The organism is Paenibacillus sp. XY044 (assembly GCF_002257645.1).
Classification (GTDB): domain Bacteria; phylum Bacillota; class Bacilli; order Paenibacillales; family Paenibacillaceae; genus Paenibacillus_AQ.
The window spans coordinates 115,344-230,686 of the sequence record NZ_NQMO01000006.1; the positions used below are offsets into that span (position 1 = coordinate 115,344).

The window sequence follows — 115,343 nt, forward strand, 5'->3', positions numbered from 1 at the left end:
TCGCACAGGCAAGAGAATGAAGGAAAAATCTACGCGGATCGTGATTGAATTTAAAGAGCCATTGAAGGGACAAAATACCACCATTGATCCGAACCTTCTCGTGATTGAAATCAATCCGAACGAAGGCATCTTCATGCAATTGAACAAAAAAAATCCGCTGAACGATTCCAAGCTGGAGCCGATGCGCATTCACTTTCATGAGAATGGAAAGGACGTGCCGGAAGCTTACGAAAACCTCATTTATGATGCGGTTCGCGGCGATTCTACGTTCTTTGCCCATTGGGATGAAGTCGAATTGTCCTGGCAGTACGTGCAGCCGGTTCTGGACGCATTCGAGCAAGACAGCGTACCGCTTCATTTGTACCCTGCAGGTTCGAACGGACCTGAGGCGTCTGACCGCCTGCTGGCGGAGGACGGCTTCAAATGGTGGCTGGATACGGAACCTGAAGCCGTGAAGGAAGAAGAAAAGGTGCTTGTGGTTCAATCCTGAGCCAGGTATTAAACCATACTGGTAAAGGTTTCAATATACAAAAAAGAGAAAAAAAGCATGGTGTGGAGGGAATTATAATGAAAGTCGGATTGATTGGATTAGGCAAAATGGGTTTGAACTTGGGACAAAATTTGATGGATCATAACCACAGCGTGGTTGCATTCGATTTGAACACAGCCGCTGTTGAAGACATGAAGGGCAAAGGTGCCGAGGGCGCTGCAAGCCTGACAGAGCTTGTATCCAAACTGGAATCGCCAAGAATTTTGTGGATCATGGTCCCTCACTCCGTCGTGGATTCGGTCCTTGACGAACTGAAACCTCTGTTGTCCAAAGGCGACATCGTCATCGAAGCCGGCAACTCGCACTACAAAGAGTCGATTCAAAGATACAACCAAATGAAGGAATTCGGCGTAAGCTACCTCGACGTAGGTACTTCCGGCGGTATGGAAGGCGCTCGTAACGGCGCTTGCTACATGGTCGGCGGGGATCAGGAAGCATGGAACATCGTTGAGCCGATCTTCAAGGATACCGCTGTGGAAAACGGCTATCTGTACGCAGGCAAATCCGGCAGCGGCCACTTCCTGAAAATGGTCCATAACGGCGTCGAATACGGCTTTATGGCTGCCATCGGCGAAGGCTTCGAAGTGCTGGAGAAGAGTGATTTCGATTTTGACTACGAGAAAGTAGCCCGCGTTTGGAACAACGGCTCGGTTATCCGTTCCTGGCTGATGGAATTGACGGAAAAAGCCTTTGCCAAAGACGCGAACTTGGACGAAATTAAAGGAATTATGCAATCTTCCGGCGAAGGTAAATGGACTGTGGAAACGGCTCTTGACCTGCAGACCGCTACTCCGGTCATCGCTCTGTCCCTGCTGATGCGTTACCGTTCCCTGGATAACGATACGTTCACAGGTAAAGTGGTTGCCGCGCTGCGCAACGAATTTGGCGGCCATGCTGTAGTTAAGAACTAATTCTAATCAAAGACAAAAATAAGTGGAGGTTGTGAAATCATGAAATTTTTCATCGACACTGCAAACCTGGACGACATTAGAAAAGCATATAAAGTAGGCGTTCTTTCCGGCGTAACGACGAACCCTTCCCTGGTTGCCAAAGAAGGCGTGAAGTTCGAGGATCGTATCGAAGAAATTTTGAAGGCTGTTCCTGAAGTGGAATCCGTATCGGCGGAAGTTACTCCGGATGCGGAAACTGCAGAAGATATGATCGCACAAGCCGATGAACTGATCAAAATCAACGGTGGAGACAAAAACATCACGATCAAGCTGCCAATGACACTGGCTGGTCTTGAAGCTTGCCGCTACCTGACGAAAAAAGGCGTAAAAACGAACGTTACCCTGATCTTCACCGTGAACCAGGCTTTGCTGGCTGCACGCGCAGGCGCAACGTACGTATCTCCGTTCCTGGGCCGCCTGGACGATATCTCGGAAGACGGCGTGCTGCTCGTGTCCAAAATTGCTGAGCTGTTCCGCATTCATAACCTGGACTCTCAAATCATCGCCGCATCGGTTCGCCATCCGGACCACGTAACCCGCGTAGCGATGGCCGGTGCACATATTGCTACCGTTCCATTCAGCGTCATCGCGCAGTTGGTGAAACATCCACTGACAGACCAAGGCATCGAGAAATTCGCTGCCGACTGGAAAAACGCAACGAAGTAATATTTCAGCAGAGCAGCTGAATAAGCTATATATTAGGATAAGAAGGCTTCCTTTCTGCCGGGCCGCGGCGGAGGGGGGCCTTTTTAGCTTACAGAAATGGATACGTTCGAGAGGCCCGCGCCAAAGGGTTAAATCAAGGCCGGTGCAAAATCCCCATTGGGCGGGGGACTTTGGAATTCGTGGAAACAGAAGGGGGAGGGGTTATCGACCAAAATCAGGTGTAAAATTTTTGTTATAAGTAAATTTTCCCTTTCTTGGGAGGGGTAAAGGGTGTATGATATTTCGTACCTAATAAGACCACTGAGAAGACACAAGAGAATTTGGAGGACTCATGGATACACTTCCAAAGGCAATCATGAACGCGCTGGAGCAGCACGGCGTTGCAAGCGAAAGCGTGCTCTGCTGGCTGCTGTGCGACCGGGCCCTGGAGAACGGGTTCAGGGATACGTATGTGCTGCTGACCCGTGAGGAGCTGTTGATCTTGTCCCATGATCAGGCGCCTGTGCGGGAGAAAACGTACAGCGGGTATGCGGCAAACGCCCCATTGAAAGGGCTTTCTTCAGAAAAAGAGGCCAAGTGGGAGCTCGAGGCGCTGAAGGTCCGGGACATCGAATCGCTGAGCATCGTCAATTTGGTAGCCTCCGGCATGGTCGTTATCAAGGCTCCGGAGGAGAGAGCCGTTGCCGCGTTCACGAACGGCGGCATGCGGGGCGCGGCCAGACTGGCCAAAATCTTCGAGAAGCTGAAGAAAAACGAAGAGCTCGGTCCGGAAGAGCTGCAGCATGACCATGGGCGGGCCGCATGCCCGAAATGCGGCATGATCTATCCCGAAGAGGGGCGTCAAGTTTGCCCCAAATGTATGAAGAAGCATGCCGTCTTCGGCAGGCTGCTGTCCTTTGCGGGCAAGTACAAAGTCTCGATGTTCTGGATCGTGCTGTTTATGCTGCTGAACTCGGCGGCAGGGCTGTTTATCCCTTACTTTCAGGGAACCTTGCTGTTCGACCAGGCACTGGGCGGCAAAGGCACGTTTGCAGGCCAAATCGGGCTGGTCATCGGTCTCATCATCGTATTTCGGACGCTGTCGCTGCTGTTCGGGGTCATTTTCGGCGTCATCAACGCCAAGATGGCTGCGAATATCGCCTTTGACCTGAAATCGAGCGTGTTTCACGCCATGCAGAGGCTCTCTCTAAGCTTCTTTGAGAAGAAGCAGACGGGGCAGCTGATGACCCGCATCAACAATGATGCGACCGAGCTGCAGTATTTTTTCGTCGACGGCATTTCGTATTTTGTGGTCAACGCCATGAACATCATCGGGATCGTTACCGTGCTGCTGATCATGGATTGGAAGCTGACCCTGCTGTGCCTGCTTCCTCTCCCCTTCGTATTCCTGCTCGTCCGCAAAGTGTTTCCCAAGCTGTGGCGGCTGTCCATCCGCCGGCATAAGCGGATCAGCGCGATGAATGCCATCATCAGCGACACGATCCGCGGCACGCGGGTGGTGAAGGCGTTCGGGAAGGAGCAGATGGAGAATGCCCGTTTCCAGCGGGCCAGCGGGGCTTTTTCCGATGCGGAGCAGTCTTTTAACAAAATGGGTGTGACCTTGTTTCCCGTATTGAACATTCTTACGCAGATTGGCGGCATTCTCATTTGGGCCTTCGGCGGCTGGAAAGTAATGCAGGGGGATTTTACGTTCGGCAAAGTGATGACCTTCATGAACTATATGCTCATGCTGTACGGCCCGATTCAGTTTATGAACAATATTATGAACTGGTGGTCTTACTGCATGTCCGCGGCGCAGCGGATTTTTGAGATCCATGACGCAGTCCCGGACGTGGTGGAGAAGCCGAATGCGATGCAGATTTCGGAAATGCGGGGTGAAATCCGCATATCGAACGTAACCTTCGGCTACGAGCCGAACAAGGCGATCCTGAAAGAGGTATCACTGCACGCCAAGCCTGGTCAAATGATCGGTGTTGTCGGGCACTCAGGAGCCGGAAAGTCGACGCTGGTCAACCTGATTCCGCGGCTGTACGACGTCAATGAAGGAGAGATCCGGGTCGACGGTCTCCCGATTAAAGATGTGTCCATGGCGTCCCTTCGGACGCATATCGGCATCGTATCCCAGGATGTCTATGTCATGTCCGGAAGCATCGCGGAAAATATCGCCTATGCCGATCCGGACTGCACCCTGGCGGATCTGATTCACGCCGCCAAAGTGGCCGGGGCGCACGACTTCATTGAGAAGCTGCCGGATGGCTACGACACCATTGTCGGTACCGGAGGGCATAACCTTTCCGGCGGCGAGAAGCAGAGGCTCAGCATTGCCCGGGCCATTCTGCACAATCCGAAAATATTGATTCTGGATGAGGCTACCGCCTCGCTTGATACGAAAACCGAGCTGCAAATTCAGGAGGCACTCGATACGCTCATTAAGGGAAGAACGACGATCGCGATTGCGCACCGCTTGTCCACGTTAAGAAACGCCGACTATCTGGTCGTGCTGGAGCATGGCCGAATCGTTGAGGAAGGAACGCATGGACAGCTGCTGGAGAAGGAAGGGGCTTATTACGACCTGGTCAAAAAGCATGACGAGGCGCTGAAGATGAATGAGGTGATTACGGCATGACACTTAAGGATGTAAGTGTTAGCGAGATTCTAAGGCCCGAGGACGGCGGGAGCAGCCCCGGTCTCGCGGAGGCGGCGCAAATCCGTTATTTGTCCCCGGACGATACGGTCTTTACCCTGACGGAAGGCCATATGCTGAACGTGAAGACGGGGGGCAAGGAGCACGCCGGTGTGTACGTGCACTGCTCTTTTCCGCATACGAACAAGCGAATCTATTTATCGATTCGGAACATTGAGAACGAGGAGATCGGGATGATCCGATCCCTAGACGAGTTCCCGGTGGAAACGCAGCGGATGCTGGAGGAGCAGGTGGAGCTGCGGTATTTTGCTCCGGAAATCATGAAGGTGCTCTCTGTCAAAGAGGAGTTCGGATATTCGTATTGGGATGCGGAAACGACTTCGGGACGGTGCCGGTTTACGGTCCGCGGAGGCGGCGGGAGCGTCAAGCTGATGACCGCAAGCCGGCTCCTGATCATGGATGTGGACGGCAACCGGTTTATCATCCCGCAACTGGACCAACTGAGCGACAAGGAATACAAAATGGTTGAATTATGCATGTAGGTTGAACTTCGACACCTGACGATACGAAGACGGAGGTATTCATGAACCTTAATTTTACACTGCCGGAGCGCGAGCAAGGGACCGCCGCGCAGGCTGTGGGGGAGCATATCCGCTATTGCGTGCCTGTCGATTTGACGCTGGGCGGGCAGCGGACGGAAGGCTATTTCGTGGTCGGCGAGCAGAAGTGGGCTCTGCTGCTGGAGGGCCGTGTGGTCGACAGCCGCCTGATTGCCGATGCAAAGGAATACAAGGTGGTGCCGCTGATCGGCAGTGCCGTGCTGGAAGGGGACGAGGCCGGCACCAAGTTTATTCTCACCAGGCTGTCCATGAGGCATGCGGCGCGATACGGTTATATCGCCCAGATTTTGAACGACCTGTCCAGGCAGCGGAGAATCCGTATTTACAATGATGAAGAGGAGCCGGTCTGCGCGAACTGCGGCGGACCGCTCATCCGCGGAACGCGGGTGTGCCGGAAATGCATGAACAAAGCCGCGGCCTTCAAGCGGCTGTTCTCGGTGGCGATGAATCATAAAAGAACTTTTGCGATCGGGCTTGCGGTAACGTTTGCGGCGTCCGCCATATCCATGGCGGGCCCGTACTTTCAAAAGCTGCTGGTCAATTCCTCGCTGCAGCCGCCTCCCGGCCAATCGCCGAGCGTCCCCGTGTTTATCTGGGCCATTCTCGGCCTGCTCTTCGTCCTCGTCGGCGGAGAGGGGCTAGGCATCATCAAAGGGCGGATCATGGCGGTGGTCAGCTCGCAAATCGCGGCCGACCTGCGCAAACTGGTCTATGAGCGGATCCAGAGCTTGTCCCTCGGGTTTCTGACCACGCAGCGGGCCGGGGACATCATGAACCGAGTCACCTCGGATACAGACCGGATCCGCAATCTGGTTCAGGAGCTGTTTACGACGGCCGTCTTTCAGCTCATTATTCTCGTGTCCGCGAGCGTGCTGCTCTTCTCAGCCGATTGGCGTCTGGCTTGCGTCGTGCTGCTGCCGGCGCCCCTCGTCGCCTACATCCAGCGGTATATATGGAAAGGCGTACTGTGGAAGCTGTTCCGCAAGCAGTGGAGGGTGTACGACAAGGCGAACTCCTTCCTGCATGACGTGCTGAGCGGGATCCGTGTCGTCAAGGCGTTCGGCAAGGAAGAGCGCGAGGTGAAGCGGTTCAAACAGTATAACGCCGAGTTTGCTGCGGCGACCATCCAGACCGAGAAAGTATTCAGCATCCTGTCACCGATCTCGAACTATCTGATCCAGACGGGGCAGTATCTCGTGCTCCTCATCGGATGCAATATGATTCTCGACAAGCAGATGTCCCTCGGGGAGCTGGTGCAGTTCAGCGGATACGCCGGCATGATTTACGGGCCGATCGCGTGGCTGATGTTTATGCCGAGATGGCTGTCCAATGCGATTATTTCGGTGGACCGCATCTTCTCGGTGATCGATGAGCAGCCGGAAGTGATGGATTCCGAGGCGTCCGTCAAACATTCGATTAAGGGAACGATTACGTTCCGGAATGTGATATTCGGCTACAAATCGTATGAGCCGGTGCTAAAGGAAATTAATGTGGAGATCAAGCCGGGGGAAATGATCGGCCTGGTCGGGCATTCCGGGTCAGGGAAGTCGACGCTGATCAACCTCGTTTCCCGGTTTTATGACGTGAATGAGGGCGAAATTCTCATCGACGGGGTGGACATCCGCCGGATCGAGCAGGAGCATCTGCGCTCGCAGATCGGCGTTGTGCTGCAGGAGACATTTCTGTTCAGCGGCACGATCCTGGACAATATCCGGTACTCGAAGCCGGAAGCGACGTATGAGGAAGTGCTTGAGGCGGCGAAGGTCGCCAATGCGCATGACTTTATCCTGCGCCTGCCGGACGGCTATGATACACGCCTCGAGGAGAACGGCGGCAACCTGTCCGGCGGGGAGCGGCAGCGGCTGGCGATTGCCAGGGCCGTGCTGAACGACCCGCGGATCCTGATCCTCGACGAGGCTACCGCCTCGCTCGATATCGATACGGAGAGCGCCATCCAGGAGGCGCTGCAGCGGGTCACCCGCAACCGGACGACGCTGGCGATTGCGCATCGCCTCTCGACGCTGCGGCATGCCGACCGGCTAATTGTCCTCGATAAGGGCGAGATCGCCGAAATCGGTACGCACGCCGAGCTCGTGGCCAAAAGAGGGATCTACTACAACCTCATCACCGCGCAGCGCAACATGTCCAAGAAGGCCGAGGCGGTGGGTTAGTCCGAGTCCGGCGGTATGGTTGCGCCGAGAGGCTTGGACAGGCGAAATGTAGAAGATATAGTTGTTACAAAACACCCCGACTCTATCGCGATAGAGCTGGGGTGTTTTTGTTTTTGGTTAAAAGCTGTCGTCGTAGTTACGTTTATTGTGAATGTGTTCGAATGAGGACGGAATAAGTGCCATAATGCATCTAATTTCGGGGGAAAGGAGCCCTTTTGAAGGAAATAAGTGCGAAAGTGCATCTGTGTGGGCCGAAATGGTTCCAAAAAGGCTGAAACGCTCAAGATAGATGCACATGTGCAACTATTTTTATCTAGCCTCACTTTTCCTTCATAAAAAGTCCAATCAGCAATAGAATCACACCCGTCAAAAAGAACAGCGGCATCAGGATCATCAGGAGGCCCAGGGCGGCAAACCCGTCATGAGCGACCCAGTCCCCGTATAACAACGCAACGAGCCACGAAAACACGAACGCGACCGGCAGCATCGTCGTGATTCCCCACACGATATATTTTCTTTTCGCCGACCGACCTTTGCTCAGCATAACGGCCAAGCTTAACGCAGCGATGACGATAATTGCTCCGATAACCAGTGCCACCCGGAATCCCTCCTTGGGGGTACTTGCTTGTTTTTTGTTTGAAACCATAGATGAAATATTGTATTTCGAAAAGGCTTGGGGACAACCCCCTCACAATAGCTCATTAATAAAACAATTTGAAAACGGCATAGTTGGTTTTTTAAAATCGGTTTTTCGCTGCCGCGCAAAGGTAAAATCATCCATTTGTTGAATAGTATTTCAGTAAGGGCCTTAGGCCAAGAAGCCTATTCTTGTGGGGGAGGAATGCACATGGCGCGCCGATGGGTGAATTCTTCGTACGCCTTTGCGTTGGGAATGTTCGCGATGATGGTTCCGAGTCAGGCATTCAGTTCGTTTTACAGCTATTTTTACGTGGAAAAGCTGGGGCTCGGCGTCGGGCTCGCCACCATCGCCAGAACCATTTTCCTGATCTGGGATGCGGTGAACAATCCGCTGTTCGGCTATTGGTCGGACCGGACCGATACGCGCTACGGCCGGCGCAGGCCGTGGGTGTTTGCCTCCATTCCGCTGTTTATGCTCACCTTCGTGCTGGTTTTCTCCCCGCCGGGCGGATTATCGCAAAACGGGCTGTTCACCTGGTTCCTGGTGACGCTTGTGCTGTATGAGGCGGTGGCGACCGTCCTGTGGGTCAACTATGGAGCGCTGTTTCCCGAGCTGTTCCGCGGCGACCGTATTCGCGCCAAAGCCTCCGCGATCCAGCAGGGCTATCAGGTGCTGGCTCTTCTTATCGCCACTGCGCTGACGCCTATTATTTACGCGGCGATCAACTTCTCCAATATGGCGATCGTGTACGCCTGCGTGTTCGGCATCTGCATGCTCATCTGCATGCTCAGCGTGCGGGAGCAGCGAGACCCCGGCAAGCCGGAGCCGATGAAACTGGCCGCTGCCTTTAAGGAAACGCTCAGCAACAAGAAATTTTGGGTCTTCAACATTTCCAACTCGTTCGCTCAGACGGTTAACGGGCTGGTCAGCTCGATGATCCCGTTCTACGCTAAATACGTGCTGCGGATTTCGGAGGGCCAGGTGTCGATTCTGCTGGCGGCCGTGTTTGTGTCCGTCATTCCGCTCGTAGGGGTATGGTACTGGATTGTCCGCCGGATGGACGGAGTGAAGGCTTGGCGGTTGTCGCTGATCCTGTACGGCTTGTCGGTTATTCCGCTCTGGTTCGGCTACAACCTGGTGAGCGGTGTGGCAGCCGGCATTGCGGTCGGCTTCGGCCTCGCCGGTTTTCTCGTCACGCCACCGATGGTCAGCGGGTGCATCATCGACGAGGACGCGGAGCGGACCGGGCGGCGGCGCGAGGGCATCTATACTGCGGTCAGCGGGTTCATTACCCGTTCAAGCGGGCTGATTTCGGCGCTGGCTTTTTACGTGGTCGGCCTGATCTTTGGTTATGAAAGCGGCGACAATCCGGGGTCGGATCCGGAAGCGACGTTTCGCTACTTGATTAGTGTCGTTCCGTTATGCTTATTGGTCATATCGGTTGTTATATCCTTTATGGCCCGTTTTGATTTTCATATGACGGGAAAAGGAGAGATGAACCATGGTCAAGAGGCTCATCATCAATTGTGACGATTTCGGGCAGAGCCCGGCGATGAACCGGGCCATCATGCATCTGCTTGAGGAGGGAAAGGTCTCCTCGGCGACAGTTATGGCGGTGGCGCCCGGATTTGAAGAGGCAGCCGCTTGGACCGCACGCCGCCGGCAGCCCAATGTGGGGCTGCACCTGACCCTGACCAGCGAGTTCGATGCTCTGCGCTGGAGCAGCCTGACCGGACACTCGTCGCTGCATGACGCCGAGGGCAAGCAGTACCGGACGGTCAGGGAGTTTGAGCTGGGCGCGGAGACCGGCGCCGTCGTGAAGGAGATCGACGCCCAGTACGAACGGGTGAAGCAGGCCGGCATCCGGATCAGCCACGTCGATAACCACATGGGCAGCCTGTACGGTATGGAGACGGGCCGCAGTCTGCTGCCCCAGACCTTTTGGAGAATTTCGCGCTGGGGTCTGCCGTCCCGCTTCTTCCGCTACATCCACCCCGATGACCCGCTCCTTCGTTCGCTGAGCGGCATTGAACGCCCGGTAGCCAAAGCAGCGGCACTGGCGGACACCTTCGGGGTGCCGATCCCTGACTACCTGCTGTCCCATCCCTTCGGGCTGGTGGAAGGGGAAACGTATGACAGCTTCAAACAGTCGATCATCGCCAAGCTGTACACCCTTCCGGACGGCGTCTGCGAAACCTATATTCATCCCGGCGCGGAAGATGCGTGGATGCTGGCCAACATTCCGCACTGGAAGAAGCGGGTGTGGGAGTTCCGTTTGCCCTTTGATGAAGACTTTGCATACGCTTTGAAGGACGCGGGCGTGGAGCTGACCCATTACGGCTATGTTCAAGAGCATCTGAAGCGGCCGCGTTTCAGGTCGGCTTTCCGGCTGATCCGGGAACTGACCCGGAAATAAGGTGGCGAATATACGTTGTGAGGCTCCGTGAAGCGGGGCCCTTTTGGCTTGGAATGATTTAACACCTTCCATAGGGGCTTGGTCTTTAGACACGGGAAACGCCTAAATGTTATAATATAGGTCAATTTTTTCGGGGGGTGTCTATTTGAGTATATGGACGTGGCTGCAGGATGTGATCGGCCGTGTCAGATGGATGGATGTGCTGGTTTCTGCCGGGATCATGGCACTTTTTGTGCTGTTGAACCGGTTCCTGGTCCGGTACGTGTTTTCGCTGGTGGGTAAGAAAAACCGGGAGAAGGAACGGACGCTGATGTGGAAAGAGGCGTTGGAGAAGCCGCTCCGGTTGTTTGTTGCCGCTCTCGGGGTGTATCTGGGATTGAAATATTTGCTATCCGTCCGTTGGGAGACCGCCAGCGCGTTGGACGGACTTTTCCGCAGCGTGGTGATTCTGCTGATCGGATGGAGCCTGCTCATTCTGTCCAACCGGTCTTCGTTTTTGCTGGAGCAGCTTAGCAAGAAGATCCGGCTGGATGATTCGAGTATGCTGATTCCTTTTATGTCCAAAGTGCTGCGGTTCGTGGTCATCGTCCTGACCATTACGCTGATCGGAACAGAGTGGGGGTTCAGTATCAACGGCCTGGTCGCTGGCATGGGGCTCGGCAGTCTGGCCATTGCCTTGGCTGCAAAAGATACGCTCGGCAATATTATCGGGGGCATCGTTATCATATTAGAGAAACCCTTTTCGAAGGGCGATTGGATCCTGACTCCCAGCGTGGAAGGGTTCGTCGAGGACATCACCTTCCGGAGCACGAAAATCCGCACATTTGCGGATGCCGTCGTGACGGTACCGAATGCTGCGCTGGCGGATCAACCGATCACGAATTGGAGCCGCATGGGCAAACGCCGGGTTACCTTTACGCTCGGCGTGGCGCTGGATTCGGACAGGGAGCGGCTGGCTGCCGCGGTCGAACGGATCGAGACGGGCCTAAGGGAGAATGAAAAAATCGACCCGAAAACGATCCTTGTTAAATTTACGGAGTTTCAGCAAAGCAGCCTGGGCATTTTCTTCTACTTTTTTTCGAAAACGACCGTATGGGCGGAACATCTGGCAGTGCGGCAGGAGGTGAATCTCACTGTGATGCAGGTACTGGAAGAAGAGGGAATACGCCTCGCGTATCCATCGCAGCGGGTATTCCTTGAAGAAGGAGCCGCGGAGGAAGAGGGGCTGCGCTCCGTTTCGAGCGCGGGATGATTCTTTCATAGGTATAAAAAAACATCCCTTCGCACACGGTTGCGAAGGGATGTTTTGGCTTATCCGGTTTATTTTCCGCTGTCCGCTCCGAACCAGCGGGGTTCTATAAACCGCTCAAGCCCTGTTAGATGTCCGACCAGTTCCGGTCGCCCGTCAGAAACTTCTCCGTCAGGATCGACAGAAGCTGAATGCCGACTTCGTTTTCCCCGCCTTCGGGAATGATGAGGTCGGCGTATTTTTTGGACGGCTCGATAAAGGCCTCGTGCATCGGCTTCACCGTCGCCAGGTACTGCTGGTGAATCGACTGGATGCTGCGTCCGCGTTCCTCAATGTCGCGCAGGACGCGGCGCAGGATACGGACGTCCGGGTCCGTGTCGACGAACACCTTGATGTCGAGCATCTCGCGCAGCTTCTCGTCCGACAGGACGTGAAGGCCTTCGATGATGACGATATTGTTCGGCGTCAGCTCCACTTTGTCGACCGAGGAGCGGGCGTGAACCGTAAAGTCGTACACCGGCGCGTAAGCGGTTTGGCCTTCTTTTAACTGACCCAGATGCTCGATGAGTAGTTCATTATCAAAGGCGAACGGATGATCATAGTTGATCAGTTCCCGTTCCGCCAGGCTAAGATGAGGGTTATCCTTGTAATAATTGTCCTGGGAAATGAAGGTGACCTTCCCCGAACCTAGACGATCGATGACCGAACGGGCCACCGTCGTTTTGCCGGAGCCAGTGCCGCCGGCGATACCAATAATAAGCATGACGAATCGTGTACCCCCTAAATGAAATGCCACCTGCAACTATAACCCAAGTATTGTAGCACAGCCGCCACTTTTTTTCATCTTATCGGGCTTATGAGAAAAATGGTAAGGTCATTCGTGAGCAAGGAGCATCATTAATTGGTCTCTAGACGTGGGAGTAAATGTTGTGATCCTATATGTAAACTTGGTTGCAGGCACGGGCAGGAAATAAAACGTTTACGAGCGAATGTAAGTAAGATTAAGGAATACAAACTGATATTGTAAACAAAGAAAGGTTGATGATTGTGCCACTCGTAGATATGCCGCTGTCCCAGTTGAAGCAGTATGAAGGAAGAAATCCGAAACCGGATGATTTTGATACCTATTGGGCGCGGGCACTGGAAGAAATGCGGGCCGTCGATCCGCAGGTGGAGCTCGTTCCGGCGGATTTCGAAGTGCCTTTTGCTGAATGCTTTTCGCTGTACTTCAACGGAGTGAACGGCGCCAGAATCCATGCCAAATACGCCAGACCGAAAGGGGCATCCCAGCCTCACCCGGCCGTACTGCAATTTCACGGTTATACGGGAGACAGCGGAGATTGGATGGATAAAATGGTCTACCCGGCGATGGGTTTCTCCATTGCGTCACTGGATGTCCGCGGTCAGGGCGGCCTGTCCGAGGATACGGGCGGCGTGGTCGGCAACACGCATCACGGCCATATCATCCGTGGCTTAAGCGATAAGGACCCGAATAAGCTGCTATTTCGCGACGTGTTCCTGGATACCGCGCAGCTGGCCGCGATCGTGATGGGCTTCCCGGAGGTCGACGCGGAGCGCGTAGGGGCGACGGGATGGTCGCAGGGCGGTGCGCTGACGATTGCGTGCGCGGCGCTGGAGCCGAGAATCAAGAAAGCTGCTCCGGTGTATCCGTTCTTGAGCGATTATAAGCGGGTATGGGAGATGGATCTCAGCGTTCATGCGTACGAGGAGCTCCGCACCTATTTCCGCAAGTTCGATCCGCAGCATCAGCGCGAGGACGAAATTTTCAACAAGCTCGGATATATAGACATTCAGCATCTGGCTTCGCGCATTGAGGCCGACGTCATGGTCGGCGTCGGCCTGATGGACACGGTCTGCCCGCCGTCGACCCAGTTTGCCGCCATTAATAAAATGAAGTCGTCAGTGAAGCTTGAAATCTATCCGGATTTCGGCCACGAAGGGCTCCCTGGCCTACCCGACAAGATCGTGCAGTTTATGAAGGGGCTGCAGCAGGAATAGCAGTAGATGAACTGAGATTAGACCTGCAAAGGGAGAAATGACATTTTTTTTCATACGTCGTCTTCGTACTTCAACAACCGGCAGCAGGCACGACGGATCACTCTTTTGCACTCGTTTTGTTTTTTAACCCTATATTATTCGTGAATAAAGGCATCCCTTTCGGCCAAGCGCCGGCCATGGGATGCCTTTTTGGCATGGGCCGACTTGGGAAACGGACCCGCGAAAGCCGAGTGTCCGGGATGAACTCGGGGTTGAAAAAAATATCGAATTTTGGCGGCCCAGTTAACTTTCGTTAATTGTCCGTGCCTGTTTGCCTTGCTACGATGGGGGTGCATTTTTGAAAACCGATTCAAAAGGCCTAGATGTAAAGACTCATTTCATCGCAGAGTCGGGACGATTTACATACCTAAAAAGCAAGGAGAGACACGAATGCACCGATTAAGAAAGCTAAGTCTGGGCGCTGTGCTCGCGCTCGGCCTGCAGCAGCTGTACCCGATGGCGGCTTATGCCGATATTGCGGTGGAACCGCAGCAGGATCCGTTTGTCTTTTACGTCAGCGATAGCGATTATGGGGATGGTTACAGGCTAAGAGTAAGCTCTTATGACGATCAAGGTGAGCTCCTGAACCAGGAGACAAGCGAAAATCCACCGGATGAGCCTTTTGTCATTTCCATTAACCCGTACGATAACCCATGGGTTCCGCACGTTGATTTGGATGACCCGCACCCGATCACATTCCGGGTCGAGACGATTAAAACTGGTGATAGCGGTCTGGTGGACGTACCGGGCGGTTCGGAAGGAGATGGAACGTCTGAGGAGGGCTCCGAGAGTAGCGGTGGAGCGAGCGGCTTGGATAGCGGCAGCAGCAGTGGTGACGGCGCGAATAGAGAAACCGGCGGCAGCGGCGGTGCCGGAAGCGGCGAGGAGAGCGGCACCGGAGCTGGTGGAGACGGTAGCGTAAGCGGTGGTGAAATCGGCGACGGGACGGCCGGGGGCACCACGGGCGGCAGTGAGAGCACCGCAGGCTCGGATCCCAGCGAAACCGGCGGCACTGACGGAAGTGGAATCAGTGATGGTGGTGGAACCGGAGATGCATGGCTCGGCGATCCGATCCCCGGGAGTTCCGGAGAGCCCGGAACCGAGCCTGGGATCGGCATCGAATCCGTGAGCACCGTTGTACAGCAAGGGGATCGCGCAGGTGTGACGGCGGTTCCCGGCAGTGAAAACGGCGAAGAGATTGTGGATAGCGCCGATTATACGTGGAGTCCCGTTGCGACCGTCGAAGGCAGCTTGTTGATTTCCCGGGAGCAGCTGGATGACCTGAATCTGAGGGTGACGGATGCAGAAGGCCATGAGGTCATGGTGCCTGAAAGCCAGCTGGCACTTTCGTACGATGATGCGTCCCATACGGTCCGGTATGAGGCGAACCTGCCGAAGGGCGGGCCATATAACGTCACAGCCGAAGTGAACGGTCAGCCTTATGGATCGGTTCAGGTGAATCCGATAACCATGGAGAACCGTTTCCCAAGTAAAACGCTGCTCGAGGGCAGCGAGATCCATACTTATTTTGAAGTCAAAGCTGAGCAGCTTGTACCGTACACAGTAGAAAAACTCGATGGGATGGATGCAATTCTGAATGCAGCCGATGGGCAACTTGTCGATTTTGGCGAACTTACAGACGATGCATCCAAAGAAGTGGATCTTCCGTTTGAATTCCCTTTTTATGGGGATACATACAGCCAAATGTGGATCGACATCAACGGCGGCCTCTATTTTGGCGATTATAATGCCATTGGGTCCGATGTCTATCCCGATAAGTATGCACCGCCTGCACTGCAGGCCTATGTATCAGATTTAAGACTCAACCCGGATGATCCCGACTCTAAAATTCTGACGGAAACGATCGGGGAGGAAGGGAACCGGAAGTTTATTGTACAGTGGAATCATGTGTACTTTTATGATGGAGATGTCCCGATTACGTTCCAGGCGATTTTGTCCGAAAACGGCGATGTCCAGTACCAGTACCCTGGCATCACGACCGAGAACGCCGACTACGATAACGGGGCGTCTTCAACGATCGGCATCCAAGCAGGGCAGGGCTTGTCTCAAAATTACCTCCTCTACTCGCATCGAGAGTCCATGATCGATAGTGGGGAGGCGATCCGCTTCAGTCCGGTAACGGTCTCGGACGAAAATCCTTCCGATGGCGATCATGGTTCCGGCGGCGACGGCGGATCAGGCGGCGGAGGGGATAACGGCTCCGGCGATAATGGCGGCTCCGACAATAGCGGCGATAACGGCTCCGGTGGTAACGGGGGATCGAACAACGGTGGCGGTAACACGGGCGGCAGCGGTGGATCGAACAACGGCGGCAGCACTGGTGGCTCAACATCAACCACACCAACTTCCCCGGGAAATTCGACCGCCGGCGTTCCCGCACCGGTCGTGGTGAATGGAAAGTCATACGATGGAGTGCTCCAAACAACGACAGCCACCAATAACGGGCAGACGTCGGTGACGGCCGTTCTTGATGCGTCGAAGCTGCAGGCCATGCTGAGTCAGGCTGGGCCAGGACAATCCGTCACGCTTCCGGTCATGCAGGCGGCGAACACAACGACTGTGGGGCTGACGGCACAATCGCTGAGAGCACTGGAAACGGGCGCAAGCCAGCTGGTGATCCAGACTGCAAACGGAAACTATAATCTTCCGATATCGGAGATCAGCATGTCCAGACTCGCCCGGCTCTTCCAAGCCTCAGGCGATGTTACGGGGATGAACGTCCAGATCATCGTCGCCAGGTCTGAAGCGGCAAGGGCAGCACAGCTGGAGGCAGCCGCCAAAAAGATGGAGCTGCAGTTTGTGGCCGGACCGGTAGATTTCCGGATTGTAGCTTCATTCCAGGGTCAAACCCTGAGCGTTAGCCCGTACAGCACTTATGTGCAGCATGTCCTGCAGATTCCGGCAGCAGGCGCAGGCGTGGTGTCTACAGGAGTAATGCTCGACGAGAACGGAACGGTGCACCCTGTGCCTACCCGGTTGACCGGAGAGAACGGCAGCCGCAGTGCAATCATGAGCAGCCTAGGCGGCGGTACATTCGCCCTGGTCAGTTACAGCACAAGCTTCAGCGATGTGAGCGGGCATACGCAGGAGGTCGTGCAGGACCTCGCCTCCCGCCTGATTCTGCAAGGAACAGGGGAGGATCGGTTCGCCCCTGACCATACGGTGAGCTGCGCGGAATTTGCCGCCATTCTGGTCCGCGCGTTAGGACTTGCCGGCGGCGGCCAATCAAGCAGCTATGCCGATGTGAAGCCGGGCGACTGGTACACGGAAGCCGTAACTCTCGCCCAGCAATACGGCATCGTGAACGGCTACAGCGACGGGACCTTCCGTCCCGGCCATACGATTACCCGCGAGGAGGCGCTGGTCATGTTCGGCCGTGCCGGCAAGCTGGCTCGTCTGGGATCCGGCGCTGATCAGGTAGAGCTGAGCCAAGCATTGTCCGTATTTACAGACAGCCAGGTGGTGTCGGGCTGGGCGGCTATGGCCGTGGCCGAAGCGGTTCATAACCAGCTGCTGGACGGTCTTGGCAGTCAGCTGCAACCGAAGAAAGAGATCACCAGAGCGGAAACGGCCGAGATCCTTCAGCGTTTGCTGAAGAAGTCAGACCTCATCTGACGGTTTACCGCTATGAAATAGGCATGAGGCAGCTGCCGGGAATATTCCCGGCAGCTTTTTCTATTCCGCCGGATCGGCCTCGCGGGAGGCGAGAACTGAAGAAGAAAGATCAGTCCATGCTTATAAGCTCTTCAAGCTGATTTCTGATGCGGCCACGGACGAGCCCGCCGTGGTAACAAATGACGCTCTCGATCCCGTAGTTTAGAAACCTTTGCAGCGAGCGTACCGCCCCAGCCATATCCGGCGTGGAAGGGCGGTGGGGTCCCATAAGCTTGCCGTTTATGCTAAACATTGAATCCCCGGCAATCAGCGTCTTACTCCGGTGCAGATACAAACTGAGGTGTCCCGGTGTATGTCCGGGTGTATAAATCACCTCGATTCCTCCGCAATAGGGTAGCACCTGCCCGTCTGCCAGCGTGCGATCGACCCTGCCTTTAGGCAGGTTGGCAATCAGGGAGGAGACAATCCGCCTGCGCTCCTCTTCCGGCAAGCCTTCCAGCTGCCAGGCCATATGCTCCATCGTGGCCTTCATCAGCGGGAGTTCCCCTTCGATATAGGGCTTCTCCAATGGATGGGCGTATACGTGAATGCCTGCGCCGGTTTCTTGCAGAATCTCCGGGAGGCTGCCGATATGATCAATATCCTGATGGGTCAGCACGATCGCCCGCAGCCGTCCTACCGGAACGCCGAGCCGCACCATTTCGGTCCGGATTTGCCCCCATTGGCCGGGCGTCCCGGTATCCATCAGCACCGCGTCTTGTCCATCCCAAACGAGCGTCGGGTGTAACGTTTGGGGACTGCCAAATCCATCAATCTGTAGTTCCAGCATGCTTGCAACATGTTCAATGATCAAGGGAAAACCTCCTTATGATGGGTTATGAAGATGGGCCACGAGCGCCTCTATCAGGTAAACGATGCAAGCAGGCATAAGGATATGGGATGAGCAAGCCGACCGAGAAAATGTTTCGAACGAAGTCCCGTGAAATCCCCTGGAATGCAAACGGCGGCAGGCCCGTGGGCCTCCCGCCATACTCGCATAAATATTAGGATTTCTTCTTTTCGGGGCCTCCAAAGTTCAGACCGAGTTCGCCGTCATGGCTGCCGACATTGCCGCCGACTTTAAAGCTGACGCCTTTGCCGCCGCCAACCTGCGCACCGGCATGCGCCCCGAGACCGTGACCGCCGCCCACTTGGGCACCTGCGCTGAGGCCGGCTCCCTGCCCGCCGCCAACCTGGCTGTTTACAAAGGCGCCGACGCCGTGGTCTCCGCCAAGCTGGGCTTCCGTATTCATGCCGATCCCCTGCTTGATGCCGACATGTCCGTCGGCATGAACGCCCAGGCCGTACTTGCCGCCCAATTGGGCGCCGGTATCGAAGCTGAAGCCGTGGCTGCCGCTTACTCCGGCTTCACCTTGCACACCAAGTCCGTAGGTTTCGCCGCCGACATGCGTGCCTGCCTGGGTGCTGACGCCTTTGCCGTCCATCTGGCCGCTGGCGTTAAGACCGACGCCGTGCTTTCCGCCGATCTCCATGGAGGTGTTCATCTGAACCCCTTTCGTAGATTCTGCCTTTTGCTCACCCTTTACGGCTTCGCTCTTCACGGCTTTTTCTTTCGCGGCCTTTTCCTTGACGGGTTCACTTTTTGTTGCTTCACTCTTCACGGGGGCTTCCTTTACGGCCTCAGGCTTAACTGCTGCATTCTCCGGATTTTCCGGCTCTGTTTTCTCAGTCAAAGGATTAATCTTGAATTTATAGCCTTTAGGCGTAGGCTCAACCCGGTTCCAGTCATAGGAAAACGGCTGCGGGGTGATAGGGGCAAACGGATAAGGATAGGAATTGAGTTGCCCGTTCGTGTCGTATGCGTAGTACGTGCGGTAGGGAACCGGATAAACGTACTGGGGCCACGTATAGGGAAGGGCGTATGGATAAGAGGATCGCTGGCTGTAAGCATAAGCATACGGGTCCACGCATGGCTGCCAGCACGGCCCGTACGGATGTCCATTCGTAATCATGGGGAACCTCCATATTTGAATTTAATACTATAACCTATTCACATGGAGCCCGAGGTGACACCCGCCTATGGTTTGTTTCTTCGCATGAGAAGATGTATTTTTTCGGGGCTTCGCTAAAGAGCCTAGTGGCACGTCTCTCACGCCCCCTCATATATGACGTTTGTCATACTCCCTACCTGATGTTCATGACTACTCGGTTACGATCTGGTTTCCTATACTTAGGCTAGAAGACGTCCTCGGATGCCCCGAGTATGACTGCATGCTTCATTCAGGGAGGAAGACAGATGAAAACACAAACCATGGTCACCAATCTAAAAAAAGAAATGGCCCCCTATGAAAAAAGCAATACGAAATCGAGCATCATGCAGGTTGTGACAACCCTAGGACCTCTGTTACTGCTCTGGTACGCCGCATATTTAAGCTTATCCGTATCGTATTGGATAACCCTTCCTATAGCCATTATTGCTTCCGGATTCGCCATTCGGACATTTATTATTTTTCATGACTGCTGTCACTATTCTTTCTTTCATAATCGGCGGGCGAACGAAATCATCGGTATGATTACGGGGATTCTGACGCTTGTACCGTACCAGCAGTGGAAGAACGAGCACTCCATTCATCATGCCACGAGCAGCAACCTGGATAAACGGGGGGTCGGCGACATGTGGGTGATGACCGTGGATGAATATGCTGCGGCTTCATGGACGAGGCGGCTCGCTTACCGTTTCTATCGCCATCCGGTTGTCATGCTCGGACTTGGGCCGATCTTCGTGTTTGTTATATCATACCGTTTCAACCGTAAAGGGGCGAAGCGGAAAGAACGCATCAACACCCATGTGACGAATGCAGCGATTGTCGGCTTGTATGCGGCGATGTGCTGGGCGGTAGGCTGGGAGGCGTTTCTAATGGTACAGCTTCCGATTTTATTCGTATCCGGGATGCTGGGCATTTGGTTGTTTTACGTGCAGCATCAGTTTGAAGATTCCTACTTTGAAAATGAAGACGAGTGGAGTTACGTAAAAGCTGCGGTGGAAGGAAGCTCGTATTACAAGCTGCCCAAGGTGCTGCAGTGGATCACAGGCAATATCGGCTTCCATCATGTCCATCATTTGAGCCCGAAGGTGCCCAATTACAATTTGGAGAAGGCGCATAATTCGACGCCTCCGCTTCAGAAGGCTACGACGATTACGCTCGCTACGAGCTTGGCCTCTCTTAAGTTCCGGCTGTGGGACGAGAAGAATAAAACATTTGTCAGCTTTAAGCAGATCAAACTTGGACGGCAGCAAACCAAACGCGGGGCTAAACCGATGAAAAGCAGCAGGGCGGGCATACAAGGGGAATAGCGCCGTCATCCGGCGTTTATGATAAACTACAAGGAATATATCGTTCGCACGTCGGGGAGGAACTGCCTTGCAGAAATGGTATCAAATTTTCCACAGGAGCACAGGACTTAGTCCCTATGTGTGGGTCATCTTTTATATTGTCCCTTTTTACTTCATATTTCGTTCTTCGTCCACAGTTCATGTAGTGTTTGGCACCTTGATGATTCTGGCGTTCTTCGGCTGCTATGTGTTGTCGTTTGTTTCCAAAGGCTGGTCATTATATTTCTGGACGTCCATTCAGATCCTGATTTCTCTAGCAATGACCCTTATCTTCGGTTATGTCTATTTTGCACTGTTCGTTGCGTTCTTTATCGGAAATATTCATCACCGGGTTGGATTCGTAACGCTGTATACGATTCACCTCGTTACGACGATGGTCACAGTAAATTATGAATATGCGACACAGAATCCCGTCATGATTACACAGATTCCATTCGTCCTGATCAGTCTGATTGCGGTGATTCTGCTGCCTGTCACCACATACTATCGGAACAAGCGAGGGAAACTTGAGATACAGCTGGAGGATGCGAATAAGCGGATTTCCGAATTGGTGAAGCTGGAAGAACGCCAGAGGATTGCCCGCGATCTCCATGATACGCTGGGTCAGAAGCTGTCCTTGATCGGGCTGAAGAGTGATTTAGCCGGCAGATTAATCAGCACAAACCCGGCTCAAGCGCGGTCCGAGATCAATGATGTGCGTCAAACGGCAAGAAATGCTTTGAAAGAAGTGCGGGACATGGTCACGCAGATGCGCGGCACGCGCCTCGAAGATGAGATGTTCCGCATCAAACAGATCCTTAAGGCGGCTGAGATTGAATTTGTAATGGCAGGAGACCCGATTCTTGGCAATACATCGCTTTTGGTTGAAAATGTACTGAGCATGTGTCTGAAAGAAGCGGTGACGAATGTAGTCAAACACAGCGGTGCCACCGTCTGTTCGATCGTCATCGAATCGTCTGCAACCGAGTTGACGATGAAAGTCATCGACAACGGGATTGGAATCCACACGGACCCGGTCTTAGTCAGAGGAAGCGGTCTGCGCGGAATGAAAGAACGGCTGGAGTTCGTGAACGGCAGTATGGAAATCGCCGCGGGCATCGATCCGGGCACGAAGGTGATCATTAAAGTGCCGAATGCCGTTAAACACCCGGATAAGGAGGTGGTCATATGATCCGAATCGTTATTGCCGAGGATCAGCGGATGGTGCGGGGTGCGCTTGCATCGCTGATTAATTTGGAACAGGATATGCAGGTTGTAGGCCAAGCGAGCAACGGCGAGGATGCCGTCAAGCTGGTTCAACAGCTGAAGCCGGATATATGTATCATGGATATTGAAATGCCGGGGAAGAGCGGATTGGAAGCGGCCGAAGAACTCAAAGGAAGCGGCTGCAAAGTGATGATTTTGACGACCTTTGCACGGTTTGGTTATTTCGAGCGGGCGATTAAGGCCGGGGCATATGGATACTTGTTAAAGGACAGCCCCAGTGAAGAATTAGCAAGTTCCATCCGGAGTGTCATGGCGGGCAGACGGATTTATGCGACAGAGCTCGTGGACGATGCTTCCGGACAGGAGAATCCGCTTACTCCTAGGGAAAAGGACGTACTCGGACTGATCGCGGATGGGAAAAACACGAGGGAAATTTCCAATCAATTGGATATCACGCAAGGAACGGTCCGGAACTACATTTCCGTCATTCTTGATAAGCTTCAAGTCACGAATCGGGTGGAAGCCATTACGCGGTTCAAAGAGAAGGGCTGGTTCAAATAATACGATCCTGACAGCCCCTTAGAATGGACTTGGGATGAACCTTATGGTTTACCGGGTCCGATTCCGGGGGCTTTTTGTATTGGAAGCTGTGTCCATTTGGAGCACCCGGGATCGCTTTTTTTTACAAGTTAATTTGCACTTCTGACGATATTTTGAAAATGGCAGCTCAGCCCCATCCCGATGGGACTAGGTTTTACCCTACCTGCCCGCAGCGGCCGGGAAGCTCAGCGAGATGACGGCTCCGCCTTCCTGCCGGTTGCCTGCGGCAATGGACCCGCCGCACCGCTCCACGATCGCCCGGGAGATCGCCAGCCCCAAGCCGGATTCTCCGTCCTTGCCCTTCACGAACCGGTGGAAGAGGAAGGGGAGGAGCTCATCCGGTATGCCAGGCCCGTCGTCGCTGACGGTCATTTCGATCTGACCCTCCACGAACCTGGCGTGTACATCTATTTGCTCAACGGCATAGCGGGCTGCGTTGGACATGACGTTAAGCAGCGCCTGAAGCAGCTTGTCCCGGTCGGCAACGACTCCAAACGGTCCGGACGGCGGATCGTAATCGATCCGCAGCCGGATCCCCTTCTTGACCAGCAGGGGATTCATTCGTTCCGAAGCCTCGGTGATCAGCTCCCGCAGAGACAAGGCGTTCTTACGGAATACGTCTTCCTCGCTGTCCAGCTTTGCGAGCAGGGTCATCTCCGTCACCAGCTTCTTGAGCCTGCCGCTTTCGCTGATAATGATTTCGAGGCCTTTTTGGATACGTTCGCCCTCAAATACCCCGTCACGAATACCTTCCGCATAACCCGCGATGGACATCAGCGGGGTTTTCAGCTCATGCGACGCGTTTTGGAAAAACTGCTTCTGTACATGGTTAAACCGGTCCAACTCCCCGGCCATGTCATACACGGACTCCGCTACGGAGCCGATCTCTCCGCCGGCTCGGATATAGCGGACCTCGGAGAACCGGCGCTCCTTGACCTTAACCAGCTCTTCCTGCAGGCTCATGAGCGGCCGGATCAGCTTTTTCGTGATAAACAGGCTGAATGCGACCATGAACGCGCCCCCGACGCCGAAAATGATCAGCAGCCGTTTCAGCAGCGCCTGTTCAATCGTTTTGACCCGGCTTACCGGCGTAAGCAGGGTGAGCGTCCCTTGGGGCATGATGCTAACGGACGTGATAAACCTTTTGTCCGTCCCGTCTATGATGCCCTTAAAGACCTGCTCGCCGGGCACGCCCTTCACGGCTTCGGCGATCTTCGTGGCGGGGTTTGGAGCGGTCACGGGTACGCTTTTCCCCTGGATATCCGTAAAAATGGCCGTAACTCCGCTGGTGTCCGCCATTTTAACCGGCAAGGCAGGCACCGTTGTGGACGACCAATCCGTGGCAACGGTTTGAATCGTGTCGACCCGCAGTTTGGCTGACATGACGGCTCCCATGGCCTTCAGGTCTTCCTTCTGGGAGCCGATCAGATGGTCCAGCAGGACAAAATGGATCACCACCGCCGTAACGGACAGGACCAGCATGAGAGCAATCCCGAAGGCTAAATTAATCTGATGCACGAGCTTCATCGTGAACGTCGCCTCCTTCATTTCTTAGCCGGTAGCCATGTCCCCAAATGGCTTCGATCGGTACATGCTCCAGCTTTTTTCGCATCCGTTTGATCAAATGATCGACCGCCCGGTCGCTGCCGAAATAGTCGTCGCCCCAGACCCGGGTCAGCAGCTCGTCCCGCGTGAAGGCGCGGTTCGGATGTTCGGCAAACACCTGAAGCATCGCAAACTCCTTGCTGGTCAGGTCGACTTCCTCCCCCTGCCAGAATACGCGTCGTTCGTCCGGGATCAGCTGCAGGTCTCCCATTTCGATCCGGGCCGGATGGGACGGGCCTGCTGCGGCATCGCCGGTTCCGCTCAGTTTATACCAGCGCTGAAGCTGCCGCTTGATGCGGGCGACGAGCTCGCGGGGGCTGAACGGCTTGACGAGGTAATCGTCACTACCCAGCTCCAAACCCAGAATTTTATCGACCTCATTGTCCTTGGCCGAAATCATAATGATCGGTACTTCCGCCTCCTGCCGGATTCGCCGGCAAAATTCGTAACCGTCCATGCCCGGAAGCATAATATCCAGGACCCACATGTCCGGTGGTGCCGTCCGCCACAGATTCCAGGCTTCCTCCGCGCTGCCGAGCCCGACCGTGCGGTAGTTTTCCTTTTGTAAATAAGCCTCGACGAGATCCCTTATATGTTCATCATCATCGACCACGGCGATGACATAACTGTTGTTCATCCCATGTACCTCCCGGATTGGAAATTCATCTCCAGTATATCAAGCGGGTGCCTGCCTATGGAATTCTGCCATTGTTTTTCCATAATTTCACCGGCGGGTTGCCACAATCGTTCCGTAGACTGGGACATGTAACACCATATCCAATATAAAAGGAGTGCTGAATCAATGATTCGAACCGCATGGTTTAAAAAGACGGTCGCCTCTGCGCTGCTCATGTCAGCAGTTGCGGCCCCGGCCGTAACGAATGCAGACGCGAGTGAACAGCCCCAAGTTCCTTCCGACGTTCCAACCAAGGTGGCTGCGATGCCGGCAATCAAGGCAGCGGTCGTTACATCGGCCATGGCAGATCCGCTCGAGCTGGCCCAAAAATATGCACCGGACACCGTTGAGGACTGGAAGCAGACATTGGAGCAATTCAAAAAGGTTGCGGGAGAGGGTCCGCGTTTCTTCAGCGTGATCAAGACGGTCCCGGCGGATGCCGCCACGAAAGTAAATACGGGTGAGTTTTCTTCTGTTTCTGAGACGATTCAGCCGGTAGCGGGGATTTCGGGGGAGAACGTCCGGATCGAAATCCTGGACAAGTTGAAGGACAAGGCGGCCGAGGTGCTGGGTCAGGCCAAGGATCTGGAGAAAGCCGCGGTGCTGGGCCAGATCAAAGAACTGGACAAAGCTGAGGTATTGGGCCAGATCAAGGAGCTGGTAAAATCCGAAGCGACGGACCAAGCCAAACCTGTGGATGAGGCCAAGGCGCTCGGACCTGCCAAGATCATCATCTCCAAGCTGGAGGATTTGAAGAATGAAGTTGGCAAGACGGATTCTGCATCGGCAGCCGATCCGGAGCATCCAAAGGCATTGAGCATCGCGATCAGTAAGGAAGCAAGCGAGTCCGCTATTGCCTTTATGAAGGCCCACATCGCTTTGCATGAAGCAGTGGAATCCAAGGACGAAGCAGCCATCAAGGACGCACTCGCCAAGCTGCTCGTTCAATACAAGGCACAGATCAAGGAGCTTGAAGAGGCGGCTAAATCTTAATCGTGCCATTGACCGGTCGGTCCATATAGACACATACAGGAGATATGAAGGCAGTCCCTGATTCAGCCTCGGCTGGACAGGGGCTGTTTGCTTGCGCAAAAAATTTTGCATCTCCCTTTCAAGATTTAGTATGCTAAAGACAGCAAACAACGATCGTCGTTGAACATGTCACGGAAACGGCCGGGCTTAAGCAATGGTCCGGTTGCAGTGCGATAGTTGGAAAGGAGTCGGTCCGGACGAATGAAAACGGGTAAAACATTGGCGGAAGCAGTCAAGCAGGCGGAATATGCGCTGGGGGGGCACGGCCCCCGAAATATAGAGGTGCTGAAGGAGGCCTTCCGGGAGGTGGACGGGTCCCTCGGTGCCGATGCCTACGGCAGAGGTAAGGTCATAGAGGACTTTCAGAACAAGATGGCGGCGTATTTGGGCAAGGAATCGGCCGTCTTTTTCCCGAGCGGGACGATGGCGCAGCAGATTGCGCTGCGGATATGGTGCGATGAGAAGCAGGTGAAGAAGGTGGCGTACCATCCGCTGTGCCATCTGGAAATCCACGAGGAAGACGGTTTGAAGGAGCTGCATCATATTGAACCGGTGCTGCTGGCGGACAAGGACCGCCTGATCCGGCTGGAGGATGTCCAGCGGATGCAGGAAGACGTCGCCTGTCTGCTGTTGGAGCTGCCCCAGCGCGAAATTGGCGGCCAGCTGCCGGATTACGGCGAGCTCGAAGCGATTTCCGCCTACTGCCGGGAGCGGGGCATCCGCCTTCACCTTGATGGAGCGAGACTGTTCGAAGTTACGCCTTACTACGGAAAAACCGAAGCGGAAATTTGCTCGCTTTTCGATAGCGTCTACGTTTCTTTCTATAAAGGCATCGGTGGCATTTCCGGCGCGATTCTTGCAGGAAATCCGGATTTTACGGAGAAATCGAAAGTATGGAAAAGACGGCACGGTGGAGATCTGTACAGCCTGTATCCGTATGTGGTCAGCGCCGATTACTATTTTGACCGGCGCGTGGGTCGGATGAAGCAGTACTATGAGGAAGCCAAAGAGCTTGCCGCGCTGTATAACGAATGCCATGCCGTTGCCACAAGGCCGGCGATCCCCGTATCTAATATGTTTCACGTCCATGTCCAGCTTGGCAAAGAGCGGCTTGAGGCGCTGCTGGCGGATATCATCAGCGAAACAGGCATTGGACTGACGCATTATGTAAAAGATAACGGGGAGTTGGAGTCCTCTTATGAAGTTAGCATTGGGGACTTGTATGCTAAGGTGCCCAAAGAACGGGTCCGGGACGCGTTCCGTCTCTTTGACGGGAAGCTGAAGGAAGAGCTGGGGAACGGACAGGTCTAACAGGAGGAAGACGGGGATTCTGAATAAACTGGAAGACGGCATAAGTTAAAAGGCAGGCCTGTCTGGCATAGTGCCTAAGAGGGCCTCAAGATTGACGATTTGCTGGGTATGGGAGGAACCGTAAGAGTATGGATACGCTGATGGGACTCATTGAGCAGGTGGGTTATTTTGCGTTCTTTTTCGTATTATGCTTAGGCATCATCGGCCTCCCGCTTCCGAACGAGGTGGTGGTCATGATCGGCGGGGTGCTTGTCGGTACGGGACATTTAGCACCGGTCTCTTCGTTTATCACGATTTACCTGGGGATTTGTTCGGGCCTGACCGTCGGATTTGTCGTCAGCCGTCTGGCAGCCAGCCGCTTGCTTGACCGGTTGACTAGGTCCAAGCGAATGGCCAGGTATATCGATAAAGCGGAGTTACTGAACCGGAAATACGGCAATATGGCCATGTGCATCAGCGTGTTCCTGCCTGTTCTGCGGAACGTGACGCCGTATGCCGTCGGCATGAAGGGAATGGCCTACCGCCGCTTTGCGCTCGTTTCGTACACGACGGCATTCGTATGGACGCTTCTGTATTTTCTGATCGGCAGCACGCTTGGCCTCCAGGTCGACGATATCAGTACGATGTTCGCGTAAATGTTGAAGGGGGTGAAACCAATGAGCGTACAGGAATCCGGGTCCACCCATTCTCAGGAGCCAGGGGATGTGCCGGAGATAGTAACGCTGGGCATGGGCTGTTTCTGGAGTCCGGAGGCCTTGTTCGGCCATATGCCGGGCGTGATCCGGACGCGGGTCGGCTACGGGGGCGGAAGGACTGCAGACCCGACGTACCGGGACATGGGCGACCATACGGAGACAGTCGAGGTCGTGTATGACCCTGGCGTCATTTCTTTGACTGACGTTCTGAACGTGTTCTGGGATCATCACAATCCTTCCAACATTAACGATTACAAAGGCAGGCAGTATTTGTCGCTGCTGCTCTACCGCGATCACGGGCAGCTGGAGACGATTCATCAGGTTTTGGACCGGCGCGAGGAGCAGGGCGAAGGGAAGCCGGATACGGAAATCGCTCCCTTGACGACCTGGTACCCGGCGGAAGACCGCCACCAGAAATACTACTTGAAAAGGCATCCGGATGCGATGGAGCAGTTGAGCCGGCTCTATCCTGCGCATGAGGAGCTGGCGAATTCCACGCTGGCCGCCAGGCTGAACGGACTGGCCAAAGGTTACACCAGCCTGGAGCGGATCCGGAATGAGATCCAAATATGGCCCCTTGCGGAGGAAGAGCGAAGCCGGCTGCTGGAAACGGCAAAACGGATTAAATGGTGATATAACGGACGGAAAATGCAAACCAAAGGAGAACGGGCTCCTTTGGTTTTTTTGTGTAAACTTATAATTCACTTACGAATTGTTAGTTGGTCAAAATGGAAGGATTATCTCCAAATCATTTGCGTTCTTACGATTTGTTCGTACCTTCCTTATAATTCAATCAAGCGGAAGAACGGTGCACGCAGATGCGCCAGACGTGGCCCGGCGTTGTACCGGTCTTGCGCCCCTAGATTCTATGAGCATCGGCTTCAGGGTGTATCCGGCATGTGCCGGCCGTGCCTCGGATCCACCGGCTGCCGGTCTATATATGGAGGGTATGAACATGATCCAACGCATGAATCGGTTCTATATTTATTTACTGACGCTGGGCGTTTTCCTGACGGCCACCTCGGAACTGATCGTCAGCGGCGTGCTCAGTGAGATCGCCGGCGATATGAACGTTTCCGTCGGCGCGGCGGGACAGTTGATTACGGCGTATTCTTTAGCCTTTGCCATCGGCACGCCGGTCTTGATTTCGCTGACCTCCCGTCTCGGGCGGAAAAAGGTTATGCTGGGTTCACTGCTCGTATTTGCAGCCGGCTGCGGGCTGTCTTTTGCCAGCACTGATTTTGCCCTGCTGATCGCTTCGCGCGTCATTCTGGGCATCGGGTCGGGCGTGTACCTGGTCGTCGTATTCAGCGCCGCCGCCAAGCTCGTGCCGGCGGAGAAGGTCGGCAGCGCCATCGGCACGATTATTCTGGGATTCAGCGTGGCCATGGTGCTGGGAGTCCCGATTGGAATCGCCATAACCGGCTGGATCGGCTGGAGAATGATCTTCATCCTGCTGGGAGCGCTGAGCCTGCTGATCATGGCGGCGATTTACCGGCTTCTCCCGGCGGTGGAAGGTGATGAGCCCGTATCCCTGGGACGCCAGCTGCGCTTGCTGGGCAGCGGAGTCATCGTGAGCGCCCTATTCATTACGTTGTTCCGGGAGACAGGGAATTCGGTGATGTATACTTATATGACTCCGTTTCTGCAAAGCGTTCTCCACATGAACGCCGCAGGCGTGGCGGTGACGATGCTAGGCTTCGGCATTCTCGGGGTGATCGGCTCCCGTCTGGGGGGCTACGCCGTGGATCGGTGGGGGGCCGTACGCATCCTGCTTGCCGGTCTGCTCGTTCACGCCGCGGCCCTGTCGCTGCTGCCGGCGTTTTCATCCTGGCTCGTTCCGGACCTCATTCTGATCGGCGTCATGATGTTCGCAATGTTCGTAACGGCGCCGGCCATTCAAACTTACTTTATTCAGCAGGCGCCGGAATCCTCCGATCTCGCACTCAGCTTGAATACGTCGGTGACCCATTTGGGCTTGGCAGCGGGGGCAGGCATGGGGGGAGCCGTGGTCAGCGCCACCTCCACCGTGCTGTATAATCCCTGGATCGCGGGTCCGGTGGTAGCGCTGGGCCTGGGAGCGGCTATCGTCTGCTTCCTTCTGGGCAGGAAGGCATACCGGAGGCTGGCGTGACACTTGCCGGATGGCTCAGTTATCCTGAATATGCATGATTCCATGAAAAAGCGGCGGTACGCCGGGATGAGCCATCGTTCCCGGGGGTACCGCCGCTGTCTCTGTGAAGCGGGGTTTTACTAGAAACAGGTGAACGATTGGATGGTTCTCAGGTCCAACCCTGAGTACATCCAGAAAAATCCGTTCCAGCGAAATCCGGCAACGGAGGTCCGTCCGACGAAGACGGGATAGAACCAGAAGCCCGGGCCGCGTACGGGCCATATAAACGTATTGCGGAAGAGGCAGCCGGAAATAGCACCGGGATCAACGGCGAACGGCGTTGCGACGGTTTGCGCAGGCGTAAATTGCGGTGGCGGGGATGAAGGCGGCTGCACCTGGCCTTGAGGGCCGAAGGGAGGCATGAATGCCATAGGGATGACTCCTTTCCTTGCTCATTTGAGCATAGTAATGGCGGACTTACGCTAATAAGCTGATGACAAGCAGTTCGTACAGGACCAGGGGGAGGATGGTTTGATTGAAGAAGGGCGGACGTCCGGGGAGAAAAGCTCGCTGCCCGGTTGACTGCGGAGTTTGGATATACACGATACCCTTGTCGCAGTGCACGAGGACGCCTTCAAATACATCGCCGTCCAGCGTTTCGATCCGGACATGCTTATTGACATGTTGGCGGCACAACTGGTTGAAGCGGTCCCGAGCCGAATGCAGTGTTTGGCTCATATGAGGCTCTGCCTGGTACAGCGTTTGGTGCTGATAGCCTGAATATTGCACACTCATTATGTTGACCTCCGTTTGAAATTGACCTGCTGCATCCTATGCAGACGCCTAGATGGAAGTGTCTTAAAAATGAATGAAAAGTCATAAACATCAGTAGGGACGGTCCTTAAGGCCTTGATCCGTAGATGCTGCCAATTATAAATAAAAATTTCTAAATATTTGTTGTAAGTTGAAATAAAATTTCGCAAGCGATATAATAGGCACCAGAAATGTTAACGGCGTTTACGAGGATGCCCTGTCTGCTCTGAACATTTGCGCCTATTGAGTCTGCCGACGACCTTGGAGGGAACCGAAAATCGGGAGGGGAGATTATGTACGCTGGTATAGCGGAAGGCGCCAAGGCGCTTGGCCTGGACCCGAAAGGGCTCGAGGCCGCCGGACGTGCCATTGAGCGGGAGATGGCCGCCGGGGTGATACCCGGGGCGGTGCTGGCCGTCACCCGTCATGGGAAGGAATGGGTCTATGCGGAGGGGAAGGCGAACCCGGGTCCGGATGACCCGCTTCCGGCCGGTCCGGACGTCCTGTATGACTGTGCTTCACTGACCAAGGTCAGCGTCACGCTGCCGCTCGTGCTCGGGCTGATCGATGACGGCATTCTGACGCTCGGTACGAAGGCCGCCTCCTGGCTGCCCGAATTTGCGGGCGAAGGGCGGGATGAGGTGACGATCGGCCAGCTGCTCACCCATACCTCCGGTCTACCGGCGGATCGAAATATCCACGCCCACGGCTGGACGCAGCCCCAAATGTGGGAGGCAGTCACCGGTACGGCACTGCAGCATCCGCCGGGTACGGCCGCCGTCTACAGCGATCTCGGCTTCCTCCTTCTCGGCCGGATCGTCGAGAAGGCGGCGGGCATGCCCCTGGACCAGGCGGCCAAGGCGCGGATTTGGGAGCCGCTCGGCATGGCCGGCGCCGTCTTCGCCCCGCCTCCGGGGCTGCGGACGCGGACCGCCCCGACGGAATATGACCGCGCTGCCGGCGGGCATCTCCAGGGAGTGGTCCACGATGAGAAGGCCCGCGCCCTTGGCGGCATCTGCGGGCACGCCGGCCTGTTCGCCACCGCCGGCGATCTGGCGCGGTATGCGCGGATGTGGCTGGCTAGCGGCGCTGTGCCGGAGCCAGCTGCGCCGGGCGGCCAGCCGCTGCGTGTCCTGTCGGCGGCGGCCGTCAGGGCCGCGACCCGGACCTATACCGCCGGCATCGCCGGTGCGAACCGGGGGCTGGGCTGGGTCCTGAAGGGGGACCGCTGGGACGCCTCCGGCGACTGGATGGGTCCGCGCAGCTACGGGCACACCGGGTTTACCGGGACCAGCCTGTGGGTGGAGCCCGATCTTGACCTGGCGGTGGTGCTGCTCACCAACCGGGTCTATTACGGCCGAAGCGGCAGCGTCGGCGTGCTGCGGGCGGCGGTACACAACGCGATTACCGCCGCCGTCAGGGATTGATCACGATGTGAACGAGAACGAGCAGGGATGATATCTGCTACGATACGATACGGGCAAAGGAGAGAGCATCATGAACGGGGGACTAGTCAGACTGCGAGAGATCTTGGACGACCTTACGCCCTCAGAGCGCAAAGTGGCTGAATACATTCTCAGCTATCCGCACAGCATACTCGACATGTCCGTAGCGCAGCTGTCTGCGGAAAGCGGCGGCAGCCAGGCGGCGATCATCCGCTTATGCAAATCCATGGGGGTGAAGGGATACCCGGAACTGAAGCTGAAAGTGGCCGGGGACCTGAATCAGAACGAGGAGCGCTATGAATACCGGGAGATTCGCCCGGGCGATTCCATGCAGCAAATTATCCAAACCGTGTCCGCCAATAACATCCAGTCCATCCGGGACACGGTGACGATTCTCGATCCGAAGACCGTAGAACTTGCCGTAGAGGCGCTAAGCCAGGCCACCCGGATTTTCTTCTACGGTCTCGGGGCTTCCAATCTGATCGCACAGGATGCGCATCACAAATTTTTACGGATCAACAAAACTAGCCACTCTTTCACCGATCCGCACCTGGAGCTGACCTCGGCGGTCATGCTGAATCCAGGCGACGTGGCGGTCGGCATTTCGTATTCGGGCGAGACGGCCCACGTCATCGAATGCCTGAAAGAGGCACGCGCCTGCGGTGCCAAGACGATTTCCATCACCAAGTACGGCAACAATTCCGTGGCGGCCCAGGCCGATTATCCGCTCTACACGTCATCGACGGAGAACGAAATCCGCAGCGGCGCCATGTCGTCGCGGATGACCCAACTGAACGTCATCGATATTTTATATTTGGGCGTGGCCAGTCGGGAATATGATCAATCGGTCCGGTATTTGAAAAAAAGCCGGGAAATTATCAAGCGCCTGACAGGCCGCTGATCAGACAGGATCTAATTTATCCTTATCCTCTTTCATCCTCTTTCCTAAGCCTATGAAGGCTTTGTGGGAAGGGGATGATTTATTTTCCGGTAAAATCTTCATTTTATGCGAACGATTCCGTCCCAAAGGATGATAGAATAGAGGGAATTGAACACTAACTTGGGATTGAATATCGGCATAAATGGGGTATAGGCAATGGATAGAGAGAAAGACCAAATGGATGATCGGCAGATCATTGAAGCTTTTAACGCGCATTATAGGCAGCAGGGCCTTGACCCCGCCAGGTTTCCTGTCCTCAGCAAGCGCTACGCCAGGGAGGAACTGGAGGAACGGTTATCCTTTTATAAGGAATATATCGATATTATTCTTTTTTTCGTCAATAAGTTTCTGTCGACCATTCAAGGGACACCGATATTGGTCACCGTGACCGACCAATGGGGATATTTGCTGGAATGCTACGGCGAGCCGATGTTTCTCGAGGCCATCGCGGAGCTGGGCATCACCAAGGGGGTCCGCTACAACGAGGAAACCGGCACGGGCTCGGTCCCGTTATGCCTCCGGTTTAAGCGTCCGTTTCAGACTTTGGGCAAAGAGCACTTCTACGAAGCGCTGCATGGCATGGCCTGCTATTCGGCTCCGTTCCACCGTGAGGACGGGGCGGTGCTTGGCACGCTCTCCCTGATGACCGGGATCGGCTCGGCCCATCCCCACTTGTTAACCCTGCTGTGTACGATGGTCGATTCCGTGGAGCGGGAAATCCTGCTCCGCCGAAATAACGCCCACCTTCACACGTTGAATCAGGTTCTGCTTGATGCGAATTATCAAGGGGTTGTCGTGACGGACGCCTCCGGCCGGATTATCGACATGAACGAGCGATACTTGAGGATGCTGCGTCTGGACGGCGGGGACAAACATGTATACCTGGGTATACCGGTGCTGGAGCACCGCCTGGTTTCCCCCTACTTCGAGAAGGTGCTTGCCAGACAGGTGGAGTGCATCGGCGTGGAACTGCAGGACACCCGGATGGATTCCGACAGCTATTATATGCTGGATGTCCTGCCGGTTTTTGATATGAACGGCAACCTCTGCCGGATTATCGGCACGCTGCGGGACATTACCGAACTGAAAAGGACCGGGGAGGTGCTGCGGAATACGGAGAAGCTGGTGTTCGCCGGCCAGCTTGCGGTTGGCATCGCACATGAAATCCGCAATCCTCTGACGACGGTTAAGGGCCTCATTCAGCTGGCGGGACCGACCTCGGGACTGCGGCATTATGACCTGATTATGTCGGAGCTGGACCGGATGAACCTGATCGTCGGCGAGTTCCTCATTTTAGGCAAACCGCAGGAAATCCGCTTTCGGGAAGATTGGTGCATGACGATTTTGCAGGAAGTGCTGAGCCTGATCGAAATCGAGGCAGCCAAAAGCAATGTCCGCATCCGGTGCACATGCATCCGGGAGGAGACAATCTCCTGCGACCGCAATCAGATCAAGCAGGTGTTCCTGAACATTCTGAAAAATGCTATTCAAGCGCTGCCTAGTGGAGGCCGGATCGACATCGTGCTTGAGGCCGACGGAAATTACCAGCGGATCCGGTTCAAGGATAACGGAATCGGCATGCCCGAAGAGGTGCTGGAGCGGATCGGTGAGCCTTTCCATACGACCAAGCAGGAAGGTTACGGCCTTGGCATGATGATCGTTAAGAAAATCATCGCTTCCCACCGCGGCATCCTGAACATTACGAGCGAGCCTGGTGAAGGAACGACCGTGGAAATGGGACTGCCGATCGGTTAGATTGGACAGTCCCTGTCGGCGAAAAATGGGGTTTTAAGAAAGGTGGTCCTGGGATGAAGACGATCGGTACTATGGTGGAAATGGTCAGAAATGTCGTGTACCTGTTTCTCGGTTTATGTGTTTGCGGCTTTGCAGAAAAAAACCTGACGGTGAGGATAGACGGCAGAATGGATCTGATCCTGCTGGTGCTGCTTGCAGACTTGATCCTGCTGTTCGTCTTCCACCGTCAGGTCATCGGCCCGAAAGCCAACAAACTTTCCGTAAGAACAAGGAATTATTTATTGACCGCTGCGGTGCTGATCCTCATCGCGGTTTATATGCTGAGCTGACGTCCGTGACGGCTAGAACAGCAGGTACCAGAAAAGGGCCGTTTCCTGAGCATGCTCCTTAAAGCCCCGGTATAAATTTGAATCAAAGCCCCCGATCACAAATCCGCAGCTTTCATAAAATTGGCACGCACGCACGTTGTTGTTCTGCGTCTCCAGCATGAGGCCGGGCATATCGCCGGATTTGGCCCAGTGCACCGCCTGCTCGATCAATTTCCGGCCGATGCCGTGTCCCCGGACGTTCCGATCCACCCGAAGATCTTCGATAAAGGCGTACCGGTTCCAATTTCTCGCCAGCATGATCCGGCCGACGACCCGATCTCCCGCCATGGCCAGGTAGACTGCACGGTCCGGACTGCCGATGTACTCCGATAACCTGCCGTCGTCACCCTGGTCCGCCTCGTCGGGGTAACTTTTAGAGTAGCTGGGCACGGGCTTGATCGTGTAACCGATCCGCTGATCCGTGGCGGACAGCACGAGCTCGGAATCCACCGTAAAGCTGCCGTCGATCTGAATGTGCTCCGGGCGGTCCCGGTCTGTCATTTCTCTGATCTGGATATCCATTTTTGTTCATTCCTCCTGTTTCGCGGTTTGATTTGGAGCATGGCCAAAACGCTTCCGTGAAATCGAAGGAGGGGCTCTGACCTAACGAAAGACAAGCTTTGCCGTCATAACGGTTTCTCCTCACTTTTTGCAGAATAGGGGAAACACCGGTCCCATTACAGCAAAATCCGGTGATCCAGTATATTTTTCAGGCTGATATGCGATTTAGACGGACCGAACCTCGCCAGGGCGTCCTGGAAGTCAGCGACCCCGTCCACGGACCCTGTCTGGATGTGAATGAGATAGTTGTACTCCCCGCTGATGCGGAACAAGCCGGTTACTTCCTTGGATTGCGCGCAGAACTCCACCAGCTCGCTGCAGTGCTCGGTCTTCATCAGGATAAAAGAGGTCGTTCCCCGCTCCAGCTCCCGCAAGTTTAGATCCGTGCTGTACCCCGTGATGATGCCCCGTTCCTCGAGCTTAACGATGCGTTCCTTTACGGAAGGCTGGGACATGGCGATCTGTTTGCTGATCTGGGCGACCGGCATCCGCGCCTGATGCTGCAGCAGCATTAATATTTTCCGGTCAATGTCGTCGATTACCATCGCTCTATCCGCCAACTCTCCTGTATTCGAATTAAAGATAAGATAAGATAAGGTAAGCATACGAAAATAACTTATTTTATGCAAATCAGGACGGCTCAAATCCTTATTCCATGCATGTCACTTACGGAAATCAATCTATAAAATGAGAACGATATGAGAAATGCAAAGGGAGAGATGGTTATGAGCGTCAAAGGACTGGCCCATGCGGCCATTCAGGCGGAGGATTATGAAGGAACGCTGGACTTTTATATCCGGGTTCTCGGGTTTAAGGTCGGTCACTCATGGAGCCTGCCTGCGTTTAAAATCAAGACGGCTGCGATGCTGGTTTCGCCTGACGAACGGACCTGCATCGAGGTGTTTGACCGCGGTGCCGAGGTTCCAGCCGAGGGGGAGAAGGCGCCTTCTCGCGAGGATGTGAAGCACGGTTCCCTGCTGCACTTGGCATTCTATGTAGACAATGTGGATGAGATGGTGGAAAAGGCGCTGGCGCATGGCGCGCGAATCTATGTGGAGCCGGGTAACCTGGCGCTGGGCGAGCCGCCGCTGCATGTACGCAATGCGGTCCTGCATAGCCCGAATGGCGAAATTATCGAATTGATTGAGGAAGTGGACTTTAACGTCGGAACCCATTGAAGTTCCGTGAGAGATGGAGGCAGCCGAACGTTTCGGCTGCTTTTTTGTATGTCACGTAACCTTACAAACCCGTTGATAAAAAATATGAAAGCACTTACAATGTTGATATTTAGACATGTTTCGAGCATTTATTGTCGAATCGGAATCGGCACCCCGGAATGAAGAGAGGAGAAGTGATCCATGCGATGGGCCAATGGATGGAAAATCCAGTACATTTTCGTTCGATTCATGATCCCCTATTTTTTGTTCATGCTGTTCACCCTGCTTGCAGGGGCCTTGTTTTACAGGCAAACCTATGATGTGGTGAAAAAGGAAGTCACGCACAGCAACCTGCAGATGCTGGATCAAGTAAAGGAAACGGTCGACAGCCGTTTCAACGAGATCAACCGGATATCGCTGCAGCTGCAAAGCGACCCGGCCGTTCAAAGCTTTCAGCAGGTGAAGGAACCGTTCCGGGACACGACGGCGTACAAGGTGTATAGGACGCAAAAAAGCCTCTACAGCTACAATTCCGCCAATGGGTTTATTCTCAACTACTATCTGATCTTCAAAAATAGCGATCTGGCGCTATCCCCGGATTCTACTTACGAACTTCCCACGTTCTATCGTTACATGTTCTCTGACCCCAGCAAGGATTACGCGACCTGGAGGAACGATCTTCTTGACACCTTCCGCAACCGGGAAATCATGTCGTCCGGATCCACGGTGTATCAGGGCAGGACGACCGATCTGCTGACATATGTCCAGTCTCTCGGGTACCCCGGCCATATTCAGGGAGCGCTGATGATCCTGGTGGACAACCATCGCCTGCAGTCGCTTTTGCGTGGAATCGACGTGTCCGACGGGGGCTGGGTATCCATCGTGGATGAGAAGGGGCGCTTGGTGACGTCGCTGTCAAGCGGCGACATGGTGACCCGGCAGAGCCTGCCGCCGGGGGCAAAATCCGGGGTGATCGAAGCCTCAGCGGCTACCGGCGGCATGATGATGACCTATACCACCTCGTCTTATAACGGTTGGTCCTATGTCGTCGCCCAGCCGCCCCATGTCGTCCTGAGCAAAGTGCTGGCCATCAAGCATACCACGGTGACCATCCTTCTGGCATTCCTGATTTTTGGCCTCGTCCTTGCCTATTTGTTCGCCACACGGAGCGGCAGGCCGATCGTGAATATCACGACTGCCCTGACATCCCGGCTGAACGGCGGGGAGATGAAGCGGCCGAAGGATATGTACGGCTATATCCAGCACTCGCTCGCGCGCCTGATCGACAACAACGACGAACTGCAGCAGGAAATCGAGCGGCAGACTCCGCTGCTGCGGGAGTCGTTCTTTGGCCGGCTTCTTCAAGGCGAATATCTGATGGCGGAACACGTTGAATCCCTGCTGAAGCATCAAAACGCTGATATTCAGGGCAGCGGCTGCGCCGTCGGAATCGTACAGTTTCACCGCGGAGGGCATCATTTTCAGGAGGAGGAGCTGCGCGAGCTCGATATCGAACGCGTGCTCATTCAGGATATGTTGGGCCGGACGCTGAAAGGCTGCCCTTTCACCTACCCGGTCGCCGAGGATAAAATCGCCGTCCTGTTCATCAACGGACAAGGCGATCCCGGCGCCTTCCGCAATACCGTGGAATGGGAGCTGCAGCAGCTGACGCTGGAAATCAGCCGCCACGGGCTTCAGGCGGGCTTCGCGATGGGAGGCTACCGGATCTCGCTTCTCGAAGTGCCGGAGTCCTTTGAAGAAGCGAGGCAGGCGCTCTCCCGGGTGCAGGAGGCCGGGACCGGCCAGTCCGTCTGGTTCGAAGATCTGGCCCATGATCACCGTGGTTTTTATTTTCCGGCGGAATCGGAAAACCGCCTCATGAATTACATCAAAGCAGGCGAGACGGAGGAGGTCCGGAAGCTGCTTGCCTCTCTGCACCGGGAAAATTTCGAAGAGCGTCATTTGCCCTTGGCGATGCAGCAGCTGTTCGTTCTCGACCTGGTCGGCTGCCTGGTCAAAGTCCAGGATCAGTTGATGGTGAAGGAACAGGCAGACATGAAGCAGCTGCTTCAGCAGCTCGGCACGGCCAATCACCCGAAGCAGGCTTTTGACAATGCAGCGGAGAGATTCACGTCGATCTCGGACGACATCGATCGGCGCAAGAAGAGCCGCAACGTCCAATTGATCCGCGATACGGTTGACTACATTCATGAACAGTACGGACAGGCTGAGCTGAGCCTGGATGCCGCGGCGGATTATCTGCATATATCCAAGGGGTACTTGTCGCAATTTTTCAAAGAGCAGACGGGCGTCAATTTTTCCGAATACGTCGAGAACATCCGGATGGATAAAGCCAAGCAGCTTCTGTCCGAGACGGGGCTGCCGATCCGGGAAATTGCCCAGCAGGTCGGGTACCACTCGTCCAGCACCTTCTGCCGGGCCTTCAAGCGCGGCAGCGGCATCAGCGCAACGGCGTACCGCGACATCGCGCACAAGAAACCGGCGTCCCCTCTCCATCGTCAGGATGCATAAGCGCTCTTTGGGCCAGGGATTTCCTGGCCTTTTGCTTTACAGCAAATACCCCGTCAGCGGCTGGCTGTCTAAGGCAAATACGCTCGATTCTAACGAAATGTATACGAGCCGGACAGAGGTCAACGGCCATTCTAAACGAGGGTGAATCCGCCGGGGAACAGGCAATTTACACCTTGGGCGGTCCCGGTCTATGCTGGGTCCAATCAAGGGGGTGAAAGTGAAATGAGCATGTCGGTGACCGAGCGAAAGACACGGGCAGCACGCAGAGCGGGCAGGAGCCCCGCCGTAAAGAAACTGATCCACAGCTGGCAGTTATACGTGCTGATGGCGCTGCCGCTGCTATATTTGATCATTTTCAAGTACGTACCCATGTATGGCGCCCAAATCGCTTTCAAGAACTTTATCGTGACCAAAGGAATTTGGGGGAGCGAATGGGTCGGGCTGAAGCACTTTGAGCGCTTTGTCCATTCGTACGACTTTTGGAGGATTCTGAAAAACACCTTGATCCTCAGCTTTTACAACCTGGCTGCGAGCTTTCCGTTTCCCATTCTGCTGGCACTGGGCCTCAACTATTTGCGGGGGCGGGTATTCAAGCGGGCGGTGCAGATGGTTACGTATGCCCCGCATTTCATCTCGATCGTCGTCATCGTCGGGATTATCCGGGAGCTGCTCGACCCGAGAACGGGCATCGTCAACAAGCTCCTTGGCTTTATCGGTGTCGGACCGATCAATTTTATGGGAGAAATTTCGATGTTCTCTTCCATTTATGTCTGGTCGGATGTCTGGCAGCATGCGGGCTTTAACTGCATCATTTTTATTGCGGCGCTTGCCGCGATCGATCCGGCCCTGCATGAAGCGGCTGTGGTCGATGGGGCCAGCAAGCTGCGCCGGATGTGGCATATCGATCTGCCCGGCATTATGCCCATGGCGGTCATCCTTTTGATCCTGAGCACGGGACATGTGCTCGACGTCGGTTTCGAGAAGGTGCTCCTTCTTCAGAACCCCATTAACCTGAAGGCATCCGAGATTATCGACACGTATGTGTACAAGGTCGGTCTGACCTCGCAGGTGGCGAATTACTCGTACTCGACCGCCATCGGTTTGTTCAAGTCGGTCATTAACCTGGTGCTGCTGATTGTGGTCAACAAGATTGCGCAGCAGTCGAAGCAGGCAAGTCTGTGGTAAGGAGGGAAGCCCATGAACGGCACTTTGCGCAATGACTCCCGGGGGGACAAGGTGTTCTCGCTCGTGAACGGCGCCATCGTCACCCTGTTTTTTATCAGCGTGCTCTATCCGATCGTGTACATCGTCAGCGCGTCTTTTAGCGACTCCAATGCCGTCGTGTCCGGCAAAGTATGGCTGTGGCCGGTGCGTCCGACGCTGGAAGGTTATGCCGCCGTGTTCGACTACAAGATGGTATGGACCGGATTTAAAAACTCCGTCGTCTACACCGTGACGGGCACCGCCCTCAACGTCTTCCTGACGGTGCTGGCCGCTTATCCGATGTCCCGCAAAGACCTGTACGGCAAAAACGTATTCATGATTCTGTTCATGTTTACGACGATGTTTACAGGGGGACTTATTCCCAGCTATTTGTTGGTACGGGAGCTCGGTATGCTCGACACGATCTGGTCCATGATCATTCCGGGTGCGTTGACCGTATGGAATGTCATCATTGCCCGGACGTATTTTCAAATGTCCATCCCCGATGAGCTGCTGGAGGCGGCGCGGCTGGACGGATGCAACGATTTCCAGTTTCTGTGGAAAGTGGTCATCCGGTTGTCCGGACCCATCCTGGCCGTGATCACGCTGTATTACGCGTCGGCTAACTGGAACCAGTATTTTAACGCGATGATTTATTTGAAGTCCCAGGACCACTACCCGCTGCAGCTTGTGCTTCGCGATATCCTGATCCAGAACGATGTCGACACGGCGATGCTGGCGGCCGATCCGCAGGATGCGGCCCGCAGGGAAGCGCTCAAAATTTTGCTGAAATACGCTTTGATTGTAATTTCCATCTTTCCGCTTCTGGTAGTGTATCCCTTCGTCCAGAAATTTCTGGTGAAGGGCGTCATGATCGGTTCATTAAAGGGATAAGGAGATGATCGTTGTGAAAAGAAAAATGTTGTCTTTACTTCTTGTAACCGCTGTCATGATCGGGCTGCTGAGCGCATGCGGCAGCGGGGATTCGGGGGGCGCGCCGGCGGCGGACCCGGCGGCAGGGGAAGCGGTGAATGATGCGGGCGTGTTCCCGATCGTGAACGATAAAATGACGCTCAAGGTCATGATCGGCGCCAATCCGGCCGTCGAAGATTTCAACACGAACGAATTCACCAAATACTTCGAAGAGAAAACGAATATTCATGTGGAGTGGGAAATCGCAACCGCCGAGAAGCTCAATCTGGCGCTGGCGAGCGGCGACCTGCCGGACGTGATCATGACCATGAACGTCACGCCGGAGCAGCAGGCGTTATACGGAGAGCAGGGGGTGATTCTACCCCTGAACGATTACATTGAAAAGTACGGCGTCAATACGAAGAAAATGTTTCAGGAAAGCCCGCTGGTCAAACCGACGATTACTTCGGCCGACGGGAATATCTACGCCCTGCCGGCTCCGAACGAGTGCTACCATTGCTCCATGCGCCAGAAACTGTGGATCTATGAACCTTGGCTGAAGGCGCTCAATCTGGAGATGCCGACCACGATCGATGAATTTTACGAGGTGCTGAAGGCATTCAAGACCCAGGACCCGAATAAAAACGGGAAGGCCGACGAAATCCCGTTCTCGGGAGCGCCGCAAACAACACAAAATTCAACCTTGACGACGAGCGTGGAAAACTTCCTGATGAACTCTTTCACGTACGCGCCGTATACGCGGATGTACGTCAATGATGAAGGCAAAGTAGATATTCCTTTCGTCAAGGACGGTTGGAAGGAAGGACTGGCCTTCCTGCACAAGCTGTACGACGAAGGCTTGATGGATCCGCAATCGCTGACCCGGGATCCCGCTCAGCTCGTTCAGCTGGGGGAAAATCCGGACGTGCCGATTCTGGGCGCCGCATCCGGCCCCAATATGAGCGTGCTCACCCAATTAAGCGGGGCGAGCGGCCGATGGAAGGATTATGTTGCCGTGCCTCCGCTGAAAGGCCCGGAGGGGCTTCAAGTGACGCAGTACGATCCTTACCAGGTGGCCCCGGGGCAGTTCGTGATCACGAACAAAGCGAAAAATCCGGCGGCGGCTTTCCGCTTCGCGGACGCCCTGTACGACCGGGAAATAACGCTGCGCTCTACGATCGGGGAGCCGGATAAGGACTGGAGATGGGCCAAAGAAGGCGAAATCGGCCTAAACGGCAAGCAGGCGGTTTATAAAGACATGTCCCAATTCGGGGTGACGCAGAACAAACACTGGGCGCAGACAGGCATCGCCTACCGTCCGAATTCGCTGCGCCTCGGCGCTGTAGAGGACAAGGATAACCCGCTGGAATCGATCCTGTACAACGAGACGAAGACCAAATACGAGCCTTATCGCGTCAAGGTCGAGACAGTGCTGCCGCCGCTCAATTTTACAGTGGACCAATCGCAGGAGCTGGCCGACCTATCCAAGACGATCTTCGATTACACGAACGAAATGATGGCGCGGTTCATTATCGGCGATGCCGACCTTAACGCCCAGTGGAACGAGTACCTTTCGACGCTGAAGAGCATGGGGCTGGACCGATATCTGGAGATCTACCAGGAAGCCTACGATGAGCGCAAATCCGTGACATCCGACACCCAATCGTAAGGAGGAAACTTCGATCATGACCGCTATTCAATCACAAGCCTTTACCGTTCCGGACAAATGGAAGTGGTTTACCGAGAGCCGTTACGGGATGTTTATCCATTGGGGGCCTTACGCGCAGTATGGGCGCGGGGAACAGGTCCTGTTCCGTGAGCATTTGGACCACAAGGAGTATGCAGAGCAAGCCTGCGCCTGGAATCCGAAGCATTACGATCCTGAACTGTGGGCCTATACGGCAAAAAAGGCCGGTTTTAAATATGCCTGCTTTACGACCCGGCATCACGACGGCTACTGCATGTGGGACAGCGCTTATACGGACTACTCCAGCGCCAAGCAGGCTCCGCAAAGGGATTTTGTCCGTGAATATACCGAGGCCTTCCGCAAGGAGGGGCTGCGGGTCGGATTGTACTATTCGTGGATCGATTGGCGGCTGCCGGCGTATTTCGACGGCCCGGCCAAGGATCCGGAGGGATGGGAGAAGGTTCGTGCCTATCTTCACGCTCAAGTCAAAGAGCTGCTGACGAACTACGGAAAGATCGACCACTTTTTCTTCGACGGGGTATGGCCCCGGAATGCGGACGATCTGCAGAGCGTGAAGCTGGTGGAGGAGATGCGCGCGCTGCAGCCGGATATTCTCATCAACAACCGGCTCGGTTATTCCGCCGCCCATGACGGGTATCGGGCCGACGGGGGCGTGGGTGCCGGCGATTCGGATACGCTCGGCGATTTCGGGACCCCGGAGCATGTGATCCATGCCGAGCAGAAGCGGCTGTGGGAATCGTGCCAGGTGACGACGTGGCGGCTCTGGAGCCATGTGATCGGCGAGCGGTGGCGTCCGGCGGACGTGCTGCTCGACATGCTGTGCGAAAGCGCCGAGAAAGGCGGCGGCCACGGGGGCAACCTGCTGCTTAACGTCGGCCCGACGGCAGACGGACAGCTCCCGCCCGAATTCGTGGAACGGGCGCTGGAGATCGGGCGCTGGCTGGAAGTGCACGGCGAGGCGGTCTACGGTACGGACGGAGGCTCCGTCACCGAGTTTATTACCCGCGGACGGCAGACGACCCGCGGCAATAACTTGTATTTGATCATCCGGTTCTGGGACGGCCGTTCGGACCTGCGGCTGGCCGACTTGACCACCCGGGTGAAGGGCGTTACGCTCCTGACCACGGGGCAGGAGCTCGCGTTCGAACAGAACGGCGATGAGCTGTGGATTCACGGGCTGCCGCGGGAGGCGCCGACGCGGCTCTTCCCGGTGATCCGCGTGGAATGCGAAGGCAAGCCCGAGGCTGGCCAGTGGGGCAGGGAGCGGCTGTGGGAAGGCGATCCTGCCCGGGTGGCCGACTGGGCGCGCTTGCGGGGCACTTCGGTATTCGCCGATGGGGCCGAGCGTTAACCAGTCCATGCATTGCGCTAATGCATCTGAACCCGGCTTAGGATTCTCTGGAATGGATTGAAATGAAAATACGGTGAACTATAGAGCCATCCCTTTTTAGGCAGTCGTGTACTTTTCCTTGGAGCCTTTCTTCCGAGGCGAGGCAGCATGTGCGGAGCCTTGGAGGGACGGCTCTTTTGTTGTGGAATGAACACTGCAGATCTTTTATATTCCTTTACATTTATATAACCGAAAGGTAATATAATAACCATGAACACTGACAAACTGTTTGAAGCGTTATCCGAACCGAACCGGCGGAGTATTCTGGATTACTTGCGGGTCCGGGACCGTTCCGTGGGAGAGCTTGTGGAGCTGTCGTCCCTAAGCCAGCCGGGGGTATCCAAGCATTTGCGGATCCTGCGGGAGGCGGGGCTTGTGACCGTCCGCAGCGATGCCCAGAAGCGGATGTACAGCCTGAACGCGAAGCCGCTCGAGCAGCTTGACGATTGGCTCGGGCCCTACCGCAGATTCTGGACCGGCAAACTGGATGATCTGGAGCATTTCCTCGATGAAGAAGAGCTCTGAGCAGGAAATACCTGCCGCAGGGGCATGGCAGAATTTGAGTTCATTTGGGTATCCTGACGGAATGACAAACTTTATGAGCAAGTGAAAGAGGAGGACCAGCCGTGAATTCCAATGAATTGGCCGTTGTTGAGCAGGACGAGCAGGGAACCCGAGTGCGGTTCGTGCGGCATTTGAAGCATCCGGTGGAGAAGGTATGGGCGGCACTGACCGAGAACGACAAGCTGAAGCAGTGGTTTTCCGAGCTTCGCGTCGAAGATTTGCGCGAAGGCGGGGTCATCTCGTTCGATATGCAGGACGGAACCTACGAAAAATTCGAGATTTTGGAACTGAAGCCCTTGTCGGTCCTGGAATACACCTGGGCGGAGGATCGTGTCCGGTTTGAGCTGTATCCGGAGCCGCAGGGCTGCCGCCTGGTTCTGATCGAGACGATCGTCCAAGTCACCGATCATACGCCTAAGGACATTGCCGGATGGGATGTCTGCCTGGACGTCATCGAGGCGCTGCTCGACGGCCGGGCGATTGCGTCCCGGAAAGATATTTGGGAAGGGAAGTACGAGATATATCGCGAGCGGTTTGCAGAGCTGCGGCAGGGTTAAGCCATAAGCTCAGCCGGCAGCCGAGATGTACAGCCAGGGAGCTCCCCGGTCCGATGGGACCGGGGGCTTTTTGGCATGGCGTTGGAACGGTCTTCAGCCGGCGTCCGACATGTGTGGCAGCAAACATAGGGGAGACCAGATCCAAGCAAACCATTGAAAGATAAGGCTAATCGCTTTCCGCGGAATCGTACGCTTCTCAGTTGGCGGAGGAAATTTGCTGCTCCCGGTAGGCCCGGGGCGAGGAGCCGATCGTTTTTTTGAACATTTTGGAGAACAGGAACGGGTCCGTGTAGCCGACCGAGCGGGACACGTCGCTCACCGATAGTTCCAGGTTGTGCAGCAGCACAGCGGCGCGCTTCATCCGGTATTCCAGCAGGAACGCCTGCAGCGACACGCCGAACTGGTCCTTGAACAGGCCGGACAGGTATGTTCGGTCCAGCCCGACGGAACGGGCGATATCCTGGATGCTGATCCTCTGGCTGTAGCTGCTCTCGATATAGCCGACGGCCTTACGGACGTAGGCTTCCTTCGAGGTGGTGGGCCGCGGCGTCTCGCCGCTGCTGCGGCAGTCCCGAATCAGCTCGCCCAGCAGCCCGTACAGGATACCCTGGCTGAGCACATCGCCGCCAGGCCCCTCCATCGCGGTGCGCAGCTGTCCGTAAAACCGCGGAAAACCGCCATCCAGTCCGGCCTCGTAGACCGGATGGGACGCATTCAAATGGGCGCGCTGCAGGATCGTCTTGGCCAGCACGCCTTGAAAGCCGATCCACGTATACGTCCACGGATCGGACTCGTCGGCCGTGTATTGCACCAGCATATCCGGCACGATCAGGAATCCCTGCCCCGCGCCGAGCCGGTAGGTGGTGCCGCCGGTGGTGAAGGTCCCCGTGCCGCTGTGAACGTAATGCAGGATGTAGGCGTCCCGCAGTCCGGGCCCCCACGAATGGCTCGGCAGGCATTCCTCCATGCCGAAGAAGTGCAGGCGAAGATCCGTTTGGCCCTGCAAGGCGGGCATATAGTAGTCGACATTGATCCGGGTCATCGGCGCTCAGGTCCCTCCCGTCCGTTACGCAAAATCTTTTTTAAGAGATCATAAAGTATAAGTTTCGGAGCTTCCGCTTCCTGATCTCGCAAGAAAAACTTCCGCTAAACGCGGTCTGTCTTCTTTGAAAGGTACGTCGATAGGCGTTTTTTTTATAATATCAGAAAGTATAAACTCCAGAGCCATGGCTTCCTGATATTGCAAGAAAAATTACCTTTAAACGCGGTCTGTCTTCTGTGAAGGTACGTCGATAGACGGTTTTTTTATAATATCAGAAAGTATAAACTCCAGAGCCATGGCTTCCTGATATTGCAAGAAAAATTACTTTTAAACGCGGTCTGTCTTCTGTGAAGGTACGTCGATAGACGTTTTTTTACATTATAACAGGTAAAACGGCTGAAAAACGAGATGAAAGCGAATTCTGAAATGGGATTATGACAGGTATTGCAGGGGTTGCTCCATGTTATTTCCAGGGCCGGGCCTATATATTTAGGTCATGCGACGGGCTTGAAGAAAGCCAACATTTACGGGAGGGATTGAATCAATATGGCCAAAATTACGTTTATCGGTGCAGGCAGTACGGTATTTGTAAAAAACGTGCTTGGAGACGTCATGTCGACCCCGGCGCTGCAGGGGTTTGAGCTGGCCCTTTTCGATATCGACATGGATCGGCTGAACGATTCGGAACGGCTCCTGAACAGCATCAAGGAGACGCTGGGCAGCACGTGCCAGATCAAGGCGTACACGGACCGTAAGGAGGCGCTGCGCGGCGCCAAGTATGTCATTAACGCGATTCAGGTAGGCGGGTACGACCCTTGTACGATCACTGATTTTGAGGTGCCGAAGAAATACGGCCTGCGCCAGACGATTGCCGACTCGCTGGGCATCGGCGGGATCTTCCGCAACCTGCGCACGATTCCGGTCATGCTGGACTTTGCGAAGGATATTCAGGAAGTATGTCCGGACGCCTGGTTCCTCAATTACACGAACCCGATGGCGGTGCTGACCAACGTCATGAACACCGTGGGCGGCGTAAAAACGGTCGGTCTGTGCCACAGCGTGCAGCACTGCGTATCCGAACTGTTCAGAACGCTCGAAATGGATCCGACCGGCGTGGAATCCAAAATTGCGGGCATCAACCATATGGCCTGGCTGCTGGAGGTCAAGAAGGACGGGGTGGACTTGTACCCTGAAATCAAGCGCCGCGCCGCCGAGAAGCAGAAGGAGAAGCATCACGACATGGTGCGCTTCGAGCTGATGCTGCGCTTCGGCTACTATGTCACGGAATCGTCCGAGCATAATGCCGAATACCATCCATATTTCATCAAACGCAATTATCCCGAACTCATTGAAAGATACAACATTCCGCTGGACGAATACCTGCGCCGCTGCGTCAACCAAATCAACGGATGGAAGGAAATGCGCGAGAAGCTGTTTGCCAGCGAAAGCATTGGGCATAGTCGTTCCAAGGAGTATGCTTCTTACATCATGGAGGCGATGGAGACAAACCAGCCGTTCAAAATCGGCGGCAACGTCATGAACACCGGCCTGATCACAAACTTGCCGAAGGAAGCCTGCGTCGAAGTGCCGTGCCTGGTGGATGCATCCGGCGTGACTCCGACGTACGTGGGCGATCTGCCTCCGCAGCTGGCCGCGCTGAACCGCACGAACATCAATACGCAGCTGCTCACCGTGGAAGCGGCCGTCACCGGCAAAAAAGAGCACATCTACCATGCGGCCATGCTAGATCCGCACACGTCCGCAGAGCTGTCCATCGACGATATCGTGGCGCTGTGCGACGATCTCATCGAGGCGCACGGAAGCTGGCTGCCTGAATTTAAATAAGGCATCGCTGTGGTGTAATAGAAGAACGGGCTTACCTTTCTCTCCGCTGTTTACGGCAGAGACGGGTAAGCCCGTTTTGTGTATTCCGGCCGGCAGTGCGGGTGGCTGACAGGCCGCCGCGTTTCCCGCCGAGGATGAGCATCAAAACAGCCATACCAACAGGATGATCACGGCTATAATGGCCAGGCCGATCAACAGATTGACCAGGTTCCAGAGAAACCCGCGGCCAGTGCCTTGATTTACCTTTTCATCGTGGCGTTTCTTGTGCACGTCGGGGTCATACTGTCCCGGAGGGTTGCGAAAATCCATAACCATTCTCCTTTCAGTTGGTGATTGATCTCGTCTCGCTCAGGATCCGGCAATCATTCGTTCAGTTGTCATTTATTATAACGTGTTCAGACCCCGGTTGGTTGGGAGACTTTCTAGTACCTGCATGATTTGGTCATATACAGGGGGTACGATTTTTATGCTCCACAAACTTTTCGCCTCCTCCCCTGCGTCTAGCTGGTGTCTGGACAAAGACACTTTGAAGAGAGAAGAGGATGAAAGATATGAACAAGAAAACTTGGCAACGGACGGCGTTTACGGTAGCAGGTTGCGCGGCGCTCCTAGGCGCGAGTACGGCCAGTTTGCCGGTTCATGCCATGTCATCGGTGCAGCCCCCGGCCATCGTTGACGCTAACGGGCCAGCGGGTGTATCCGCAGCATATGGCGTCAAAGTACAGGAAAAACTGATTCCAGTCGCTAACGAATACCTGACGACCAGTATAAAGGTGCCTCAATTAACGGGAATGCTGGATAAGCAATATCAGGATGAATTGAACGACATCATCCTGTTCCATGCAGAGAAGGATCTGGCTGAGTGGAAACAAGACGCGGCGGATGCCGCAGCCAAGGCTAAAACGGCACATCTTGAATTCCGTCCCTACGATCTTTGCGTTTCCTACCATCTGAAGTCCGACGGAACCGGCAGTCCGGCTGGGGTAATCTCGCTTGAGGTCATTACTGAGGGCAGTACGGGCGGTACGAGCATGCCCCGAATCGATACGTACAACGTGACAAACTCGGCTGCTGCAGAGCGCGTAACGCTATCCGGCCTCCTTGGAGAAGATTACAAGGCTCGGCTTGACGCAGACATTCTCGCACAAATGAAGAAAGAACCGGAGAAATACTTTCTTGAAGATTATACAGGGACGTTTGAAGAGCAAATGTTTTATGTCGAAAACGGTAAGCTGGTGATCGTATTTCCGAAATACAGCATCGCGCCGGGTTACATCGGTTCGCCGGAGTTCCGCTTTAACCTGAAGGGGCAATCTTAAACTTATAATCATGGGTCATAAAGGCATCCCGGAGGCATCCGGAGATGCCTTTTTTGCTTTATCTAAAGTGCCCATTATATGGCAACAACTTTAACCGTTTGTTTCTGCGTCTTGCCTATACATCAAAGAAAACGAGGTTAGGGTGAATTTTCAAATGAACGACAACATCAGGCTTCGCAGAAATCGGTATTCACGGAGTACGGCTGATGAAATGCCGGAAGCGGGGAAACGGTATATGCCCGGACTCGACGGGCTAAGGGCCTTTTCCGTCATGGCTGTCATTGCGTATCACCTGAATGCGAAATGGGCACAGGGAGGGCTGATCGGCGTTGGCATCTTTTTCGTCATCTCTGGCTATCTCATTACGGACCAGATCATTCAGGAGTGGAAAAGGGAGGGAAGGCTGAATCTGTTCCGTTTTTGGATGCGCAGAGCCCGCAGATTGCTGCCCGCCATGCTGGCCATGCTTGCGCTCGTTGCCCTATGGCTATCACTAATTGATCCCGGCAGACTGCAGGATCTACGAGGAGCTTTTCTATCATCGCTATTTTATGTGAATAATTGGTGGCTTATCTATCATAAAGTATCCTACTTCGAAAGTTTTGGAGCGCCTTCGCCGATCGGGCATCTCTGGTCGCTTTCCATTGAAGAGCAGTTCTATTTGATTTGGCCGCTGCTGCTGGTTTTAGGTTTGAAAATCTTTCACCGGCGCGGCAAATTGGCGCTTGTCATTTTCGGTCTGGCTGCCATCTCGGCGCTCGGCATGGCGGCGATTTATGTTCCGGGCACGGACCCCAGCCGGGTCTATTACGGCACGGATACCCGGGCTTTCGCGCTCCTGGTCGGAGCGGTTCTGGCTGTCGTCTGGCCAAGCCGGAAGCTGAAGGGCAAGTTATCGACACGGTCTCGCGGCATGCTGGATACGATCGGTGTTGCGGGGCTTACCGTCCTTCTCGTACTCATCTGCCGGACGAACGAATATGATGCCTTCCTTTATCGCGGAGGGTTTTGGATCATATCGCTGCTGTCTGCAGCCGTTATCGCCGTGCTTGCCCATCCCGCCAGCCGGGCAGGCAAAGTGATGGGATCCAAAGTTTTGCGCTGGATCGGGGTCCGGTCCTATAGTCTGTACATTTGGCATTATCCTGTCATTATCCTAACGAACCCGGGTGTCCAGACGGAAGGGTCAAGTCCGCTGCGCATCCTGCTTCAGCTGTCCGCCAGCTTCCTGCTAGCGGCATGCTCCTATCAATATATCGAAGAGCCATTACGCAGAGGAGGTTTCAGCTTGAAAAAAAATCGATTGTTTTTTGCCGGAAGAGGGACTCTTCGTCCCATCGTGCTCAGCACTGTTATTCCTGTGATCCTGGTAACGGCCGCCTGCGGTTACTACGTCTTGAACAAGGCCGCTCCGGCCGCGCAGGTCGTCGAAGCCGGAGGAACAGAGGTCCAACCTGTGCAGCATACATATGAGTCCGCTGAAAAAAAGACGGATGAAACGGCGAAAGAAAAGACAGAGATCGCGCCGATCGCGCCGAACAACCCGGCGGAAAAACCGATTCAAGCCACGGAGGAAAAAGAACAGAACGGGCGGCCGGCTGCAGCCGCAACCAAGGCCGCGGACCCACTGCCGCCTTCCGGCAAAGGCGTTACCGCCATCGGTGATTCCGTCATGCTGGACGCTGCGCCTTTCCTGGAAAAGATGCTACCCGGCATCGTCGTGGACGGCAAGGTCGGCCGGCAAATGCGTCAGGCAGGGGATGCGGTCGACCGGCTGAAAGGCCAGGGCCGGCTCGGGGACCGGGTTATCATCGAACTCGGCACCAATGGGCCTTTTAACAAAAAGCAATTAAGATCCTTGCTCCAGTCGTTGGGAGAGGACAAGCGGGTCTTGTTGGTGAATACGCGTGTGCCGCGTCAATGGCAGGATACCGTTAACAGGGATATAGCAGAAGTTGCCAATGAATTCGGCAATGCCGCGGTAGTAGACTGGTATTCGGCCAGCGAAGGCAAAGACGGCTTCTTTTACCGGGATGGCGTGCATCTGAACCGCAGCGGTGCAGAGTTTTACGCTTCCCTGCTCGTAAAGACCCTTACGGCATTCAACGAATAATTTATGGATGCTGCCGCCAAACTTTTTGCTTCCCTTCGCTCGTCTTGTTTCTGTGCAGAAATCAGGGCGAAGCTGTCCATTCAGTACCGGCAATTTAATTAGAGAAGGGTTATACGATATGCTGAACAGGAAAAAGGAAAAAGCGTTGACGCGGTGCATTAAAGAGCATCAAGCGAATGTGTACAGGCTCGCGTTCAGTTACGTAAAAAATAAGGAGGATGCGCTTGATATCGTGCAGGACTCCATTTATAAAGCGATGACTCATATCGAAGGGTTAAAGGATCCCGATGCCGTCAAAAGCTGGTTTTACCGCATCGTGGTCCACACCGCACTGGATTTTCTCCGCAGGAACAAAAAGGTTCAGGCGATGGACCATGAAATGATCGAGGTCTATGCCCCTGGCGTGGAGGATGAGTATACGAATTTCGATTTGGCAATGATGCTCGAGGCGCTGCCCGAGAAATACCGGACCGTGGTCGTGCTGCGATATTTGGAAGACATGAAAATCGATGAAGTAGCGGCGGTCCTGGGGGAAAACGTAAATACGGTCAAAACGAGGCTGTACCAGGCGCTCCGGGTCATGCGAATGAAGACAGACGTGGAACCTTCAAAGGAGATTAAATGAGATGGACAATCATATGGAACGGCTGCGGACAGCGTATCAGGATATACCGGTTCCGGAAGAGCTGGATCGGATCGTGGATCAAGCCATAAAAAAATCTTCGCACAGCAGCAGGCATAGACGCGTTAAATATACATGGGCTGCCGGAGCTTGCGCCGCGGTGATCCTTTTTCTGGCGGCCATCAATGCCAGCCCGGCGGTGGCTAATGCGTTATCGGCCATCCCCGGCGTAGACCGGATCATCAAAGTGCTGACGTTGAAGGAGTATGTCGTCGATGACCCTGGGGGCTATCATGCCAACATCAAGGTACCGGCCGTCACGAATCTGGACAACAAGCCGCTGGAACAGGGACTAAATGAAAAATATATGAAAGAAAACAAAGCGCTCTACGACAAATTTCAGGCGGAGATCGAAGCGCTGAAAAAACAAGTCGGCGGTCACCTGGGCGTAGATGTCGGCTACGAGGTCAAGACGGACAATAACGAAATCCTGTCCATCGAACGTTATGTCGACGAGAGCATGGGTTCGACGTCCGAGGAACTGAAGCTGGACACGATCGATAAAAAGAACCAGATCCTCATTTCGCTGCCGATGTTGTTCAAAGACGATCGGTACGTTCAGTTGATCAGCGAAAACATTATGGAACAAATGAAACAGCAGATGATGGCGGATGACAACAAATTCTATTGGGTATCAGGTGCTGCGGATGTGTTGCCGACCGATGAATTCCAAGCGATTCATAAGGACCAAAGTTTCTATATCAACAACGACGGTAAACTCGTCATCGTGTTCAATAAATACGAAGTGGCACCGGGATATATGGGGGCTGTCGAGTTCGTCGTTCCGACCGGGGTGATTTCGGACGATCTGGTAAGCCGCAAATACATCAAGTAATAGGAAGACCGGTAAGGGGGCGCTCTTTACCGGTCTTTTTGTTTCCCGTTCGGTTGAACTCACGAAAATCATAGGAACGGACACAAAAAGCTTACAAACACGCATCGCCAAACGTAAGATTTTTCCAGTATAGTGAATGCGTAACTTGACATCTCCTTCCGGCAACACATCCGGAAGCCAAGGCCCGGCCGCAGACCAAACCATTTCTAGCGGTGGACTCTCACTAAAAACCCCTTCACATCCCAATATCCACACCAACCTGTCCATCCATCCCATCCCAAGAAGGGCGCTCGACCGATCGAACGCCGTTTTTGTCCACCCTGTTAAGGAGGTGAGCTCCAGAAATTACCGGTTCCCAAAACAAATGAAAGCGGTTTATTTTTAGGGGCGGGGCAATCTCTCGCCGTAAATACGCCCAAGTCCAAGTATCCCATTCAGGAGGATGATTATGACGGCTCATTATTTTCAGGCTTTACGGAAAACGGCGGCTCTGTATGCGCTGATCTTCGTGCTTCTCATTTCGCAGTTTTTTTATGCCCCAGCCTGGAGTTATGCGGAACCCGCGGGGGCAGCGCCTGCCTCCGGCAGCCAGCAGCCGGACGGCCATGATGCAGCTCTGGATCCGGCCGGCGAAAAGGGCGCGATTGATGCTCCGGGCGAGGCGGAAGGTTCCACGGCCGCAGCCGATCCGGCAGATGGAGCTGCGGATACGCCAGCCGGAGGCTCTGCCGGCGGACTGAAGTCCCCAGAGCCTGCAGCCGCGGCAAAAGACGCGGCTGCGGCCGCCGAGCCGGGTAATTTGGCGGCGGGCAAGAGCATGAGCGCGAGCACTTATACCCAGACCTACGCGGCGGCGAATGCGGGCGACTCCAATCAGGCTACATACTGGGAAAGCAATAACAGCGCTTTTCCGCAGTGGCTGCAGGTTGACCTCGGCGGCTCTTACAATGTCAACCAAGTGGTCTTGAAGCTTCCGGTCAGCGGCTGGGAGAAGAGAAACCAGACGCTTTCGGTACAGGGCAGCACGGACGGTGCAAACTTTACGAATTTGGCCGCCTCGCAGAGCTACACCTTCGATCCGGCTGGCAACAACACGGTAACGGTCAGCTTTACCGCGGCTTCTGCGAGATACGTCAGGCTGGTCTTTACGGCTAACACGGGCTGGCCGGCAGGGCAGATTTCCGAGTTTGAGGTGTACGGCTCCGCTGCCGGTGGCGACACGCAGGCCCCGTCCGCCCCGGGAGATCTGGCTTTTACTGAGCCGGCCTCCGGGCAGATCAAGCTGACGTGGACCGCTTCCACGGACAATGTGGGCGTGACCGGATACGACATTTACACGAATAACGCCTTGCGTGCGAGCGTTGCCGGCAGCGTTCTGACGCACACCGACAACCAGCCGGCATCGGCAACCGTCGCCTACTACGTCAAAGCCAAGGATGCGGCGGGCAACGTATCCGCCTCCAGCAATACCGTGACCCGAACCGGCACGGGCGGGGGCACGGGCACGAATCTGGCGCTGAACAAGCCGATAACTTCTTCCTCGAATGAATACATCTACGTGCCGGCCAATGCCAATGACGGCAGCCTGACTACCTATTGGGAAGGGGCCGCCAATGCGTACCCGAATACGCTGACGCTTAGCCTTGGCGCGAATGCGAATATTTCGTCCATCGTGCTCAAGCTGAATCCGGACAGCGCTTGGGGACCGCGCAACCAAACGATCCAAGTGCTGGGCCATGACCAGAATTCGACCAGCTTCACGAATTTGGTCTCCTCTGCGCAGTACAGCTTCAGTCCGGCGGCCGGCAATACCGTGACGATTCCGGTGACGGCAACCGTTAGCGACATCCAGCTGAAATTTACCGCCAACTCGGGTTCGACCGGTGGACAGTTGGCGGAGCTGCAGGTCATCGGAACGCCCGCTCCGAATCCGGACCTGACCATCACGGGCATGTCCTGGATGCCGGCATCCCCGGTGGAGACCGATGCGATGACGCTGACGTCCACGGTCAAAAACGTGGGGACGTCTTCCTCCAGAGCAACGACGGTGAACTTTTATCTGGGCACGGCCAAAGTCGGTACCGCTCCGGTAGGCGCTTTGGCGGCAGGGGCCTCCACGAACGTAACCTTGTCCATCGGCGCTAAAGACGCCGGGAGCTACCAACTGACCTCCAAGGTGGATGAAGAGAAGTCGGTCATCGAGCAAAACGAAGACAATAACGCCTTCACCAACCCGTCGCCGCTGGTCATTGCGCCGGTCTCGAGCTCGGATCTGGTTGCGTCCTCGGTCACCTGGACGCCGGGCAACCCTTCGGCCGGCAACACGGTGAACTTTACGGTGACGGTCAAAAATCAAGGAACGGCCGCCTCGGCAGGAGGCGCCCATAACATCAAGCTGACGTTAACCGATGCGACGACCGGCTCGGTGATCAAGACCCTGACCGGCTCGGTCAGCGGCGCCATCGCCAGCGGGGCTTCGGCCGCGCCCGTCAGCATGGGCAGCTGGACGGCGGCGAACGGCAAGTATGACGTCAAGACGGAAATCGCTGTTGACGGCAACGAACTGCCGGTGAAGCAGGGCAACAACGTCACGACACAGTCCTTCTTCGTCGGCCGCGGCGCGAACATGCCGTACGACATGTATGAGGCCGAAGACGGCGTCATTGGAGGCGGCGCGGCGATCGTCAGTCCGAACCGGAACATCGGCGATCTCGCCGGCGAGGCTTCAGGCCGCAAAGCGGTGAAGTTAAACAGCACGGGCAGTTACGTTGAGTTCACGACCAAAGCCAATACGAACACGCTGGTAACCCGGTTCTCCATCCCGGATGCTCCCGGGGGCGGCGGTATCGATTCGACGCTGAACGTGTACGTCAACGGCACCTTCGCCAAAACGATCAATCTGACGTCCCGCTACGCCTGGCTGTACGGCGACGAAGCGAGCCCAAGCAATAGCCCGGGAGCCGGTGCACCAAGGCACATTTATGACGAGGCCAACATCATGTTCGACAGCACCATCCCGAAAGGCAGCACGATTCGGCTTCAGAAGGATGCGGCCAATACGACGAACTACGCGATCGATTTCATCAGCCTGGAGCAGGTCGCGCCGATTCCGAATCCGGATCCGGCGAAATATGCGGTGCCGGCCGGCTTCACGCACCAGGACGTGCAGAACGCGCTGGATAAAGTGCGGATGGATACGACAGGCAATCTGGTCGGGGTATACCTGCCGCCGGGAACGTATCAGACCTCGAACAAATTCCAGGTCTACGGTAAGCCCGTTAAAATCGTCGGTGCCGGCCCATGGTACACCCGCTTCGTGGCCCCGGCGAACCAATCCAACACGGATGTCGGATTTACGGCCAACTCCACGGCCAACGGCTCCACGTTCGCTAACTTTGCCTATTTCGGCAACTATACTTCCCGAATCGACGGTCCGGGCAAGGTTTTCGACTTTTCGAACGTGGCTAATATGACGATCGACAACATCTGGACGGAGCATCAGGTGTGCATGTACTGGGGAGCTAACACCGATTACATGACGATTACCAATTCGCGCATCCGCAACACGTTTGCCGACGGCATCAACATGACCAACGGCAGCACGAACAATCTGGTGCGCAACGTCGAGGCGCGGGCCACCGGCGACGACAGCTTCGCGCTGTTCTCGGCGATCGATGCGGGCGGGGCGGACGAAAAGGACAACGTCTACGAAAACCTGACGTCGCTCTTGACCTGGCGCGCCGCCGGCCTCGCTGTATATGGCGGATACGGCAACACCTTCCGCAATATTTACATTGCCGATACGCTGTGCTATTCGGGGGTGACGATCAGTTCACTGGACTTCGGTTATCCGATGAACGGCTTCGGCGCTTCGCCGACGACGAATTTTGAGAATATATCGATCGTCCGGGCCGGCGGCCACTTCTGGGGCCAGCAGACCTTCCCGGCGATGTGGCTGTTCTCGGCATCGAAAGTGTTCCAGGGCATTCGGGTGAGCGACTTGGATATTGTGGATCCGACCTACCACGGCATCATGTTCCAGACTAATTATGTGAACGGACAACCGCAAAATCCGGTCAAGGACACCATTTTTACGAACGTCACGATTTCCGGGGCACAGAAGAGCGGTGACGCATTTGATGCCAAGTCCGGCTTCGGCATCTGGGCCAACGAAATGCCTGAGCCTAACCAGGGACCTGCGGTCGGTTCAGTGACCTTCAACAACCTGAAAATCGTGAACACCGCCACGCCGATCAAAAATAATACGTCGACCTTCACCATCAACGTGAATCCTTGATATCGGCCGTTATATAAGTTGAAGAATTGAAAAAAGGACGTACCGCTCTTGTCCCGTTCAATCGGGAGAGGCGGTACGTCTTTTGCTGCTTTTGTTTTATAGGCTTTGGAGGCTAGGCTCCCTTATATACCTCAAGCCGAAGATGAGCTGCTGCCGGCTTTGATGGCGGCGCCCATGATCACCGAATCCTTGGGCAGGAGCAGCGCGAACAGGCCGAGCAGCGGGAGAAAGGCGCATACCTGCGTCATCAGCTCCACGCCGTGCGAATCCATCAGCCGGCCCATGATGACCGAGCCCAGGCCGCCCATGCCGAACGCCAGCCCGAAGAACAGCCCGGCGACGGTTCCCACGTGTCCCGGCAGCATCTCCTGCGCGTAGACGATAATGACCGAGAAGCCTGACATCAGGATCAATCCGATGGCGGCGCAGAGGATCACCGATCCGACTGGCCCGGCATAAGGCAGCAGAAGGGAGAACGGTGACGTACCGAGGATGGAAAACCAGATGATTTTTTGACGGCCGAACCGGTCAGCCAGCGGACCGCCCAGGAACGTGCCGGCCATGCCGGCAAACTGCAGGGCGAAGATGCTCAGCTGCGCGCTGGTTAGCGGAAGATGGTATCGATCCATGTAATAGAAGGCGTAATAACCGGTCATGCTGGCGAGATACACAAATTTGGAAAACAGCATGAGGATCAGGATGCCGAGCACATACGCAATAAAACCCTTGCTGAACCGGCTAGGCTCCTGGTGTTGGATACGGCTTGCGGTCCTGGCGGGACGGGTCTGCCGGCTGTACCACCGGCTGATGCCAATCTGCAGCGCGATGCCGAGTCCGGCCAGCACGATAAACCACAGGAAGCCGAGCTGCCCCTGCGGGATGATGATGAACGCAGCCATCAGCGGAGCAAACGCCTGGCCGGTGTTTCCCCCGACCTGGAACACGGACTGCGCCAGTCCCTTACGACGGTTCATGGCCAGGTGGGCGACCCGGGAAGATTCGGGATGGAGCACAGAGGAACCGACCCCGATCAGGGCCGCCGACAGCAGCAGGTACCAAAACGATGGTGCCAGCGCTAAACCCGCCATGCCGAGCAGGGTGAAAAACATGCCGAGCGGAAGGAGCAGCGGCAGCGGTCGGCGGTCAGTATAGTACCCAATGGCTGGCTGCAGAATGGAAGCCGTAATATTGAGCGTGAACGCGACCCAGCCGATTTCGGTATAGCTCAGGTGCATCTGCTGCTGAAAGAGCGGAAACACCGCGGGAACGACCGACTGCATCGCATCGTTCAGCAGGTGGGCGCAGCTGACGCCGAGCAGGACGGCCGTCGCCGTATTTTTTGCCGTATCTGCGGTCATTTCTGATGATGACATTTCTCCACATCCTCTTTTTTTCTACCCATCATAGCGGATCGGACACCCCGCTGTCGCAGCGAAAATTGCCTTTTGGACAGAGCACTATATGCTATACTGAAGCGGGGTGAGGGTACATGAGAATGCAGATCATACTGCCGCAGCTGGAAGTTCACCGCTTCTCCAGCTCGTTCGAAAATACGCCGCATACGCACGACGATCAATATCAGATCACGATCCCGCTTCAGGGGACCTGCCATTTTACGCATGAGCATAAATATTTGGCGCTCCCTCCCGGAGAAGGGATCGTGCTGCAGCCTCGGGACCGGCATTCCTTCCACATCGGCGACGGGACGGGCGTAGTAGTGATCCGGATCCGGCCGGAGAGCTTGTACCCTGGTGACTTGGCAGTCCATAAGGAGCCCCGGTACAGAAAGCAGTTTGACGTGAACCGGGTATCGCGGGTGTTTCAGCACTGGGCCGCCGGCATGATGGCGCATGACACGGTCGATCCGCTCGTAGAGGAGGAGCTGGAAACCCGAATGATCTTCGACCTGCGGGAGCTGATTGGGGAGGGGATCGTTCCGACAGGCCCCAAGCTGGCCCATGTCGCCGCCGATCGGCATCTGAAACAGGTGCTCGAATATGTGCATGTGCATTTTACGGAACAGCTGAGCGTCAGCAGCCTCGCAGGGATGGCGATGCAGAGCCGGTACCATTTTATCCGGTCGTTCAAGTCCCTGACGGGCGTGACCCCTTATCAGTATGTGCTGCAGCTCCGGGTGAGGGAAGCGATGGAGCAGCTCAAGAAGTCTGCGGACACCGTCACCGATATCAGCTTTAACCTTGGGTTCTCGAGCACCAGCCAATTTTTTCGGGCTTTTGCCAAAATGAACGGCATGACGCCGGAGCAGTACCGGAAGACGTAAAGGATGCCTCTTGATCTGAATAGGCTGTATTTATATATGTGGAAGCCAACCGAATGTCCGGAATGGATACGGGGGGACTGGTCCGGATCTCAAATGGATCATCTGAGTTTATTTAAAGGAGGAAGCCTCATGACTATTGATCTTATTGGTGCAATCCGGTTTACAAACAGCCTTTTAGGCAGCCGGGCAAAAGATATTGCCCCGGTGGGTGCAGGTGACTGGTCAGCTGCCTACGGGTTCACGCTTGACGGTCAGGATATGGTGATCCGGTTTGGCGAGCATGTGGAGGACTTTAAAAAGGATCAAGTCATGGGGACATTCGCCACGCCGATCATGCCTGTTCCCGAGGTTACCCGGATCGGGGAGACGCCGGAAGGCTTCTATGCTGTATCGAGGCGGGTCCGGGGAGTACATCTGGATGAACTCGAGGCTGGGGAGATGCAGCTGCTCCTTCCGGGGCTGCTTGATGCGTTGTCCGAACTTCAGCGGTTGGATACAGCGAGTATAAGCGAAAGTAATGGATGGCGTCTTGGAGGTCATCGTGCAGGCTGGGGGGAGGAGCTGCTGTCTGTGGCCGGACCGAGGGACCGGCTTCCCGGCTGGCGGGAGCGTCTGGATTCCTTTCCTGCGGAGTCAAAAATATTTGATAGGGGCGTCTCGACTTTGCGGCGGCTTGCTCCCCGCCTTCCGGAGTACAGAGGCATCGCCCACTGTGATCTTCTGAACCGGAATGTATTGGTGGACCGCGGCGGGCTGACCGGCATCATCGATTGGGGGAACGCCATTTACGGCGATCCCTTGTATGACATTGCCTGGCTTCTCTACTGGTGGTCTTGGTATCCGCAGTGGCAGGAGATCGATCTGCAGACGATTTTGGACCGTCATTGGGAGCGGCAAGGAGGTCTTCCCCCTCAGATGGAGGAGCGTCTCCGCTGCTGCCTGCTCCACATCGGCCTTGACCATATCGCATATTGCGCTTTTAGGCAGCGCACGGAGGATATGCAGCGTAACGCCGTACAGCTGCAGGAATACTTATAAAATTAAATTTACAAATATATGGGAAACAGATAGACTGAAAGTATAATAATTAAAGCGCTTTAATTACATATAGGGGGTGAAACTGCATCTATATTCGTGATCTACTGCCCGTGTAAGTTCCGGGTGGTGACAGCTGAGACTCGTATTCGGGGCAATACCTGTTTTCTAATCATCGAAATCCAAAGGAGCGAACAAATTGATGAGAAGAAATAAGAGATTTGCGTTGAGCGGCAAGGCCGTACTGATCTGTTGTCTCGCCTTTCTGATGATTCCCGCCGGGTTTGTGCTGGCGGCGCCGAACAAGCCTTTTCCTCAGCATACCACTTACACCAGCGGCTCGATCAAGCCGATTCATGTAACCCAGACCACGATGGACGATGCAGTCAAATCCAAATGGGACAGCTGGAAATCAGCTTACCTGAAGCCGGCCGGGACCGGCAAATATTATGTAAAGTATGATGCAAGCGGTGCTACGGTGTCCGAAGCGCATGGCTACGGCATGCTGCTGACCGTGCTGATGGCCGGGTACGACGGCAATGCGCAGACCTATTTTAACGGACTGTATAAGTATTACACCGAGCATCCCAGCGACAACAATCCGTACTTGATGGCCTGGAAACAGAACAGCAGCTTCCAGGATGTTGAAGGGGCCGACTCCGCTACTGACGGCGATATGGACATCGCTTATTCGCTCCTGTTGGCCGACAAGCAGTGGGGCAGCAGCGGCACGGTGAACTATTTGCAGGCAGCCAAAAATATCATTAACGCCATCATGCAAAATGACGTGAATCAGGCGCAGTGGACCCTCCGGCTTGGCGACTGGGCCACCGACGGTTCCTATGCTACGGCGACCCGTCCATCGGACTTCATGCTAAACCATCTGAAGGCATTCCAGCAGGCTACCGGCGATACCCGGTGGACGAATGTCATCGATAAAACCTACTCCATCATCAATTCGATTTATACGAATTACAGTGCATCGACGGGATTGCTGCCCGACTTTGTCGTCTACTCGGGCGGAGCCTATAAGCCGGCACCGGCCGACTTCCTGGAGGATTCGACCGACGGCTCCTACGCCTATAACTCCTGCCGTACGCCTTGGCGGATTACGACCGATTACCTGATGACCGGCGACAACCGGGCCCTGAATCAGCTGAACCAGATGAACGGCTGGATCAAGGGCAAGGTGAACAGCAACCCGGGCATTGTCAAGGACGGATACAAGCTGAATGGAAGCGTGATCGGCTCGTATAACAGCGGCGCCTTTTTCGCCCCGTTCGGCGTCAGCGCCATGACTTCCTCGTCCAACCAAACCTGGCTGAACTCCGTGTGGACGTATACGGCCGGAAGCTCGAGCGAAGGATATTATGAAGACAGCATCAAGCTGTTCTCCCTCATGGTGATGTCCGGCAACTGGTGGGCGTATTGATTTAGGCACAAGCCAGGATATGAAAAACAACATGAATACCCCCGGCTCAGTTTGAGGCCGGGGGTGTTTGCTTTTCGTTATGATCAGATGGTGGATCAGACCTTCACCGTCATGTTTTTGTTATCGGCGCGCTCATCGGACTCCGATGAATCCGTCGGTTCGCCCTGCCACAGCAGCTGCATTTCCGTGCAGAATTCCAGCAGTTCGGCCAGGCCGCCTTCCGCTTCGATGCGGCCGTCCTTCATCACGATAATATGGTCAGCCTGCGCCAGTGCTGCCCGGCGGTGGGACACGGCGATGCAGGTGACGTCGCGTTCCTGAAAGAGACGACCCCACAGCTTCTTCTCCGTTTCGACGTCGAGCGCGCTCGACAGATCGTCGAAGATAAACAGGTCCGACTCGGTCATCATCATACGTGCTGTGGCTGCGCGCTGGATCTGGCCACCGGACAGCATGACGCCTCTTGGGCCGACGAAGGTATCAAGACCCTTCTCCAGGTCTTCGATATCCTTCTCCATGACGGCCAGACGGATCGCCCGGGCGAGCGCATCCGCCTCGGGCGGGCAGCCCTGGACGATGTTCTCCTGCAGGGTATCGCTGAACAGCCGCGGAACCTGCGGCGTATAAGCGGACCGCGGCGGAACCAGAAACGCCGCCGGATCGATGTTGCGGCCGTTCCAGCGCACACCGCCGCCCGATTTGGGCAGCAAGCCGAGCAGCGTGCGGACGAGGGTCGATTTGCCGGAACCGATCCGGCCGGTGATCACGACGAATTGGCCTCTGTTCACCGCAAAGCTCACGTCGGCAATTCCGTTCTCCGAGCCCGGGTACGTGTAAGAAAGGTTCTTGACTTCCAGCGTTTGCAGCTGGTCATCGGAGCTGGGCTCGACCACCGGCAGCTCGGGCGGCTCGCCGTAAAGGTAAGTTTCGCTGAAATCCATAATCCGCTCCTGCTCCCCAGGCCGGAAGAGAATGCTCATGCGGTCCAGGGACACCTTGAGCCGTTTATGTTGAAAAACCATATATCCGAACAGGGAAATACTGAACGCGATATTGGTCAAGTATGAGGTAAACAGGGCGAAATCGCCGACGGTAAACTGCCCGGCCTTCATCGCCGAGGCGCACATCAGCAGGATAATGCCGGTACAAATGCTGAGCACATGCTGATTGAGCGAGCGCATCCACTGCTTGAACAGGTTATCCTTCAGCGCTGCCTGCCGCCGCGATTCATTCAGCTCCACAAAGCGCCGATGGACATGCTCTTCGGCCTGCCCCAGCTTCAGCGCCTGCACCGCGCCGAAAGACTCAGCGATGAAGCTGGTAATGCGCCCGGTGGCTTCGCGGTTCTGCTGGCCGTAGCGTCTCGCCCGGTTGCCGGACAGATTGTTCAGCAGCGTCACCGCAACCAGCGGCAGAATTGCGACCAGGGTGATCTGCCAGTTGATGCGGGCCATGATGACCAGGGAGATGATGGCAAACGCAAACCGTCCCCAGAAGTCGACCCAGGACTCCACGTATTCGACCACTTCATCCACGTCTTCGCGGAACCGGCTCACGGCTTCGCCCGGTGAAGCGGGGAGGTTGCGACCGGGCCAGCGCATGATGCCCTTCAGCATATTCGTGCGGAGAATCGCCTGGATATCGTAAATATAGGTGACCCATTTAAAAAAGGCCCAGAAAAAGACGCCGGTCCGGGATATGCGGACAAGAGCGATAAAAATGAGCGGGGCGACGAGCCACAAATAGTTATGCGACTGACCGGTCGCCCTGTCGAAGAACCACTGCATGCCAAGGCCCAGCAGCAGCGGCATGGAATGGAACAGGCCCCACAAGAGGCCGTTCACAATAAACAGCGAGATGTTATACGTAAACAGGCGCTGGATAAACCGGGTTACGGTCATGCCAAGTCCTCCTCTCGTCCGGTAATAAGCAGCTGGGCGTAGCGTGAGGAAGGGTCTTTCGCCAATGCCTCCCGTTCCCCGAATTCAAGAATTCGGCCGTCGCCCAGCACCATGATATGGTCGACCTGCTCCAGTGTGGAGAGCCGATGCGCGATCACAATGCCTGTACAGTTCTGCATGAGCTGATCCACCGCAGACTGCAGCATCGCTTCCGTGGCGGCATCCAGCCGGGACGACGGCTCATCCAGGATTACCAGGCTGGGCTGGGTCAGGAAGACCCGTGTCAGTGCGAAGAGCTGTGCTTCCCCGGCGGACAGCGAGGCGCCGCCGGCCTTCAGATGCGTATCCAGACCTTCGGGCTGCGAATCGATCCACTGCTTGAGTCCGAGCCTTTCGGTCGTGCCCAGAATATAGCCGTCCGATATGCTGCCGTCAAACAGCGTCAGATTGTCCCGGAGCGTGCCGTCAAACAGCTGCACGTCCTGCGTGACCATGCCGACCCGGCGGTACAGCGCCTCGAGCTTCATGTCGCGGATGTCTACGCCTCCCACCCGGACGGTACCGCTATTGATATTGTACAGGCGCAGCAGGACCCGGCTGAGGCTCGACTTGCCGCTTCCGGTACGCCCGATGATGCCCAGGCGCTCGCCGGGCCGGACGGTGAACGTAATATCGTGGAGCACCGGCTTATCCGGGTTATAGCTGAAATGGACGTGGTCGAATTCCAGGCCGAGCGCTCCGTCAGGCAGCGCGGTTTGCGTTCCTTCCATGATTTCGGTGCGGCTCGCCAGCAGCTCCTGGGAGCGCAGCATGCCGGATTTGGCCTTTTGGAATTCCTGAACCTGATCCCCGAGCTGCTCGATCGGATCGTTCAGCATTTGGGTGTACTGATAGATCAGGAACAGCGTGCCGAGCGAAATTTGCTTGGTCAGAAAATAATGAACGCCGAGCATCAGCACCGCCGTAACGGCGATGGCGAACAGCACGACCGTCGTATTCCAGGGAATGACGCGCAGCATCCAGGCTTTGCGACCCTTGAGAAACACGTTCCGCATGGAGCGGTAGAACCGGTTCATCACGTACGGTACGTTGCCGTTCGCCTGAACGTCCTCAATGCCGGCGATCCGTTCCTCGATCAGGCCGAACAGCGCCGCGCTGGCGCCGCGCTCATCCTTGGAGGAGGTGACGCCCAGATCGCGGATGAACACCATGGCTCCAATAGATGCCAAAGTGAACAGGGTCATGACCGAGGCAATCGGCCAATTAATAGTAAACATATAGCCGAGAATGCCGGCAAGAAGCACGAAGCTGCCGATGACTTTGATGATAAACATGGCGAAAAAGTTCGACATGTTGGTGACGTCCCCGTCAATCCTTTCGATCATTTCGCCCGGCGTTTTCAAATTGTGGAACCGCATATCGAGCCGAAGGCAGTGCTTCAGCAGGTCGCCGCGCAGCTGGTTGGTGGCGCGCCAAGACACGTCGTTGCCGAGATAGCTGATCGCCACGGTCAGGACCTGGTTCAGCACGGCAAAGACCAGGTAAATCCCCGCCAGCACGAGCAGGCTGGAGACGATGCCGTTCTCGGCGGCCGTGTCGATAAATCGCTGCACGATTTGCGGATTGACCAGCTGGGCCCCGGTCGAGGCGAGCAGCAGCACGAGCAGCAGGAGCAGCCGTCCCCGGACCGGCTTCAAATACTTCAGCAGCCAGGACATCGACGGCTTTGCGGATTGTTGCATGGTAAAACCCCCCAATTCCAAACGAAACCTTATGTATGTTGACTTGCTTTCACCCGGCTTCCATAATTGACCGGACGCAAATAATATCCATCATACAATAATTTGGAAGTGTTTCAAGATAAAGTTTGACTAAATCCAAACTTTATCGGCGTTTTGTCTCAGGGTGGCTGCAAGGCTAGGCTTGCAGTGCGTGCCATCCCCCTTACCTTCAGGCGTAGCAGGCGGATTCATGCTGAAGAAACGAAGTGGTCCCCTTTATTCCCGGATTTCAGCCTTCTATCCGTTCCATGGAAATCTGGGAATAACAGGGATCGGAAGCATGATCCGCATGCGGAGCCCCGTCAGTTCATATTCAGTTCATAATGTGGGTTTAATCTTAGTACCGTTCACAAGATCGGCGCTGCTTCCTGCGGGGCCCGGCTTGTGGCTCAGCACAAGGGAGGTATGGAGATGGAACCCATCATTCGCGTAGAACAATTGCGAAAACAATATAAAAACGGCAAACGTCCGGCCGTGGACGGGATCAGCTTCGAGGTAGGGCGGGGTGAATTTTTCGCCTTCCTGGGCCCGAACGGGGCCGGGAAAACGACCACGATTTCGATCCTGACCACCACGCTGTCCAAAACCGAAGGCACGGTCATGATCGCCGGCTACGACGTGGAAAAGGAAGCGGCGAAGGTGCGCCGGAATGTCGGCATTATTTTTCAGAACCCGAGCCTGGACCTGGACTTGACGGCGGAAGAGAACATTCGCCTCCATGTCAGCATCTATGGCGTCTACACCTACCGGCCGTTCTACAGCATGATGCCGAAGGAATACAAGCAGCGAATCGAGGAGCTGGCCGCGATCGTCGGCATTCACGAAAATTTGTTCAAGAAGGTCAAGGGCTTCTCCGGCGGGATGAAGCGCAAGCTGGAAATCATGCGCAGCCTGATGCACAAGCCGCAAATTTTGTTTTTGGATGAGCCGACGCAGGGGCTGGACGCCTCCGCCCGCCAATCGCTGTGGGCCTACCTGCAGAAGATCCGCAAGGAAGAAAACATTACGATTTTCCTGACGACGCATTATTTGGAAGAAGCGGAGGAAGCCGACCGGGTATGCATGATCACGCACGGCAAAGTGGCGGTACTCGGAACGCCGGAAGAGATCAAGCACAAGCTGCTCGGCGACAAAAGCATGCTGATCGACGCCGGAGACCGGAAGGCGCTGCGGGCGGAGCTGGAGGAGCTTCAGGTTTCTTTTACCGAAGAGGAGCAATGCTTCCGGGTCCGTTTTCAGGATAAAACGCCGCAGTCCCTCGTAGCCCGTCTGCAGACGCCATTAAGCCGGATGGAGGTTCACCAGCAGACACTGGAGGAAGCCTACCTGAGTCTGGTGCAGCAGAGCCAACATAACGGCGAATCGAAAAGGGGGGCGGTCTAAATGCTGATGACCAAAGCACAAAAAGAAAGCAACGCGGTCGTGGCGATCGCCGCGCGGGAAATTACGAAGGGAATCAAAAATCCGGTGCTGATGATCGTGAGCATCGTCTTTCCGATCATTTTTATCGGCATCTTCGGCGGAAGCCTGTCGCAGAACATGGCCGGCAATCTCGGCTACAATTATTTGCAGTTCATGATGATCGGCATGATCGTCAACAGCGTGTTCACGGGCCTCATCACGGGGATGAGCTCCCTGATCGAGGAAAGGAACCAGAATTTGACGCAGGAGCTGTACGTGTCCCCGATCTCCAGGTATTCCATTATCCTCGGCAAAATGATCGGTTCAAGCTTCACCAGCATCGTCGGGCTGATCGGCATCCTGATCGTCGCTCTCCTGATGCAAATTCCGCTGGGCGGCATGCATATCGTGTGGCTGTTTCTGATTACGCCGCTGTTCTGCCTGATCGGCGGATCGCTGGGTATTTTCTTCATCGGGTTTGTCCAAGACAGTAAGACGGCGGATATCGGTTCGATGCTGCTCGTCATGCCGCAGATGTTCCTGTCGGGAGCGATGATTCCGATTCAGCATTCCACCGGCATTCTCGGCTTTCTCGCTCATATTATGCCGATGACGTATTGCATCGATTTGGCCCGAGCGGTGTTTTATTCCGGGACACCGGTCTACTCGCAGGTCGTACTATACCATCCGGTGACGGATCTGCTCGTGATGGCCGGATTTTTCCTGGTTTTCACGATCGTCGGTACATTGATGTTTACGAGATCGGAACGGAATCGTTAAAATGCAGGTAGGAAACTGCGAACGATTGCGATAAGTTCTTATGAATAGAGAAAGGAGTGGAGCGACATGGCTCATATACTGGTTGTAGACGACGATCCCCATATCCGGGAGCTGGTCAGCCATCTGCTGAAGAATGAGGGTTATACGGTAGCGGAGGCGGCTAACGGGAACGAAGCGTTGGAGGCGATGGAGTCGTTCAAGGCCGATCTGGTCATCCTCGATATTATGATGCCGGGCATGGACGGCTGGGAGCTGTGCCGCGAACTGGATGCGGCCTATGACATCCCGCTGCTGATGCTGACGGCCAAGGGCGAGACTTCGCAAAAGGTCAAAGGGTTTGAGCTGGGGACCGACGACTATCTTGTCAAGCCGTTTGACCCACTTGAGCTGACCGTCCGGGTGAAGGCGCTGCTCAAGCGTTATAAAATATCGGTCTCTCAGGAAATTCAGTTCGGCGACGTGCGCCTGAATCGTAAAACGTACGAATGCTACGCAGGATCGGCTGCGCTGACGCTCCCTTTGAAGGAGTTCGAGCTGCTGTTTTTGCTCGGCAGTTATCCGGGCAAGACGTTTGCCCGGGACCAAATCATTGAGCATATTTGGGGTTATGATTACGAAGGCGATGAACGGACCGTCGATGTGCACATCAAGCGGCTGCGGGAACGGTTTGCCGACCAGCAGGACCGCTTTCAGATCCGCACGATCCGCGGCCTCGGCTACCGGCTCGAGGTGCTGTCATGAACGGACGGGAGCGGGAATCGGACGAGAAGCGGGAACGGCCAAGGCTCCGCCGGGACCGGGAACATAACGAGACCTGGCAGCGTTTGAACCTCGAGAGCGGGGCGAAGCCGGCGGACCGGCAGGAAGCTCAGCTGCTCCGGAAGGAAGAGCGAAGAAGGAAGCGGAAGGAAACTGCGAAGCGGAGAGAGGATGAGATTCGGGGCATGGACGGCGAGCCGCCGAGCTTGTGGCTGCGTGTTCGGATTATCTTTTTCATGCTCCTGGTGATGTCTGCACTCGTCGTTTGCTGGACCGCTGCGTTCTATTTGACGCATGGCCTTCGCTGGCACATCTCCCCCCTCGTGAGGCAGCTGTTGAACTCGGTGCTGGGATTTGTCATATTCGGTGTCTCCATCTCGATCATATCGCGGTTTGGGCGGCGGAAGCAGACGGAGTTTTACCAATTGGTCATCGATGCGCTGAAACGGATCTCCCTGGGCGATTTCAAAGTGGAAATTCCGGACTACGGCGGCGGTGAACATTGGGGCGGGATTGTTAAAGGGATCAACAATATGGCCGCCGACCTGAACAACCTGGAGCATATGCGCCAGGAGTTTATTTCGAACGTGTCCCACGAGATTCAGTCCCCGCTGACCTCGATCGGCGGTTTTGCCCGGGTGCTGCGGGAGGAGAACCTGAGCCCCGGCCAGCGGGACCATTACTTGAACATTATTGAAGAGGAGAGCGTGCGGCTCTCGCGGCTGTCGGAGAACATGCTGCGTCTGGCATCGCTGGATTCCGACAAGCATCCGTTTCACGCCGAACCGATCCGGCTGGACAAACAGCTTCAGACGCTCGTTCTCGCCTGCGAGCCCCAATGGCAGGGCAAAGACCTGGATATGTCCGTAGAGTTTGTGCCCATGACGATCGATGCGGATCAGGATTTGCTCAGCCAGGTCTGGGTGAATCTGCTCCATAATGCGATTAAGTTTACGCCGGAGGGCGGAACGGTTCAGGTTTTTCTCGAGGAAAGCGGGCAGGAAGCGGTCGTTCGCGTCAAGGACTCGGGGATTGGCATCTCGGCCGAGGATCTCGAGCATATTTTCGAAAGATTTTTTAAAGCGGATAAATCAAGAACCCGTTCCGGCGGGGGAAGCGGGCTGGGACTCTCGATTATTCAGAAAATCGTGCAGATGCACGGCGGCAGCGTCTCGGTTCAAAGCGCTCCGGGAGAAGGCACGGAGATGACGGTCAGGCTGCCTAAGACAGCAGACCGAGCTGACGGGCCGTGACGAGTGCCTGGGTTCGCGAGGAAACCCCTAATTTCTCATACAGGCGGGATAAGTAGACCTTAATGGTCCCTTCTGACAGCGCCATTTCGGCGGCCATCTCCTTATTGCTGGCCCCTTGGCCGATCAGCCGGAGCAGCTCCGATTCGCTGCGGCTCAGCGGTTCCGCCGTGGTCGAAGCGGCAGCCGTTTCCTCCCGGGCCATGGGGAATTGCTCCAGAAGCGCGCGGACATAGTCCCTGGATACTTCTCCCGGGAGTCCGGCTCCAAAGTCATTCTGACTACCGCCAAGCTCTCCACGCAGTACGGCGGCCTCATACCGGCCAAGCAGAAGCATCAGCGGCTTGCCCTCATCCACGAAACTCCGGATATACCCGTTTTGTTCCCCCAGGAACAATGCAGTATGGAGGTGGCGGAGGGCGGCTGTTTTTTGCCCCAGCTGTTCATTGAGCAGCGCCTGCAGGATGTGGTTTTCGAGGATGCTGGAAACGAGCTGTTCCCGCTCGGACTGGGGCAGCAGGTGCTCCAGAATCCGCAGCGCCTCGTTCTCCTTCCGCTGCTTGCCAAGCAGGCGCACGAGCGTCATCAATTCATACTCCCGCTGAAAAGTCGGCTTGTCCTTGGCGGACAGCCCGAGTCGGGCCATCAGCTTCTTGGCGGCCGTCATTTGCCCGTCCGCAAGATGTATGCGTATTTTGAATGCCGTCAGATGATTGGACCAGGGCGTGCCCCAGCCGGCAGAAGATGAGAGCGGGGCCTCCAGCACCTCGTCGATCACGTCATGTGCCAGAGCGGTCCGCTCGTCCGCAACAAGCAGTCGGGCCTTCATGAGCAGCATGGGGACGAGCAGCCCCGGCACGTTCAAGCCATCGGTCAGGATCGTCATCTCCTGGAGCAACCCGCGGCATTCGTCGAGACGGTTCCATTCATAATATCCTTCAACCAGCGACTGCTTCACGTACAGGTGGATGAGCGACCGCTGCCAGCCATGGGCGGCGAGCACACCCATGAACAGCGTGCCGATTTTTTCCGTATCCGCGGACAGGACTCCTTTTAACCCCAGCGCGGTCCGTCTCACCAATGGCTCGGTTTTGTTGTAGTTAAACATATAGTAAGTCGGATCAGCCGGCAGAATGTCGTCCAGCATGGTGCCGATAAAGGCAAACCAATTCGCGAAGTCTCCGCTTGCGAACATCAGATTGGAGCGGACGAACAGGATGCCGCTCTGCAGCTGCTTCAACCGCTCCGAAGCTTCCAGTTGCCGGGACGACGTCTCCAAGGATCCGAGTTTATCCTCAGCCTCGCCGAAGCGCCCGGTAAGCACCAGCACAAAGGCGTACAGGAGCGACAGCTCCAATGGCAGCTTATGCGCTGGCGGGAATCCTTCGAACCAGTGCAGCAGGACGGAAACTTCCCCGCGCTCCAGCACGGCCGGAATATGCCGCTCGAGCAGGCGGTCCGCTTCGGCGTAATCTCCGGCTGCCATGGCGTGGTCTACGGCTTCGTCCAGCAATTCGCGGGACGCAAAGCCCTTGCCCGCCAGCCGGTTCAGCCGTATCCACTCTTCCGGCTGATGCCGCTTGAGATGTTCCCGGACAAAACCGGCGAATAAATGGTGGTAGCGGAACCATTCATGCTGCGGATCCAGCGGGACGAGGAACAAACCCAGCCTGCGGGCCGCGTCAAGCTTGTCCCCGCTGGCAGGTTCACCCGTCAGCAGGCCGCACATGCCCGCATTCATCCGGTCGAGGATGGCCGTCGTCAGCACGAAGGACTTCAGGTCGGGAGGAAGCTGCGAGAGAACCTCGTGAAACAGATAGTCGGCGACGTTCCTGTGATTCCCGTAGAAGCCATCGATCCATCGGTCCACGTCCTCGGCCGTTCTTAACGATAGCGAAGCCAGCTGCAGGCCGGCTGCCCATCCCTCGGTCCGTTCCGCAATCCGGTCGATTTGCCGCGGGGTCAGCCGCATGATGCCGGACTTCTGGTAGAACTGTTCGGTCTCTTCCCGGGTAAACTGGAGTCCGCCGGCGTCAATGACGCTGCATTCCCGTTTGGAGAGCCACTTTGCCGTTCTGAAGGGCACTTCCTTGCGGCTCGCGATCATCACATGGAGCGTGGGAGGCATATAGTCGATCAGGTATGACAGGCTGTCATGAATGCGGTCATCCTCTATCAGATGATAATCGTCAAATACGAGCTTTACAGGCCCGGATAGCCCATGAAGCTCATTCATCACCGCATCCAGGAAGGCGTCTGCCGACAGGGCGGGCAGGGCATCGGCCAACTCCAGCATTCGCGGGGCTGCCGGGGCCGGCAGGACCTCGGCTAACGCAAAGGCCGCATAGCGCCAGAACCGGACCGGATCGTTGTCGCGTTCGTCCAGCGCAAGCCAGGCGCAGCTTTCGCTACGGCTTCGAGCCCATTGCGTCAGCAGGGTGGTTTTGCCCGAACCCGCGGGGGCGTAGATCAAGGTGAGTCTGCCATGAACGCCATCGGACAGGGAGTGGAGCAGGCGGTCCCTATCGACCAAGTCATCCTTCGGGAGAGGCAGGGTGATTTTTGTTTTTAAAATGATAGAATCGGTCCGCGTGAACATCGTATCCTCCAAATTTCCGACAAAATGGATGCCTTTTCCGTACTTTTTCTCTCATTATATAAAAAAAATGCCGATCCGTTAACTTTCGTTAATCGTCAAAGGCAGGTTCTTCGGTTAAAATATGCGCAGATCGGAAATCCGAGAAGATGAGCCGGTCATCCCAGCTAAGAAAACACGCCATTCTCCACATGCATCGCCCTAGCTCCTGCCCCTAGAGCCCCCTCCCTCAGAACTCTGCCGCAAACCTTCCCCTAAAAATCGGAACCGGATCCCCTCTTGATTCCGGCAGTTATGCAAAAACAGCCAACCAGAGCATGCTCTGCATTGGCTGTTTTTGGTTAGGGGAGATGAATGGATTTGATATGATCGGTGTGAAGAAGGATGGTTTCGCCTCCCGCTTCGATCAGCTCAATAATATGACTGTCTACTTTTTTGAGGAGCCCGGCTTTGAGGGGGGATTCACCCAAATCGAACACGACCAGACAATTTTGGAATTTTTCAAGCTGCTGTTCCAAGTTCCGTGATAAGGTCGGTGCGGCCGGCTGCACGGGGAAATGCGAATCGCTCAAATCATAGGGGGTCATATTCGGAGGGTACGGAGACAAATATTTCACGTGATGCAGCGGGATATACACAGTATGGTGAACAGGGGAGTAGAAGAGGAAATAATCATTCATAATGCTGGTTACATACCCATGAATCGAGCTGGCGCCGCCAAGATGGATTTCCGTAAATATTCCTCTTGCATTCATCAGCATCTTGCGAAAAGAAATATGGGCATGGTCAAGAATGGGTTCTTTGTTGACATGGGACGAATCCTCGGCCTCCTCAATGACCTTCATGTGCTGAAGATGGTGTACCGGAGTGTAAATATATCTGTTTTCCGAGTAGAGGACCAAAATATCACTGCCGACATCAATGAGTTCACCGATGATCGGGATTTTATAGCCCGAGATCTTTAATTCTATTGTTTTTCCAAGTAGAGAACGGATGGACTCCATAGCTTACCTCCTTTCATATGACATATTGGGTCCAGAGATAAAGGCTAGCGAGGCTGACAATTAGACCGACGGGGATCACAATGAACGTAACGCGCATATACTGCTTCCATGTGATATGAATTTTGCTGCTTCTTAACATGAACATCCATATCAAGGTAGCGAGGGTTCCGACGGGCGTCAACAGCGAACCGATGTCGCTCCCGATAATCGTTGCCATATAAGCGAGATGGACATGCTGCGGATCAAGTCCCATGCCGAGCACCGCTAAAGTTCCGATCATGACGGACGGCAGGTTATTCACGATATTGGACAATAGGGTCAACAAAAGTCCGAAAGCGGCGATCAGGCTGGCTTCACCCATGCCGGCAAAAGGTTGTAATCCGTTGATTAAAGCGGCGGTTAACCCGGCGTTATCCAGGCTTTTGACGATAATATAGATGCTGAAGGCGAACAGCAGGATATGCCAAGGCGTCTTCGTGACGATGTCCTTGATCCCTGTTCTTGTCCGATACCAGCGGACGAAGACGATGAGTGCAGCCCCGGTGATCGCGACATACTCGAGCGGGATACCCAAGCTTGCTGCTAGAAAAAAACCTGCCCGGAAGAGGACTACGATGAAGATGCTGACACGAAACAGCCACCAGTCGATTTGGGTTCTGGATTCGGTTGGCTGTTGAAGCGGGTGTATGTTAACCAATGAATAGTCACGGGCGGGGGCGGGGTAACGGGAGATGGTAACGGGAATCTGTTTGCGGAAGTAGAGGTAGAGCAGCATGGCGATCGTTGCGATCCCGATCATGGAGGGGACGAACATAATCAGTGTATAGCTGTTCAGGTCCAGGCCTACGATATTAAGCGCAATGAGATTCGCGAGGTTGCTTACGCCGATCGGTGCGCTGGATGCCGTTGCGATGAGCGCTCCGGAAATGAGATACGGTATTTTTTGATGCGGCTTTAATTTCAGCATCGAGCAGATTTGAATAATGATGGGCGTTGTGATCAGTATACTGCCATCGTTATTAAAGAAAATCGTCATTAGAAAGCAAAGCAGTATCACATACCAGAACAGCTTTCGGCCGGAACCGTTTACCCGTTCAATCAGGTTGAGAGCAACCCAGCGAAAAACACCGACGCTGTCCAGCACCAGGGACATCACGATCGTAGACAGAATCGTCACAGCGGCTCCGGAAACGATGTTAAAAATGGTGAGCAGGTCCGATAAAGGGACGACCCCGGCGGCGAGCAGAATAAATGCTCCAGCGGTGGTTGAAATGGATTCGTTGATCCCGCGGGGGCGCCACATCAAGAAAATGACGGTGATGGCAAATACGCCGACTGTTAACCACATTTGGTAGTCAGACATTTACTTTGACTCACCTCCCAGGGGGAGAACGCTGGATATTGGTTGAATGACTGGATCTGCGGTCCGTGTGACCTTTCCTGGACGTATCATCCAGTACAACGGGATTCCGGCAAGTAAAACTGCAATAAATACATACATGGTTTATTCCCCCCTTTGTGGATTGGATTCAACGCGAAGGGTCTATTTTATTGAGTTCAGTCATGGCTTATTTACTGATTTTACGCTTGCGTACCGTACGGTTTTTGGTGGTCTTTCTCCAGGATCGGTTAGCCCATTCCATGGCACCTCTTGTCATATTGCCGCCAGTTTGGTTGCCTTTGGTTTGGTTGCCCATGGTTTTGTTGCCTTTGGTTTGGTTGCCCATGGTTTGGTTGCCTTTGGTTTGGTTGCCCATGGTTTTGTTGCCCATGGTTTTGTTGCCCTTGGTTTGGTTACCCTTGGTTTTGTTGCCTTTGGTCTGGTTGCCTTTGGTCTGGTTGCCTTTGGTTTGATTGCCTTTGGTTTGGTTGCCTTTGGATTGGTTTTTGTTACCGCCGCTCTTGTTTTTGTTTCCTCCACTGGTGTTCGAGCCGATTACCATAACGGATTTTACGTGGAATATCGGAATACTGATGACTTCATCCTTTTTGGCTACCAGCGTCAATGTGGAGTGATTTACATCCGCAACCACGCCTTCGATTTTTTCGGGTCCGCCGCGGTTAATCTGTACGTGTTGGTAGCGGAGCATATGCAGCAATTCAGTGAAATTTCCTGCCATAATCGGGTCCGCCGTCATGGCTTTTGCCCCTCCGGATTTGCCTGTGCTGCTCATGCTTTTGATATGGGTGCTGTTGACATAGACGATGCCCTCTTTCGTCGCAACGGCCAGGTAACCGTGTTGTACGCCCACCAGAACACCTACGATCGAATCGGGCCCGCCGCGATTGATTTTCACCTCGCTCCCAATGGAGTTCATTGTGTTAAGACCTGCTAACGACATACCAATTACCCCTTCCAAGATAGTTTGGATAGTCTCGTGAAGGGCTTTATTTGTCCTTCGAGTCTATCTGTAATCTATTTATATGTGTCTTGCAAAAAAGGGGACTAGCCGAAAATACTAGATTATCCGAAATCAAACCGGAGTCTATCTTTTTATGTCTGCCGAATAGTTTTTAAACTAGAGAGGCGCCAGCCCTTACGTGAACTGCCTGGGGCGCATAGGTTGAACAAAGCCTAAATGGGGATGATGATCATGCTATGCTCAGCCCAGTGGGCGGGGCAAGGTCGTTTGCTCAGGCGGTTCAATCTAGAAGGGCGGTTACGGTATGGGTCTGCCTGTCTACCGGATCGAGTTAAAGGATTCGGCGATGAAAAAGCTGGAGAGTAACATATGGTCCGACTCGTTTGTCAGTGGAACGATGAGTATGAATGGCCGGAGGACTCCGATTCGCATCCGTTACCGCGGGGGCCACACCCGAGAATATCCGAAGAAATCCTATGAGATTCGGACGGCCAAGGTGACATACCACTTTAACGCGGAACACGATGATCCTTCCCTGATGAGAAACGCTCTATCTTTTCATTATTTTAATGTGCTTGGCGTCCCCAGCCCCTCGACGAAGCACTGCGTGCTTTATATGAATGGAGAGAAGGAAGGGGTATATTTAAGAATCGAGGCGGTGAAGTCTGCATTTTTCCGGAAAAGGGGGCTCCATGCGCGAAGCATTATTTATGCGGTCAATGATAGCGCTGACTTTGCAATGGCGGGAAAAAATACGAAGGCAAATAGATTGCTGTCAGGATACGCTTTGATTAAAGGCAACGAAACGGACAGGGTCCGTCTCAGCGACTTCATCCGAAGCATTAACCGGAAAAAAGGAACCGAACTAAACGATTATCTTCAGCAGCGCCTGGATATGGACAATTATTTACGCTGGTTATGCGGGGCAGTGCTTACGGGAAATTACGACGGGTTCCTCCAGAACTATACAATATTCGAATACGGCAAGCGCAACATGTACGGAATGATTCCTTGGGATTATGAGGGCACATGGGGCAGAAACTGCTATGGTAAAGCTGTGAAATCCGATCTGGTCAGGATTAAGGGATACAACGTGCTGACTGGAAAAGTACTGGCTTACAGGGCGTACAGACAGAAGTATAAGCGGATCCTTGAGCGGGCGCTGGAATCCACTTTTACCGTGTCCCGCCTGATGCCTGTGGTCAAGAAAATGCACAGAACCATTGCACAGGACATTTATGATGATCGCAAATATAAATGGGACACCGATATGTTTGACTCGGAACCGGGTGTCATCAGGGAATATATTGAAGACCGACGCCGGGATATCAAGAATGATATGGAGCAGCTTTGAGCGAGCCTTGGCTCCCCTGGCTACATAACACAAGCCCTGGCACGCTCAAACGTACCAGGGCTTGCTCCATGGGATTTAACCAGCTTCAAATCATCTTCTGATGCAGATGATTCAAATAACGCCAGCGCGTGATCCAATAATAGACGACCTGGATCGCCAGGAACGTGGCGAAGATGGCCAGCGTATGCGAAGCGACGGAGAAGTCGACCAGCTGCTGCAGGGCCAGAAAGGCGACGGTGCTGTGGATGACCGCTACCAGCATCGGCAGGAAGAACATCAGCAGCAGCTGTCTCGAGACGGTTCGCCCCAATTCCTTCCGGCTTAAGCCCACCTTGGAGATCATCCGGTACTGCTCTTCGTCCCGGGCCAGGTCGGCATACAGCCGGAAGTAGATGAAGCTCGCGGCGAAGGTGAAGAACACGATCCCGACGAGCCCGCTGACGATCAGCAGCAAGCCGTTCAGTTGCCGGGATTGGACCCAGTCGATGACGAGCGCCTGGAAGTTGTAATTCATATATCCCGACTCATCGACGTCATTATTAATGGCGTCACGGAGTTCCTGCGCGATGCGCAGCGTGTGATGCCAGTCCGGGACGACAAACTGCACAGAGACGATTTTGAGCAAATTGCCGGCGTTCATCTTCGCATAGTCTGCATCGGAAACGACATACACGTTGGTGGTATTGGGTACGACGATATGCGGCAGCGCTTTGAGCAGATGCAGGGTCACTTCCGAGCTTTCCTTCGTCAAGGTCAGGCTGTCCTGGGTTAATCCGTCCAGCTTGAATTCGCTGGTTTGTGTGATCGTCGAAGGCGTGGCGAACGCTTCCCCTTCACGGAGCGTCTCCTGCTCGTAGCCCAGGGCTGCGGCCAGGCGGTTGTAATCGTCCAGCTTGATCAGCATGAACCCGTTATCCGAATAAGTCGGGGTGTAGGATACTTTGCGGTAGTCAAAACCCTCTCTCCGGAGCGTGTCTTCAACCAGGCGGACATGCTTCTGCTCAAACGGGTTTTTATTATCCGGCTCGTTGTATGAATCGTACGTGAACGCGTACGGGTTCTTCATCGCGGCGAGCCCGGGATCGCCGATGGCCAGCGCGGTTCCGATCCCGGTAAAGGCAGTGGCGGAAATGACCGCGACCATAAAGAACATCACGGCATTGTCCCGCATCCGGTAGATCAGCTCGGAAATCGTCAGCAGGTTCGTCCGCTTGAGGAAGAAACGGGGCCGATTCTTCATGGCTCTCATCACGTACACACTAAGCTGGGAGAACAGGAAGTACGTACCGACGATGACCAGCGCAACGCCGCCGAGCAGCAGCAGGAATGAGAACATTCGGCGCAGCACGAACAGGAACACGCAGGCGTAGCCGAGCAAGATCAGCAGCGCCGACAGAACGGACAGCAGGACCGATGCCTTCGGCTCAGGCTTGGGCTTATCCTCCGCTTTGATCAGCTCGATGAGCGTACCCTTTCGGGTCATCACCGAGGTAAAGGAAGCGACCAGCAGGAACAGAATCAAGTACGCCCCGGCCGTCAGCAGGATCGCTTTTCCCGGGAGGTAAAAGGGCAGTCCGTCGACGATCGCCAGCATCGAGGCGGAGATGAGCAGGATCAGCTTCGAGAACACGGCCCCGACGATGATCCCGGCGATGATGGCAGCGACGCCGATCGCGATATTTTCGAGAAACAGCATCCGGTTCAGCTGTTTGCGGGACATGCCGAGCAGGAGCAGAATGCCGAATTCCTTTTTGCGCAGTTTAATAAACGATGACGCCGAGTACAGCAGGAAAAAGAACGAGAAAATGAACACGATATACTGGGATACCCGCAGCCCCATGGTGCCGAGCATGCTCAGCGTCCCGCTGGAGGACACGATATTTCCCTTCAGGTCGGGATGAAAGAGCAGCAGGGCATAGACGAAAAAGATCATGACCGAGAAGGCGCTGCTAAGAAAATGGGCGACGTACGCCCGCTTGTTGCGGAAGACGTTATTAAAGGCGAACTGGCGAAAATTCATGTCCGTTCCCTCCCAGCAGCGACAGCACGTTGATGATCTTTTGGTAGAACGCCGCACGGTTATCCCCGTCATGGATTTCGTTGTACAGCTGCCCGTCTTTGATAAAAATGACGCGGTGACAGTAGCTCGCCGCCACCGGATCATGGGTGACGAGCAGCATCGTGGCCCCGTCCTCCTGATTGCGCTTCTCCAGTATTTCCATCACGTCGCGCGCCGCCTTGGAGTCCAGGTTGCCTGTCGGTTCATCGGCCAGCAGCAGCTTGGGCCGGTGGATCAGCGCCCGCGCGATCGCGGTTCGCTGCGCCTGCCCCCCGGATATCTCGTAGGTTCGCTTATCCAGGATCGAGGTAATGCCAAGTTTCTCGGCCAGCAAGGCGACCCGGTCGTTCATTTCCTGCACGTTGATCCCATCCAGCGTTAACGGCAGTATAATGTTTTCCTTCACCGTCAGCGTATGAAGCAGATTAAACGACTGAAAGACGAAGCCCAGCTCCCGGCGGCGGAACAGTGCCAGCTGGTCCTGTGACAAGCGGTACGGGTCTTCCCCACCGATATAGATTTCACCCGAGGTCGGGCGGTCGATGGTCGACACGATGTTCAGCAGGGTCGTTTTTCCGCTGCCGGACGGCCCCATGATGCCGACGAACTCGCCTTCCTGGATCGTTAAATCGATGTTGGACAGAGCTTCGTAGGAAACCATGCCTTTATAGATCTTGCCAATATTTTTAGCGGATAAAATGTCCGTCATCCGAAGCACTCCTTTTCTTCGCTTTGCGGGGTTCATATAGGTCCAGTGTAAGCGATGGTTCCGAAATCTCCTATGGATGGACCTTTCAGCAAACTTACACGGATGTAAGTTTGCGGCACCGCCCGCTGGCCCAATCCGGAAGCGCGGCAAAAAGGCGCCGGAATCACCGATTCCGCGCCTGTACCTGCGAACGCTCGAAATGGAGGCGGACCGCCGTCCCTTCCCCGGGCGCCGATTCGATGCGAATGCCGTGACCCAGCTTGTCCGCGACCTCTTTCACGAGATACAGCCCCATGCCCGTGGATTCTTTGAACCTGCGCCCGTTCTCGCCCGTGTAGAACGGACGGAACACCCTTCCGAGATCCGCCTTTGGAATGCCGACACCCCTGTCCCGGATTTCCAGAGTCAAGGAACGATCGTGTTCGATATTGGCGGAGACCGTAATTTTGCTGCCGGTGCCGGCGGCATATTTTATGGCGTTGGACAACAGCTGCTCCAGGATGAACCGCATCCATTTGGCATCGGTCTGCACCGTAAGGCCGTCTTCCACCTGAACTTCCGGATACACATGGCTGCGGATAAAATACCGCTTGAGCTCATGCACCGTCTCGTTCACGGCCTGCCTGAGACCGACGGGCTCCACGCTGAAGTCTTGCTCAAAGGTTTCGAGACGGGACACGTACAGCACCATCTCCAGACCGCGCCGGATGCGGTCCGTTTCCTCGGATATGCTGAGCAGACGCTCATCGTCCTCGCCCTGCGTAATCATTTCGATGACGGATACCGGCGTCTTCATCTGATGCACCCACTGGTTCATGAAAGTCAGATGCTCCTGCTGCTTGCGCTCCCAAGTTTGAAGGAGGTTCTGGTAATGCCGGTACTGCGTCTCCAGCAAGTGGTTAAAGGCTTGGGACACCGGGGCGGTACCGCCTGCAGCGATGGACTCGTTCAAGGCTTCGAAAGGACGGGACAGGCGCATGTACAGCAGCCGCTGGCTGAAGAAACGAAAGAGGAGATATCCGGCAAAAATAAACAAGCCGAGAAAAACGCCATAGAGCGCCGTGAGCGGATGGTCGTATCCGTCAAACCAGAACACGGCCACGACGGCCAGGAGCTCCAGTAAGGTGAACAGGAGCAGCGGAATATGGTCGCGAATAAAGAGCTTCAACGTCATGTCTCATCCTTCCGTGGCAAACTCAAGCGGTAGCCCGAGCCGCGCACCGTTTCCAGCGCCTCCCCGATGCCCAGCTCCGCCAACCTTTTGCGGACGCGGGTAATATTGACGCTCAAGGTGTTGTCGTCCACAAACGTGTCGTCCCACAGCTTCTCGAGGATAGTCTCCCGAGAGACCAGACGCGGACTGCGCTCCAGCAAGGTTTCGATCAGGATCGTTTCCTTCCGGGTCAGGGAAATCCGCTTGTCTCCCAGCTTCAGCTCCATCCGTTCGGGATACAGGACGAGCCCAGCCTGTTCCACGGTCCGTTCGCCGCCTGCGGCGTAATCCCCGTAAACCCGGCGGAGCTGGCTGCGGATTTTGGCCATCACGATTTCGTAGTGAAAAGGCTTCGTGATATAGTCGTCGCCGCCGTTCTCTAGGGCCATGACCTGGTCCATTTTTTCGTTTCGGGCTGAAATGAAAATGATCGGGCAGGTCGATACCTGGCGGATCTGCCGGCACCAGTAGTAGCCGTCGAAGCTTGGCAGATTGACATCGAGCAGGACGATGTGGGGGGCAGCCGCCGTAAACTCGTCCAGCACACGGTCGAAATCGTGAATCACGATGCCCTCGTCTCCGTATTTTTGGATATGGGATTGGAGCAGACCGGCTATTTTCGGATCGTCTTCGACGATCAATATTTTATACATGATTGAATTCTCCTTATGAAAACAGTACTCGTACTCTGGCAATCAATAGCTCAGTATCATTATACACGTAAACCATTGTGGGATTCAGGCGGCCCCAGGTTCTGGACGGGAAACGGGGACATAGAATTCGAATTGGAATTGGAATGATGATCATGTTTTGAAAAATATTTTTTCGGACGGATAACTTTTTGCCGGCTTCCTCCGTCAGATATTACACAGTCAATATTTTCTATATCAGGAAGGATAAAAGGAGGCGCGTTCGTGAAAAAAATTTGGTTAACGCTTTTGGCCGCCATGATGATCTTTTCGGTCTCCATCGGCGCCAATCAGGGGCAGGCAGCGGCCGCAGCGAGTCAAATCGCGATTTACATTGACGGCCAGAAGCTGTACTCTCCTCAGGCTCCCATCATGGTGAAGGGAAGGGCCATGCTCCCGATGAGAGCCATTTTCGAGGCGCTGGACGCCACGGTCGACTGGAACGCAAAGACGAAAACCGTCACTGCGAAACGGGACCAAACGACGATCGTTCTGAAGATCGGTTCCACGTCGGCGGTCGTCAACAACCAGACATTGACCCTGGATGTGCCCGGCCAGATCTACAAGGGCAGCACGATGGTGCCTGTCCGGTTCGTCAGCGAAGCGCTGGGTGAACAGGTTGACTGGAATGCTTCTAACAAGACGGTAACGATTACGACATCCGGCGGACCGGTGAATGCTGTGGGCTACGTTTCGGCGCGGGTCATTTCCAAAAACGGCGACGGCCGCGATGTGGAAGTCAGCTTCCCCAGAGTTTCGCAGGAGTCGGGCGTGAGCGAATACCGGGTGCTGATGGTCAAATCGGGCAATGTGTACAATTTCAATCTCGCTCAGGCCCTTTCGACCAGCAGCTACACCTCGATCCGTCCGGACGGGGATGACGTGTCGATCACCTTATCGTCCCAAACCAGAGATGTGAATGGTGACCTGCTTCGGTCGGGGCAGTCGTATGCCGCATTTGTTCTGACCGTCGGCAAAAAAGGAAACGGCTCCCTGTCGGGCGTATCCCAGACGGTTACGCTTTCTCAGGCACCGACTGTTCCTTCCGTTGGAGCGGTTTCGAACATCAAAGTATCCGATGCGAGCGACTACGGGGACGGCCGGGACTTGTCGGTCAGCTTTACCAAGGCTCAAACCGAAAGCAATATTACCAATTACCGTATCTTTGTGGTGAAGACCAAGGATAAGAACAGCTTCGACTTGACGTCTGCGAACAAAGTGGCGTCCTCAAACTATACGGTGGTAAACAAGGCTGGAACGACGCTGTCCGGCAATCTTTCTTCTTCGGCGAGAGATACTGCTGGCGAGCTGATTCGGAACGGGGTTTCTTATACCGTGTTTGTGATGTCCGTCAGCAATACCGGCAGCTACACGTCGCAGCTGTCCGCCGCTTCTTCGTCCATAACGCTGGCGGCCAATGCGGTATCTGCACCGGTCATTACCCGCGTGGACGACATCAGCAATTATGGCGACGGCCGGGACCTGCTCGTGAACTTTAACAAGGTGTCCGACGAATCGCGAATCGGTTCTTACCGGATTTTCGTCGTGAAGGACAGCAAAGCAGGCGGCTTTAGCCTCTCGGCAGCGAACAACGTTCCGAGCGCTTATTACACGCAGGTGGGCAAAACCGGCTATAATCTCAGCCAGGTACTGTCTTCCGGGGCGCGTGACGTCGACGGATCGCTGATCGCGAACGGCGTTGTATACCGCGTGTTCGTCATGGCCGTGGGAACGGGAAGCTATTCCGGCAGCAATGCGCTGTCTTCGGCATCTTCGTCAATCGTGCTCTACGGCAACGGCAACGTCGATGCCGCAAGCAACGTGAATGTCAGCGATATTAGCGATTACGGCGACGGCCGCGATCTTCGGGTTACCTTTAACCGGGCATCCGACGAAAGCCGCATTTCCAGCTACCGGATCATGGTCGTGAAGTCGAACCAGGCAGGAAGCTTTAATCTGTCCCGGGCAAACTCGGTGTCCAGCTCGAATTACACGACGGTAGATAAGACCGGATCTAACATCACGAAGGTTCTTTCTTCCGGAGCGAGGGACGTGGACGGCGACTATATCCGCAATGGCACCAGCTACCGGGTGTTCGTACTGTCGATCGGAGCCGGCGGCTACTACGGCAGCAACGCGCTGTCTTCCTACTCTCCGGCGATTACGCTGAGCAGCAACGGCTACGTAGGGCCGGCAAGCAACGTGAGCGTATCCGACATTTCGGACTACGGCGACGGCCGGGATCTGAGCGTGACCTTTAAGCGTGCCGACGATGAGAGATATATCAGCCAATACCGCATTCTCGTCGTGAAAAACGGGGATGCCGGACGTTTTGACCTGAATGACGCCAACGCGGTGCGCAGCTCGAACTACACAGCAGTAACGCCGAATGGTGCCAACATCAGCAAGGCTCTCGCTTCTGGTGCGAGGGATGTGGATGGGGACACCATCCGGAACGGCGTTTCCTATCGGATATTTGTTCTGTCGGTAGGAACGGGCAGCTACGCCGGAACGAACGCTCTCTCCTCATATTCGCCATCCATCACGCTGTCGGGCAACGTGAAGGTCGATCCGGCAACAAATGTGAAGGCGGCGGATATCGGCGATAAAGGCGATGCCAGCGATCTGCAGGTGACTTTCAACCGGGCCAAGGACGAAAGCAACATTAAAGGCTACCGGGTTCTCGTCGTCGAGGCGGGTTCGGCCCGATACTTCGATCTGTCCAATGCAGAAAGCGTGCCTAGCTCACGTTATACCCCAGTGGATAAAACGGGATCCGACTTAATCGGCGTGCTGGATGCCGGGGCCCGCGACGTCGATAATGGCGTCATCAAGAATGACGTCAGCTATAAGGTGTTTGTTCTGTCCGTAGGGTCAAACGGCACCAACGCCCTTTCCGAACCGTCCGCACCGATCACGCTGTCCACAAAGACAGCAGGTCCGGCAACGGATGTCAATGTTTCGGACGTAGGGGACAGAAACAACGGCAGCGACCTGGAGGTTTCTTTTACCAAAGCGGCGGATGAGAGCAATGTTTACGCGTACCGTATTTTGGTTGTGCCTGCTGACAAGGTGAGCGGGCTGAAAGCGGAAGCTGCAGTAAAGATTGGGGATTTCACGGAGGCTGTAAAGGGAAATAACTTTAAACAAACGCTCAGTCCGGATGCCAGAGACATCGACGGTAAAATGATTGAGAACGGAAAATCTTATAAGGTGCTGGTCTTGTCAATGATGACCGAGTCCGGTAAAGGAAGCGTCCTGTCGAAACCTTCCGATGAAATCAAACTGCAGTCCAATCCGACGCTGGTGACCCGCGTCACCGCCTCGGATCTAAAGGATGAAGAGGTGAAAGTTACCTTTGCAAAGGCGGCGGATGAAAGCAGCATCGATTATTACAAGGTGTTCGCCGTGCCGGTTGGATCGACCACGTTCATGACGGCGAAATCCATCAAGGAGGTACCGGACAGCTTCAAGAAAGTCGATAAAGGCAGCAAAGATTCTTATGAAACGGCGTTTCAGGCAGGCGACAAAGATATTTACGGTCAGGAGCTGGACACGAATGCCAGCTACCTGGTGTACGTCTTGTCCGTGCTGAAAGGGGACCAGGCTTCCAAAAGCGTACTTTCCTCCGAAACAGGCTTTATGTTCGTAACGGCTTTTGATGAGAAGGACACGAAGGATTACACCAAAAATCAGCTGGTGAGCGATCAGGGCAGCATTTACCAAGTGTTGAAGGACTCGCCGCAAGGAACGCCGGGCAAGTCCGGCGACTATAAACTGCTGAAGAAGGCGGAAGCCGCTAAGGCTAACGTCTCCAGCAAAACAAAAGGCTGATATCGGGATTCGTGTTTACTTCCCGATCTTCAGTTCCAAACCGCAGCTCCTGGAAGGATAATTCCAGGGGCTGTTTTTTGGTATATATGTCTAATTTACATATGAAAAGTCATCCAATTATTGGGGTGTTTTTATGGTAATCCTTGCCTTTACAATAAATTTACTCATCTTTGGTAACCGCTTACATTGGATGCTGCGGCCGCAGTAATCCTCATGCCTTTATTATAGGGCTTGCGGGCTGATTGGAGATGAAAGTATGCCTGGAAAGGAATGAAGAATGGAGAAGCCGTCACCACTGCTTTCTCGAAAACGCTTTCGAATAACCAATTACGATTGAGGAGGGCAATGATGTTCAAGAAGACGTTAAGCTTGGTTCTCGCCGCTTCCATCGCGCTGCCGCTGGCTGGTGCGGGGGACTCGGCGTCTGCTGACAAGGCAAACAACGGAAAAGATTCCAAGGCACAGATCCAAACGTACAGCTGGGACCGGGTCAAGGTCGTCGGCGGGGGCTTTGTGCCGGGGATTGTTTACAATCCGAGCGAGAAGGATCTGATCTACGCCCGCACGGATATCGGAGGAGCGTACCGCTGGGATCCGGCCACGAGGACCTGGAAGCAGCTGCTGGATTTTGTCAGTGCGAAGGAATGGAACATGCTTGGCGTGGATACGCTGGCGACGGATCCTGTGGAAACGAACCGTTTGTACGTGGCAGCCGGTACCTACACCAACGACTGGACCGACATGAACGGCGTACTGCTGCGCTCGACGGATAAAGGGGAGACGTGGCAGCGCACGGAGCTTCCTTTTAAACTCGGGGGGAATATGCCGGGACGGTCGATGGGCGAGCGTCTGGCGATCGATCCGAACAATAACCGCGTCCTCTATATGGGTACCCGCAGCGGCAACGGGCTGTGGCGCAGCACCGATTACGGAGTCACCTGGAAAAGAGTCGACAGCTTCACCGCCGCCGGCAACGTGAAGGATCCATACAACGATCTGGTCGGCGTCGTGTGGGTGACGTTTGATCCGTCGACGGGAAGCAAAGGGGAAACAACCCAGACGATTTACGTGGGGGTCGCCGATACCGAGCACAGCATCTATCGCAGCACCGACGGCGGCCAAACCTGGGAACCGGTACCGGGACAGCCTGATCAAGGGTTCATTCCGCACCATGGCGTGCTTTCGAAGAACGGCAGCCTCTACGTGACCTATACCAAAGAAGTGGGGCCGTATAACGGAGGCGAGGGCTCGGTGTGGAAATACGATACGATATCCGGACAGTGGACCGATATCAGCCCGACTGGTGCGGGTTCCACGGACAGCCCATACGGCGGCCTTGCCGTCGATGCGCAGCATCCGGATACGATTATGGTCGCCACGATGAACAAATGGTGGCCGGATGAATTCATCTACCGCAGCACAGATGGCGGCAAGACATGGAAGCCGTTCTGGACGCTGGATTACGCCAAAGATCCGGTAAGGACCAACAACTACACCATTGACTATTCGTTGTCGCCGTGGCTGGATTGGGGAGAGAAAAAGAATCTGCCCGAGCAGAATCCGAAGCTCGGCTGGATGATCGGCGACCTGGAGATTGATCCGTTCAACCCGGACCGGATCATGTACGGAACGGGCGCGACGCTGTACGGGTCGGACAATGTGACTGCGCTGGACAAGGGAGGGGACGTCAATATCTCCGTCATGGCTGACGGGATCGAGGAGACGGCGGTTCTCGGCTTGATAAGCCCGCCGAGCGGCGCCCATCTGCTGAGCGCGATGGGGGATATCGGCGGCTTCCGCCACGAGGATCTGACCCAGGCGCCGACCATGATTACAAATCCGTATATCGGGACAAGCACGGATATTGACTATGCCGAACTGAACCCGGACATCGTCGTCCGAGTCGGCAACAGCGATGGGGCCAACCCAAGAATGGGCGTGTCCGCGGATAACGGCAAGACGTGGAAGCCGGCGGCCAACGCCTGGACATCGGCATCTGACGATGCCACACAGGGCGGCTATGTCGCGGTTGGGGCGGACGGCTCTTCTATCGTCTGGAGCCCGTCCAACTCGGCCGCTCCGAAGCCGGTGAGCTACTCGCGGGACCTGGGCGCGACCTGGACGGCCTCGTCCGGCGTTCCAAGCGGCGCGAGAGTATCCTCGGACCGCGTGAATCCGAATAAGTTTTACGCAATTGCGGATGGCACGTTCTACGTCAGCCAGGACGGGGGCGCTACCTTCGCCAAGGCAGCTGCGGGCCTGCCGACCAACCTGACAAGCAACTTCAAAGCGGTGCCCGGCGTGGAAGGAGACATCTGGGTAGCGGCTGCCGCAGACAACTCGAACCAGGCCAGCCCTTACGGATTATGGCATTCCACGGATTCGGGACGCACGTTTACGAAACTGGGACAGATTCAGGAAGCGGCAGCCATCGGTTTCGGCAAAGCGGCTCCCGGACAGAAATACATGGCGCTGTATGCCCACGCCATCATCAACAACGTGGACGGCATTTACCGCTCCGATGACGCAGGCAAGACGTGGATTCGCATCAATGATGGCCAGCATCAGTTCGGTTCGGCCAACACGGCCATCACTGGGGATCCAAGGGTGTACGGCCGCGTATATTTGGCGACCAACGGCCTTGGCATCGTCCTTGGCGATATTACCGGCAATCAGGATACGACGGCACCGGTGATCACGGTGGACGACAAAGGCAAACCGCAAAACAACCGGAACTACGTGCTCTCCGGCCGCGTTAATGAAGCTGTGAAGGACTCCTTAATTAGCGTTTCCTTAAATGGCGGAAAGCCTTTTACCATGAAAGTCGTGAACGGCAGGTTCAATCATAAGCTGACCTTGGCCAGCGGGAAAAACCGGATTGTGCTGGAAGCAGCAGACCTGACCGGGAATAAGGCGAGCCTTGAGGTCACGGTCGAGTATAACGCCAAGAAGTAATCCGGAAATACAGTGGATGCGATTGGGGTTCCACGTCTAACGGGACTTGCTGCCGTCTCCACGGCGAAGACCGCCAACGATGAGCATCTTGCCAATCTGAAGCGGTATAACAAGGGGCCGACCCGGGACAGCAGATCTGCTGCCCGGGTGGTCTTTTTTTATAAACAGGTCTGCGCCAGGGAATTGCTCCGGTGCAATGACCTCTACGGTACTCAGCTGAAACGGGACGTATACTTTATACTACGATAACGGGCAACTGCGACGGCAAAAAAACGAAATTTGGCCGGCATGAAAGCGCTGTTGTGCAGGTGAACTGAGCAGCGGTGTCGAAACGATTCTAACGGAATGGTAAAATGAAATGATAAGCTAAACGATTGGAGTGAGAAGCCGTGGCCAGCATTAAAGATATCGCCAAAAAAGCCGGCGTATCCATATCAACGGTATCCTACGCGCTGAACGGAAGCCCGAAGGTGACGGATGAGACCTGCGCCCGGATTTTGGCCATCGCCAAAGAACTGAATTACGTACCGAATGCGGCGGCACGAAGCCTGAAGAAAAAGGAGTCGAAAATTATCGGGGCCTTTCTGCCGGATTTTAGCGGCGGTTTCTACGGAGATTTGCTTCAGGGGATGAAGGGCACGCTGATTCAAAAGGGATACGATCTAGTGGTATGCAGCGGCCCCCAGTCGCACCGGTTGCTGGCCGAGAAGCTGTTTGACGGGGCGCTAATCCTCGACCACTCCTTTTCGGACGAGCAGCTGCTGAACTTTGCCGAGCTTGGACACCGGCTGGTTGTGCTGGACCGGGAGCTGAATCATCCGAATATCAATCACGTTCTTCTCGATAACAAAGCCGGGGCCAGCCTGGCTATGGAGTACTTGATCGACCAGGGACACCGGAAAATTTACGTGGTTACCGGCCCCGAGGGTTCTTACGACTCGAAGCAGCGTATGGCTGCGGTCAGACAGACGGTCGAACGGAGCAGCGATGTGGAATGGATTGAAATCCCCGGCGACTTTAACCGGTCGGGCGGCGAGCGGGCCGCAAAGCAGATTGCTGCAGAGTTTGAAGGTCCGGTGGCGGTCTTTTGCCTGAATGATGAAATGGCGATCGGCATGTATGATGATATATCCGAAACGGACTTGGAGATGGGCAAGGACATCCATATCATCGGTTTCGATAATATCGAGCTGTCCGAGTACCTCCGCCCACGGCTGGCGACGATCGATTATTCCAAGAAAAAGTGGGGGGCGCTCGCTTCCGAGCAGCTGATCAAAATCATTGAAGGCAAGCCGGTCGAAAATGAACGGATTTATGTGACCTTGGTCAAAGCGGAATCGGTCAAGCCCGTATAATCCATGTCGGGTGGCCGTTGAAGTATAAAGAAAGATATTCCTGCTCATCCTGAAGGTAAACGACAGGGAGGGTACAGGAATGATCAATCTGGAGTCCAGACTGGAAAATGTGGAAGACGAGTTTCTCAATATTGACAGCTACCTTTGCAAGCATGACTTTTCGCTGGCCGGCAACTGGGATTATAAGCACGGTTATTTAGATAAGGGCCTTGACCGGGAAAGAATGGTGTGGCTGCGGATCCCTTTTCATGTGACCAAAGGAAGCCTGGACGGCGAATGCGGCGGCTGCCGGGCGACCGTTAAGCTGGGACGTCCTTTTGTCTTCAAATACGTATACAATACGGGCACCGACAAGCACGCCATGCCTCATCTGCTCGGCGCCTTGTTTGACCAGTTTCAGCCACCGCTCGATCCTGATGCGCATGTGGATGACGAGTGGGTGCAGCACGCAAGAAACGTTTTGCAGGAAGTAGAGCTGGGGTACTTGCCCTAAGGATTTCGTCGTACATGGAGCAGCTTGGTCAAATTCGTTTGGCCGGGCTGCTTTTTGTGTATATGGAAGCGGAGAGAACGGCCGGGTCGCCGGGGCTTAAGTGTTTCTTTTTTTACAGCGACCGTTTGCTCCATGGAGTACAATAGGGAAAACCCACAGGGATAGAAAGGAGATGTCAGTCGATGAAATACGACGAGACGGCGGAACTTCCGGACGAGCTGTATGAACTGCTGGATGGCAGGGAGCTGATCACGAAGCAGCACGAGGCGATGATGCTGATGACCGTAACGGAGGAGCAGTGGCCGCATACGGCCATGATCAGTGTAGGCGAGATCGTCGCGCTGGACCCGGGGCACGTGCGGCTGGCCATGTGGAACGGAACCGCGACAACCCGAAATATGATCCGCACGGAAAAAGCGACGCTCGTGCTGGTCTACTCGGGCAAAGCCTATTACGTGAAGCTGGCATTGAGACTTCTGCCGGTGCTCCCCGCAGCCAAGCATCCGCGGGAGCGATTCGAGGCGGACGTCGTAACTGTCCGCGTGGACGTGGCCCAGTATGCGGACATTAGGTCCGGCATCCAGGTCGACTTTAAGGAACCTGAAGCGGTACTCACCCGCTGGTATGAAACTTTAGCCGAGCTGAGGTTGTAAAAAGGCTGCCAATAGCCGATGACGAGCGTGTGGTATATCCCCAGATCCGGGCGGGTGCCTGGTTTGGGGATGCCGCAAAACGCGCTGCCGCTTGTCGGGGGTGTATGCCGATAGGGCTTTTCTTCTGATCTTTCGTGCTTTGTTCGGAATTTACGCAACATTACTTTGAAAGCGCAATCATTCGTATATACAATAACATTACGAAATTCATACTTGGAAAAAGAGGGTGCTCGCAGAATGAGATCCTGGTTCCTCACGCGCTTTCCTCCATTGCACTCGATTGTCGTGCAGTTATTCCTCTTTTTTTTCTTCGGGATGACGCTTCCTGTCCTTATTGGAGGTTTCTTGTCCTACCACAAATCGTCCTTGATCGTTGAACAGCAGGTCAGCAAGGTGGCCGCGCTAACGATTGTGCAGGTCAGCGATAAGCTGAACATGTTTTTCAAGAAATTGGATGACTCCTCGATGATGGTATTGAACAGCAAAATCGTCCACAACATTTTGGAGCAGAGACAAGGCGATAACGCCTATGAAACGACGCTCAAGGTGAAGGACGGGAAAGATATGCTGACTTCGATCATGATCAACTCGCCGGAAATTCTGGATATTTATATTTTTGATGTAAAAGGCAAAAACTCGGTGCTCAGCGCAGACTCCCTCATGTCGATCCCGAATCAGTGGGATTCCGATTGGTACAAGGCCATTTTGAAGGCTAACGGCAATACCGTATGGTTTGGCCTCTCCGAAACCTCATACCTGAAAAAGACGGGGATGGGGTTTCCGGTGTTTGGCCTAGGGAGGGCCATTCGCAGCTGGGAGACGGGCGAAATCATTGGCGTCATGTTCGTCGAGGTGATGGGGAACGTGCTGATTGATGAGCTAAACCGCGTCCAATTCGGCGATACGGGATACGTCTACATCGTCAACGACCGGAATCAGTATTTCTACCATCCCGATCCGAGCGAGTACGGCCAAACGTCGAAGCTGCCGCCGCCGACCCGGAAGACGCAGCTGCGTGAGGGAAGACGCAATACGCTGATGATTCCCGAACTGCTCGACAACGATTGGCGCGTCGTCGGCGTCGTGCCGCTGGAGGAACTGACGGCCGATTCGGCCAGCATCCGCAATCTGACGGTGCTGATCGCCCTCTGCTCAATCGTGCTGGCCATCGGGATGGGTTACTACGTTACGCGCAGAATCGGGAATCCGCTCGTCAATTTGAGCCGCTTGATGCGCAAAGGAGAAGCCGGCGACCTGACGATCCGCAGCCGCAGCGTCGGGCGCAATGAAATCGGCCAGCTCGGGCGCAGCTTCAATAAGATGCTTGAGCAGATCGAGCTGCTCATCGAACGGATTGCCAAGGAGGAATCCGAGAAGAAGAAGGCCGAAATTCGGGCGCTTCGGTACCAGATCAATCCGCATTTTCTGTACAACACGCTGAATTCGATCCGGTGGCTGGCCAAGCTGAACCGCACGAACGATGTCGACCAAGCCGTAACGTCGCTCGTCCAGCTGCTCGAGGTCAGTATGGGGCGCAGCGGCGTCTTCATCCAATTGGGTGAAGAGCTGGACCTGCTGCAGAAATACATGGTCATTCAAGGGTACCGGTATGACAATGCCATCACGCTGCTTATGGATTGTCCGGATGAGCTGAAGCAAATTCCGATTCCGCGCATGCTGCTGCAGCCGATCGTGGAAAATGCGGTCTTCCACGGCATCGCCCCGAAGGATGAACCGGGCACGATTGAGATTCGCGCGCGGCAAGAGGGGGAGGAGATCATCATCAGCATCGCCGACGACGGCGTAGGCATGGGCGAGGAACGGCTTGCCCAAATTTTCGCCGATGAGCGGCCGCATCATAACCGAGGGATGACCAACATCGGGCTGCGCCATGTGCACCAAACGATTCGGCTGTATTACGGCAGCGGATACGGGGTCAGCGTGACCAGCGAGCTCATGCAGGGGACGGAGGTCACGATTACTTTTTCAAATTTGAAGGGGGATCAGGATGTACAAAGTGCTGTTGGTTGATGATGAAGCCATCGCAAGAATGGGGATTCGGTCTACTTTTGAATGGGAAGTCAACGGATTCGAGCTGGTGGGAGAAGCCTCCAACGGCCAGCGGGCGATGAAATGGGTCGAAAACAAGGAGATCGACATTCTGATTACCGATATTGCCATGCCGGTCATGGATGGGCTTGAGCTGGCGCGCAGGACGAGGGAGATCTGCCCTTGGGTCAAGGTACTACTGCTCAGCTGCCACAGCGACTTTGAGTACGTCCGCGAGGGGATCCGGCTGGGCGCTTTTGACTATATTTTAAAGCCGATGCTGAGTGCGGAGTCGTTAAAAACGGTGCTGTATGAAATGCGCCACAGCCTACAGAAGGAGAAGGAGGATCACCGTATTTTGGAGCAGTACAAGGAAAAAAACAGCGCAGATCCGGCGGTTGCCGTGATGCCGCTGCCCCTCCCTGCGGATTGTCCGCCTCCGGATAAATCGCTGCACCAACGGATCGTCCAGCAGGCGGTCGAGTATATCTCAGAGCATTTTACAGAGTCGATTTCTCTGCAGCAGGTTGCCGACAAGGTATGCGTCAGCCGTAATTATTTCAGCGAAATGTTCAAGCGGGTCACCGGACATAATTTCATCGATTACTTGATTACGCTGCGGGTGAACCGGGCCAAGGAGCTTCTGCAAAATCCAACGCTGAAAGTATATGAGGTCGCGGAGATGTCCGGCTTCAATGACACCAAGCATTTCAGCAAGCAGTTCAAGAAGAACGTTGGATTGACGCCTGCGGAATTCCAGGGAATGCCCCGCAGATAAGGTGCTTCGATCCATCAATCAAGAAATCCGAAAACAAGAGCGATCGTAGGAACTTTTTACGTACTTGCCCCTATCATCCATTTGGAATAGTTCAACTTATATAGTCCAAAACACAGGAAAACATGACACGATTTCGGAAATATGTGCCGTTCAAAAGGCGAAGGCCGCCGTTTTATAATGAACACGTAAGCGTTTTCACACCAAGGTGCTAAGCAGACGACACTACTCTTTTGAATGGGGGAGTAAAGAAATGAAGAAGCTCAGAAAGTCCTTGCTCGCGGTAGTATTGTTGGCGTCGGTTGTGCTGCAGGCATGCGGATCGGGCGGCGGCAGCGATAACCAGGGAGCGATGTCGGAAGACGGCAAAGGCGGCGGGGAGAAGGTCAAGATTAAATGGGCGACCTGGGGGAATCCCGGAGAGCTGACCCGCTTCCAGGAGTTTACGAAGGATTTCAACGCGAGGCATCCGGACATTGAAGCGGAGCTGATTCCGATTCCGGGGGAATACGACCAGAAAATCCTGACGCAGCTGACGGGAGGGACCGCCCCTGACGTGTTTTATGCCGGCGACGGCTTCGTCGTGAAACTGATCGAGAATAAAAGCATCGAGGAAGTGACGCCGAGAATGACGGCGGCAGACAGCAAAATCAAACCGGACGACTACTTCGAAGGGCTGTGGGGCGCGGCCAAGCGTGACGGCAAAATCTACGGCGTGCCGGTCGACTGCAATCCGATGGTGCTGTGGTATAACAAGAAAGTGCTGAATGAAGCGGGAATTACGGAGATGCCGGCCGACCTCCAGGCGAAGGGCCAATGGACCTGGGACGCGTTCAAAGGCATGGTGGAGAAAATCCGCGACTCGAAAAAGTACGGGTACGTGCTGGATAACTCCTGGAACAGTTACTACAGCTGGGTAACGGCAAACGGCGGCAAGGTTTACGACGATAACGGCAAGTTCATCGGTTATGACGATCCGAAGTCGAAGGAAGCATTCCAGTTCCTGTACGATAACGTGAAGGAGAAAAATATTACATTCGCAGGTACGCTGCCGAAGGGGCAGGGCGGCGACGCCATGTTTATGTCCAACCAAGTCGGGTTCGTCGGGGCCGGACGCTGGTATCTGCCACTGTTCAAGAAAAACTCCAGCCTGGAGTACGATGTCGTGACCTGGCCGACCAACACGGGAAATAAGATTGAACCGGCGGGAATTCCAACGGCATTCCTGGTCATGAACAGCGCGTCGAAGCATAAAGACGCTGCCTATACCTTCTACTCCGAATTTCTGAGCACAGATGGCCAGAAGTTCCGTCTGCAAGGCGGGGGCAATGCGGTTCCATCCGTTCAAGGTGTGGATGACGTCGTTCTGGAAGGCAACCTGCCGGAGCATGCACAGCTGTTCCTCGATGCCCGTGAGGTGGGGTATTCGCTGACTCCGTTCGAGGCCGGCATTCCAGGGTTAAGCACGGACATTACTTCCAAATTCGAGGCGCTGTGGCTTAAAAACGGCGAATTGGATGCATCGCTCAAAGACATTCAGGAAATGGCCAACAAAAAAATCGACGATTACAAAAACGGCAAATAACGAAATCCTGGGGGGAAGGAGCGCGAGCAGAGCGCAGCGTTCCTTCCCTCTTTCCATGCCGGCCGGCGGCTGACGGCCAGCGCTTCGGAAGGCGTAATTCGCAAGAGGAAGGTGGATGTGTATGCAAAATCAGACGGCCGATAGAACCACTCCTGCGCCGGCCTTGCAGCCGGACAACAAAAGGAAGACCGCTTTAACGAACAAGACGTCGGACGGCATTTGGGGTTATGTTTTTATCTTCCCCCAATTGGTCGGATTGCTGCTGTTCTCGTTAATTCCCCTGATCTCGGCTTTCGTGCTCAGCATGATGAAATGGGACGGGATGGGGGAGAAGCAGTTTGTCGGACTGGATAACTTCATCAACACGTTCAAGGATGAGGATTTTCGGATTGCCGTGGTCAATACGCTGTACTATACGGTACTAACCGTGCCTACAGGCATTATTCTGGCGATGCTCATCGCGGTGGGCTTGAATCGGGTAAAAGGCAAGCTGATCTACAGGCTCATTTATTTTATGCCGAACATTACGATGTCCGTAGCGGTCGCCGTCGTATTTATGTGGCTGTTTAACGCGGATTTCGGGTTGATCAACCTTTATTTGAAGGAGTGGTTCGGGATCGAGGGTCCCCGCTGGCTGACCGACACGCGATTTGTCATGCCGTCGATCGCCATGCTCAGCGTCTGGATGGGGCTTGGCGGGAATATGGTCTTGTTCCTGGCCGGGCTGCAGGGCATATCCGCCAGCTATTACGAAGCGGCACAGATTGACGGTGCCAGCAAATGGCAGCAGTTTGTCAACATAACCGTTCCGTTGTTATCTCCGACCACCTTTTTCGTGACGATTATGACGATCATCGGTTCGTTTCAGGTGTTCGACCAGTCGTTCGTCATGACCTCCGGCGGGCCCGCGAAAGCGAGCTATACGATCGTGTTTCACATTTACGATTCGGCGTTCGTGGACTTTACGTTCGGGAAAAGTACGGCGACCGCAGTCATTCTGTTCATCATGATCTTGGCGCTGACGCTGTTCCAAATGAAAATGTCCAAACGCTGGGTCCATTACGAGGACTAGAATCGACCGGAAAAGGAGGAGAACGCATGCAGACCAGAGGACTACGCTTGTCCACCGTCCTGCTTCATTTTGTATTGGTGCTCGGTGCGTGCATTATGGCGCTGCCATTTGTATGGATGCTGCTGAGCTCGCTCAAGGACCTGTCCCAAGTTTTTATTGTGCCGCCGAAATGGATTCCCGATCCGTTCGTGTGGTCCAACTTCAAAACCTCGTTAACGGCTTTGCCCTTCGGAAGGGCGTATTTCAACAGCTTCTACATCAACATTATCGTTGTTGCTTCGCAGCTGTTCACCTGCTCGATGGCGGCTTATGCATTTGCCAAGATCCGCTTTCCTTTCCGGGAATCCCTCTTCGTCCTGTTTTTGGCGACGATGATGGTACCGGGGCAGGTGACGATCATTCCCCTGTATTTGATGATGAAAAGCATCGGCTGGCTGGACTCGCACCTGTCGATCATTGTACCTGCCGCGTTGTTTAACGCCTTCGGCGTGTTCCTGCTGCGCCAATTCTTCAGAGGCATTCCGAAGGAGATGGAGGAGGCCGCCATCGTGGACGGTGCCAACCGCTGGACGATTTACGCGCGGATTATGCTGCCGCTGGTGAAGCCGGCTTTGTCTGCGCTCGGAATTTTCACGTTCCTCGGCATGTGGAACAGCTTCTTCTATCCACTCATTTTTCTGAACACGCCCGAAAAGTTCACGGTCCCGATGATGCTGAACCTGTACCGCGGCATGTATTCCACGGACTGGACGCTCATGATGGCCGGCGCCTCGATCGCACTGATACCGGTGCTAATCGTGTATATCATCGGTCAGCGGTATATCATCGAGGGTGTGACGCTCTCGGGAATTAAAGGTTAACGAACTATCGTCTTAGTTTAAGAGCAAGCCCGCAGCAGCGTGGTCAAATTTATTTGGCCAGGCTGTTTTTCTTTGCAGACGTAAACGGCCGAGAAGGTGGACGACCTCAGCGTCAGGGAGCAGGAAACAGCAATGGGTGCCGGATGTTGAAGCGGGAGAGGGCAAAGCAGCTGAAAATAAAGGTAATTCGCTCATTCCCAGCGGCAAATATGATAATCTATATAGAATGAACTAAAGAAATGAATGTTATAGGCCTCTAGTGGCCCGTTATAACAAGAAGATCAATGCACAACTTTAGTTCAATCTATCTATTGAAGAGAATTCGGTTAATCATATGCCATGCATCGGAGCAGGGAACACAGAGGGGGAACAAGACAGAACTTATGAATAAACGTTCACATGCGGATACGAAAGCAGGCGGCTCCACGGCTGCAGCTACCTCCGGACCGGGTGCAAGCCGGGTCTGGATGATTATTGTGCTGGGGGCGCTGTCGGCCTTCGGTCCGTTTTCGCTTGATATGTATTTGCCGTCTTTGCCGGAAATGGCCAAGTCGATGCATACGACGGCCTCGCTGACTCAGCTCAGCTTGACGTCCTGCCTGATCGGGCTTGCGGTAGGCCAGCTGTTGGCGGGGCCAATCAGCGATGTGAGGGGACGTCGCACGCCGCTGATGATCGGGATGGTGGTCTACGGGGTTTCTTCGCTGCTGTGCGCCTTCAGTCCGTCGATTGAAATGCTGATTGTGCTGCGGTTTATCCAGGGCATTGCAGGCTCGGCGGGCATCGTCATTTCGCGGGCGATCGTCCGGGATATGTATTCCGGCAGCGAGCTGACCAAGTTTTTCTCCATGCTGATGCTGGTGAACGGGGCGGCGCCGATCCTGTCGCCGATTCTGGGCGGGCAGCTGCTTCAGGTGACCTCGTGGCGCGGCGTATTTATCGTGCTGACCGCGATCGGGGTCGCCATGCTCCTGGCTGTCATGCTCGGGCTGCCGGAGACGCTGGCGCCCGGCAACCGCTCCGGCGGCGGGACGCTGGGCACGCTGAAGACGTTCGGCAGGCTGCTGCGCGACGGTAAATTCATGGGTCTGGCGCTCAGCTCAGGCTTTATTTCGGCCGCGATGTTTGCCTACATTTCCGGCTCGCCGTTCGTGCTGCAGGAAATTTATGGGGTATCCCCGCAAATGTTCAGCTTGATCTTCGCTATGAACGGGCTCGGGATCATTATCGCGGGGCAAATCACCGGCCGCTTGGCCGGACGCGTCAGCGAGAGAAGGCTCCTCGTGACCGGCATCACGCTGGCCACGATCGGCGGCGTGCTCCTGCTGATTCTGCTCGCCATTGGTGCGGGCCTTGCGGCGATCCTGCCGCCGCTGTTCGTGGTCGTATCCTGCGTCGGCATCGTCGGAACCGCAGGTTCCTCGCTGGCCCTGCAGGATTACGGCCGCTCAGCGGGCAGTGCCTCGGCGCTGCTCGGGCTGCTCTCTTACATCTTCGGCGGGATCGTCAGCCCGCTCGTGGGCATCGGGGGCAGCACCTCGGCCCTGCCGATGGGCATCGTCATCGCCTGCGCGGACGTCGGCGCCGTGCTGTGCTACGTGCTGCTGGTGCGCCGCCACACGCGTGCCAGCCAAGCCGGCTCGGCGGACGCCTCGGCAGGGCTGTAATGCCCGCCGGGCGCCGCGCGATGGTGCCGGCCTGGAGGGCAGGCCGGCAAAGCAGGCTCCGTACCTCTGTGCGGGAGCCCGGGGCAGCCGCTGCTGCGGCGCGGACTGAAAAAACCTTGAACGGGAACGTACCGTTCAAGGTTTTTTGTTAGCTTTGCAGCGGCGGGGGAGGTGTTAGCGGCTGTGCGTCAGAAATAAAGGCAAATGTGCTTTCCCACGGATCAACCCGTCAGGGGTGGGCCGGTGTTTTGCCGAAGAACTGGGGCAAATAGGGTTTGTTGGCTTCCAGCATCTCATCCAGCATTTTGATGGCCACATCCACCGACGGCACGAGCGGATGGTGAGCCAGCGCTTGGATCGCCAGCCCGCGGTCACCGGTGACCGCAGCGTCGATAGCGAGCTGCTCATAGGTTTTGACGGCCTGGATCAAGCCGACGGCCATCCGCGGGATGCGCGTCACGGGCAGCGGGAGCGGCCCGTTCTTCGTCACGACGCAGTTGACCTCAATGCTGGCGTCCTCCGGCAGGAACGGCAGCGTCCCCCGGTTGGCCACGTTCAGTGTCTGGATGTCATTGGCACCGTTGTAGAGCGAACGCATCAAGTTGACGGCGGCTTCGGAGTAGAAGGCGCCGCCGCGCTGTTCCAGCTGCTTCGGCTTCTCACTCAGATCCGGGTCGCTGTACAGCTCGAAGAGCTCCTCTTCGACCCGCTTCACGACTTCGGCGCGGTTGATGCCCTGATGGAAGGACCCGAGCTGCTCCTCGAGCATCGCGTCCGTCATGTAAAAATATTTTAAATAATACGAAGGCAGGGCGCGCAGGGACTGAAGGAACTCGGGGTTCCATTCTCGTGCCGGCACGTTCGAAGCGCTATAGCCGGCGGTATCGGCGAGCAGTTCATCCAGTTTGTCTTCGCCTTCGACATCGACGCGGGTGACCCAGTGCAGATGATTCAGGCCCACGAATTCAGCATAGACCCGATCGGGAGCAACCTGGTACTTGGCGGAAGTTTGTTTGATCAGACCGATCGGTGCGTTGCACAATCCGATGCTGCGGATGTTCGAATACTTCAGAATAGCTTCGGTGACCATGCCGGCCGGGTTGGTAAAGTTAAGCAGCCAGGCGTTTGGCGCCAGCTCCTCCATATCCCGGCAAATATCGAGCAGTACGGGGATGGTGCGCAGTGCCTTCATCATCCCGCCGGGACCTGTCGTCTCCTGGCCGATGACCCCATACTTGAGCGGAATCGTTTCGTCGCGTCCCCGGGCATCCAGCATGCCGACGCGCATTTGGGTGCTGACGAAGTCGGCGCCTTCGATCGCCTTGCGGCGGTCGGTTGTCAGATGCACCTCGATCGGCAGTCCGGACTTCTCGACCATTCGTTTGGCCAGGCTGCCGACGATGTTCAGCTTCCGCAGTCCGGGCTCAATATCGACCAGCCACAGTTCGCGAACCGGCAGCTCGCTGTGATGCAGGATGAACCCTTCCACCAATTCCGGCGTATAAGAAGAGCCCCCGCCAATGACCGCTACTTTCAACCCCTGTTTTGAAGTCATGATTCTTCACTCCTATCGGGTAGTTTGGATAATATGATCAAAATCGCGGAACAGCCGCATTTGCTCATAGACCTGCTCCGGAACCGACATGCCGTCCGCCTCCATGGCGGCCCATACGGCGCCGACGACCGGTTCAGTCGCGAGCGTCACGACCGAGGCCGCCGGTGCAGCGGCTTTGACGGCCTGCTCAACCGGACCGCGGATCCATCCGCGGTCGCCCCGCGTCACCAGGCTGCCAGCGAGCACCACATCAAAGGCCTCGTGCTCCATGCCGAGCCTGCGGATGACGGCAGCGGCCGATTTTCCGAGCTCTACGCCCTGTCGGTTCAAAATTTCCAGCGCCACGGCATCCTGACCGGCAGCGGCTTCAAACAACAGGCGCGCGGCGTTCACCGGCACGCTGCGCTGGTTGTCGTAGAAATCGTCGAACATTTCGCCGACGGTATCGTATCCCAGCATGGACAACAGCAGGTCCGTCAGCTGCGTCGGCTGCTCGCGTCCGTCCCAGGCGCGGATGACGGAGCGGAACACCTCAATGTTCAGGGCTCCGCCTCCGCCAAAATCACCGTACATATAATCAAAGCCGCCGCACTGCACATGCACGCCTTTCGGATTCCGGCCGGCGGCGTTAGTGCCTGTGCCGCAGATGAGGGCGACGCCGTAAGGGCGTTTCGTCCCGGCCCGGAGGCCGATGACGGTATCACAGTCGATCGAATAATCCGTGAAGCCCATATTTCGGATCATGGGATGCAGAATCCGGTAGTCCGGCTCACGGTCGGCCCCCGCCAGGCCGAAGAAGGTGTGGCGGATGTCCGCAAGCTGCAGACCGGCATCGGCGATGGCGCTGAAAGCAGCGCTCTGGATGCTCTTGGCTGCCACGGCGGCGTCAATCTGGTGATTCCCGTTGCCGCTCTGGCCTTTACCGAGCACTTGTCCTCGCTCGTTGGTGAGCAGGGCATAGGTTTTGGTTCCTCCCCCGTCGATTCCCAAATAATAAGCCAATAGTCGTCACTCCTATATGATCAATTCATGCTTTTGCCGTACATGATGATCCGGAGCCAGTATAGTCAGGCTTGGTGCCCGGGAACGGACGACGCCCGGACGATGAGCTCCGGATCGATTTTTAAGTTGGTTCCGCGCTTCATCGTACCATCGATCCGCTTCAGCAGCATGTCGGCTGCGGCGATGCCGATGCGGTCCGCTGGCTGGCGTACCGTCGTCAGATACGGATGAAGCTGGGAGGATATCGACTGATCGTCATAACCGACGACGGCGACCTGGCCGGGTACCTGGACGCCCGCCTCCATCAGCGCGTTCACCACGCCGAGGGCGATATTGTCGTCTCCGGCAAAGACAGCCTGCGGAAGTTGTCCTTCCTTCAGCCACCGTACGGCCGTTTCGTAGCCGAACCGGATTTCAAAGTCCCCGTTCACGATTTCAAAAGGGGCCAGTCCCCGCTCTGACAGCGCCTGCATAAATCCGTCACGTCGCTCCCGCGTGCTTCGGAACATTTCCTGTCCGCACAAATGGGCGATGGACGTATACCCGGTATCGAGCAGATGGCTTGCCGCCGCATAGCCGCCCTTGAAGTTGTCGATCGTCACCGAGAAGCTGTCGTTCTCCGGCTTCTGATTGTCGATCAGCACGTATGGAATGCCGCGTTTTTTCAATTCCACGATGTAGTTGTCTTCCTCCATGGGGGAGAGCAGAATCAGTCCGTCCACCCGGTCCTCCTGAATCAGGTAATGGCTCTCGTCCGAAGCGATACCCGTCGATACCGAAATGGCGAGGTAGTAGCCGTGAAGCGCAAGCACTTCGTTCAGCTCCTTGACAACGGCGTCGAAGAAGGAATCCTGCAGGGTCGTCACAATAAGGCCGATGATTCCGGTTTTCCCGCGCGCAAGGCTGCGGGCAGCGGCATTCGGGTGGTACCCCAGCTCTTTGATCGCATCGAGCACTTTCTGCCGGTTTTTTTCCCGGACGGTTTCGGCCCCGTTCAACACGCGGGAAACCGTAACGACGGACAGTCCTGACTTTTTGGCTACATCAAAAATACTTACTTTCATCTTTCATTTCTCCTTGGGCAGATTTTTCCGAACCTATAAACTTATCCCTAGTATACATGGACGGAAGTCTGTCCGCGAAGCATGGGATGGCATCTGCGGATACCAGCCCGGAAGGACGGCATCCGCAGGCCGCTGAATCGTCAACATTACCGTTTGATGATCTCCTGCAGCTTCTTCTGAATCGTAGGCATGACTTCTTCCACCGTCTTATGCCCGCTTTCGATCGGCTGCATTTCATTGATGAACATGTCGTTGATTTGCGAGTAGTTCGTGATCAGGTGGTTATAGGACTCGAATCCGTATTTAATGGCGCCTTCGTATACGTTCTTGATGTCCTGCGGGTCGACGCCGTCAAAATGTTTGTAATAAGCTTCGGCCGCCTGCGTATTCACCGGCGGGTTGCCTCCGCTGAGCTCGATGGACTTCTCCTGCACGTCGGCGGTGACCAGATACTTGATCCATTCAAAAGCTTCCTTCGGATGCTTGGAACCCTTCAGGATCATGAGCGGATCGACGTACAGCGTGCTGCGCACCTTGTCGTTGCCGCCCCAAGGCACGGCGGCTACGCCCACTTTGAACGGAAAATCGTTGGACCCGGCCAGGTTCCACGAACCCCCAACGGTCATGCCGATTTTGCCTCCAACAAAAGGATCGCCGTTCTGACCGGCCACGCTCTTGCTCCACTCGGTCGTTGGTGAGACCTTCTCTTTGAAAATCAAACCGAACAGCTTGTTATAGGCTGCGACCACTTCCGGCGAATCGAAACGGGTAGCGGACGGAACGCCGCCGTTGGCCCAGGTGTCTTCCGAATAAGGCTCGGCCCCGAAGTAGAGAGGGCGGTTATCGCGCTCAGCCCAGGTGAAATCCACGCCGTACTGGGTTTTGGCGATGTCGTCCGAAATGACGGTCAGCTTCTTGGCGTCTTCGACCATTTTGTCAAACGTCCAGCTCTTGTCCTCATAGTCACTCGGCGGATAAGGCAGCTTTGCCGCGTCGAACATATCCTTGTTGAAGAGCATCAGCGTGACGTACATATTGACCGGAATGCCATAAGTACGATCTTTTACCTTGTAGATACCCATCAGGTTGTCCGGAATGCCGTAATCTTCAGCCTTGAAGCCGTCTTCCTGGGTGATGTCCGTCAGATCCAGCAGCATATCTTTGTTGTAGTATTCCGCGAAGCCGCCGTAGCCGTAATGGCTGGTAACGTCCGGGGACTTGCCGCCGGCGATCAGCGTCTGCAGCTTGCTGTCAAACTGCTCATAAGGCGCTTTTTCCACTTTGACCTTAATATTCGGATGCTTCGCTTCAAAATCGGGAATCAGCTTCTCGACGAACGTGCGGTCCTCCGAGTCGATCGTGTAGTGGGTGATCGTAACCGTGCCGCCCTTATCGCCCCCTCCGGAGCTCTCGCCACCGGAAGCCACATCGCCCGCCGATTTGCCGCCGCTGCAGCCGGAGAGTGCGGCAGCAATCAGCATCAACGTCGTCAGAAGAAGGGCAAAACCAGATTTTTTCCTGTTCTTGTACATGAACCGATACCTCCATCGCCTTACTGTAATGGGTGGTGCTGCTGTCTGATCCTGTTGGAGTAAAAGCCGGCCCGCATGATGCTGCCGGATAACCGCCGGGACGACGGGCTTGCCAAAGGATAAGTGCCATTACTTGATCCCGGTGAGTACGATGCCCTCCACGAACCGCTTCTGAGCTACGGCGAACAGCGTCACAATTGGCAGCATAGCCAGGACGGAAGCAACCATCAGCAGGTGCCACGGCGGAATCCGGAAGCGGGATGATGTCAGGGAAGACATGCCGACCGGAAGTGTAAATTTCTCGGTGGAGCTCAGGTACAGCACCGGCGTCAGCAGATCGTTCCAGCTGTAGATGAAGGCGAAGATCGCCACGGTGGCAAGCGCCGGTCCAGAGAGCGGGAGGGCGATTTGGCGCCACATGCGAAACTCGCTGCAGCCGTCGATGCGTCCGGCGTCGAACAGCTCTTCGGGCAGCGTCGAGAAGAACTGGCGCAGCAGGAAGATGTTGTACGCCGAGCCGAAGAACGCCGGGACGATCAGCGGCAGGAAGGTGTCGATCCAGTTCAGCTTTGAGAAGAGGATGAACTGGGGAATCATGATCGCCGGGTAGGGCAGCATCATCGTGCTCAGCATAAGCAGAAACCAGGTATTGCTTCCCTTGCCGCGGTACCTAGCAAAGCCGTAGGCGGCGAGCGCCGAGGAAAGCAGCGTTCCGATCACGGTAAGAACGCCGATGATCAGGCTGTTCATGTACATCGTGCCGAACGGGAGCGTCTCGAAGATTTCTTTGTAATTGCTCCACTGCCAGCTTTCCGGCAGGAAGGTCGGCGGAAACTTCAGCATTTCCTTCTTCGACTTCAGCGACGTCGACACCATGAAGAACAAGGGCAGCAGCATAAGAAAGGTGGTTACGACCAGCGCAATGAAGCTGAGAATGCCGACAGGGTCAGCGCTGCGCCGCCGCTTGGGAGTGGCGCTGTTCGCGTGTGGGCCTGCGGCCGGAAGGGTACTCATCTAGCGTTTGCCTCCTTCGTAGTGAACGTATCGGTTCGACAGCTTCATCACGAGCGCGGTAAAAAGCATGACGACCACGAGCAGCACCCAGGCCAATGCGGAGGAATAGCCGGCGCGGTACTCTTTAAAGGCGCTGGTGTACAGGTTGTAGACATAGAACCAGGTGGAGTAGTTTGGGCCGCCCTGGGTCATGACAAAAGCCTGGGTAAACACTTGGAAGGAATCGATCATGCCCATAATCAGCTGGAACAGCAGCACTGGCGAGATCATCGGCAGGGTGACATGGAGAAAAATTTTGAAGCGTCCCGCCCCGTCCAGCTTGGCGGCTTCCACCAGGCTCGCCGGAACGCCCTGCAGTCCCGCCAGAAAAAGGATCATGCCCGAGCCCGCCGTCCAGAAGGACATAATCATCAAGGCGTACAGAGCCGAGTCCGGGTTCATGAGCCAGGCCGGGCCTTTGATGCCGAACCAAGAGAGCATGTAGTTGAACAGTCCGATCTGAGGGTTGAAAATCCAGTACCAGAGCAGCGACATCGCCACGCCGGACACCATGCTCGGGAAATACATCGCGGTCCGAAAAAATCCGCGCAGCGGAATCTTCTGGTTCAGCAGCAGGGCGAATCCAAGAGCCAGCAGCAGCTGGATCGGCACGCTGATGAGCGTATACCTCAGCGTCACCGTAACGGATTTCCAGAACAGCTCATTACCGAACATCTCCGTATAATTGGCCAGGCCGATAAATTTGGGCGGGTGAATGATGTCGTAGTCCGTGAAGCTGTAATAAAGCGATGACAGAATGGGATACAGGGCAAAAACCAGGAAGCCGATGAGCCAGGGGGAAATAAACAGGTACATGTACAGCGTCTGCCGCCGGCTTTCGCGATGGGTCACGGGTGCACCAACCTTTCTCATAAAATTTATTAAAGTTTAAACGCTTTAACTTATGTTGCGAATAAAACCCGCCTATATTAGGTATACTAGCGAGTTAAAGTTTAAAAGTTAAAGTGCTTTAACTTTCACCCTGCCTGTTGCCATTTATCATAGTGGATGGTCTGAAAATAATCAATACTAAATTTCCGATTTGTAAGCGTTACCTGTTATAAAAGATTACATTTAATAACGGAATATTCGCGATATTTCAGGAAAAGAGCTGTTTGTGATGATATTTACCGGGATGAATAGGGACGAGTGTCAGCTCATAAGCTCTCTGGGATCAATATCGCCCACTCTTTTGTATTCAATTGTAATAAAATCTAACATTGGATTAACGAATGAATGGGAGGCTGCTCCATGCTCCTGCAGGCTGCGAGGACTCCGGGCTGTGCTGATCTCTTGGGCCTGATCGTGTTGTCGTTTATAATGATGACAAGCTTTGTCACCAACCCAGTTGTGTACCGAGTATGTGTCCACCAAATCCAGTAACGGGAGTATGCCCATATGTCCAAATCCAAAAGACTGCTCGATCTGATGATGACGATCAACCGGATGCGCCGCTTCAAAGTCAAGGAACTGGCCGACGAGTTCGGCGTGTCCACCCGAACGATATTAAGGGACCTGCAGGAGCTGAGCGAGCTCGGCGTCCCTTTATATTCGGAAGTGGGGCCGCACGGCGGCTACCAGGTGCTGAAGGAACGGATCCTGCCCCCGATCGCCTTTACGGAGGAAGAGGCGGTGGCGATCTTTTTCGCGGTGCACGGCCTCCGGCATTATATCCATATCCCGTTTGAGACGGAAAGCTCGTCCGCGCTTCAGAAATTCTATCACTACATGCCCGGGGATGTGCGCGACCGGATTGACCGGATGAAGAATCGGGTAGATTTTATTACCCCTTCCAGGCGGGCGGGCGCGCCTCATTTATCCGTGCTGCTGGATGGAGCTGTGAACCAGAAGGTGCTGCGCATCACTTACGAATCCCGCGGCGGCAGCTCGGTTCGGCAGATCCAGCCGATCGGCATCTACGCCAGCCAGGGGCTGTGGTATTGCCCGGCGTACTGCTTCCAGCGGAAGGACTTTCGCCTGTTCCGCTGCGACCGGATTACGGACGCCGCCGAGGATACATCCGGCCTTGAGGCGGTCGACCTCAGCCATGTGCATCTCGGAAACCGGAAGCATTTTCACGGGGAGGAGTCGGCGGAGCTCCGCTGCTATGTGGAGCTGACCCCGGAAGGCGTGGAGCGGTGCGAGGGGGAGCTGTGGCTGGAATCCAAGCTGAATATCCGCGAAGACGGTACCGGCTGGGTGGACGGAACGATCCCGGAGCATGACCTTTCGTTTTACGCCCAATTTTTCATAGGTTTGGGAACGAATGCAACTGTAAAAGAACCTCAGGCACTGGTCGATCAGATCCGTGAAAAACTGGCTGAACTGCTGTCCCGGTACGAATAGCGGTCAATTTTACGGAAGTAAGGGCTTACCAAAAAAATTATATTAAATTTTCAGTGTTTTTCTGTTAAATGTCATGTATTTTCATGAAAACTGTGCTAACATACCTTTGTTTCAAAGAATACGTTTGGAAGAAAGGTGATTTCTGACTCATGACCGCAACTGTTCAAGAGCCTTCTGAACGGTCAGAAAAACGGCTCAGTCTCGTCCGCCTCACCTGGCCTATATTTCTCGAATTGTTCCTGTTCATGCTGATGGGCAGTGTCGATACATTGATGCTCAGTTCGGTTTCCGACAATGCCGTCTCCGGCGTCGGCGCCGCCAACCAAATTATTTCCATTGCCATCCTCGTGCTGGAGGTGATCGGCAGCGGGGCGGCGATCGTGGTGGCCCAGTACCTGGGCTCCAAGAAGCTCAGCGATGCGGCTCAGGTGACCGGAAATGCGATCACGCTGAATCTGGCCGTAGGCGTGCTCCTTAGCGTTATTTTTCTCGCCTTTGGCGGAATGATGCTGCGTCTGCTCAACGTGACCGGTGAAATTTACGGGTACGCCGAGTCCTACATCCAGATCGTCGGAGGTGGCATTTTCCTGCAGGCGCTCATTAATGCCCTTGCCGCAACGATCCGGACCCACGGGTTCACCAAGGAAACGATGGTTGTGTCGCTCCTGATGAACATCATTCACGTGGCAGGGAACTACGCACTGATCTTCGGGCATTTCGGCATGCCGGCGCTGGGCGTGCAGGGTGCGGCGATCTCGACGGTCTTCAGCCGCCTCGTCTGCCTGCTGATCTTCTTCTGGCTGCTGTACCGGGTCATGGAAGTTCATGTGGAGTGGCGCTACTATATCCGTCTGTCGAAGAAATTCGTGCTTAAAATTTTGAACGTCGGCATTCCGTCGGCTTTAGAAAGCATTGTGTACCAAATGTGCCAGCTGACCTTTACGCTGTACGTCACCTACCTTGGGGCAGAGGCGATGGCCACCCGCCAGTACGCAGTGAACATCTCGATGTACATTTATTTGTTCAGCATGGCGATCGGCATGGGCACGGCTATCATGGTCGGCCATTACGTCGGCGAAAGACGCAACCAGGACGCCTACACCCGGGTGTTCCAAAGCGTGAAGTGGGCGCTGGCCGCCACGATCGTCATCGACTTGATCATTATCCTGTTCCGCGTTCCGCTGATGGGTTTGTTTACGGACGATGCACTCATTATCAAAATGGGGGCGCAGGTCATCCTGCTCAGCATCGTGCTGGAGACCGGCCGCACGGTCAACATCGTGATCATCAACTCGCTGCGCGCTTCGGGAGACGCCAAGTTCCCGGTTTATATGGGGCTCTTGTCTATGGTATGCATGTCCCTGCCGCTGGGATACTTCCTCATATTCAAGCTTCACATGGGCCTTGCCGGCGTGTGGCTTGCCATTGCTGCGGACGAATGGGCACGCGCCATCATTATGTATTTCCGCTGGCGGAGCCGGGCGTGGGAGAAACATGCGCTGATCGAACCGCAGGACGGACCGGAGACCGTGCCGGCAACCGTACCGACGACCGGTTAACCGAGAGGACAGGCCGGCTAGATATAACGGGAGATCGGCTCAAGGCCGGTTGCGTGCTCCCGGTAATCACGATATAATGTACCTGATGCAGTTACAGCTGGACGATCCGAGTGACTGCTTTTCTTTTAACTCTTACTGTGATAGAAAAAGTATCAGTTTACCTATCAAAGAACATCACTCTAAAAGGAGAGGTTTGCATATGAAAATCGAAGTTTGGTCGGACTTTGCCTGTCCGTTCTGCTATATCGGCAAACGCCGTTTTGAGGCCGCCCTCGAGCCGTTCGCACACAAGGATGAGATTGAGGTGGTTTTCCGCAGCTTCGAGCTGGATCCGGGCGCGCCGAGAGATAATGACAAGGACATTCACAGCATTCTGGCCTCCAAGTACGGCATGAGCTGGGAGCAGGCCAAGGCGGCCAACGATAACATGACCGAGCAAGCCAAGACGGTGGGACTCACGTACAATTTCGATACGCTGGTTCCGACCAACACGTTGGACGCGCATCGTCTGACGCAGTGGGCCGGGGAGTTCGGCAAGCGTTACGAGATGACGGAGCGTCTGTTCAAGGCGTACTTCACCGATTCCGAGCATTTGGGAGACCGTGCGGTATTGGCGCGCTTGGCCGGTGAAATCGGGCTTGACGCTTCTGCGGCAGCCGCCATGCTGGAGAGCGATGCATACACGGCCGATGTCCGCAAGGACGAGGGAGAAGCGGGCCGGCTCGGCATCAACGGCGTGCCGTTCTTCGTCATCAACCAGAAGTACGGCATTTCCGGCGCGCAGCCGACCCAGGTATTTGCTGAGGCGCTGGACAACATCTGGAAAGAGGAGCATCCGCTGACGCTGCTGGGGAACAGCGCTGACGGGGATGATCTCTCCTGCACGGACGGTTCCTGCCAGGTGCCGACGGATAAAAAGGCGTAAACACACGGGGCAAAGACATCTCGAATCGAATAAAGGCTGTTAGAAGAAGAAAGGCTGCCTTCAACCGGGCTTGCGAGCAAACCGGGGAGGCAGCCTTTTTGGCTGTGTTATTTAGTTGAGGATTTTTTACTGAGAACGAGCCGGTTAATAGACCGTTTTGGTCAGCTGCTTGAACAGCTGGAAACCGATCTCGTCCACATGCCGTTTCTGCGGCCTCATCATGGACATCAGTTTCATCGCGAAGCTGCCGTTGTTGGACAGCACCACGACCGCCGTGTTTTTTTCCATGTGAAAGCCAAGGAAGCTGCTCGAGCCGTACGTACCGCCGTTTTGCCAGTGAATCCGGTCGTGGTAGATGCCGGTCTTGACCATCCATCCGAGGCTGACGTCTTCGCCGCGTCGTACGCGGTGGCGGGGCTTCTGCCCGTCGCGAAGGGCGGCCGTGATCGGCGCCGAACCCATGCCGACGTTGGCTTTCGCAAACTGGAGCAGATCCCGCGCTGTGGAACGCAAGCCTCCGGCGCCGGCGAGAACGCCGAGATCCCAGTGGGGAACCGGTTTGCCGTTGGCCGTGTACACGGGGAGAAGACGGGACTGCTGCTCTTCGTTCAATTCAAAGACCGTATCCTCCATAAATAACGGACCGCATATCTCCTCCCGCATGAGCTGTTCCAGACTCCGGCCGGTGCAGCGGCTCAAGATGAGACCGAGCAGGCCTACGCCGAGGATGGAATACTCAAAGCTACCGGCCGAGGAGGGTCTGGTTTTCAGCAGGTCCTGGAGCAGATGCTGCTCGGTGTAGTTTTGATACGGGTTCAGTTTGTCGGTCACGGTCTGCTTCAGACCGGACGGCAGCCGCGGGAGCCCGGAGGTATGCGTGGCGAGCTGTTCCAGCTTGATGGCGCTGACTTTAGCGTTCGAGGTGATTTCAGGTATGTATTGGCCTATGGTATCCTTCAGCTGCAGTTTGCCCTGACGCTGCAGGATACACAGAAGTGAGGTCGTAAAAACTTTCGTCACGGATGCGGTTTCATAGATGGCTGATGCATAATCGAAGCCCGGAGGCTGTCCCCAGCCGGTGTAAAAATGGTCCCCGTTCTCCAGAATGCCGATGGTGACGCTCAACGGGTTTCTTTCCCCGTAATGCTCCTGCACCAGGTAGTTGGCTTCTTCAATGATTTCATGGTCAGGAATGATCATGCGCTTATGGCACCTCCTATCTTAATTAGACGCCATGACCCCCTTACAGGTTTCGCTAGAAGGTTTACCAATTAGAGGATTACCCGTTTTGAGTGTGCTTGACGCGCAGAATTTCAGAAGTTAAACGACGATTTTTATCGAAAAGTGTAGAAAATCTCCAAAAAACTAACATTTTTGGCTGGGCTGACCGATATGGGAGGTAGGGTCTTTTTTTTAAAGATATAAGAGAGTATAAGCTTCGTGAGATTCGGCTTCCTTATATCGCAAGGAAAACTACCGCTAAATGCGGTCTGGCTTCCTTGAACGTACGACGATAGACGTTTTTCGTATTACTACTCAAAAATAGGGAATTGGAGGGAATTTACATTGCGAATCAGATTAAAAAGGGTACTGGTCATGTCCCTGGTTATGGTGCTGTGCATGGCCTATGCCGGAACGACCTGGGCTGCCACGGCGGATTTGACCAAGCTGGTTTTGTCCAAAAATGAGCTTACCCTTGAAATCGGCGATACGGCAAAAGTGACCGCGACGGGTGTATATTCGGATAATTCAACGGCAGATTTGACAGTGAAGGCGAGCTGGAAAGGCTCGAACAACTTAGTTGCCACAATATATAGCGGTACGATAACAGCTAAGAGCGAGGGGACGACAACGATTACAGCCGAATTCGGGGACGTGTCCGAATCGGTGACGGTGACTGTAACGAAGAAGGTCAAGGCGCTTACGAAGGATGTACAGAGCCTGGATTTGAAGCTGGGGGACAAGCCCCAAATCAAACTGACTGCAACCTATACGGACAACAACACGGAGGAAGTTTCCAATAAAGCGGACTGGTCGACGGATAACACCAGCGTGGCGACCGTCGTGAACGGAACGGTGACTCCGGTAGGTCCGGGGACGGCAACGCTGACGGCGATTTACGGCAAGCAGACCGTAACGATTCCGGTGAGCGTAGAAGTGGTGAAGCGGCTTGATGCAGACCCTGCGCAGGTATCCATGCTGCTGAGCGAGAAGACGCCGGTTCAGGTGACGCTGAAAGCGACCTATCCGGACGGTACGACCAAGGATAATGTTGCGGCCGACGCTGAGTGGACGTCGAGCAACGAAGGCGTGGCGGACGTCATCAAGGGGCAAATTACCCCTTATGGCCCGGGAACCGCGACAATAACCGCGAAGTACGGCACGAAGACGGCGACGATTCAGGTCGATGTCGACAAGACGATCCGCCTGAAGGCGGACAAGCAGGATATTTTCCTCCATGCCGGCGACTCCACCACGCAGCCGATCAAGGTTGAAGCGGTATATCCAGACAAGGATCCGGTGGACATTACGGGAGATGCCGCATGGTCTTCCAGTGACGAAAAGGTTGCTTATGTGAACAAAGGCGTCATTACGGCCATCGCGCCGGGCGCAGCCACCATTACCGCCAAATACGGCGACAAGAGCGTAGCCATTAATGTGGACGTCGACGTGCCGCGCCACCTCGATCTGGTCGAGAAGGTCGCGCTGAGCTTGACGGGAGAGAAGACGAAGCAGTTGGACCTGATCGCTACCTATGCGAACGGGGAATCCGAGAAAGTACAGAGCAAAGCGGTGTGGAAATCCAGTAATGAGGACGTTGTCTATGCCAGCGCTGGGAATCTGACGGCCTTCAAAAAAGGGGAATCCCAGGTCAGCGCTACATACGGCGGCGTAACGGTAACGACAGCCGTAGCGGTAGACATGCCGCTCAGCATTTCGCTGCCGGTGAAGAAGCTGTCCCTGAAGGTGGACGCTACCTACCAGGCAAGCATCGTGCTGGATTACGGTGCGGACCGGACGGCCGAGACGATCTCATCCAAAGACAAGGTCGAATGGAGTACCAACAAAAAGGATATTGCCGACATCGATGAAAATGGAATCATCACCGGCGTGGCGACAGGCACCGCGACGATTACGGCCAAATATGAAGGCAAGTCCTACACGATGACCGTGGAAGTCGGGCTCGTCAGCGACCTGAAAGCGTCGGATACGCTCGTGATCATGTCAGCGGGCGACAAGAAGCAGCTGACTCTGACCGCAAAGGATGCCACGGGCACGGTAGTGGATGTGACCAAGGAAGCAGCTTGGAAGTCCAGCAGCTCCACGGTTGCCGGGGTAGACAATAACGGCCTGGTATCCGGTCTGAAGAGCGGAAAAGCCAACATTACCGCCGAGTACGGCGGGCAGAAGGTAACGATTCCGGTGGAAGTCGACGTCATTTCCGGCTTGGAGGCGAGCGAGACTGCAGTATCGCTGAAGACGGTAGGCAAAGCCAAGGATAAAACGGTTACCGTCAAACTGGAAGTGACGTTCAGCGACGGAAGCACCAAGGATGTGACGTCCAAGGCGGAATGGAAAACCGGAAACTACAAGGTGGCCACGGTCAACGACGGTGTCATCGCTGCCGCCGCCTATGGCAAAACGACCGTAACAGCCAAGTACGCCAACAAAACGGTTCGGATTCCGGTCGAAGTGGATACGCTCAAATATTTACAGACGGATAAGGTCAGCGTGAACCTGCATGTCGGCGACAAGCTGACGCTGGCAGCCACGGCGACCTACATGGACGGAACGGATGCGGATGTCTCCAAGCCGGCCCTTTGGAAGTCTTCCAAGATTTTGGCGGCCACGGTGAAGGACGGCGTGATTACCGCCACCGGTAAAGGCAAAGCGACGATCACGGTCAGCTTCGGCGGCAAATCGACCAAGGTGGTCGTGACGGTACAATAGAACAGAACACAGCGGATGAAAGTTATCCGGATATTAAGAATCACCCACGGTCCATTGGACCAGGGGTGATTCTTTTTTTGCTGTATGGGAAGGTTCATTCTGCAGCAGATGTAATGGCGTTTGGCGAAGCGACAATCAGCGTGACAGATGCTCGGCCAGATAGCGGCCTGTAAAAGAAGCC

Annotated in this window: 92 protein-coding genes (2 of these 92 cut by a window edge); 61 read left to right on the forward strand and 31 right to left on the reverse strand. The window is 55.1% G+C overall.

The window, feature by feature from the left end:
• From zwf to CJP46_RS23035, 6 genes are all read left to right on the forward strand, one after another.
• Positions 1-490, forward strand: the end of a protein-coding gene (zwf, locus tag CJP46_RS23010) for a glucose-6-phosphate dehydrogenase (RefSeq protein WP_094598240.1). Its footprint begins 1,013 nt before the window's first position; only the last 490 of its 1,503 coding nucleotides appear in the window; its start codon lies beyond the left edge, outside the window; the stop codon is at positions 488-490.
• A gap of 77 nt (positions 491-567) precedes the next feature.
• A complete protein-coding gene (gene gnd / locus CJP46_RS23015) occupies positions 568-1,461 on the forward strand; it encodes a phosphogluconate dehydrogenase (NAD(+)-dependent, decarboxylating) (RefSeq protein WP_094597970.1) in 894 nt (297 codons plus the stop codon).
• Between the two features lie 39 nt (positions 1,462-1,500).
• Positions 1,501-2,166, forward strand: a complete 666-nt coding sequence (gene fsa / locus CJP46_RS23020; protein ID WP_094597971.1) for a fructose-6-phosphate aldolase — start codon at positions 1,501-1,503, stop codon at positions 2,164-2,166.
• Positions 2,167-2,497: 331 nt separating this feature from the next.
• Positions 2,498-4,792 carry an ABC transporter ATP-binding protein gene (locus CJP46_RS23025; RefSeq protein WP_094597972.1) on the forward strand — a complete coding sequence of 765 codons (2,295 nt, stop codon included), beginning with the start codon at positions 2,498-2,500 and terminating at the stop codon, positions 4,790-4,792.
• A complete protein-coding gene (locus CJP46_RS23030) occupies positions 4,789-5,352 on the forward strand; it encodes a DUF1854 domain-containing protein (protein WP_094597973.1) in 564 nt (187 codons plus the stop codon). Before CJP46_RS23025 ends, CJP46_RS23030 begins: the two co-directional genes overlap by 4 nt.
• Positions 5,353-5,393: 41 nt before the next feature.
• Positions 5,394-7,601, forward strand: coding sequence for an ABC transporter ATP-binding protein (locus CJP46_RS23035; protein WP_094597974.1), 2,208 nt, complete (start codon positions 5,394-5,396; stop codon positions 7,599-7,601).
• A gap of 319 nt (positions 7,602-7,920) precedes the next feature.
• Here CJP46_RS23035 and CJP46_RS23040 read toward each other — a convergent pair whose 3' ends face one another.
• Entirely contained in the window at positions 7,921-8,199 is a 279-nt protein-coding gene (locus CJP46_RS23040) for a hypothetical protein (protein WP_256992481.1), read from the reverse strand.
• A 249-nt stretch (positions 8,200-8,448) separates the two neighbouring features.
• Here CJP46_RS23040 and CJP46_RS23045 point away from each other — a divergent pair, with 249 nt between their 5' ends.
• From CJP46_RS23045 to CJP46_RS23055, 3 genes are all read left to right on the forward strand, one after another.
• Positions 8,449-9,771, forward strand: a complete 1,323-nt coding sequence (locus tag CJP46_RS23045) for an MFS transporter (RefSeq protein ID WP_094597975.1) — start codon at positions 8,449-8,451, stop codon at positions 9,769-9,771.
• Positions 9,743-10,657, forward strand: a complete 915-nt coding sequence (locus CJP46_RS23050) for a polysaccharide deacetylase family protein (RefSeq protein WP_094597976.1) — start codon at positions 9,743-9,745, stop codon at positions 10,655-10,657. The genes CJP46_RS23045 and CJP46_RS23050 overlap by 29 nt, the downstream gene beginning before the upstream one ends.
• 145 nt (positions 10,658-10,802) lie before the next feature.
• Positions 10,803-11,909, forward strand: coding sequence for a mechanosensitive ion channel family protein (locus CJP46_RS23055; RefSeq protein ID WP_256992482.1), 1,107 nt, complete (start codon positions 10,803-10,805; stop codon positions 11,907-11,909).
• Positions 11,910-12,033: 124 nt separating this feature from the next.
• Here CJP46_RS23055 and udk read toward each other — a convergent pair whose 3' ends face one another.
• Positions 12,034-12,669, reverse strand: coding sequence for a uridine kinase (udk, locus tag CJP46_RS23060; protein ID WP_094597977.1), 636 nt, complete (start codon positions 12,667-12,669; stop codon positions 12,034-12,036).
• Between the two features lie 284 nt (positions 12,670-12,953).
• Between udk and CJP46_RS23065 the strand changes: the two genes are divergently transcribed.
• Positions 12,954-13,925, forward strand: coding sequence for an acetylxylan esterase (locus CJP46_RS23065; protein ID WP_094598243.1), 972 nt, complete (start codon positions 12,954-12,956; stop codon positions 13,923-13,925).
• A gap of 429 nt (positions 13,926-14,354) precedes the next feature.
• Entirely contained in the window at positions 14,355-17,600 is a 3,246-nt protein-coding gene (locus CJP46_RS23070; RefSeq protein WP_094597978.1) for an S-layer homology domain-containing protein, read from the forward strand.
• 109 nt (positions 17,601-17,709) lie between these two features.
• Here the strand turns inward: CJP46_RS23070 and CJP46_RS23075 are convergent, their stop codons facing one another.
• Positions 17,710-18,453, reverse strand: a complete 744-nt coding sequence (locus tag CJP46_RS23075; protein WP_373558028.1) for an MBL fold metallo-hydrolase — start codon at positions 18,451-18,453, stop codon at positions 17,710-17,712.
• Between the two features lie 190 nt (positions 18,454-18,643).
• Positions 18,644-19,612 (reverse strand): hypothetical protein, encoded by a 969-nt coding sequence (locus tag CJP46_RS23080; protein WP_094597979.1) that lies wholly within the window; start codon positions 19,610-19,612, stop codon positions 18,644-18,646.
• 284 nt (positions 19,613-19,896) lie between these two features.
• Between CJP46_RS23080 and desA the strand changes: the two genes are divergently transcribed.
• From desA to CJP46_RS23095, 3 genes are all read left to right on the forward strand, one after another.
• The gene (gene desA / locus CJP46_RS23085) at positions 19,897-20,955 is read left to right on the forward strand and encodes a Delta(5) desaturase DesA (RefSeq protein WP_094597980.1); all 1,059 of its coding nucleotides are present in this window, start codon (positions 19,897-19,899) and stop codon (positions 20,953-20,955) included.
• A gap of 67 nt (positions 20,956-21,022) precedes the next feature.
• A complete protein-coding gene (locus CJP46_RS23090) occupies positions 21,023-22,165 on the forward strand; it encodes a sensor histidine kinase (RefSeq protein ID WP_094597981.1) in 1,143 nt (380 codons plus the stop codon).
• Positions 22,162-22,761: a response regulator transcription factor gene (locus tag CJP46_RS23095; RefSeq protein WP_094597982.1), complete on the forward strand. Its 600-nt coding sequence runs from the start codon at positions 22,162-22,164 to the stop codon at positions 22,759-22,761. The genes CJP46_RS23090 and CJP46_RS23095 overlap by 4 nt, the downstream gene beginning before the upstream one ends.
• Before the next feature lie 198 nt (positions 22,762-22,959).
• Here CJP46_RS23095 and CJP46_RS23100 read toward each other — a convergent pair whose 3' ends face one another.
• Together CJP46_RS23100 and CJP46_RS23105 are read right to left on the reverse strand one after the other, a co-directional pair.
• A complete protein-coding gene (locus CJP46_RS23100; protein ID WP_094597983.1) occupies positions 22,960-24,327 on the reverse strand; it encodes a sensor histidine kinase in 1,368 nt (455 codons plus the stop codon).
• Complete coding sequence (locus CJP46_RS23105) at positions 24,305-25,042, reverse strand: response regulator transcription factor (protein WP_094597984.1); 738 nt, start codon at positions 25,040-25,042, stop codon at positions 24,305-24,307. Before CJP46_RS23105 ends, CJP46_RS23100 begins: the two co-directional genes overlap by 23 nt.
• A gap of 165 nt (positions 25,043-25,207) precedes the next feature.
• On the opposite strand from CJP46_RS23105, the gene CJP46_RS23110 reads away from it, so the two are divergent.
• The 5 genes from CJP46_RS23110 to CJP46_RS23130 all read left to right on the forward strand — a co-directional run bounded on the left by CJP46_RS23110 (position 25,208) and on the right by CJP46_RS23130 (position 30,253).
• Positions 25,208-26,074 carry a hypothetical protein gene (locus CJP46_RS23110; RefSeq protein ID WP_094597985.1) on the forward strand — a complete coding sequence of 289 codons (867 nt, stop codon included), beginning with the start codon at positions 25,208-25,210 and terminating at the stop codon, positions 26,072-26,074.
• Positions 26,075-26,314: 240 nt separating this feature from the next.
• The gene (locus CJP46_RS23115) at positions 26,315-27,424 is read left to right on the forward strand and encodes a threonine aldolase family protein (RefSeq protein ID WP_094597986.1); all 1,110 of its coding nucleotides are present in this window, start codon (positions 26,315-26,317) and stop codon (positions 27,422-27,424) included.
• 128 nt (positions 27,425-27,552) lie between these two features.
• Positions 27,553-28,059: a DedA family protein gene (locus CJP46_RS23120; protein ID WP_094597987.1), complete on the forward strand. Its 507-nt coding sequence runs from the start codon at positions 27,553-27,555 to the stop codon at positions 28,057-28,059.
• A gap of 21 nt (positions 28,060-28,080) precedes the next feature.
• A complete protein-coding gene (gene msrA, locus CJP46_RS23125) occupies positions 28,081-28,752 on the forward strand; it encodes a peptide-methionine (S)-S-oxide reductase MsrA (RefSeq protein ID WP_094597988.1) in 672 nt (223 codons plus the stop codon).
• Positions 28,753-29,074: 322 nt separating this feature from the next.
• The gene (locus CJP46_RS23130) at positions 29,075-30,253 is read left to right on the forward strand and encodes an MFS transporter (protein WP_306431073.1); all 1,179 of its coding nucleotides are present in this window, start codon (positions 29,075-29,077) and stop codon (positions 30,251-30,253) included.
• Positions 30,254-30,372: 119 nt separating this feature from the next.
• Here CJP46_RS23130 and CJP46_RS23135 read toward each other — a convergent pair whose 3' ends face one another.
• Entirely contained in the window at positions 30,373-30,663 is a 291-nt protein-coding gene (locus tag CJP46_RS23135) for a transporter (RefSeq protein ID WP_094597989.1), read from the reverse strand.
• Between the two features lie 46 nt (positions 30,664-30,709).
• Complete coding sequence (locus CJP46_RS23140) at positions 30,710-31,027, reverse strand: hypothetical protein (RefSeq protein ID WP_094597990.1); 318 nt, start codon at positions 31,025-31,027, stop codon at positions 30,710-30,712.
• A gap of 311 nt (positions 31,028-31,338) precedes the next feature.
• Here CJP46_RS23140 and CJP46_RS23145 point away from each other — a divergent pair, with 311 nt between their 5' ends.
• The 4 genes from CJP46_RS23145 to CJP46_RS23160 all read left to right on the forward strand — a co-directional run bounded on the left by CJP46_RS23145 (position 31,339) and on the right by CJP46_RS23160 (position 35,514).
• Positions 31,339-32,472, forward strand: coding sequence for a serine hydrolase domain-containing protein (locus CJP46_RS23145; protein ID WP_094597991.1), 1,134 nt, complete (start codon positions 31,339-31,341; stop codon positions 32,470-32,472).
• Positions 32,473-32,542: 70 nt separating this feature from the next.
• Entirely contained in the window at positions 32,543-33,391 is an 849-nt protein-coding gene (locus tag CJP46_RS23150) for a MurR/RpiR family transcriptional regulator (RefSeq protein WP_094597992.1), read from the forward strand.
• Positions 33,392-33,586: 195 nt separating this feature from the next.
• A complete protein-coding gene (locus tag CJP46_RS23155) occupies positions 33,587-35,185 on the forward strand; it encodes an ATP-binding protein (protein ID WP_094597993.1) in 1,599 nt (532 codons plus the stop codon).
• 53 nt (positions 35,186-35,238) lie between these two features.
• The gene (locus CJP46_RS23160) at positions 35,239-35,514 is read left to right on the forward strand and encodes a hypothetical protein (RefSeq protein ID WP_094597994.1); all 276 of its coding nucleotides are present in this window, start codon (positions 35,239-35,241) and stop codon (positions 35,512-35,514) included.
• Positions 35,515-35,526: 12 nt separating this feature from the next.
• Here the strand turns inward: CJP46_RS23160 and CJP46_RS23165 are convergent, their stop codons facing one another.
• Together CJP46_RS23165 and CJP46_RS23170 are read right to left on the reverse strand one after the other, a co-directional pair.
• Positions 35,527-36,075: a GNAT family N-acetyltransferase gene (locus CJP46_RS23165; RefSeq protein ID WP_094597995.1), complete on the reverse strand. Its 549-nt coding sequence runs from the start codon at positions 36,073-36,075 to the stop codon at positions 35,527-35,529.
• A 155-nt stretch (positions 36,076-36,230) separates the two neighbouring features.
• Positions 36,231-36,659, reverse strand: coding sequence for an Lrp/AsnC family transcriptional regulator (locus CJP46_RS23170; protein ID WP_094597996.1), 429 nt, complete (start codon positions 36,657-36,659; stop codon positions 36,231-36,233).
• A gap of 180 nt (positions 36,660-36,839) precedes the next feature.
• On the opposite strand from CJP46_RS23170, the gene CJP46_RS23175 reads away from it, so the two are divergent.
• From CJP46_RS23175 to CJP46_RS23210, 8 genes are all read left to right on the forward strand, one after another.
• Positions 36,840-37,292 carry a VOC family protein gene (locus CJP46_RS23175; RefSeq protein ID WP_094597997.1) on the forward strand — a complete coding sequence of 151 codons (453 nt, stop codon included), beginning with the start codon at positions 36,840-36,842 and terminating at the stop codon, positions 37,290-37,292.
• A gap of 180 nt (positions 37,293-37,472) precedes the next feature.
• Entirely contained in the window at positions 37,473-39,803 is a 2,331-nt protein-coding gene (locus CJP46_RS23180; protein WP_094597998.1) for an AraC family transcriptional regulator, read from the forward strand.
• Between the two features lie 228 nt (positions 39,804-40,031).
• Positions 40,032-40,988 (forward strand): ABC transporter permease, encoded by a 957-nt coding sequence (locus tag CJP46_RS23185; RefSeq protein ID WP_094598246.1) that lies wholly within the window; start codon positions 40,032-40,034, stop codon positions 40,986-40,988.
• Positions 40,989-41,000: 12 nt separating this feature from the next.
• Positions 41,001-41,900, forward strand: a complete 900-nt coding sequence (locus tag CJP46_RS23190; RefSeq protein ID WP_094597999.1) for a carbohydrate ABC transporter permease — start codon at positions 41,001-41,003, stop codon at positions 41,898-41,900.
• 4 nt (positions 41,901-41,904) lie between these two features.
• Complete coding sequence (locus tag CJP46_RS23195; RefSeq protein ID WP_094598000.1) at positions 41,905-43,587, forward strand: ABC transporter substrate-binding protein; 1,683 nt, start codon at positions 41,905-41,907, stop codon at positions 43,585-43,587.
• Positions 43,588-43,603: 16 nt separating this feature from the next.
• Entirely contained in the window at positions 43,604-44,977 is a 1,374-nt protein-coding gene (locus CJP46_RS23200) for an alpha-L-fucosidase (RefSeq protein ID WP_094598001.1), read from the forward strand.
• Positions 44,978-45,226: 249 nt separating this feature from the next.
• Positions 45,227-45,541 (forward strand): ArsR/SmtB family transcription factor, encoded by a 315-nt coding sequence (locus CJP46_RS23205; RefSeq protein WP_094598002.1) that lies wholly within the window; start codon positions 45,227-45,229, stop codon positions 45,539-45,541.
• A 101-nt stretch (positions 45,542-45,642) separates the two neighbouring features.
• Positions 45,643-46,137, forward strand: a complete 495-nt coding sequence (locus CJP46_RS23210) for an SRPBCC family protein (protein ID WP_256992484.1) — start codon at positions 45,643-45,645, stop codon at positions 46,135-46,137.
• Positions 46,138-46,333: 196 nt separating this feature from the next.
• Here CJP46_RS23210 and CJP46_RS23215 read toward each other — a convergent pair whose 3' ends face one another.
• Positions 46,334-47,179 carry an AraC family transcriptional regulator gene (locus CJP46_RS23215; RefSeq protein WP_094598003.1) on the reverse strand — a complete coding sequence of 282 codons (846 nt, stop codon included), beginning with the start codon at positions 47,177-47,179 and terminating at the stop codon, positions 46,334-46,336.
• A 546-nt stretch (positions 47,180-47,725) separates the two neighbouring features.
• Here CJP46_RS23215 and melA point away from each other — a divergent pair.
• A complete protein-coding gene (melA, locus tag CJP46_RS23220; RefSeq protein WP_094598004.1) occupies positions 47,726-49,024 on the forward strand; it encodes an alpha-glucosidase/alpha-galactosidase in 1,299 nt (432 codons plus the stop codon).
• A gap of 141 nt (positions 49,025-49,165) precedes the next feature.
• Here melA and CJP46_RS36640 read toward each other — a convergent pair whose 3' ends face one another.
• Positions 49,166-49,333, reverse strand: coding sequence for a hypothetical protein (locus CJP46_RS36640; RefSeq protein WP_179281286.1), 168 nt, complete (start codon positions 49,331-49,333; stop codon positions 49,166-49,168).
• A gap of 242 nt (positions 49,334-49,575) precedes the next feature.
• Between CJP46_RS36640 and CJP46_RS23225 the strand changes: the two genes are divergently transcribed.
• The 5 genes from CJP46_RS23225 to CJP46_RS23245 all read left to right on the forward strand — a co-directional run bounded on the left by CJP46_RS23225 (position 49,576) and on the right by CJP46_RS23245 (position 58,270).
• Positions 49,576-50,343 carry a DUF3298 and DUF4163 domain-containing protein gene (locus tag CJP46_RS23225; RefSeq protein WP_179281287.1) on the forward strand — a complete coding sequence of 256 codons (768 nt, stop codon included), beginning with the start codon at positions 49,576-49,578 and terminating at the stop codon, positions 50,341-50,343.
• Between the two features lie 154 nt (positions 50,344-50,497).
• Positions 50,498-52,456 carry an acyltransferase family protein gene (locus CJP46_RS23230; RefSeq protein WP_306431074.1) on the forward strand — a complete coding sequence of 653 codons (1,959 nt, stop codon included), beginning with the start codon at positions 50,498-50,500 and terminating at the stop codon, positions 52,454-52,456.
• A gap of 118 nt (positions 52,457-52,574) precedes the next feature.
• The gene (locus tag CJP46_RS23235) at positions 52,575-53,081 is read left to right on the forward strand and encodes an RNA polymerase sigma factor SigV (protein ID WP_094598006.1); all 507 of its coding nucleotides are present in this window, start codon (positions 52,575-52,577) and stop codon (positions 53,079-53,081) included.
• 1 nt (position 53,082) lies between these two features.
• Positions 53,083-53,973 (forward strand): anti-sigma-V factor RsiV, encoded by an 891-nt coding sequence (gene rsiV / locus CJP46_RS23240; protein WP_094598007.1) that lies wholly within the window; start codon positions 53,083-53,085, stop codon positions 53,971-53,973.
• A gap of 448 nt (positions 53,974-54,421) precedes the next feature.
• Positions 54,422-58,270, forward strand: a complete 3,849-nt coding sequence (locus CJP46_RS23245) for a discoidin domain-containing protein (RefSeq protein WP_256992485.1) — start codon at positions 54,422-54,424, stop codon at positions 58,268-58,270.
• A gap of 131 nt (positions 58,271-58,401) precedes the next feature.
• On the opposite strand, the gene CJP46_RS23250 is transcribed toward CJP46_RS23245, so the two are convergent.
• Positions 58,402-59,643, reverse strand: coding sequence for an MFS transporter (locus tag CJP46_RS23250; RefSeq protein ID WP_256992486.1), 1,242 nt, complete (start codon positions 59,641-59,643; stop codon positions 58,402-58,404).
• A gap of 116 nt (positions 59,644-59,759) precedes the next feature.
• Between CJP46_RS23250 and CJP46_RS23255 the strand changes: the two genes are divergently transcribed.
• The 3 genes from CJP46_RS23255 to CJP46_RS23265 all read left to right on the forward strand — a co-directional run bounded on the left by CJP46_RS23255 (position 59,760) and on the right by CJP46_RS23265 (position 63,018).
• The gene (locus tag CJP46_RS23255; RefSeq protein WP_094598008.1) at positions 59,760-60,551 is read left to right on the forward strand and encodes an AraC family transcriptional regulator; all 792 of its coding nucleotides are present in this window, start codon (positions 59,760-59,762) and stop codon (positions 60,549-60,551) included.
• A 129-nt stretch (positions 60,552-60,680) separates the two neighbouring features.
• The gene (locus tag CJP46_RS23260) at positions 60,681-61,589 is read left to right on the forward strand and encodes a phosphotransferase family protein (RefSeq protein ID WP_179281288.1); all 909 of its coding nucleotides are present in this window, start codon (positions 60,681-60,683) and stop codon (positions 61,587-61,589) included.
• A gap of 199 nt (positions 61,590-61,788) precedes the next feature.
• Positions 61,789-63,018, forward strand: coding sequence for a family 8 glycosyl hydrolase (locus CJP46_RS23265; protein ID WP_094598010.1), 1,230 nt, complete (start codon positions 61,789-61,791; stop codon positions 63,016-63,018).
• A 95-nt stretch (positions 63,019-63,113) separates the two neighbouring features.
• On the opposite strand, the gene CJP46_RS23270 is transcribed toward CJP46_RS23265, so the two are convergent.
• Positions 63,114-64,919: an ABC transporter ATP-binding protein gene (locus CJP46_RS23270; protein WP_094598011.1), complete on the reverse strand. Its 1,806-nt coding sequence runs from the start codon at positions 64,917-64,919 to the stop codon at positions 63,114-63,116.
• Entirely contained in the window at positions 64,916-66,661 is a 1,746-nt protein-coding gene (locus tag CJP46_RS23275) for an ABC transporter ATP-binding protein (RefSeq protein WP_094598012.1), read from the reverse strand. Before CJP46_RS23275 ends, CJP46_RS23270 begins: the two co-directional genes overlap by 4 nt.
• A 450-nt stretch (positions 66,662-67,111) precedes the next feature.
• Between CJP46_RS23275 and CJP46_RS23280 the strand changes: the two genes are divergently transcribed.
• The 4 genes from CJP46_RS23280 to CJP46_RS23295 all read left to right on the forward strand — a co-directional run bounded on the left by CJP46_RS23280 (position 67,112) and on the right by CJP46_RS23295 (position 70,893).
• Positions 67,112-68,083, forward strand: a complete 972-nt coding sequence (locus CJP46_RS23280) for an ABC transporter ATP-binding protein (RefSeq protein WP_094598013.1) — start codon at positions 67,112-67,114, stop codon at positions 68,081-68,083.
• Positions 68,084-68,881 carry an ABC transporter permease gene (locus tag CJP46_RS23285; protein WP_094598014.1) on the forward strand — a complete coding sequence of 266 codons (798 nt, stop codon included), beginning with the start codon at positions 68,084-68,086 and terminating at the stop codon, positions 68,879-68,881.
• Between the two features lie 66 nt (positions 68,882-68,947).
• Complete coding sequence (locus CJP46_RS23290; RefSeq protein WP_094598015.1) at positions 68,948-69,622, forward strand: response regulator transcription factor; 675 nt, start codon at positions 68,948-68,950, stop codon at positions 69,620-69,622.
• Positions 69,619-70,893, forward strand: a complete 1,275-nt coding sequence (locus tag CJP46_RS23295; protein ID WP_306431075.1) for a sensor histidine kinase — start codon at positions 69,619-69,621, stop codon at positions 70,891-70,893. The genes CJP46_RS23290 and CJP46_RS23295 overlap by 4 nt, the downstream gene beginning before the upstream one ends.
• On the opposite strand, the gene CJP46_RS23300 is transcribed toward CJP46_RS23295, so the two are convergent.
• The 4 genes from CJP46_RS23300 to CJP46_RS37180 all read right to left on the reverse strand — a co-directional run bounded on the left by CJP46_RS23300 (position 70,862) and on the right by CJP46_RS37180 (position 76,808).
• Entirely contained in the window at positions 70,862-73,489 is a 2,628-nt protein-coding gene (locus CJP46_RS23300) for a winged helix-turn-helix domain-containing protein (protein ID WP_094598016.1), read from the reverse strand. The two genes, CJP46_RS23295 and CJP46_RS23300, sit on opposite strands and share 32 nt — an antisense overlap.
• Before the next feature lie 338 nt (positions 73,490-73,827).
• Positions 73,828-74,490 carry a DUF2642 domain-containing protein gene (locus CJP46_RS23305; RefSeq protein ID WP_094598017.1) on the reverse strand — a complete coding sequence of 221 codons (663 nt, stop codon included), beginning with the start codon at positions 74,488-74,490 and terminating at the stop codon, positions 73,828-73,830.
• Between the two features lie 13 nt (positions 74,491-74,503).
• Positions 74,504-75,853 carry an arsenic transporter gene (locus CJP46_RS23310; protein ID WP_094598018.1) on the reverse strand — a complete coding sequence of 450 codons (1,350 nt, stop codon included), beginning with the start codon at positions 75,851-75,853 and terminating at the stop codon, positions 74,504-74,506.
• A gap of 205 nt (positions 75,854-76,058) precedes the next feature.
• Positions 76,059-76,808, reverse strand: a complete 750-nt coding sequence (locus tag CJP46_RS37180) for a hypothetical protein (protein ID WP_256992487.1) — start codon at positions 76,806-76,808, stop codon at positions 76,059-76,061.
• Between the two features lie 349 nt (positions 76,809-77,157).
• Between CJP46_RS37180 and CJP46_RS23320 the strand changes: the two genes are divergently transcribed.
• Complete coding sequence (locus CJP46_RS23320; protein ID WP_094598020.1) at positions 77,158-78,207, forward strand: CotH kinase family protein; 1,050 nt, start codon at positions 77,158-77,160, stop codon at positions 78,205-78,207.
• An 85-nt stretch (positions 78,208-78,292) separates the two neighbouring features.
• Here the strand turns inward: CJP46_RS23320 and CJP46_RS23325 are convergent, their stop codons facing one another.
• The 4 genes from CJP46_RS23325 to CJP46_RS23340 form a co-directional block, all read right to left on the reverse strand.
• Entirely contained in the window at positions 78,293-80,227 is a 1,935-nt protein-coding gene (locus CJP46_RS23325; RefSeq protein ID WP_094598021.1) for an ABC transporter permease, read from the reverse strand.
• A complete protein-coding gene (locus CJP46_RS23330) occupies positions 80,202-80,975 on the reverse strand; it encodes an ABC transporter ATP-binding protein (RefSeq protein ID WP_094598022.1) in 774 nt (257 codons plus the stop codon). The genes CJP46_RS23325 and CJP46_RS23330 overlap by 26 nt, the downstream gene beginning before the upstream one ends.
• A 163-nt stretch (positions 80,976-81,138) precedes the next feature.
• Complete coding sequence (locus CJP46_RS23335) at positions 81,139-82,143, reverse strand: sensor histidine kinase (RefSeq protein ID WP_179281310.1); 1,005 nt, start codon at positions 82,141-82,143, stop codon at positions 81,139-81,141.
• A 2-nt stretch (positions 82,144-82,145) separates the two neighbouring features.
• Positions 82,146-82,841 (reverse strand): response regulator transcription factor, encoded by a 696-nt coding sequence (locus tag CJP46_RS23340; RefSeq protein ID WP_094598024.1) that lies wholly within the window; start codon positions 82,839-82,841, stop codon positions 82,146-82,148.
• Between the two features lie 261 nt (positions 82,842-83,102).
• On the opposite strand from CJP46_RS23340, the gene CJP46_RS23345 reads away from it, so the two are divergent.
• The 12 genes from CJP46_RS23345 to CJP46_RS23395 all read left to right on the forward strand — a co-directional run bounded on the left by CJP46_RS23345 (position 83,103) and on the right by CJP46_RS23395 (position 100,175).
• A complete protein-coding gene (locus CJP46_RS23345; RefSeq protein WP_256992488.1) occupies positions 83,103-86,711 on the forward strand; it encodes a copper amine oxidase N-terminal domain-containing protein in 3,609 nt (1,202 codons plus the stop codon).
• Between the two features lie 348 nt (positions 86,712-87,059).
• Complete coding sequence (locus CJP46_RS23350) at positions 87,060-89,666, forward strand: WD40/YVTN/BNR-like repeat-containing protein (protein ID WP_094598025.1); 2,607 nt, start codon at positions 87,060-87,062, stop codon at positions 89,664-89,666.
• A gap of 12 nt (positions 89,667-89,678) precedes the next feature.
• Entirely contained in the window at positions 89,679-89,915 is a 237-nt protein-coding gene (locus tag CJP46_RS36865) for a hypothetical protein (protein ID WP_143813014.1), read from the forward strand.
• A 140-nt stretch (positions 89,916-90,055) separates the two neighbouring features.
• Positions 90,056-91,021, forward strand: coding sequence for a LacI family DNA-binding transcriptional regulator (locus tag CJP46_RS23355; protein WP_094598026.1), 966 nt, complete (start codon positions 90,056-90,058; stop codon positions 91,019-91,021).
• A gap of 79 nt (positions 91,022-91,100) precedes the next feature.
• Entirely contained in the window at positions 91,101-91,514 is a 414-nt protein-coding gene (locus tag CJP46_RS23360; protein ID WP_094598027.1) for a YugN family protein, read from the forward strand.
• A 182-nt stretch (positions 91,515-91,696) separates the two neighbouring features.
• Positions 91,697-92,167 carry a hypothetical protein gene (locus CJP46_RS23365; protein ID WP_094598028.1) on the forward strand — a complete coding sequence of 157 codons (471 nt, stop codon included), beginning with the start codon at positions 91,697-91,699 and terminating at the stop codon, positions 92,165-92,167.
• A gap of 345 nt (positions 92,168-92,512) precedes the next feature.
• Positions 92,513-94,198 carry a sensor histidine kinase gene (locus tag CJP46_RS23370; RefSeq protein ID WP_306431076.1) on the forward strand — a complete coding sequence of 562 codons (1,686 nt, stop codon included), beginning with the start codon at positions 92,513-92,515 and terminating at the stop codon, positions 94,196-94,198.
• Positions 94,176-94,994 (forward strand): response regulator transcription factor, encoded by an 819-nt coding sequence (locus tag CJP46_RS23375; RefSeq protein WP_094598030.1) that lies wholly within the window; start codon positions 94,176-94,178, stop codon positions 94,992-94,994. Before CJP46_RS23370 ends, CJP46_RS23375 begins: the two co-directional genes overlap by 23 nt.
• Before the next feature lie 250 nt (positions 94,995-95,244).
• A complete protein-coding gene (locus CJP46_RS23380; protein ID WP_094598031.1) occupies positions 95,245-96,576 on the forward strand; it encodes an ABC transporter substrate-binding protein in 1,332 nt (443 codons plus the stop codon).
• Positions 96,577-96,697: 121 nt separating this feature from the next.
• Positions 96,698-97,648: a carbohydrate ABC transporter permease gene (locus CJP46_RS23385; protein WP_094598032.1), complete on the forward strand. Its 951-nt coding sequence runs from the start codon at positions 96,698-96,700 to the stop codon at positions 97,646-97,648.
• Between the two features lie 26 nt (positions 97,649-97,674).
• Positions 97,675-98,508 carry a carbohydrate ABC transporter permease gene (locus CJP46_RS23390; RefSeq protein WP_094598033.1) on the forward strand — a complete coding sequence of 278 codons (834 nt, stop codon included), beginning with the start codon at positions 97,675-97,677 and terminating at the stop codon, positions 98,506-98,508.
• 467 nt (positions 98,509-98,975) lie between these two features.
• On the forward strand, positions 98,976-100,175 hold the full coding sequence (locus CJP46_RS23395) for a multidrug effflux MFS transporter (RefSeq protein ID WP_256992502.1): 1,200 nt from the start codon (positions 98,976-98,978) through the stop codon (positions 100,173-100,175).
• Between the two features lie 229 nt (positions 100,176-100,404).
• Here CJP46_RS23395 and CJP46_RS23400 read toward each other — a convergent pair whose 3' ends face one another.
• The 6 genes from CJP46_RS23400 to CJP46_RS23425 form a co-directional block, all read right to left on the reverse strand.
• A complete protein-coding gene (locus tag CJP46_RS23400; RefSeq protein ID WP_094598035.1) occupies positions 100,405-101,730 on the reverse strand; it encodes a 6-phospho-beta-glucosidase in 1,326 nt (441 codons plus the stop codon).
• A gap of 12 nt (positions 101,731-101,742) precedes the next feature.
• Positions 101,743-102,732 (reverse strand): N-acetylglucosamine kinase, encoded by a 990-nt coding sequence (locus CJP46_RS23405; protein WP_094598036.1) that lies wholly within the window; start codon positions 102,730-102,732, stop codon positions 101,743-101,745.
• A 65-nt stretch (positions 102,733-102,797) separates the two neighbouring features.
• Complete coding sequence (locus tag CJP46_RS23410) at positions 102,798-103,796, reverse strand: LacI family DNA-binding transcriptional regulator (protein ID WP_094598037.1); 999 nt, start codon at positions 103,794-103,796, stop codon at positions 102,798-102,800.
• Between the two features lie 146 nt (positions 103,797-103,942).
• On the reverse strand, positions 103,943-105,328 hold the full coding sequence (locus CJP46_RS23415; RefSeq protein WP_094598038.1) for an ABC transporter substrate-binding protein: 1,386 nt from the start codon (positions 105,326-105,328) through the stop codon (positions 103,943-103,945).
• A gap of 129 nt (positions 105,329-105,457) precedes the next feature.
• Positions 105,458-106,342 (reverse strand): carbohydrate ABC transporter permease, encoded by an 885-nt coding sequence (locus CJP46_RS23420; protein ID WP_094598039.1) that lies wholly within the window; start codon positions 106,340-106,342, stop codon positions 105,458-105,460.
• Positions 106,343-107,233: a carbohydrate ABC transporter permease gene (locus CJP46_RS23425; protein WP_256992489.1), complete on the reverse strand. Its 891-nt coding sequence runs from the start codon at positions 107,231-107,233 to the stop codon at positions 106,343-106,345.
• A 546-nt stretch (positions 107,234-107,779) separates the two neighbouring features.
• Between CJP46_RS23425 and CJP46_RS23430 the strand changes: the two genes are divergently transcribed.
• From CJP46_RS23430 to CJP46_RS23440, 3 genes are all read left to right on the forward strand, one after another.
• Complete coding sequence (locus tag CJP46_RS23430; RefSeq protein ID WP_094598040.1) at positions 107,780-108,727, forward strand: helix-turn-helix transcriptional regulator; 948 nt, start codon at positions 107,780-107,782, stop codon at positions 108,725-108,727.
• 149 nt (positions 108,728-108,876) lie between these two features.
• The gene (locus CJP46_RS23435; RefSeq protein WP_094598041.1) at positions 108,877-110,286 is read left to right on the forward strand and encodes an MATE family efflux transporter; all 1,410 of its coding nucleotides are present in this window, start codon (positions 108,877-108,879) and stop codon (positions 110,284-110,286) included.
• 199 nt (positions 110,287-110,485) lie between these two features.
• The gene (locus CJP46_RS23440) at positions 110,486-111,211 is read left to right on the forward strand and encodes a DsbA family oxidoreductase (protein ID WP_094598042.1); all 726 of its coding nucleotides are present in this window, start codon (positions 110,486-110,488) and stop codon (positions 111,209-111,211) included.
• Positions 111,212-111,355: 144 nt separating this feature from the next.
• Here the strand turns inward: CJP46_RS23440 and CJP46_RS23445 are convergent, their stop codons facing one another.
• On the reverse strand, positions 111,356-112,411 hold the full coding sequence (locus CJP46_RS23445; protein WP_094598043.1) for a serine hydrolase domain-containing protein: 1,056 nt from the start codon (positions 112,409-112,411) through the stop codon (positions 111,356-111,358).
• Between the two features lie 366 nt (positions 112,412-112,777).
• Between CJP46_RS23445 and CJP46_RS23450 the strand changes: the two genes are divergently transcribed.
• The gene (locus CJP46_RS23450; RefSeq protein WP_256992490.1) at positions 112,778-115,162 is read left to right on the forward strand and encodes an Ig-like domain-containing protein; all 2,385 of its coding nucleotides are present in this window, start codon (positions 112,778-112,780) and stop codon (positions 115,160-115,162) included.
• Positions 115,163-115,297: 135 nt separating this feature from the next.
• Here CJP46_RS23450 and uvrA read toward each other — a convergent pair whose 3' ends face one another.
• Positions 115,298-115,343, reverse strand: the final stretch of a protein-coding gene (gene uvrA, locus CJP46_RS23455; protein ID WP_094598045.1) for an excinuclease ABC subunit UvrA. 2,495 nt of this gene lie beyond the right edge of the window; 46 of the gene's 2,541 nt are visible here — the last part of the coding sequence; its start codon lies off the right edge, out of view; it ends in the stop codon at positions 115,298-115,300.

Bases quoted from the DNA above. Each gene is read 5' to 3' on its own strand.
- gnd (WP_094597970.1), top strand. From the start codon at position 568: ATGAAAGTCGGATTGATTGGATTAGGCAAAATGGGTTTGAACTTGGGA.
- fsa (WP_094597971.1), top strand. From the start codon at position 1,501: ATGAAATTTTTCATCGACACTGCAAACCTGGACGACATTAGAAAAGCA.
- CJP46_RS23025 (WP_094597972.1), top strand. From the start codon at position 2,498: ATGGATACACTTCCAAAGGCAATCATGAACGCGCTGGAGCAGCACGGC.
- CJP46_RS23030 (WP_094597973.1), top strand. From the start codon at position 4,789: ATGACACTTAAGGATGTAAGTGTTAGCGAGATTCTAAGGCCCGAGGAC.
- CJP46_RS23035 (WP_094597974.1), top strand. From the start codon at position 5,394: ATGAACCTTAATTTTACACTGCCGGAGCGCGAGCAAGGGACCGCCGCG.
- CJP46_RS23045 (WP_094597975.1), top strand. From the start codon at position 8,449: ATGGCGCGCCGATGGGTGAATTCTTCGTACGCCTTTGCGTTGGGAATG.
- CJP46_RS23050 (WP_094597976.1), top strand. From the start codon at position 9,743: ATGGTCAAGAGGCTCATCATCAATTGTGACGATTTCGGGCAGAGCCCG.
- udk (WP_094597977.1), bottom strand. From the start codon at position 12,669: ATGCTTATTATTGGTATCGCCGGCGGCACTGGCTCCGGCAAAACGACG.
- CJP46_RS23070 (WP_094597978.1), top strand. From the start codon at position 14,355: ATGCACCGATTAAGAAAGCTAAGTCTGGGCGCTGTGCTCGCGCTCGGC.
- CJP46_RS23080 (WP_094597979.1), bottom strand. From the start codon at position 19,612: ATGATTACGAATGGACATCCGTACGGGCCGTGCTGGCAGCCATGCGTG.
- desA (WP_094597980.1), top strand. From the start codon at position 19,897: ATGAAAACACAAACCATGGTCACCAATCTAAAAAAAGAAATGGCCCCC.
- CJP46_RS23095 (WP_094597982.1), top strand. From the start codon at position 22,162: ATGATCCGAATCGTTATTGCCGAGGATCAGCGGATGGTGCGGGGTGCG.
- CJP46_RS23100 (WP_094597983.1), bottom strand. From the start codon at position 24,327: ATGAAGCTCGTGCATCAGATTAATTTAGCCTTCGGGATTGCTCTCATG.
- CJP46_RS23105 (WP_094597984.1), bottom strand. From the start codon at position 25,042: ATGAACAACAGTTATGTCATCGCCGTGGTCGATGATGATGAACATATA.
- CJP46_RS23110 (WP_094597985.1), top strand. From the start codon at position 25,208: ATGATTCGAACCGCATGGTTTAAAAAGACGGTCGCCTCTGCGCTGCTC.
- CJP46_RS23115 (WP_094597986.1), top strand. From the start codon at position 26,315: ATGAAAACGGGTAAAACATTGGCGGAAGCAGTCAAGCAGGCGGAATAT.
- CJP46_RS23120 (WP_094597987.1), top strand. From the start codon at position 27,553: ATGGATACGCTGATGGGACTCATTGAGCAGGTGGGTTATTTTGCGTTC.
- msrA (WP_094597988.1), top strand. From the start codon at position 28,081: ATGAGCGTACAGGAATCCGGGTCCACCCATTCTCAGGAGCCAGGGGAT.
- CJP46_RS23130 (WP_306431073.1), top strand. From the start codon at position 29,075: ATGATCCAACGCATGAATCGGTTCTATATTTATTTACTGACGCTGGGC.
- CJP46_RS23135 (WP_094597989.1), bottom strand. From the start codon at position 30,663: ATGGCATTCATGCCTCCCTTCGGCCCTCAAGGCCAGGTGCAGCCGCCT.
- CJP46_RS23140 (WP_094597990.1), bottom strand. From the start codon at position 31,027: ATGAGTGTGCAATATTCAGGCTATCAGCACCAAACGCTGTACCAGGCA.
- CJP46_RS23145 (WP_094597991.1), top strand. From the start codon at position 31,339: ATGTACGCTGGTATAGCGGAAGGCGCCAAGGCGCTTGGCCTGGACCCG.
- CJP46_RS23150 (WP_094597992.1), top strand. From the start codon at position 32,543: ATGAACGGGGGACTAGTCAGACTGCGAGAGATCTTGGACGACCTTACG.
- CJP46_RS23155 (WP_094597993.1), top strand. From the start codon at position 33,587: ATGGATAGAGAGAAAGACCAAATGGATGATCGGCAGATCATTGAAGCT.
- CJP46_RS23160 (WP_094597994.1), top strand. From the start codon at position 35,239: ATGAAGACGATCGGTACTATGGTGGAAATGGTCAGAAATGTCGTGTAC.
- CJP46_RS23165 (WP_094597995.1), bottom strand. From the start codon at position 36,075: ATGGATATCCAGATCAGAGAAATGACAGACCGGGACCGCCCGGAGCAC.
- CJP46_RS23170 (WP_094597996.1), bottom strand. From the start codon at position 36,659: ATGGTAATCGACGACATTGACCGGAAAATATTAATGCTGCTGCAGCAT.
- CJP46_RS23175 (WP_094597997.1), top strand. From the start codon at position 36,840: ATGAGCGTCAAAGGACTGGCCCATGCGGCCATTCAGGCGGAGGATTAT.
- CJP46_RS23180 (WP_094597998.1), top strand. From the start codon at position 37,473: ATGCGATGGGCCAATGGATGGAAAATCCAGTACATTTTCGTTCGATTC.
- CJP46_RS23185 (WP_094598246.1), top strand. From the start codon at position 40,032: ATGTCGGTGACCGAGCGAAAGACACGGGCAGCACGCAGAGCGGGCAGG.
- CJP46_RS23190 (WP_094597999.1), top strand. From the start codon at position 41,001: ATGAACGGCACTTTGCGCAATGACTCCCGGGGGGACAAGGTGTTCTCG.
- CJP46_RS23195 (WP_094598000.1), top strand. From the start codon at position 41,905: ATGATCGTTGTGAAAAGAAAAATGTTGTCTTTACTTCTTGTAACCGCT.
- CJP46_RS23200 (WP_094598001.1), top strand. From the start codon at position 43,604: ATGACCGCTATTCAATCACAAGCCTTTACCGTTCCGGACAAATGGAAG.
- CJP46_RS23205 (WP_094598002.1), top strand. From the start codon at position 45,227: ATGAACACTGACAAACTGTTTGAAGCGTTATCCGAACCGAACCGGCGG.
- CJP46_RS23215 (WP_094598003.1), bottom strand. From the start codon at position 47,179: ATGACCCGGATCAATGTCGACTACTATATGCCCGCCTTGCAGGGCCAA.
- melA (WP_094598004.1), top strand. From the start codon at position 47,726: ATGGCCAAAATTACGTTTATCGGTGCAGGCAGTACGGTATTTGTAAAA.
- CJP46_RS36640 (WP_179281286.1), bottom strand. From the start codon at position 49,333: ATGGATTTTCGCAACCCTCCGGGACAGTATGACCCCGACGTGCACAAG.
- CJP46_RS23225 (WP_179281287.1), top strand. From the start codon at position 49,576: ATGAACAAGAAAACTTGGCAACGGACGGCGTTTACGGTAGCAGGTTGC.
- CJP46_RS23230 (WP_306431074.1), top strand. From the start codon at position 50,498: ATGAACGACAACATCAGGCTTCGCAGAAATCGGTATTCACGGAGTACG.
- CJP46_RS23235 (WP_094598006.1), top strand. From the start codon at position 52,575: ATGCTGAACAGGAAAAAGGAAAAAGCGTTGACGCGGTGCATTAAAGAG.
- rsiV (WP_094598007.1), top strand. From the start codon at position 53,083: ATGGACAATCATATGGAACGGCTGCGGACAGCGTATCAGGATATACCG.
- CJP46_RS23245 (WP_256992485.1), top strand. From the start codon at position 54,422: ATGACGGCTCATTATTTTCAGGCTTTACGGAAAACGGCGGCTCTGTAT.
- CJP46_RS23250 (WP_256992486.1), bottom strand. From the start codon at position 59,643: ATGTCATCATCAGAAATGACCGCAGATACGGCAAAAAATACGGCGACG.
- CJP46_RS23255 (WP_094598008.1), top strand. From the start codon at position 59,760: ATGAGAATGCAGATCATACTGCCGCAGCTGGAAGTTCACCGCTTCTCC.
- CJP46_RS23260 (WP_179281288.1), top strand. From the start codon at position 60,681: ATGACTATTGATCTTATTGGTGCAATCCGGTTTACAAACAGCCTTTTA.
- CJP46_RS23265 (WP_094598010.1), top strand. From the start codon at position 61,789: ATGAGAAGAAATAAGAGATTTGCGTTGAGCGGCAAGGCCGTACTGATC.
- CJP46_RS23270 (WP_094598011.1), bottom strand. From the start codon at position 64,919: ATGACCGTAACCCGGTTTATCCAGCGCCTGTTTACGTATAACATCTCG.
- CJP46_RS23275 (WP_094598012.1), bottom strand. From the start codon at position 66,661: ATGCAACAATCCGCAAAGCCGTCGATGTCCTGGCTGCTGAAGTATTTG.
- CJP46_RS23280 (WP_094598013.1), top strand. From the start codon at position 67,112: ATGGAACCCATCATTCGCGTAGAACAATTGCGAAAACAATATAAAAAC.
- CJP46_RS23285 (WP_094598014.1), top strand. From the start codon at position 68,084: ATGCTGATGACCAAAGCACAAAAAGAAAGCAACGCGGTCGTGGCGATC.
- CJP46_RS23290 (WP_094598015.1), top strand. From the start codon at position 68,948: ATGGCTCATATACTGGTTGTAGACGACGATCCCCATATCCGGGAGCTG.
- CJP46_RS23295 (WP_306431075.1), top strand. From the start codon at position 69,619: ATGAACGGACGGGAGCGGGAATCGGACGAGAAGCGGGAACGGCCAAGG.
- CJP46_RS23300 (WP_094598016.1), bottom strand. From the start codon at position 73,489: ATGTTCACGCGGACCGATTCTATCATTTTAAAAACAAAAATCACCCTG.
- CJP46_RS23305 (WP_094598017.1), bottom strand. From the start codon at position 74,490: ATGGAGTCCATCCGTTCTCTACTTGGAAAAACAATAGAATTAAAGATC.
- CJP46_RS23310 (WP_094598018.1), bottom strand. From the start codon at position 75,853: ATGTCTGACTACCAAATGTGGTTAACAGTCGGCGTATTTGCCATCACC.
- CJP46_RS37180 (WP_256992487.1), bottom strand. From the start codon at position 76,808: ATGAACTCCATTGGGAGCGAGGTGAAAATCAATCGCGGCGGGCCCGAT.
- CJP46_RS23320 (WP_094598020.1), top strand. From the start codon at position 77,158: ATGGGTCTGCCTGTCTACCGGATCGAGTTAAAGGATTCGGCGATGAAA.
- CJP46_RS23325 (WP_094598021.1), bottom strand. From the start codon at position 80,227: ATGAATTTTCGCCAGTTCGCCTTTAATAACGTCTTCCGCAACAAGCGG.
- CJP46_RS23330 (WP_094598022.1), bottom strand. From the start codon at position 80,975: ATGACGGACATTTTATCCGCTAAAAATATTGGCAAGATCTATAAAGGC.
- CJP46_RS23340 (WP_094598024.1), bottom strand. From the start codon at position 82,841: ATGTATAAAATATTGATCGTCGAAGACGATCCGAAAATAGCCGGTCTG.
- CJP46_RS23350 (WP_094598025.1), top strand. From the start codon at position 87,060: ATGTTCAAGAAGACGTTAAGCTTGGTTCTCGCCGCTTCCATCGCGCTG.
- CJP46_RS23360 (WP_094598027.1), top strand. From the start codon at position 91,101: ATGATCAATCTGGAGTCCAGACTGGAAAATGTGGAAGACGAGTTTCTC.
- CJP46_RS23365 (WP_094598028.1), top strand. From the start codon at position 91,697: ATGAAATACGACGAGACGGCGGAACTTCCGGACGAGCTGTATGAACTG.
- CJP46_RS23375 (WP_094598030.1), top strand. From the start codon at position 94,176: ATGTACAAAGTGCTGTTGGTTGATGATGAAGCCATCGCAAGAATGGGG.
- CJP46_RS23380 (WP_094598031.1), top strand. From the start codon at position 95,245: ATGAAGAAGCTCAGAAAGTCCTTGCTCGCGGTAGTATTGTTGGCGTCG.
- CJP46_RS23385 (WP_094598032.1), top strand. From the start codon at position 96,698: ATGCAAAATCAGACGGCCGATAGAACCACTCCTGCGCCGGCCTTGCAG.
- CJP46_RS23390 (WP_094598033.1), top strand. From the start codon at position 97,675: ATGCAGACCAGAGGACTACGCTTGTCCACCGTCCTGCTTCATTTTGTA.
- CJP46_RS23395 (WP_256992502.1), top strand. From the start codon at position 98,976: ATGATTATTGTGCTGGGGGCGCTGTCGGCCTTCGGTCCGTTTTCGCTT.
- CJP46_RS23400 (WP_094598035.1), bottom strand. From the start codon at position 101,730: ATGACTTCAAAACAGGGGTTGAAAGTAGCGGTCATTGGCGGGGGCTCT.
- CJP46_RS23410 (WP_094598037.1), bottom strand. From the start codon at position 103,796: ATGAAAGTAAGTATTTTTGATGTAGCCAAAAAGTCAGGACTGTCCGTC.
- CJP46_RS23415 (WP_094598038.1), bottom strand. From the start codon at position 105,328: ATGTACAAGAACAGGAAAAAATCTGGTTTTGCCCTTCTTCTGACGACG.
- CJP46_RS23420 (WP_094598039.1), bottom strand. From the start codon at position 106,342: ATGAGTACCCTTCCGGCCGCAGGCCCACACGCGAACAGCGCCACTCCC.
- CJP46_RS23430 (WP_094598040.1), top strand. From the start codon at position 107,780: ATGTCCAAATCCAAAAGACTGCTCGATCTGATGATGACGATCAACCGG.
- CJP46_RS23435 (WP_094598041.1), top strand. From the start codon at position 108,877: ATGACCGCAACTGTTCAAGAGCCTTCTGAACGGTCAGAAAAACGGCTC.
- CJP46_RS23440 (WP_094598042.1), top strand. From the start codon at position 110,486: ATGAAAATCGAAGTTTGGTCGGACTTTGCCTGTCCGTTCTGCTATATC.
- CJP46_RS23445 (WP_094598043.1), bottom strand. From the start codon at position 112,411: ATGATCATTCCTGACCATGAAATCATTGAAGAAGCCAACTACCTGGTG.